Source organism: Sphingomonas soli NBRC 100801, from assembly GCF_001591025.1.
Lineage (GTDB): Bacteria > Pseudomonadota > Alphaproteobacteria > Sphingomonadales > Sphingomonadaceae > Sphingomonas > Sphingomonas soli.
Map to the genome: position 1 here is coordinate 54,413 of NZ_BCTZ01000016.1, position 81,355 is coordinate 135,767.

The 81,355-nt window shown below is 65.6% G+C and carries 81 protein-coding genes (1 of these 81 only partly in view); 45 read left to right on the plus strand and 36 right to left on the minus strand.

What is annotated here, in order from left to right; translation table 11 throughout:
* On the minus strand, window positions 1–634 hold the 5' portion of the coding sequence (locus tag SSO01S_RS12720) for an N-acetylmuramoyl-L-alanine amidase (protein WP_066799288.1). 614 nt of this gene lie to the left of the window's left edge; only the first 634 of its 1,248 coding nucleotides appear in the window; the start codon lies at window positions 632–634; its stop codon lies off the left edge, out of view.
* A gap of 615 nt (window positions 635–1,249) precedes the next feature.
* Here SSO01S_RS12720 and SSO01S_RS12725 point away from each other — a divergent pair.
* From SSO01S_RS12725 to SSO01S_RS12745, 5 genes are all read left to right on the plus strand, one after another.
* Window positions 1,250–3,916, plus strand: coding sequence for an Rne/Rng family ribonuclease (locus tag SSO01S_RS12725; protein ID WP_066799423.1), 2,667 nt, complete (start codon window positions 1,250–1,252; stop codon window positions 3,914–3,916).
* Window positions 3,917–4,013: 97 nt separating this feature from the next.
* On the plus strand, window positions 4,014–5,387 hold the full coding sequence (locus SSO01S_RS12730; RefSeq protein ID WP_245646770.1) for a M48 family metalloprotease: 1,374 nt from the start codon (window positions 4,014–4,016) through the stop codon (window positions 5,385–5,387).
* Window positions 5,384–6,133 (plus strand): DsbA family protein, encoded by a 750-nt coding sequence (locus SSO01S_RS12735; RefSeq protein WP_066799290.1) that lies wholly within the window; start codon window positions 5,384–5,386, stop codon window positions 6,131–6,133. The genes SSO01S_RS12730 and SSO01S_RS12735 overlap by 4 nt, the downstream gene beginning before the upstream one ends.
* Before the next feature lie 111 nt (window positions 6,134–6,244).
* A complete protein-coding gene (locus SSO01S_RS12740; protein WP_066799292.1) occupies window positions 6,245–7,195 on the plus strand; it encodes an ABC transporter ATP-binding protein in 951 nt (316 codons plus the stop codon).
* Window positions 7,192–7,962: an ABC transporter permease gene (locus SSO01S_RS12745; protein WP_066799294.1), complete on the plus strand. Its 771-nt coding sequence runs from the start codon at window positions 7,192–7,194 to the stop codon at window positions 7,960–7,962. Before SSO01S_RS12740 ends, SSO01S_RS12745 begins: the two co-directional genes overlap by 4 nt.
* Window positions 7,963–8,126: 164 nt before the next feature.
* On the opposite strand, the gene SSO01S_RS12750 is transcribed toward SSO01S_RS12745, so the two are convergent.
* Genes SSO01S_RS12750 through SSO01S_RS12760 form a run of 3 tightly spaced genes read right to left on the minus strand, consistent with a single transcriptional unit; the run spans window position 8,127 to window position 9,668 of the window.
* Window positions 8,127–8,519 (minus strand): acyl-CoA thioesterase, encoded by a 393-nt coding sequence (locus SSO01S_RS12750; protein ID WP_066799296.1) that lies wholly within the window; start codon window positions 8,517–8,519, stop codon window positions 8,127–8,129.
* Between the two features lie 10 nt (window positions 8,520–8,529).
* On the minus strand, window positions 8,530–8,904 hold the full coding sequence (locus SSO01S_RS12755) for a hypothetical protein (RefSeq protein ID WP_066799298.1): 375 nt from the start codon (window positions 8,902–8,904) through the stop codon (window positions 8,530–8,532).
* Window positions 8,901–9,668: an ATP-binding cassette domain-containing protein gene (locus tag SSO01S_RS12760; protein ID WP_066799425.1), complete on the minus strand. Its 768-nt coding sequence runs from the start codon at window positions 9,666–9,668 to the stop codon at window positions 8,901–8,903. The genes SSO01S_RS12755 and SSO01S_RS12760 overlap by 4 nt, the downstream gene beginning before the upstream one ends.
* A gap of 24 nt (window positions 9,669–9,692) precedes the next feature.
* On the opposite strand from SSO01S_RS12760, the gene SSO01S_RS12765 reads away from it, so the two are divergent.
* Complete coding sequence (locus SSO01S_RS12765) at window positions 9,693–10,508, plus strand: SDR family oxidoreductase (RefSeq protein WP_083943034.1); 816 nt, start codon at window positions 9,693–9,695, stop codon at window positions 10,506–10,508.
* A gap of 27 nt (window positions 10,509–10,535) precedes the next feature.
* Here the strand turns inward: SSO01S_RS12765 and SSO01S_RS12770 are convergent, their stop codons facing one another.
* Window positions 10,536–10,862 carry a 4a-hydroxytetrahydrobiopterin dehydratase gene (locus tag SSO01S_RS12770; protein ID WP_281178701.1) on the minus strand — a complete coding sequence of 109 codons (327 nt, stop codon included), beginning with the start codon at window positions 10,860–10,862 and terminating at the stop codon, window positions 10,536–10,538.
* Between the two features lie 10 nt (window positions 10,863–10,872).
* Here SSO01S_RS12770 and SSO01S_RS12775 point away from each other — a divergent pair, with 10 nt between their 5' ends.
* From SSO01S_RS12775 to SSO01S_RS12785, 3 genes are read left to right on the plus strand one after another with little or no spacing between them, the layout of a single operon-like run.
* Window positions 10,873–11,265: a metallopeptidase family protein gene (locus tag SSO01S_RS12775; RefSeq protein ID WP_157073770.1), complete on the plus strand. Its 393-nt coding sequence runs from the start codon at window positions 10,873–10,875 to the stop codon at window positions 11,263–11,265.
* Complete coding sequence (gene ccmA, locus SSO01S_RS12780; protein ID WP_066799306.1) at window positions 11,262–11,828, plus strand: heme ABC exporter ATP-binding protein CcmA; 567 nt, start codon at window positions 11,262–11,264, stop codon at window positions 11,826–11,828. Before SSO01S_RS12775 ends, ccmA begins: the two co-directional genes overlap by 4 nt.
* Window positions 11,825–12,463 carry a heme exporter protein CcmB gene (locus tag SSO01S_RS12785; RefSeq protein ID WP_245646764.1) on the plus strand — a complete coding sequence of 213 codons (639 nt, stop codon included), beginning with the start codon at window positions 11,825–11,827 and terminating at the stop codon, window positions 12,461–12,463. The genes ccmA and SSO01S_RS12785 overlap by 4 nt, the downstream gene beginning before the upstream one ends.
* Here the strand turns inward: SSO01S_RS12785 and SSO01S_RS12790 are convergent.
* The 11 genes from SSO01S_RS12790 to coxB all read right to left on the minus strand — a co-directional run bounded on the left by SSO01S_RS12790 (window position 12,460) and on the right by coxB (window position 21,853).
* A complete protein-coding gene (locus SSO01S_RS12790) occupies window positions 12,460–12,765 on the minus strand; it encodes a hypothetical protein (RefSeq protein ID WP_066799308.1) in 306 nt (101 codons plus the stop codon). The genes SSO01S_RS12785 and SSO01S_RS12790 overlap by 4 nt on opposite strands.
* Window positions 12,762–13,634 carry a class I SAM-dependent methyltransferase gene (locus SSO01S_RS12795; protein WP_066799309.1) on the minus strand — a complete coding sequence of 291 codons (873 nt, stop codon included), beginning with the start codon at window positions 13,632–13,634 and terminating at the stop codon, window positions 12,762–12,764. The genes SSO01S_RS12790 and SSO01S_RS12795 overlap by 4 nt, the downstream gene beginning before the upstream one ends.
* The gene (gene thrC / locus SSO01S_RS12800; protein ID WP_066799310.1) at window positions 13,631–15,022 is read right to left on the minus strand and encodes a threonine synthase; all 1,392 of its coding nucleotides are present in this window, start codon (window positions 15,020–15,022) and stop codon (window positions 13,631–13,633) included. Before thrC ends, SSO01S_RS12795 begins: the two co-directional genes overlap by 4 nt.
* 97 nt (window positions 15,023–15,119) lie before the next feature.
* The gene (locus SSO01S_RS12805) at window positions 15,120–15,743 is read right to left on the minus strand and encodes an SURF1 family protein (protein ID WP_066799311.1); all 624 of its coding nucleotides are present in this window, start codon (window positions 15,741–15,743) and stop codon (window positions 15,120–15,122) included.
* A complete protein-coding gene (locus SSO01S_RS12810; RefSeq protein ID WP_174520790.1) occupies window positions 15,743–16,147 on the minus strand; it encodes a DUF983 domain-containing protein in 405 nt (134 codons plus the stop codon). Before SSO01S_RS12810 ends, SSO01S_RS12805 begins: the two co-directional genes overlap by 1 nt.
* Window positions 16,148–17,029 carry a cytochrome c oxidase subunit 3 gene (locus tag SSO01S_RS12815; RefSeq protein WP_066799313.1) on the minus strand — a complete coding sequence of 294 codons (882 nt, stop codon included), beginning with the start codon at window positions 17,027–17,029 and terminating at the stop codon, window positions 16,148–16,150.
* A gap of 35 nt (window positions 17,030–17,064) precedes the next feature.
* Entirely contained in the window at window positions 17,065–17,601 is a 537-nt protein-coding gene (locus SSO01S_RS12820; RefSeq protein WP_066799315.1) for a cytochrome c oxidase assembly protein, read from the minus strand.
* Window positions 17,598–17,735: a cytochrome c oxidase system small membrane protein gene (locus tag SSO01S_RS17760; RefSeq protein WP_169798355.1), complete on the minus strand. Its 138-nt coding sequence runs from the start codon at window positions 17,733–17,735 to the stop codon at window positions 17,598–17,600. The genes SSO01S_RS12820 and SSO01S_RS17760 overlap by 4 nt, the downstream gene beginning before the upstream one ends.
* Entirely contained in the window at window positions 17,732–18,637 is a 906-nt protein-coding gene (locus tag SSO01S_RS12825; RefSeq protein WP_066799317.1) for a heme o synthase, read from the minus strand. Before SSO01S_RS12825 ends, SSO01S_RS17760 begins: the two co-directional genes overlap by 4 nt.
* 429 nt (window positions 18,638–19,066) lie before the next feature.
* Window positions 19,067–20,737 carry a cytochrome c oxidase subunit I gene (gene ctaD, locus SSO01S_RS12830; protein ID WP_066799319.1) on the minus strand — a complete coding sequence of 557 codons (1,671 nt, stop codon included), beginning with the start codon at window positions 20,735–20,737 and terminating at the stop codon, window positions 19,067–19,069.
* 3 nt (window positions 20,738–20,740) lie between these two features.
* The gene (gene coxB, locus SSO01S_RS12835; RefSeq protein ID WP_066799321.1) at window positions 20,741–21,853 is read right to left on the minus strand and encodes a cytochrome c oxidase subunit II; all 1,113 of its coding nucleotides are present in this window, start codon (window positions 21,851–21,853) and stop codon (window positions 20,741–20,743) included.
* 173 nt (window positions 21,854–22,026) lie between these two features.
* On the opposite strand from coxB, the gene pyrE reads away from it, so the two are divergent.
* From pyrE to SSO01S_RS12870, 7 genes are all read left to right on the plus strand, one after another.
* Complete coding sequence (pyrE, locus tag SSO01S_RS12840) at window positions 22,027–22,608, plus strand: orotate phosphoribosyltransferase (protein ID WP_066799323.1); 582 nt, start codon at window positions 22,027–22,029, stop codon at window positions 22,606–22,608.
* Window positions 22,605–23,336: a pyridoxine 5'-phosphate synthase gene (locus SSO01S_RS12845; protein WP_066799326.1), complete on the plus strand. Its 732-nt coding sequence runs from the start codon at window positions 22,605–22,607 to the stop codon at window positions 23,334–23,336. Before pyrE ends, SSO01S_RS12845 begins: the two co-directional genes overlap by 4 nt.
* Before the next feature lie 110 nt (window positions 23,337–23,446).
* A complete protein-coding gene (gene acpS, locus SSO01S_RS12850) occupies window positions 23,447–23,851 on the plus strand; it encodes a holo-ACP synthase (protein WP_066799328.1) in 405 nt (134 codons plus the stop codon).
* Window positions 23,851–24,696: a signal peptidase I gene (gene lepB, locus SSO01S_RS12855; protein ID WP_066799330.1), complete on the plus strand. Its 846-nt coding sequence runs from the start codon at window positions 23,851–23,853 to the stop codon at window positions 24,694–24,696. The genes acpS and lepB overlap by 1 nt, the downstream gene beginning before the upstream one ends.
* Window positions 24,693–25,820, plus strand: coding sequence for an AI-2E family transporter (locus tag SSO01S_RS12860; RefSeq protein WP_066799332.1), 1,128 nt, complete (start codon window positions 24,693–24,695; stop codon window positions 25,818–25,820). The genes lepB and SSO01S_RS12860 overlap by 4 nt, the downstream gene beginning before the upstream one ends.
* A complete protein-coding gene (maiA, locus tag SSO01S_RS12865) occupies window positions 25,820–26,440 on the plus strand; it encodes a maleylacetoacetate isomerase (RefSeq protein ID WP_066799430.1) in 621 nt (206 codons plus the stop codon). Before SSO01S_RS12860 ends, maiA begins: the two co-directional genes overlap by 1 nt.
* Window positions 26,437–28,440: a TonB-dependent receptor gene (locus SSO01S_RS12870; protein WP_066799432.1), complete on the plus strand. Its 2,004-nt coding sequence runs from the start codon at window positions 26,437–26,439 to the stop codon at window positions 28,438–28,440. Before maiA ends, SSO01S_RS12870 begins: the two co-directional genes overlap by 4 nt.
* Here the strand turns inward: SSO01S_RS12870 and SSO01S_RS12875 are convergent.
* Entirely contained in the window at window positions 28,408–29,511 is a 1,104-nt protein-coding gene (locus SSO01S_RS12875) for a glycosyltransferase (protein WP_066799334.1), read from the minus strand. The genes SSO01S_RS12870 and SSO01S_RS12875 overlap by 33 nt on opposite strands.
* 190 nt (window positions 29,512–29,701) lie before the next feature.
* Here SSO01S_RS12875 and SSO01S_RS12880 point away from each other — a divergent pair, with 190 nt between their 5' ends.
* From SSO01S_RS12880 to SSO01S_RS12890, 3 genes are read left to right on the plus strand one after another with little or no spacing between them, the layout of a single operon-like run.
* Complete coding sequence (locus SSO01S_RS12880; RefSeq protein ID WP_083943035.1) at window positions 29,702–30,628, plus strand: hypothetical protein; 927 nt, start codon at window positions 29,702–29,704, stop codon at window positions 30,626–30,628.
* On the plus strand, window positions 30,625–31,146 hold the full coding sequence (locus SSO01S_RS12885) for a DUF2141 domain-containing protein (RefSeq protein WP_066799337.1): 522 nt from the start codon (window positions 30,625–30,627) through the stop codon (window positions 31,144–31,146). The genes SSO01S_RS12880 and SSO01S_RS12885 overlap by 4 nt, the downstream gene beginning before the upstream one ends.
* Window positions 31,146–32,345 carry a glycosyltransferase gene (locus tag SSO01S_RS12890; RefSeq protein ID WP_066799339.1) on the plus strand — a complete coding sequence of 400 codons (1,200 nt, stop codon included), beginning with the start codon at window positions 31,146–31,148 and terminating at the stop codon, window positions 32,343–32,345. Before SSO01S_RS12885 ends, SSO01S_RS12890 begins: the two co-directional genes overlap by 1 nt.
* On the opposite strand, the gene SSO01S_RS12895 is transcribed toward SSO01S_RS12890, so the two are convergent.
* The 3 genes from SSO01S_RS12895 to pepN form a co-directional block, all read right to left on the minus strand.
* Window positions 32,282–33,874: a hypothetical protein gene (locus SSO01S_RS12895; protein ID WP_157073771.1), complete on the minus strand. Its 1,593-nt coding sequence runs from the start codon at window positions 33,872–33,874 to the stop codon at window positions 32,282–32,284. The two genes, SSO01S_RS12890 and SSO01S_RS12895, sit on opposite strands and share 64 nt — an antisense overlap.
* Window positions 33,875–33,979: 105 nt before the next feature.
* A complete protein-coding gene (locus tag SSO01S_RS12900) occupies window positions 33,980–35,482 on the minus strand; it encodes an ABC1 kinase family protein (protein ID WP_066799340.1) in 1,503 nt (500 codons plus the stop codon).
* 51 nt (window positions 35,483–35,533) lie between these two features.
* The gene (pepN, locus tag SSO01S_RS12905; protein ID WP_066799436.1) at window positions 35,534–38,119 is read right to left on the minus strand and encodes an aminopeptidase N; all 2,586 of its coding nucleotides are present in this window, start codon (window positions 38,117–38,119) and stop codon (window positions 35,534–35,536) included.
* Window positions 38,120–38,242: 123 nt separating this feature from the next.
* Here pepN and SSO01S_RS12910 point away from each other — a divergent pair, with 123 nt between their 5' ends.
* The 4 genes from SSO01S_RS12910 to SSO01S_RS12925 are packed head-to-tail and all read left to right on the plus strand — an operon-like array spanning window position 38,243 to window position 43,953.
* Window positions 38,243–39,937, plus strand: coding sequence for a M20/M25/M40 family metallo-hydrolase (locus tag SSO01S_RS12910; protein WP_066799341.1), 1,695 nt, complete (start codon window positions 38,243–38,245; stop codon window positions 39,935–39,937).
* Window positions 39,934–41,529: a M20/M25/M40 family metallo-hydrolase gene (locus SSO01S_RS12915; RefSeq protein ID WP_066799342.1), complete on the plus strand. Its 1,596-nt coding sequence runs from the start codon at window positions 39,934–39,936 to the stop codon at window positions 41,527–41,529. The genes SSO01S_RS12910 and SSO01S_RS12915 overlap by 4 nt, the downstream gene beginning before the upstream one ends.
* On the plus strand, window positions 41,526–43,142 hold the full coding sequence (locus SSO01S_RS12920) for a M20/M25/M40 family metallo-hydrolase (protein ID WP_066799343.1): 1,617 nt from the start codon (window positions 41,526–41,528) through the stop codon (window positions 43,140–43,142). Before SSO01S_RS12915 ends, SSO01S_RS12920 begins: the two co-directional genes overlap by 4 nt.
* Window positions 43,123–43,953, plus strand: a complete 831-nt coding sequence (locus SSO01S_RS12925) for a Rossmann-fold NAD(P)-binding domain-containing protein (protein WP_174520791.1) — start codon at window positions 43,123–43,125, stop codon at window positions 43,951–43,953. The genes SSO01S_RS12920 and SSO01S_RS12925 overlap by 20 nt, the downstream gene beginning before the upstream one ends.
* On the opposite strand, the gene SSO01S_RS12930 is transcribed toward SSO01S_RS12925, so the two are convergent.
* The 4 genes from SSO01S_RS12930 to SSO01S_RS12945 all read right to left on the minus strand — a co-directional run bounded on the left by SSO01S_RS12930 (window position 43,863) and on the right by SSO01S_RS12945 (window position 48,865).
* A complete protein-coding gene (locus SSO01S_RS12930; RefSeq protein WP_066799345.1) occupies window positions 43,863–44,780 on the minus strand; it encodes a DMT family transporter in 918 nt (305 codons plus the stop codon). The genes SSO01S_RS12925 and SSO01S_RS12930 overlap by 91 nt on opposite strands.
* 148 nt (window positions 44,781–44,928) lie before the next feature.
* Window positions 44,929–45,930: a threonine aldolase family protein gene (locus SSO01S_RS12935; protein ID WP_066799346.1), complete on the minus strand. Its 1,002-nt coding sequence runs from the start codon at window positions 45,928–45,930 to the stop codon at window positions 44,929–44,931.
* Between the two features lie 30 nt (window positions 45,931–45,960).
* On the minus strand, window positions 45,961–48,219 hold the full coding sequence (locus tag SSO01S_RS12940) for a transglycosylase domain-containing protein (RefSeq protein WP_066799348.1): 2,259 nt from the start codon (window positions 48,217–48,219) through the stop codon (window positions 45,961–45,963).
* A 79-nt stretch (window positions 48,220–48,298) separates the two neighbouring features.
* A complete protein-coding gene (locus tag SSO01S_RS12945) occupies window positions 48,299–48,865 on the minus strand; it encodes an HNH endonuclease (RefSeq protein WP_066799349.1) in 567 nt (188 codons plus the stop codon).
* A 95-nt stretch (window positions 48,866–48,960) separates the two neighbouring features.
* Between SSO01S_RS12945 and gluQRS the strand changes: the two genes are divergently transcribed.
* Both gluQRS and SSO01S_RS12955 read left to right on the plus strand, forming a co-directional pair.
* On the plus strand, window positions 48,961–49,812 hold the full coding sequence (gene gluQRS / locus SSO01S_RS12950; RefSeq protein WP_066799351.1) for a tRNA glutamyl-Q(34) synthetase GluQRS: 852 nt from the start codon (window positions 48,961–48,963) through the stop codon (window positions 49,810–49,812).
* A 9-nt stretch (window positions 49,813–49,821) separates the two neighbouring features.
* Window positions 49,822–50,046 carry an HIG1 domain-containing protein gene (locus tag SSO01S_RS12955; RefSeq protein ID WP_066799353.1) on the plus strand — a complete coding sequence of 75 codons (225 nt, stop codon included), beginning with the start codon at window positions 49,822–49,824 and terminating at the stop codon, window positions 50,044–50,046.
* Here the strand turns inward: SSO01S_RS12955 and SSO01S_RS12960 are convergent, their stop codons facing one another.
* Window positions 50,047–50,697, minus strand: coding sequence for a glutathione S-transferase family protein (locus SSO01S_RS12960; RefSeq protein WP_066799355.1), 651 nt, complete (start codon window positions 50,695–50,697; stop codon window positions 50,047–50,049). It abuts the gene before it with no gap.
* Between the two features lie 47 nt (window positions 50,698–50,744).
* On the opposite strand from SSO01S_RS12960, the gene SSO01S_RS12965 reads away from it, so the two are divergent.
* From SSO01S_RS12965 to egtD, 3 genes are all read left to right on the plus strand, one after another.
* Entirely contained in the window at window positions 50,745–51,290 is a 546-nt protein-coding gene (locus tag SSO01S_RS12965; RefSeq protein WP_066799357.1) for a cob(I)yrinic acid a,c-diamide adenosyltransferase, read from the plus strand.
* Window positions 51,291–51,343: 53 nt separating this feature from the next.
* Window positions 51,344–52,600 (plus strand): ergothioneine biosynthesis protein EgtB, encoded by a 1,257-nt coding sequence (egtB, locus tag SSO01S_RS12970; RefSeq protein WP_066799362.1) that lies wholly within the window; start codon window positions 51,344–51,346, stop codon window positions 52,598–52,600.
* Window positions 52,601–52,712: 112 nt separating this feature from the next.
* Window positions 52,713–53,690: an L-histidine N(alpha)-methyltransferase gene (gene egtD / locus SSO01S_RS12975; RefSeq protein WP_066799363.1), complete on the plus strand. Its 978-nt coding sequence runs from the start codon at window positions 52,713–52,715 to the stop codon at window positions 53,688–53,690.
* A gap of 40 nt (window positions 53,691–53,730) precedes the next feature.
* Here egtD and SSO01S_RS12980 read toward each other — a convergent pair whose 3' ends face one another.
* Complete coding sequence (locus tag SSO01S_RS12980; RefSeq protein WP_066799364.1) at window positions 53,731–54,660, minus strand: DUF1176 domain-containing protein; 930 nt, start codon at window positions 54,658–54,660, stop codon at window positions 53,731–53,733.
* Window positions 54,661–54,723: 63 nt separating this feature from the next.
* Here SSO01S_RS12980 and SSO01S_RS12985 point away from each other — a divergent pair, with 63 nt between their 5' ends.
* On the plus strand, window positions 54,724–55,593 hold the full coding sequence (locus SSO01S_RS12985) for a 3-hydroxyacyl-CoA dehydrogenase NAD-binding domain-containing protein (RefSeq protein ID WP_066799365.1): 870 nt from the start codon (window positions 54,724–54,726) through the stop codon (window positions 55,591–55,593).
* A 64-nt stretch (window positions 55,594–55,657) separates the two neighbouring features.
* Here the strand turns inward: SSO01S_RS12985 and SSO01S_RS12990 are convergent, their stop codons facing one another.
* Both SSO01S_RS12990 and SSO01S_RS12995 read right to left on the minus strand, forming a co-directional pair.
* On the minus strand, window positions 55,658–56,977 hold the full coding sequence (locus tag SSO01S_RS12990; protein ID WP_066799366.1) for a NupC/NupG family nucleoside CNT transporter: 1,320 nt from the start codon (window positions 56,975–56,977) through the stop codon (window positions 55,658–55,660).
* Entirely contained in the window at window positions 56,977–57,444 is a 468-nt protein-coding gene (locus SSO01S_RS12995; RefSeq protein WP_066799368.1) for a surface-adhesin E family protein, read from the minus strand. Before SSO01S_RS12995 ends, SSO01S_RS12990 begins: the two co-directional genes overlap by 1 nt.
* Before the next feature lie 121 nt (window positions 57,445–57,565).
* Between SSO01S_RS12995 and SSO01S_RS13000 the strand changes: the two genes are divergently transcribed.
* The 6 genes from SSO01S_RS13000 (at window position 57,566) to SSO01S_RS13025 (ending at window position 61,344) form a co-directional block, all read left to right on the plus strand.
* Entirely contained in the window at window positions 57,566–58,252 is a 687-nt protein-coding gene (locus SSO01S_RS13000; protein WP_066799370.1) for a queuosine precursor transporter, read from the plus strand.
* 9 nt (window positions 58,253–58,261) lie between these two features.
* Entirely contained in the window at window positions 58,262–59,158 is an 897-nt protein-coding gene (gene argB, locus SSO01S_RS13005; RefSeq protein WP_066799372.1) for an acetylglutamate kinase, read from the plus strand.
* Window positions 59,159–59,228: 70 nt separating this feature from the next.
* Window positions 59,229–59,534, plus strand: a complete 306-nt coding sequence (locus SSO01S_RS13010; RefSeq protein WP_157073776.1) for a YggT family protein — start codon at window positions 59,229–59,231, stop codon at window positions 59,532–59,534.
* Window positions 59,521–59,838 (plus strand): DUF167 domain-containing protein, encoded by a 318-nt coding sequence (locus tag SSO01S_RS13015; RefSeq protein ID WP_066799374.1) that lies wholly within the window; start codon window positions 59,521–59,523, stop codon window positions 59,836–59,838. Before SSO01S_RS13010 ends, SSO01S_RS13015 begins: the two co-directional genes overlap by 14 nt.
* Window positions 59,828–60,703 (plus strand): bifunctional methylenetetrahydrofolate dehydrogenase/methenyltetrahydrofolate cyclohydrolase FolD, encoded by an 876-nt coding sequence (gene folD / locus SSO01S_RS13020; RefSeq protein ID WP_066799375.1) that lies wholly within the window; start codon window positions 59,828–59,830, stop codon window positions 60,701–60,703. Before SSO01S_RS13015 ends, folD begins: the two co-directional genes overlap by 11 nt.
* A complete protein-coding gene (locus SSO01S_RS13025; protein WP_066799376.1) occupies window positions 60,703–61,344 on the plus strand; it encodes a MarC family protein in 642 nt (213 codons plus the stop codon). Before folD ends, SSO01S_RS13025 begins: the two co-directional genes overlap by 1 nt.
* Here SSO01S_RS13025 and SSO01S_RS13030 read toward each other — a convergent pair.
* Entirely contained in the window at window positions 61,301–63,067 is a 1,767-nt protein-coding gene (locus SSO01S_RS13030) for a hypothetical protein (RefSeq protein WP_066799440.1), read from the minus strand. The genes SSO01S_RS13025 and SSO01S_RS13030 overlap by 44 nt on opposite strands.
* Window positions 63,068–63,239: 172 nt before the next feature.
* On the opposite strand from SSO01S_RS13030, the gene SSO01S_RS13035 reads away from it, so the two are divergent.
* Complete coding sequence (locus tag SSO01S_RS13035; RefSeq protein WP_245646768.1) at window positions 63,240–63,617, plus strand: GtrA family protein; 378 nt, start codon at window positions 63,240–63,242, stop codon at window positions 63,615–63,617.
* Window positions 63,617–64,345, plus strand: coding sequence for a class I SAM-dependent methyltransferase (locus tag SSO01S_RS13040; RefSeq protein WP_066799378.1), 729 nt, complete (start codon window positions 63,617–63,619; stop codon window positions 64,343–64,345). The genes SSO01S_RS13035 and SSO01S_RS13040 overlap by 1 nt, the downstream gene beginning before the upstream one ends.
* On the opposite strand, the gene SSO01S_RS13045 is transcribed toward SSO01S_RS13040, so the two are convergent.
* Window positions 64,342–65,361 carry a glycosyltransferase family 2 protein gene (locus SSO01S_RS13045; RefSeq protein ID WP_066799379.1) on the minus strand — a complete coding sequence of 340 codons (1,020 nt, stop codon included), beginning with the start codon at window positions 65,359–65,361 and terminating at the stop codon, window positions 64,342–64,344. The two genes, SSO01S_RS13040 and SSO01S_RS13045, sit on opposite strands and share 4 nt — an antisense overlap.
* Window positions 65,362–65,742: 381 nt before the next feature.
* Between SSO01S_RS13045 and SSO01S_RS13050 the strand changes: the two genes are divergently transcribed.
* Together SSO01S_RS13050 and SSO01S_RS13055 are read left to right on the plus strand one after the other, a co-directional pair.
* Entirely contained in the window at window positions 65,743–67,941 is a 2,199-nt protein-coding gene (locus tag SSO01S_RS13050) for a TonB-dependent hemoglobin/transferrin/lactoferrin family receptor (protein WP_066799380.1), read from the plus strand.
* Between the two features lie 14 nt (window positions 67,942–67,955).
* Window positions 67,956–68,939 (plus strand): DUF6607 family protein, encoded by a 984-nt coding sequence (locus SSO01S_RS13055; protein ID WP_066799381.1) that lies wholly within the window; start codon window positions 67,956–67,958, stop codon window positions 68,937–68,939.
* A gap of 72 nt (window positions 68,940–69,011) precedes the next feature.
* Here the strand turns inward: SSO01S_RS13055 and SSO01S_RS13060 are convergent, their stop codons facing one another.
* Together SSO01S_RS13060 and SSO01S_RS13065 are read right to left on the minus strand one after the other, a co-directional pair.
* Complete coding sequence (locus tag SSO01S_RS13060; protein ID WP_066799382.1) at window positions 69,012–71,099, minus strand: RelA/SpoT family protein; 2,088 nt, start codon at window positions 71,097–71,099, stop codon at window positions 69,012–69,014.
* Between the two features lie 49 nt (window positions 71,100–71,148).
* On the minus strand, window positions 71,149–71,466 hold the full coding sequence (locus SSO01S_RS13065; RefSeq protein ID WP_066799384.1) for a CC_3452 family protein: 318 nt from the start codon (window positions 71,464–71,466) through the stop codon (window positions 71,149–71,151).
* 147 nt (window positions 71,467–71,613) lie between these two features.
* On the opposite strand from SSO01S_RS13065, the gene SSO01S_RS13070 reads away from it, so the two are divergent.
* Window positions 71,614–72,090 (plus strand): winged helix-turn-helix transcriptional regulator, encoded by a 477-nt coding sequence (locus tag SSO01S_RS13070; protein WP_066799388.1) that lies wholly within the window; start codon window positions 71,614–71,616, stop codon window positions 72,088–72,090.
* Window positions 72,091–72,105: 15 nt separating this feature from the next.
* Here the strand turns inward: SSO01S_RS13070 and SSO01S_RS13075 are convergent, their stop codons facing one another.
* From SSO01S_RS13075 to SSO01S_RS13090, 4 genes are all read right to left on the minus strand, one after another.
* Complete coding sequence (locus SSO01S_RS13075; RefSeq protein WP_066799390.1) at window positions 72,106–72,528, minus strand: acyl-CoA thioesterase; 423 nt, start codon at window positions 72,526–72,528, stop codon at window positions 72,106–72,108.
* A 216-nt stretch (window positions 72,529–72,744) separates the two neighbouring features.
* On the minus strand, window positions 72,745–73,467 hold the full coding sequence (phbB, locus tag SSO01S_RS13080; RefSeq protein ID WP_066799392.1) for an acetoacetyl-CoA reductase: 723 nt from the start codon (window positions 73,465–73,467) through the stop codon (window positions 72,745–72,747).
* 28 nt (window positions 73,468–73,495) lie between these two features.
* Window positions 73,496–74,503: a ferrochelatase gene (gene hemH, locus SSO01S_RS13085; RefSeq protein WP_066799394.1), complete on the minus strand. Its 1,008-nt coding sequence runs from the start codon at window positions 74,501–74,503 to the stop codon at window positions 73,496–73,498.
* A complete protein-coding gene (locus tag SSO01S_RS13090) occupies window positions 74,500–76,755 on the minus strand; it encodes a xanthine dehydrogenase family protein molybdopterin-binding subunit (protein ID WP_066799396.1) in 2,256 nt (751 codons plus the stop codon). The genes hemH and SSO01S_RS13090 overlap by 4 nt, the downstream gene beginning before the upstream one ends.
* Before the next feature lie 117 nt (window positions 76,756–76,872).
* Here SSO01S_RS13090 and lgt point away from each other — a divergent pair, with 117 nt between their 5' ends.
* The 5 genes from lgt to SSO01S_RS13115 form a co-directional block, all read left to right on the plus strand.
* Window positions 76,873–77,760, plus strand: a complete 888-nt coding sequence (gene lgt, locus SSO01S_RS13095) for a prolipoprotein diacylglyceryl transferase (RefSeq protein ID WP_066799398.1) — start codon at window positions 76,873–76,875, stop codon at window positions 77,758–77,760.
* A 6-nt stretch (window positions 77,761–77,766) separates the two neighbouring features.
* On the plus strand, window positions 77,767–78,864 hold the full coding sequence (locus SSO01S_RS13100; protein WP_439646567.1) for a class I SAM-dependent methyltransferase: 1,098 nt from the start codon (window positions 77,767–77,769) through the stop codon (window positions 78,862–78,864).
* The gene (locus tag SSO01S_RS13105; RefSeq protein ID WP_066799400.1) at window positions 78,861–79,364 is read left to right on the plus strand and encodes a GNAT family N-acetyltransferase; all 504 of its coding nucleotides are present in this window, start codon (window positions 78,861–78,863) and stop codon (window positions 79,362–79,364) included. The genes SSO01S_RS13100 and SSO01S_RS13105 overlap by 4 nt, the downstream gene beginning before the upstream one ends.
* Complete coding sequence (gene pgeF, locus SSO01S_RS13110) at window positions 79,361–80,119, plus strand: peptidoglycan editing factor PgeF (protein WP_066799404.1); 759 nt, start codon at window positions 79,361–79,363, stop codon at window positions 80,117–80,119. Before SSO01S_RS13105 ends, pgeF begins: the two co-directional genes overlap by 4 nt.
* Window positions 80,120–80,167: 48 nt before the next feature.
* On the plus strand, window positions 80,168–81,355 hold a 1,188-nt coding region (locus tag SSO01S_RS13115; protein WP_066799405.1), incomplete at its 3' end, for a cystathionine gamma-synthase family protein.

Sequence of the window (81,355 nt, forward strand, 5' to 3'; positions counted from 1 at the left end):
CGCGGTGGCCGCCGGGACCGATCGCGCCCGGATCGTGCCCGCCATGGCCCGCATCGATCACCACCAACGGACGGCTGGGATCGCCATAGACCTTGGGGAGTGCGGCGGCAGGCGCGCGCTTCGGCAGCGTGATCGATTCGCTATAGGGGTGGCGGCTTGCGGGCTGGAGATAGGTGAAGGGCGGCAGGAAGCTCAGCCGCCGCTCAGCCGCGGCGCGCGCGAAGCTGGCGTCGTCGACGGTGCGGAGCTGGAGCGTGAGCGTGCGCCCATCCTTGCCGAACGTGCCTTCGGTGACGATTGCGGGGCGGGCGAGATCGAAGACGACGCGTGCGCCCTCGGCACCCTGCGAGCCCTGGCGAATCTGCGCGACGACGCCGCCGGCTTGCGCATAGCTGCCCGGTGTCGCGCCCTTGATATCGAGCGCGATGCGCTGCGGCCCGGCGAGCATGAAGGCGCTCGCCTGTGCGACCGGGGCATCGAACTTCACGACAACGCGGTCGCCCTGCACGCGCACTTCCTGCACGACGCCCGCCCAACTAGGCGCGCCGGTCAGCCAACCGGCGAGGAGAGCGAGCAGGAAGAACACGTTGCGGATATGCCGCGATGACTGGCGGGGGGTCCAGTTCAAAAGCATTGATTTGGTACTCGGCTAAAACTCGCCCTGACCATCCGGCCCTAACCGAGCGCATCTTCCGTCGCGGTGAAGCGATTGGGTTAAGATGCGATTCGGCATATTTTTGCCGGAAGCCCTGCAATTCCCTGCCGTTATTGGCCTGTGGAAAATGGTGCATGACCCGTAAATTTGGGCTGGAGAGACCCCCCGGGATTTACGCTGAGCGGGATATTCCGGACCGGTACCATTACGGATACGGGGAATTGCGGAGGGGGCCGCGCGGGCCACGGCGGCATCATCGGCACTGGCGGTTGCCGCGTAGTGCGCAGGGTGCTAGGCACCTGATTGGTCCGGTCTTTATGCCGGGCGTGTCACGCGGCCACATCGCCGCGACTGTTCAGGTTGAAGCTTGCATGAGGCAATTTCCCCACCGATTGACCGCCGAGGCCGGGCTGGCCTTGCGCGCGATGGTGGCGGAGCAATCGAACCGCTGGTTCGTGCGTGCCCCTGCGGCAGCAGCATTTTTTCAAACCTGCGGAGCTGCAGCCGGAGCGTCCGGCCGCGATCGCATCCTTTATCGCGCGCACGCGCCCCTCGCCCCAGGGCTTCCAGGCCGGCGCGCCCGGAGAATATTCAATGACCATGCGTATGCTGATCGACGCACGCCACCGGGAAGAAACCCGTGTGGCTGTCGTCAAAGGGAACCGGATCGAGGAGTTTGACTTCGAATCGGCCGAGCGCAAGCAGCTCAAGGGCAATATCTATCTAGCCAAGGTTACCCGCGTCGAGCCGTCGCTCCAGGCAGCGTTCATCGATTATGGCGGCAATCGCCACGGCTTCCTGGCCTTTAGCGAAATCCATCCCGATTATTACCAGATCCCCAAGGAGGATCGCGAGGCGCTGCTCCGCGAGGAGGCCGAGCACGCCGCCGAGGAAGCCGCGCTGCGCGCCGCGGAGGATGGCGACGACGAGGATCATCTCGACGAGGATGACGGCGTAGAGGTGCTCGAGCGCCCGATCGACGAAGACGAAGGCGATCTGGATTCGGACGAGGCCGAAGCGAGCGACGAGGACGGCGCGGGCGACGCATCCGAAGGCGAGGGGCCGCGCGGGCGCGGCCGGGGCCGCAAGGGCCGTGGCCGCCGCGACAATGAGAGCGCCGCCGACGAACTGCGCAACAAGCGCATGAATCTGCGCCGCCGCTACAAGATCCAGGACGTGATCCGCCGCCGCCAGGTGCTGCTGGTCCAGGTCGTCAAGGAAGAGCGCGGCAACAAGGGCGCGGCGCTGACCACCTATCTCAGCCTCGCCGGCCGCTACTGCGTGCTCATGCCCAACACCGCGCATGGCGGCGGGATCAGCCGCAAGATCAGCTCGGCGGCGGACCGCAAGCGCCTGAAGGGCATCATGTCGGATCTCAAGCTGCCGCCGACGATGGGCTGCATCGTCCGCACCGCGGGGCTTCAGCGCACCAAGACCGAGATCAAGCGCGACTTCGACTATCTCGCCCGGCTGTGGGACGGGATTCGCGAGACCACGCTCAAATCCTCCGCGCCTGCGCTGGTTTATGGCGACAGCGACCTGATGAAGCGCGCGATCCGCGACATCTATAACCGCGACATCGACGAGGTGATCGTCGAGGGCGAGGAAGGCTATCGCCAGGCCAAGGACTTCATGAAGCTCCTGATGCCGAGCCACGCCAAGAAGGTGAAGCAATATGCCGATGCGGTGCCGCTGTTCCAGCGTGCCGGCGTCGAAGAGCAGCTCTCGGCGATGTACAATCCGGTCGTCCAGCTGAAATCGGGCGGCTATCTGGTCATCAACCCGACCGAGGCTTTGGTTTCGATCGACATCAACTCGGGCCGTTCGACGCGCGAGCATTCGATCGAGCAGACCGCGACCGCGACCAATCTGGAAGCCGCGCACGAAATCGCCCGCCAGCTCCGCCTGCGCGACATGGCGGGCCTCGTCGTGATCGACTTTATCGACATGGATCACTCGTCCAACGTCCGTAAGGTCGAGAAGGCGATGAAGGAGGCGCTGAAGAACGATCGCGCCCGCATCCAGGTGGGCCGCATCTCTGCCTTCGGCCTGATGGAAATGAGCCGCCAGCGCCTGCGCACCGGCGTGCTCGAAGCCAGCACCCGCCAGTGCCCGCATTGCGAAGGCACCGGGCTGGTCCGCACCGCATCTTCGGCCGGTCTTTCGGCGCTGCGCATGATCGAGGACGAGGCTGCGCGCGGCCGCGGCTCGCACATCACGCTGCGCGCGAGCCAGGAAGCCGCTTTCTACGTGCTCAACCGCAAGCGCGCCGACATCGCCGAGATCGAGGACCGCTATGGCGTGATGGTCGAGATCGCCGCCGATGGCGAGCTTGAGGGCGCACGCATGACCGTAGAATCGGCTGGCCCGCCGCCTGCGCATGCGCCGCGCTTCGAGAAGTTGATCGAGGAGCCGGAGGACGACTACGTCGAGGAGATCGACGAAGAGGAAGAGGAAGCCGAAGAGGAAGCGCCGCGTTCGCGCGGTGGCCGCGAGCACCGCGAAGCACGCGACGATGAGGGCGAGGGCCGCAGCAAGCGCCGCCGCCGCCGTCGTGGCCGTGGCCGTGGCCGTGAGGAAGGCGGCTCCGAATCGGGCGCGCCGCGCATCGAGGGCGAAGCTGAAGGTGACGAGTCCGCCGGCGAAGCGCGCGAGCAGGAAGCCGAAGCGCCGCGCGAGGGCGAGACTGCGGAGGGTGCCCGCAAGCGCCGCCGCCGTGGCCGTCGCGGTGGCCGCCGTGGTGACCGTGCCGAGGGCGGCGCAGAGGTTTCGGAGGGCGCAGAAGAAGCGCCCGCCGCCGAAGCCGCCGAGCCCGAAGCCGAACCCGAACCCGCAGTCGAGCCCGTTGCCGAGCCGGTTGCCGAGAAGCCCAAGCGCACGCGCCGCAAAAAGGCCGATCCGGTTGCCGAGGCCGTCGAGGCCCCTGCTGCGGTCGAAGCCGAAGCCGCGCCGGTTGCCGAACCGGCAGCCGAGCCTGTCGCCGAGAAGCCCAAGCGCACGCGCCGCAAAAAGGCCGACGCACCCGTAGCAGAGGCTACCGCAGCCGATGCTCCGACCGCCGAGGCCGCGCCCGAGCCTGTGGCCGAGAAGCCCAAGCGGACGCGCCGCAAGGCCGCTCCCGCCGCCGAGCCGGTCGTGGAAGCACAGGCCGAGCCGGCCGCACCGGTCGCCGAAGTGGCGGAAGCGGCGCCGGCCGAAAGCGTGACCACCGAAGAAGCGCCGCGCCGTGGCGGATGGTGGAACCGCACCTTCGGCGGCTGATCCTGAACGGGCCCGCGGTTCATTCCGCGGGCCCGCTTCACCCGGCGTTCATGGCCGGACGGCGAGAGCGTTGCCGCGGAGGGAGTTTCAAACGATGATGCCGCGTATGAAGCGCTTCGCCTGCCTGCTGGCCCTGCTCTGCCTGTCCTGCTTCGCCGCCACGCCGGTGCTGGCGCAGGGCCTGTTGCGCGATGCGGAGACCGAGGCGCTGCTCACCGATATGGCGCGGCCGCTGTTCGACGCGGCCGGCCTTTCCCCCGGCAGCACGCGGATCGTGCTGATCGGCGACAAATCGATCAACGCCTTCGTCGCGGGCGGGCAGATCGTCTATGTCCATTCGGGCCTGCTCGATGCTGCCGATACCGCCAACGAAGTGCAGGGCGTGATCGCGCACGAAATCGGCCACATCACTGGCGGCCACGCGGTTTTCCAGAATGACGGCGGCTATGGCAGCATCTCGATCCTCAGCCTGTTGCTGGGCGCAGCCGCGATGGCGGCGGGCTCGCCCGAGGCGGGCACCGGCATCCTGATGATGGGCCAGCGCGCCGCCATCGGCAAATATCTCGCGTTCAGCCGGGTTCAGGAAAGCTCGGCGGATTCGGCCGGCGCGCGCTACCTGATCACCGCCGGGATCAGCGGCAAGGGCATGCTGAGCTTCTTCAACAAGCTCACCGCGCAGATGCACCGCTATGGCTATTACACGACCAATCCCGAAGTCGATCCGTTCAGCCAGACGCACCCCATGTCCAATGATCGCGTCGAGAATCTGAAGGCCGATCTTCAGAATGCGCCGACCTGGTCGAAGCCGCTCGACGCCAGCATCGAAGCGCGCTTCAAGCGGGTGCAGGCGAAGCTGCGCGGCTATATGAACGATCCTGAATCGACGCTGCGCCGCTATCCGAAAAGCGACCAGTCCGTCGCGGCGCATTATGCGCGTGCCTATGCCTATCATAAGTCCGGCTATCCCGAGCAGGCCGCCGCAGAGGCTGCTGCGCTGGTGAAGATCGCGCCCAGGGACCCCTATTTCCTGGAGCTGGAGGGGCAGATCCTGCTCGAATCGGGCAAGCCGCGCGAGGCGCTGGTGCCGCTGCGCGAAGCCACTGCGCTTTCGAACAACCAGCCGCTGATCGCGGCGCTCTTCGGCCACGCGCTGATCGCAACCGAAGACAAGGCCAATCTGGCGGAGGCCGAGACGGTGCTTCGCCAGGCAGTGGTGCGCGACAAGGAGAATCCGTTCGCCTGGTTCAACCTGGGCACGGTCTATGAGCGCAAGGGCGACGAGCCGCGCACCGCGCTTGCCACAGCCGAGCGCGCGCATCTGATGGGGGATGCGGGCGTGGCATTCATGAGCGCCCGGGCGGCGATGTCCGGGCTCCCCGCGGGTTCGTCCGACTGGATCCGCGCACAGGACATCATGATGGTGTCGCAAACCAAGCTCGAAGAGCAGAAGAAAAAGAAGCGTAACGGATGAACGAACAGTCGCTCCTGCAGCGGGGGATATGGCTCCTGCTCGCCCAGATTCCGCTGGTAGTGCTGCTTGCTTTCCTGCTGATGCCCGGCTCGCCATTGCCCGGCCATCTCGTGCGCAACTATCTCCTCGATCATCCGCAGATCCTGGCGGATGTCAGCGACAAGCTGCGCGAGGCTAATCTGGCCGAGGCGCAGAAGGCGCAGGAAGAGGCGCAAAAGGCGCTGCCGGCCAGCCTTGATGCGGTTCGCAAGCCCTATGGCTCGGCACAGGCTGGCAACCTGAATGGCGACGTCACCGTGGTGGCCTTCATGGATTATGCCTGTGGCTATTGCCGCGCCAGCCTGCCGGGCATCGAGGAGCTGATCGCGAAGGATCCCAATGTCCGCATCGTCTATCGCGAACTTCCGGTGCTTGGGCCGGGGAGCGTGGTTGCCGCGCGCTGGGCATTGGCCGCCGCCGAGCAGGGCAAGTATCTCGCCTTCCACAACGCACTTTATGCCGAAGGCCCGCCCAACGCGGAATCGATCACCGCTGCCGCTGCAAAGGCCGGGCTCGACAAGGGGGTGGCCGACAAAGCAGTGGGATCAAGGGCTGTGAATGACGAGATCGACGCCAATCACGCTTTGGCCCAGAAGCTGGCGATGACGGGCACGCCGGCCTGGGTAATTGGTGCAAAGCTCTATAGTGGCGCGCTGGACTATGAGGGGCTCGCCGAAGCCGTGGCGGAGGCGCGCAAGGCGCGCTGAGGTTCGGGACTGCGCCATCCGAGAGCGCAGCGCTTCTTTGCGGCTGGCAACTTGCCGGTCGCAGCGTGCGCCCCTACGTAACGGGGCCGTTCCTTTCCTCAGGAATCCCCGATGCCATCCATCCTGTCGATCTCGCAGGTCAGCAAGACCTATGCCTCGGGTCACAAGGCACTCGACCATGTTGACCTTGAAATAGAGCGGGGCGAGATCTTCGCGCTGCTTGGCCCCAACGGCGCGGGCAAGACGACGCTGATCTCGATCATTTGCGGCATCGTCACGCCCAGCACGGGCACGATCCTGGTCGACGGGCATGATGCGATCCGCCAGCCGCGCGAGGCGCGCTCCCGGATCGGGCTGGTGCCGCAGGAAATCGCGGTGGACATGTTCTCGACCGTGGGCTCGACGCTGCGCTTCTCGCGCGGCCTGTTCGGCAAGGCGCCGAACCAGCCCTATCTGGACGAAGTGCTGAAAGACCTGTCGCTATGGGACAAGCGCGACAGCAAGATCATGGAATTGTCGGGCGGGATGAAGCGCCGCGTGATGATCGCCAAGGCGCTGAGCCATGAGCCCGACATCCTGTTCCTCGACGAGCCCACGGCAGGGGTCGATGTATCGCTTCGGCGCGACATGTGGAAGATGATCGGCCGCCTGCGCGAGCGCGGCACCACGATCATCCTGACCACCCATTATATCGAGGAGGCCGAGGAGATGGCCGATCGGGTGGGCGTCATCAACAAGGGGCAATTGCTGCTCGTCGAGGGCAAGACCGAGCTGATGAAGAAGCTGGGCAAGCGCGAGATGGATATCTCGCTGGTCGAGCCGATGGCGACTGTCCCCGCCGAACTCGGCGAATGGCATCTGACGCTGGAGGATGATGGGCACAGGCTGCGCTATGTGTTCGATGCGCAGGCCGAGCGCACCGGCATCCCCTCGCTGCTGCGCAAGCTTTCCGATCTGGGCATCGGCTTCAAGGATCTCGACACCAGCAAATCGAGCCTGGAGGATATCTTCGTCGATCTGGTCGAGCACCGCGAAGCATCGAACGAAGGAGCTGCGGCATGACCGGCGTCAACCTCCACGGCATCTGGGCGATCTACAGGTTCGAGATGGCGCGCACGCTGCGCACTTTGTGGCAATCGATCGCGACGCCGGTGATCACCACCTCGCTCTATTTCATCGTGTTCGGCGGGGCGATCGGCAGCCGGATCGAATCGATCGGCGACGTGAATTACGGCAGCTTCCTGGTGCCGGGCCTGATCATGCTGTCGTTGCTGACCCAGAGCATCGCGAACGCATCGATCGGCATCTACTTCCCCAAATTCACCGGCACCGTGTTCGAGCTTTTGTCCGCGCCGATCTCGGCGGTGGAGATGGTGATCGGCTTTGTCGGCGCGGCGGCGACCAAGTCGATCGTGATCGGGCTGATCATCCTCGCCACCTCCGCATTCTTCGTGCCGCTGCGCATCGATCATCCGCTGGCGATGCTGGCATTTCTGGTGCTCACCTCGATCACCTTCTCGATGTTCGGGTTCATCATCGGCATCTGGGCCAATGGCTTTGAACAGCTCAATATCGTGCCCGCGCTGCTGGTGACCCCGCTCACCTTCCTCGGCGGGGCATTCTATTCGATCGATATGCTGCCGGAGCCGTGGCGCACCGTCAGCCTGTTCAATCCGGTGGTCTATCTGGTCAGCGGGTTCCGCTGGAGCTTCTTCGGCGCGGGCGATGTCGATATCTGGTGGAGCCTCGGCTTTACCGGCGCCTTCCTGGCGCTGTGCCTCGGGCTGATCATCGCGATCTTCAAGACCGGCTATCGGCTGAAGAACTAGTTTGCTTGCAATGTAGGATTTCGCCTGCTTGGCTGGGCCGGTCGGCATTGTCGGCCGCTCTTTGAAATCGTCAGCCGCTGGTGCTTCGTCACCGCAAACATCGGGAACATTCGCGACGCAGGGTGGCCGTTCTTGGTGTCACCTTAGTGTCACCTTTGGCGCGATCAGGTCATGAACATCGCGGCCAGATGCGGCGGCACGCGCACCAGCCGGCCCGTGGTCCGGTCGATGATTGCCCAGGTCGATCGCGCTTCGACCCTGACCTTGCCGTCCGCGCCGGTGAAGCGCAGGCAGCGATCGAAGCGCGCGCCGCGCGGCGGCTCGGGGATCCAGGTCTCGGCTGTCACGGCCTCTCCCGCCGCGACGTTGCCGCGATAGTCGATCTCGTGCCGGGTCACGACCCAGATATAGCGGTCGATATCGTCCTTTGGCGCAGTGTCGCGCCAATGCCCGACCGACACGTCCTGTATCCACTTCACCCACACCGCGTTGTTGACATGGCCCAGCTCGTCAATGTCCTCCGGCCGGGCGGTGATCGTCGTGCGATAGCGCGTCATGCCGGGCAGGCTAGCGGCGGATCGGGCTGCACGGAAGCGGGGGCAGGCCCGGTTCGGTGAAGGTCATCAGATCGGCCGCGCCGGTAAAGCTGGTCCCACCCGTCGCGTAGCGAAGCTCGCGACCTCCTTCTTCGCGGCGGAGCGTCAGCTTCTTGCCCTCTCGCGTTATGACCGCGGCGTCCGCGCCAAAGATGACGCCGAATCGCGAACCGTCGATACATTTGTAGCGCCCGCTCGCCGGAATCTGCGGCGAAGGCGCGGGAACGGGTGTCGGCGTCTGTTCCGGTGCCGCTAGCGTCGCGTTCGCAACCTCCACCGCATTGTCGGCCACCGGCTGCGGCGCACAACCGCCGATGACCAGCATGGCCAGGGCCAGCCGCTTCATCCCGCCAGCACCGCCAGCCGTTCGGCCTGTTCGCGCGGCACCGCCAGCAGCGCATCGGCGGCGGTCCCGCCCTTGCCGGCAAGCAGCTCCGCCGGGGTCGCGTCTGCCACGATCCGCCCCGCCTGCATCACCAGCACCCGGTCCGCGAGGAGCAGCGCCTCGGCCATGTCGTGCGTCACCAGGATCGTGGTCAGGCCAAGCCGGTCGTGCAGCGCGCGGATCGACTTGCCCAGCGCCGCGCGCGTGACCGGATCGAGCGCGCCGAACGGCTCGTCCATCAGCAATATGCCCGGCGCCGTAGCCAATGCCCGCGCGACGCCGACCCGCTGGCGCTGCCCGCCCGAAAGCGCATCGGGCATGCGCGCCGCCATCTCGCCGGGCAGCTCGACCAGCGCCAGCAGCTCCGCCACCCGCGCGGTGGTATCGCGCTCGCCCGCCAGCTTCAGCGGTATCGCGATATTCTCCGCCACCGACATATGGGGGAACAGCCCGACATTCTGGAAGACATAGCCGATCCGCCGGCGCAGCAGGTGCATGGGCTCGGCACTCACCGCCTTGCCGCCGATCAGCACCTCGCCGCTCGTCGGTTCGATCAGCCGGTTGACGGTCTTGAGCAGGGTGGATTTGCCCGAGCCCGAGCTGCCGGCCAGCGCCACGAAGCTACCGCTGGCGATCTCCAGCGAGACATTGTCGACCGCAGTCACGTTCCCGCCAAATGTCCTGCTGACATTTTTGTAGGTAACGCTGCGCGTTTGCTCTGGCATCGCCGCGAATAGTGCGGGATGATCATGCAAAGGTCAAAACAAGGGGAGGCGGCGGTGACCAAGGCGGCATTCATCACCGGCGGCGCGTCGGGAATCGGGCAGGCGGTGGCAAAGGACCTTGCCGCGAAGGGCTGGCGGATCGGGCTGGCCGACATCAACGAGGCCGGGCTCGAGGCGACCAGGAAGATGCTGCCGGAAGGCATGGCGACGATCCATGTGATGGACGTGCGCGATCGCGGCCAATGGGAGAAGGCGCTGGCCGATTTCGCGGAGGCGAGCGGCGGGCGGCTCGATTTCCTGTTCAACAATGCGGGCATCGCGGTGGCCGGGGCGCTGGCCGGAATGTCCGACAGCGATATCGATCGCGGGCTCGACATCAATATCAACGGGATGATCTATGGCGCCAAGGCCGCGCACAAGCTGCTTTCCGAAACCCCCGGATCGGCGATGATCCTCACGAGTTCGGCGGCGGGCATCGCGGGCAATCCCGGCATGTCGATCTATTGCGCAGGCAAGTTCGCGATCCGCGGCTTCGCCGAGTCCCTGAACGCCGAATGGGCGCCTGAGGGCATATATGTCGCCGCGCTGATGCCGAGCTTTATCGAGACGCCGCTGCTCAACCATGTCGGCCAGGATACCAATCGCACCGTGCGCGAATCGGTGCGCGGCGCGGGGCTGGAGATCACGCCGGTCGACGAGGTGGTGAAGACGGTATGGGGCATGCTGGAGAGCCGCAGAGCAGTGCATGTCCGCGTCGGCAAGACGGCGCACCAATTGTGGTTCATGAGCCGCTGGCTTCCGGGCGTGCTGCGGAAGCGGACGAGCAAGTCGTTCAAGTAAGCCGCCCGCGTATCCCAGCCGTGCCCGTCAGACCAGCGCGTCGATCGCGGTGGCCATCTGAATGTCGCGGATCGAGAGGCCATCGGCGTCATGGGTGGTGAGGAGAATATCCACGCGGTTCCACACGTTCGACCATTCGGGATGGTGATCGGCCTTTTCGGCGATCAGCGCGACGCGGGTCATGAAGCCGAACGCCTGGTTGAAATCCTGGAAGACAAAGCGCCGGGTGATCGCGTCGCGCTCGGCATCATGCGTCCATTCGGGCAATGCGGCCAGCGATTCAGCCCGCAATCCCTCGGTCAGCCGCGTCACCATCACTGCGTCTCCTTGCCGTAGCGCTTGCTGACCGCCTATGCCGTGGCGGATGACCCGGCAAGCCCCCGATGCCGCCCTGATCGAGGCGATGGCCCGCGACGCGCTCGCGCGGATACCCGAGCCGTTCTCCGGCTATCTTTCCGATGTGGTTCTGCTGGTCGAGGAATTCGCCGATGACGAAACGCTGGATGCACTCGGGATCGAGGATCCGTTCGGGCTGACCGGCCTTTACCATGGCCGCCCGGTGGGCGAGAAATCCGCGTTCGAAAGCGGCGCGCTTCCCGATCGCATTCACCTGTATCGCCAGCCGCTGCTCGCCGAATGGTGCGAGACGGGCGTCGATCTGGGCGATCTGATCACGCATGTCGTGGTGCATGAAGTGGGGCACCATTTCGGGCTGAGCGATGACGATATGCATGCGCTGGAGGACAGCGCCGGGTGAGTAGCCTGGCGTTCCGCGATGTGGGGTGCGCGAGGGGCGGGCGGCTGCTCTTCGAGGGGATCGGCTTCGCGCTGGCGGCGGGGCAGGCGGCACTGGTGACCGGCCCCAACGGCGCGGGCAAATCCAGCCTGATCCGGGTGGCGGCGGGGTTGCTTGCACCGGCATCGGGGCTTGTCGATGGCGATGGCACGCGCGCATTGCTGAGCGAAGCTGCGGCGCTCGATCCGGAACTGCGGCTCGATGCGGCGCTTCGCTTCTGGGCGTCGATCGATGGACGCGCGAGCGCGGTGCCGGAAGCACTGGCGGCGGTTGGCCTCGCCGATCTGGCGCAGGTGCCGGTGCGCCTGCTGTCCACCGGCCAGCGCCGCAGGGCCGCCCTCGCCCGGGTCATTGCCAGCGGCGCGCCGGTCTGGCTGCTCGATGAGCCGGCGAACGGGATGGACACGGCTTCGGTGCAGACGCTGGAGGCAATCATCGCCGCGCACCGCGCGGGTGGTGGTATCGCGCTGGTCGCCACGCACCTGCCGATCGCGCTGCCCGATGCGCGGGAGATCGCGTTGTGAGCGCGTTGGCATCAATCGCCTGGCGCGAGGTGCGGCGGGCCTGGGAAGCGGGCGGGCTGGTGCTGCCGGTGGTCTTCTTCCTCCTGGTCGCGATCCTGTTTCCCTTCGCGATCGGCCCGGACGGCAAGCTGCTCGCTCGCGTGGGTGGGGGGGTGATCTGGACCGCCGCCCTGCTCGCTGCATTGCTGCCGGTCGAGCGGCTGATCGCGCCGGATGCTGAAAGCGGCGTGCTAGATCAGTTCGCGGCGCGCGGGCTTTCCGACAGTGCGGTCGCCGCCGCCAAGATGGCTGGGCACTGGCTGGGCTTCGCGCCCGCCTTGCTTGCCGCCACGGTGATCGCGGCGGCGCTGCTGCGCCTGCCGGGCGACGCGCTCGTGCCCATCCTGATCGCGTTGGCGATCGGCACGCCGGGGCTCGCCGCATTGGGCATCGCCACCGCCGCCCTGGTTTCGGGATTGCGGGGTGCGGGTGCGTTGGCGGGGCTGGTGATGCTGCCCTTCGCGGTGCCGCTGCTGATCTTCGGCGCCACTGCCGATCAGCCCGGCGCGCTCAAGCTGCTGGCGGCATTCAGCCTGTTGCTCGTCGCCGGATGCCCGTTGGTGGCGGGTGCCGCGATCCGGATGGGGCGGAGCTAAGCCTCGGGCGGGAGTTCGTCGCCATAGACGACGAGCGCCGATCCTTCCGCCAGCGCCGATTCGGCGGCGGTCTGGAGCAGGGGGTCGGGTTGCGGCTTGTCGGGCGGGACAAGCATGCCCTTTTCCAGCCGGACCAGCATCCAGCCGAGCCCAAGCGCGATCCCCGCCGCCTTGGCCTGTGCGGCCTCGAAATCGGGCGCGGTGACGTAGATCAGCATTGCGTGGCGCGCGCCGGCGCGGCGATCCTCGACGGCATCGGCGACTGCGGTCGCGAAGAATACGAACAGGCCGCCGCCGCTCACTTATTGCTCCACCTTGCGAAGATCGCCGTGGGAAGCTCCAGCCCCCGCGCCTCCTCGCGCACGGCCAGCTCGCCCGCCTCGACCGTACCCCCCAGATCGGCGAAATGCTGGCGGACCAGCTCGCCGATCGCCAGCGCCGACATGCGGACCGCATAGACGGTTAGGAACAGGAAGCGTGAATCCGCATCGAGCAGCGCCCGGCAATTCTCGATCAGGCCCGGCAGGCCTTCTTCAAGCTTCCAGACTTCACCGTTCGGCCCGCGGCCCCATTTCGGCGGATCGAGGATGATCCCGTCATAGCGCCGCCCGCGCCGAACCTCGCGCGCGGTGAACTTGCCCGCATCGTCGATCATCCAGCGGATCGGCTTGTCGGCCAGGCCGGAGAGCTCGGCATTGGCCTTGCCCTCGGCGACCGACTTTTTGGACGCATCGACATGCGTGAGCCGCGCGCCCGTTGCGGCCATCGCCAGCGTGCCCACGCCGGTATAGCCGAACAGGTTCATCACCTCGGGCTCGGGCTTATCGGCCACCTGCTCGCGCATCCAGCTCCACACCGGGGCCATATCGGGGAAGAAGCCAAGATGGCGGAAGGGCGTGGTCTGCGCGGTGAAGGTCACCTCGTTCCAGCGGAGCGGCCAGCCCTCGCGCGGCGTGGGCTTGGTATAATGCCAGCGGCCGCCGCCCTCATCATCGGGCGCGGGGAGGAACTCGCCATGCGCGTCCCATTCCTCGGATGCGGGCGCCCACATCGCCTGCGGCTCAGGGCGGATGAAGCGATAATCGCCGTAGCGTTCGAGCTTGCGGCCATGGCCACTGTCGACCAGCCCGTAATCGGCCCAGGGCTCGCCGGTTAGCGTGACGAGCTTCATGGCCTTGGCGTCGCGCGCTCGGCGATATAGCCGCTCACCGCTTCGAAGGTTGCGGGGAGCACGTCGTAGCGCTCCTGCCGCTCGAACAGGTCGCCGGCGCGGGCAGGCACTGAGGGACGCAGCCCGGTCGCGCGCTCGACGGCATCGGCGAACTTGGCCGGATGCGCGGTCGCCAGCGTCACGATCGACACATCGCCAGGCAGATTGGCGCGGCGCGCGGCGGCGAGGCCGATCGCGGTATGCGGATCGATCACTTCGCCCGCCTCTGCACTGGCCCAGCGCATCGCTTCGCTCATCTCGCCGGGCTCGATCCGGTCGCTCGCGAACAACGCCGCCGCGCCTTCACGCTGGGCATTGGTCAGCCGCATTGCCTTGGTCGATTCGAAGCCCGCCATCTGATCGGCCACCGAGCCACCCGCGAGGTCGAACAGCAACCGCTCGAAATTGGAGCTGACCTGGATGTCCATGCTCGGGGCGGCGGTGGGCGTGACGGTGCCGGCCGAATAATCCCCGTTCGAAAGCGCGCGGTGGAGGATGTCGTTGACGTTGGTCGCGACGATGAGCTTGGCGATGGGCAGGCCCATCTTGTGCGCGACATAGCCTGCGAACACGTCGCCGAAATTGCCCGTGGGAACGGAGAATGCGACTTCGCGATCGGGCGCGCCAAGGCGGACGGCGGCATAGAAATAATAGACCACCTGCGCCATCAGCCGGGCCCAGTTGATCGAGTTCACAGCGGTCACCTGGAATCGTCCGGCAAAATCCGCGTGATTGAACATCGCCTTCACCAGTGCCTGCGCATCGTCAAAGCTGCCTTCGATCGCGATGTTATGGATGTTGGGGGCGAGAACCGTGGTCATCTGGCGGCGCTGAACGTCGGACACGCGGCCCTTTGGATGGAGCATGAAGATGTCGATGCCGGTGCGCCCGGCCACCGCATCGATCGCCGCCGATCCGGTGTCACCCGACGTTGCGCCGACGATCGTCAAATGATCGCCCGTTCCGGTCAGGAATTTCTCGAATAACAGGCCGAGGAGCTGGAGCGCTACGTCCTTGAACGCCAGCGTCGGTCCGTGGAACAGCTCCAGCAGGAAATTCTGGTGGTCGAGCTGGACCAAGGGCGTGACCGCAGCATGGCTGAACCGGCCATAGGCCTGGGTGCACAGCGCGCGGAGTTCCTCTTCGCTCAGGTCGCCCTCAACGAAGGGCAGCATCACGCGGACTGCTGTCTCGACATAGGAAAGACCGCGCAGCCCGGCGATCTGCTCGGGACTGAAGCTTGGCCAGCTGTCGGGCACATAGAGGCCGCCGTCGCTCGCCAGCCCGGCCAGGGTGACGTCGCGAAAACCTAGGGTCGGCGCAGTGCCGCGGGTGCTTTTGTAGCGCATGATGTCCAGCGCGTAGCGAGCGCGAAGGGCGGGGGCAAGAAAGCGGAGCTTTAGGTCTGTGCCACTGTCGCGCTTCAGGGCGCCGCCGCGCCTGCACTCATGGCTGGGGCGGGCCCGCCTTGCGTTCGCCCCAGACGAGTGCGAGTACATAGATCACCGCTGCCACCAGCGCGAACAGGAACCATTGCACGCCATACGCGAGATGGTTGTTCGGCACGCTGGAAATATCGGGCGTACCGTTCGGCGTGAGGCCGGGCGCCGGCGTGTCGGAGATCAGGATCAAACGCTTGGGCGTGCGATCGAACAGGCTGGCGAACATCGAGCGGCTGTCGGGCGCGTGGCTTATCCTGCCCCGGACCTCTCCGCCCTTCCAAACTGGCTTGGCACCGGGATCGCGCGTCGTGCCCAGTTGCACGAGCATGCCCGGCCCTTCGAGCCCGCCGGTGCGGCACTCGACGATGAAGCGGAATCCGGCATTGCCCGCGCCGGTCAACTGGCTCGATACGGGTTCCACGCAAAAGCCCGACGCCTTGCGAAACAGCAGCGAATCATCGGGGAAGCGGGGAAAGGCGATTTCGGGCAGCGACGGATTGGCGGCCAGCTGGGCGAGCTGGGCTTCCTTCTGCGGTAGCCGGATCGCCAGTTGCCATACGCCGAGCGCAATCATCACGGCGATGGCGAGGCCGACGATGATGGTAGGGATCAGGGGAAAGCGCGGCATCAGTCTGGATCCTTCAGCCGGGCTTCTTCCGCGCGGTTGCGATATTCGAGCGCGAGTAACAGCCCCTTGGCGAAACGCAGGCTGACCAGAACGAGCGCCAGCGTCAGCGGGATCCACAGCAAGGCGTGGATGAGCACGCCGGGCTCGAACGTGAATTCCACCCAGAGCGCCAGCATGACGATCAGCGCGCCGATACCGAGCGTCATGAACACGACAGGCCCGTCGCCTACGTTGAACCGCGAGAAATTGAGTCCGCAGGACGGGCATTCATCGGCAAAGGCGGTGAAGCTCCTGAACAGCGTTTTCGCGCCGCAGCGCGGGCAGCTTCCGCGGAGCCCGGAATCAACAGGGGGAGGCAGTGCGTGACTGCCTCCCCCCGCTTTCTGGTTCGTGTCTCCGGACACTTAGCCGTGGACCGCAGCGCCCCAGCCGCCCCACACATAGATGGAGGCGAAGAGGAACAGCCACACCACGTCGACGAAGTGCCAATACCAGGCGGCGGCTTCGAAGCCGAAATGCTGGCGGGGGGTGAAGTCGTTCTTGTACACGCGCACCAGGTTCACGATCAGGAAGATCGTGCCGACGAGCACGTGGAAGCCGTGGAAGCCGGTCGCCATGAAGAAGGCGCCGCCATAGCTGCTCCCGCCATCGCTCGTCGCCTTGAAGGGGAAGGGAGCTTCCAAATACTCATAGGCCTGGATGGCCGAGAAGGTGATACCGAGCAGGATCGTCAGCCACAGGCCCTTCTTCACGCCGTCATTCTCGCCGACGCCGAGCAGACCCCACAGGCCCTTGAGCGCGCCGCCGCGCTGGTTGTGGATCAGCGCATGGTGCGACCAGGTGATCGTGCAGCCCGAGCAGAGCAGGATCAGCGTGTTGAGCAGCGGAAGCTTCCAGGCGTCGAGCACTTCCATACCCTTGGGAGGCCAGACGCCGCCCACCGCTTCCACCGTCGACGGGAAGAGTGCGAAATCGAACCAGGCCCAGAACCAGCCTACGAAGAACATGACCTCGGAGGCGATGAACAGGATCATGCCGTAGCGAAGGTGAAGCTGCACCACCGGCGTGTGATCGCCGGCATGGGCTTCCTGGATCACCTGGCCCCACCAGCCGAAAAAGGTGATCACGACGGCCGCGACGCCGGCGAAGAAGACCAAATTGGCGGCGGGCATCGAGTGCATCCACATGATGCCCCCTGCCGCGAGCACAAGCGCGGACATCGCACCGAACAGCGGCCAGGCGCTGGGCGGCAGGATATGATAATCGTGGTTCTTGGCACCGGACATCGGCTATTCCCTGTTACCCTAGTTTTGTTGCGGCTCTAGCTCGCAGTTTTGCCGGAATCTACCGGATAAAATGTGTAGGAGAGCGTGATTTCCTGAACGTCCTTCGTATCGGGGTCGTTCAGGATGGCCGGATCGACATAGAAGATCACCGGCATGCGCATCGTCTGCCCGGGATCCAGCGTCTGCTGGGTGAAGCAGAAGCACTCGATCTTGTTGAAATATTTGCCCGCCACGGTGGGCGTCACGTTGAACGTGGCGGTGCCGGTGATCGGCTTGTCGCTGGTGTTGGTCGCGGTGAAGAAAGCCATGTCGCGCCCGCCGACATCGATCGTATCAGCGCGGCGCTCGGGCGCGAACTTCCACGGCATGCCCTTGCCGACATTGCTGTCGAACGCGACCGTGATCTTCTCGCCGGTGGTTCCCGGCGCCAGCGTGCCCCGCTGGGTCGTTCCGTTCAGTCCCGTGACTTCACAGAACATCCGGTAAAGTGGCACCGACGCGAAGCCCATCCCGGTCATCGTGCAAACCCCGACCCCTGCAAGGATCGCAGTGCGTAAATTCCGGCTGATCATCCACCTAACCCCAATTTTATCTTCACGATCGAGATGGCGAAGACCAGAATCACGAACGCACCGAGCAGCACTGCCATCAGCCGCGCGCGCGAGCGCTGGCGGGTGCGGATAAGGGTCGCTTCTTCGTCGGTCATGCAAACCACCTGTCGGCGACCAGCGCGCCGAAAATAAGGAACAGATAGAAAATCGAGTATTTGAACAATTGCTTCTCGGGCTTCATCGCATCGCCGGGGGCCGAGGTTCGCAGCGCGACGCGGACCGCGAGCGCGAGGAACACGGCGTTCAGCACCAGCGCCGAGACCCCGTAAATGGGTCCGAGCAGCCCGAGCGGCCAGGGCAGGATCGCAGCGGCGACCATCGGCAGCGTGTAGAGGCCGATCTGGGTGCGCGTCGTGCGCTCGCCGGCCACGACGGGGAGCATAGGCACCCCGGCATTGGCGTAATCGGTCTTCACGAACAGAGCGAGCGCCCAGAAATGCGGCGGCGTCCACAAGAAGATGATCCCGAACAGCAGGATCGGCAGCAGCGTGATGTCGCCCGTGGCGGCAGCCCAGCCGATCATCGGCGGGAAAGCCCCGGCCGCGCCGCCGATCACGATGTTCTGCGGGGTCCGCCGCTTGAGCCAGATCGTATAGATGAAGACGTAGAACAGGATCGACGCGGCCAGGATCAGCGTGGCTGCCAGGTTGATCGCGAAATACATCAGCACCAGGCTGAAGCATGCCAGCCCGACGCCGAAGTGGAGCGCCGACTGGCGATCCATCCGGCCGGCGGGAAGCGGCCGGCCCTGGGTGCGCTTCATCTTCGAATCGATATCGGCTTCGTACCATTGGTTCAGAGCGCCCGCCGCGCCCGCGCCCAGCGTGGTGCAGAGGATCGCGGTGAAGCCCAGGATCGGATGGATTGGAACCGGCGCTGCCAGCATGCCGCAAAGCGCCGTGAAGACCACCAGCACCATCACGCGCGGCTTGGTCAGCGCGAGCAGGTCGCGCCAATCGGCGGGAAGGCTGGTGGCGGGGGCAGTCGTCGTGGTCATGATTGCGGGCGCTATAGGCGTACGCGGCCCCGGGGGAAAGGGCGGGGTGCCATTCGTCTCCGCCGCCGCTGCCGTGATCGCCATTTTTGCGCACACTGTAGCGATTCGGGCACGGCCCGGGTTGCCCGGCGATGCGGGCCGAACTGTCGGGCTGGTGGAACGCCGCATCGATGGGCCGATAAGCGGGGGATGCACGCGTCCGCCGGGCCTGGCGCCGCCGCGGAGACCGGAGCGCCGCCGATGGGAGTCAAACGACGCCCCGGTCGAGGCTCAAGCGGGGTGCCGCGTGCCTCTGGCGATGCCATTGCATCCAAAACGGACGGAAGCAACCGGCAGCATGGCCGCGCTGCGCCCCGCATGTTCCGAAAACGGAAAACGCCCCGGAGTTTCCCCCGGGGCGTTTCGATGCTGCGGCCTTCCGGCCTGGGCTTAGTGGTGCGAATCGCTGTCGATCACCGGCAGCGTCTCGAACTGGTGGAACGGCGGCGGGCTCGAAAGCGTCCATTCGAGCGTCGTGGCGCCCTCGCCCCACGGATTGCCCTCTGCCTTCTTGCCTGCAACCAGCGACCAGATGACGTTCGCGAAGAAGATCAGCACGCCGGCGAACATGATCATGTAGCCATAGGTCGCGATCTCGTTCCAATGCGCATAGGCGTCCGGATAATCGGGATAACGGCGCGGCATGCCCTGCAGGCCCAGGAAGTGCATCGGGAAGAACATCACGTTCACGCCGATGAAGAACACCCAGAAGTGCAGCTGGCCGAGGAACTCGTTGTACATCTTCCCGAACATTTTCGGGAACCAGTAGTAGAAACCGGCGAACAGCGAGAACACAGCGCCCAGCGAGAGCACGTAGTGGAAGTGCGCCACCACATAATAGGTGTCCTGCATGTAATCGTCGACGCCACCGTTCGCGAGCACCACGCCGGTCACGCCGCCGACGGTGAACATGAAGATGAAGCCCAGCGACCACAGCATCGGCGTCTTGAAGCTCATTGAGCCGCCCCACATGGTGGCGATCCACGAGAAGATCTTAACCCCGGTGGGCACCGCGATCACCATCGTCGCGGCGGTGAAGTACATCTTCACGCTGACCGACAGGCCGGTGGTGAACATGTGGTGCGCCCAGACGATGAAGCCGACCACGCCGATCGCGACCATGGCATAGGCCATGCCGAGATAGCCGAACACCGGCTTGCGGCTGAACGTTGCCACGATCTGGCTGATCATGCCGAAGCCCGGCAGGATCATGATGTACACTTCGGGGTGGCCGAAGAACCAGAACAGGTGCTGGTACAGGATCGGATCGCCGCCATATTGCGGATCGTAGAATGCGGTGCCGAAGTTACGGTCGGTCAGCAGCATCGTGATCGCGGCTGCGAGCACCGGCAGCGAGAGCAGCAGCAGGAAGGCGGTGATCAGCACCGACCATACGAACAGTGGCATCTTGTGCAGGGTCATGCCCGGCGCGCGCATGTTGAAGATGGTGGTGATGAAGTTGATCGCGCCCAGGATCGAGCTGGCGCCTGCAAGGTGGAGCGACAGGATCGCCATATCCACCGACGGCCCGGGCTCGCCATAGGTCGAGAGCGGCGCATAGACCGTCCAGCCCGTACCCGCGCCCACGCCGACGAAGGGCGATGCGAGCAGCAGCACGAAGGCCGGAATCAGCAGCCAGAACGAGATGTTGTTCATGCGCGGGAACGCCATGTCCGGCGCACCGATCATGATCGGGACGAACCAGTTGCCGAAGCCACCGATCATCGCGGGCATGACCATGAAGAACACCATGATCAGGCCGTGGGCGGTGATCAGCACGTTCCAGAAGTGCAGCGCCTCGTCAAAGGTCGCCGAACCATGGAGCGCGGCTGCCCATTCCGGCAGATACTGAATGCCGGGGTGCATCAGCTCGGCGCGCATCAGGCCCGAAATGCCGCCGCCGATGATGCCGGCGACGATCGCGAAGATCAAATAGAGGGTGCCGATATCTTTGTGGTTCGTCGACATGAACCAGCGAGCGAAAAAGCCCGGCTTGTGATCGGCGTCGTGGTGTTCGTGCGCATCGTGATGGCCGTGCGCATCCAGGGTCGTGGTGCTCATGTCTTAGTTTCCTGCGCCGGAATTGGTCACCGCGTTGCCCGGGGCACTCGCGTTGATCACCGGCTCCGTGCCGTTGGCGGGGAGGGCGGCGTCGCCGGCTGCGTTGCCGGCGGGTGCTTCTGCGGTCGTCGATTCGGCCTCGGGAGCGGGCATCTTGCCGCCCTTCGATGCGACCCACTGCGCGAACACTTCAGGCGAAACCGCCTCGACCGTGATCGGCATATAGGCATGGCGCGCGCCGCACAGTTCGGAGCACTGGCCGAAATAGACGCCGGGCTTCTCGATGATGAAGCTGGTTTCGTTGATACGGCCCGGTACCGCGTCGAGCTTGATCCAGAAAGCGGGGATCGCCCAGCTGTGGATCACGTCCTGCGCGGTGGTCAGCAGCCGGATAGGAACGCCGACGGGAAGCACGACGCGCTGGTCGGTCGCCAGCAGGCGGGGACCGTCCACATCGGTGCGATAGCGCGTACCGGCGGGAACCTCGTCCTTTTCCTTCAGCATGTTGGAAGTCAGCTGAATGCCGCCATGGTCCGGATATTCGTAGCTCCAGAACCACTGGTTGCCGATTGCCTTCAGCGTCACGGCTTCCTTCGGAGCGGGCTTAAACTGGGCTGCGAGCAGCTTGATCGAGGGGATCGCGATCGCGACCAGGATCAGCACCGGCACGAGCGTCCAGACGATCTCGATCGCGGTGTTGTGGCTGGTCTTCGACGGCACCGGATTGGCGGTGCGGCGATAGCGGATGATCACCCAGATCAGCAGCACCAGCACCAGGATGCAGATTGCCACGATCACCGGCATCAGCACCCAATCGTGGAACCAGTGCGCGGTGGCGCCGTTCGGCGTCACCTGCGACTGGAGGCCGTATACCCCGTTAACCGGCTGGCCGACGCCCGCGACCGGACCGGTCTTGTGCGCCCCTGACGCATCGAGCGTCGGGTCTGCAACCGCAGCAGCCGACGCATTGTCCGTCGCCGGAGCGGCGCTGTTATCCGTCACGGCAGCGGCCGTGGCGGGAGCCGCAGGCGCTGCGGCAGCCTCCTGTGCGGCGGCGGGCGCGGCAAACGCCAGCCCTGCCGCCAGGAGAATCGAAGTCAACCCAAGCATGCGCATCGTCTATTATCACCCTGTTCGCGAGCAGCGCCGAGCAGGGGCCGAAAAACTGCCCCATGTGACAGGGGCCTATACGCCGCGTGGCCCCATTCTCAACCCTTTTTGCGCGTGGTTGCGATAGGGCGGCCCCAGTCCTAAAGGTTGCCGCCCGCACGACAGCCAAGGAAGCTACATTGAACGGCGACGCGATTTTGGACGAATTCCGGGACGCGGGAGCGCTGCTCGAAGGGCATTTCATCCTATCCTCCGGGCTGCGTTCGCCGGTGTTTCTGCAGAAGATGCGGATCTTCGAGGATCCGGTGCGCAGCGAGCGCGTGTGCTCGGCGCTGGGCAAGCTGATCCGCGAATCATTTGGCCAGGTCGATCTGGTCGTATCGCCTGCTATCGGCGGGATTGTTCCCGGATATGAGACTGCGCGCGCGCTGGGCTGCAAGGCGCTGTTCGTCGAGCGCGAGGCTGGCGAGTTCCAGCTTCGCCGCGGCTTCGAGATTCCGGAAGGCGCGCGAATCGTGATGGTCGAGGATATCGTGACGACGGGCCTGTCTTCGCGCGAATGCATCGCGGCGATCCGCAAACATCCCGGCGTCCTGCTTGGCGCGGCATGCATCGTCGACCGGTCGAACGGCAAGGCCGATGTCGGCGTACCTTTGGTGTCCTTGCTCAAGCTCGACGTGCCTGCCTATCCGGCTGATCAGCTTCCCCCCGAGCTTGCCGCAATTCCCGCGGTCAAGCCGGGTAGCCGGGCGCTGGCGTGAGCGGGAAGCTCCGCCTGGGCGTGAATATCGATCACGTCGCAACCGTCAGGAACGCGCGCGGATCGGGCTATCCCGATCCGGTCCGCGCGGCCTTGCTCGCGGTTGAAGCAGGCGCCGATGGCATCACCGCGCATCTGCGCGAGGATCGCCGCCACATCACTGACGACGACATCGCGCGATTGGTTGCCGAACTGACCGTGCCGCTCAATCTCGAAATGGCCGCGACCGATGAGATGCTGGGCATTGCACTCAGGCATCGCCCGCATGCGGTGTGCATCGTCCCCGAAAAGCGCGAGGAACGCACCACCGAGGGTGGGCTAGACGCGGCGGGCCAGCATAATCACTTGGCCCCGATGGTCGCGCAATTGCTCGATGCCGGCTGCCGCGTCTCGCTCTTCATCGAGCCCGATGCGCGCCAGATCGATGCCGCGCTCCGCCTGCGCGCGCCGGTCGTCGAGCTCCACACCGGCCGCTATTGCGAGCTGGCCGAGGACGCCCGCGCCGAAGAGCTGAAGCGCATCGCCGATGCAGCCGCGCTCGCCGCCAAGGCCGGGCTCGAGCCGCATGCCGGGCACGGCCTGACCTTCGACAATGTCGTGCCGATTGCTGCGATCCCGCAGGTGATGGAATTGAACATCGGCCATTTCCTGATCGGCGAGGCGATCTTCGACGGGCTGACCCCGGTGATCCGCCGGATGCGTGCGCTGATGGATGAGGCGCGCGGGTGAGCGAGCCCCATTCCGTCATCCCAGCGAAGGCTGGGATCTCTCCGTTTCGGAGCACGCGCTTGCTGCACGAGACCCCGGCCTTCGCCGGGGCGACGCGCTAAGGGGGCGTCGTGATCATCGGCACCGGCTCGGACCTCTGCAATATCGAGCGGATTCAGAACTCGCTGGATCGTTTCGGGACACGATTCGAGCAGCGCATCTTTACCGAGGTGGAACTCGCCAAGGCCGCCCGGCGCCCGCATACAAAGGCGGGAACCCTCGCCAAGCGCTTCGCCGCCAAGGAAGCTTATTCGAAAGCGGTGGGAACCGGGTTCAAGGCTGGCGTGTTCATGAAGGATATCGGGGTGGTAAATTCGCCCTCCGGTGCTCCCACGCTCGCGCTTACCGGCGGAGCCAAGGCAAGGCTTGACGCTCTGATCCCCGAAGGCCACGTCGCTAAGCTGCATTTAACCCTAACCGACGATCATCCCTGGGCTTTCGCCATGGTGATCATCGAAGCGGTGAAAGGCGAATAATGGCCGCGGAAGGGGTTACGTTGGAGCATTGGGGCGATGAGGAAGAGGCGCGGCCGCGCACCGACTGGTGGGCGGAACTGCGCGGCATCCTCTGGCTCATCCTCGCGGTGCTCGGCTTCCACAGCCTGATCGCGAAGCCATTCTACATTCCCAGCGAATCCATGATGCCTGGCCTGCTTGTCGGCGACCGGCTGGTCGTGACTAAATATCCCTATGGCTATTCGTTCGTCACCCCCACCTTCCACTTGCTGCCCTTCATGCATGGCCGGGTCCTCGGCAAATTGCCGGAGCGCGGGGACGTTGTGATCGTCACGCCGCCGGGAACCACGACCGACTATATCAAGCGCGTCATCGGCCTGCCGGGCGATCGTCTCGCGGTACGGGGCGGGGTGATCTATCTGAACGGCGTGGCGGTACCGCGCCGCGCGATGGGCACCCGTGATATTCCGGTGGACGCCAACACCCGGTGCGAGGACAGCCGTGGGTTCGTCGGCGGCAAGCCGGTCTGCCGTGTCGCCATCTATCGCGAAACGCTCCCCAACGGCCGTTCCTATGACACGATCGACAAGGGTGTGAGCGTGGGCGACAATTACCCCGAGATACGCGTGCCCAAGGACCGTGTCTTCCTGATGGGCGACAATCGAGACAATTCGGCGGACAGCCGCTATTCGCTCGCCAATCAGGGGCTGGGCGGACCGGTGCCGTGGGAAAATATTGGCGGGCGGGCCGAGTTCATCACGTTCAGCCTGGATGGCAGCGCGACCTGGAATCCGCTGACCTGGGGCAATTCCTTCCGAGCGGGCCGCGCCGGCACGTCACTGCATCCGCAGCGGGACGATAAATGAGCGATCTCGCCAAAGCCGAATCGGTCGATGTCGTCCAGGAACCGGGGCCGAACGAGATGCGCGATCCGGCGATTCGCGCCGAATTGAAGCGCGCTTCCGTGTGGTTCGGGCTGGCCATCGGGGTGGCGCTGATCGTGCTGCTCGTCCAGCCGCTGCTGATCATCTTTGGCGGGCTGGTCTTTGCGTCGATGCTCGACGGCGGCGTGCGTCTGCTCGGCCGTGTGCTGCCCATCCCGCGCGGGCTTCGCCTGGTGATTGTCGTGGTGCTTGTCATCGCGTTCATTTCTGGCGTTTTCTATCTCACCGGCGTTCAAATCGCCCAGCAGGCAGAGCAGTTGCGCGCCACGCTGACCGCGCAGTTCAACCGGGCGACCGGCTGGCTCGATTCGCTGGGCGTGATGCCGGGCCGCTTCGATCTTACCGGCATCGCGCAACAGGCGCTGGGTTCCGTCGGGCGGCTGACCTCGGCGGTGGGGTCGGTGCTGGGTGCGGGCGCGAGCCTGTTGATGGTGATGACGATCGGGCTTTTTGTCGCGATCGAGCCGCGTCTCTATGAGCGCGGCCTGCAATGGATGGTGCCGATCGAGCAACGTGACCAATTCTCAGTCACGATCGCGCGGATGGCACGCACACTGCGGGTGCTGCTCGCGGGGCGGCTCGCGGGAATGCTGTTCGAAGGCGTACTCACCTGGATCCTGCTTTCGATCGCGGGCGTGCCCATGGCGCTGCTGCTCGGCATCATCACCGGCATCCTGGCCTTCATCCCCAATATCGGCGCGTTCATATCAGGCGTGCTGATGGTCGCGGTGGGCTTCAGCGCCGGGCCCGATCAGGGCTTCTGGGCGATCGTGATCTATTTTGCGGTGCAGACCTTTGACGGCTATGTGCTGATTCCGCTGGTCGCCAAGCATACGGTGGACCTGCCTCCCGCGCTGACGCTGTCGGCGCAGATCCTTGCCAGCACATTGTTTGGCGTGATGGGGCTCGCGCTTGCCGATCCGATGGTCGCGCTGATCAAGGTCGCGCTTGAAAGCGAGGCTGAGCGCGCGGCGCAGGCGAGCGACGGCAAGAGCCGGCGATGGCGCAAGCCGCCCGCCGGAAACGCGGCGCCGGACGAGCCGTGATGCTGCTCTATGATTATTTCCGCTCCTCCGCCGCCTACCGCGTTCGGATCGCGCTCAACCTGAAGGGCGTGGACTATCAGCGGCAGGAAGTGATGCTGCTGGAAAATCAGCAGCGTTTGCCCGAGCATCTCGCCCGTAACCCGCAGGGGCTGGTACCCGCGCTCGAGGTGGATGGCTTGGTGCTGACGCAGAGCCTCGCGATCATTGAGTGGCTCGATGCGCGCTACCCCGAGCCGCGCCTGATCCCTGCCGCTCCCGAAGCGCGCGCGCATGCGATGGCGCAGGCGATGGTGATCGCGATGGACGTGCACCCGCTCAACAATTTGCGGGTGATGCGACGGCTCAAGGCGATGGGCGTGGATGAAGATGCGCGGAACGATTGGACGCGGCATTGGATCGCGGAGGGCTTCGCCGCACTGGAAGCGATGGCGGGCGAGGGGCCTTTTCTGGGCGGGAATGCGCCGGGGATCGGCGACCTGTTCCTGATTCCCCAGATGTTCAACGCACGCCGGTTCGATACGTCGCTGGAGGGCTTTCCGCGCCTTGTCGCGATCGACGCCGCGGCGTGCGCGCTTCCGGCCTTCGCGGCGGCGCACCCGGACGCCGTCGCTCCCCGATGAGGCTCTTGGGGCTGGCGGGCATGCTGTTCGCCGTGCCTGCCCTGGCCCAACAGACCCCGCCCGATCCGGACGAGATTGTCGTGACGGGGCATGGCCTGACCCCGCCGCCGGGCGACGCGGTGTATGCCGTGGTCACGATCCCGCGCGAGCGGCTGACCGGCACTGCCAGCGGCCGTCTGGAGGATGCACTTCGCGATACGGCGGGGCTCGCGCAGTTCCGCCGTTCCGATTCACGGTCGGCGCACCCGACCAGCCAGGGCGTCACGTTGCGAGGGTTGGGCGGTAACGCTTCCAGCCGCGCGCTGCTCCTCCTCGATGGCGTACCGCAGTCCGATCCCTTTGGCGGCTGGGTAGCGTTCCCAGCCTATCTTCCCGAACGGCTGGGCTCCGCCCGCGTGATACGCGGCGGCGGCAGCGGCTATGCCGGGCCGGGTGCGCTTGCCGGGACGACCGAACTAGCAAGCGCGTCCCCTGCCGAACTGGGCCGACTACAGGCCAGCGCAGCCTATGGCAGCCGCGAAGGGCTGGACGCGCGGGCCGTGGCGGCAATCCAGTTCGGCACTGGTTTCGCCACGGTCGCCGGCCAATATGCCCGCGGCGATGGATTCATCCCCATCGCCACCGGCCAGCGCGGCCTCGCCGATCGCGCCGCGCCCTATTCGCAGGCAAGCCTTGCGCTTCGCAGCGTTATCGATCTCGGCGGTGCGGAATTGCAGACCAGCCTTTCGGGTTTCAGTGATCACCGCGGCCGGGGCATCGCCTTCACGCAGGTGCAGAGCGAAGGCGTGGATGCGAGCGTCCGGGTGGTCGGGCGAACCTGGTCTGCGCTGGCCTATCTCCAGACGCGCGGCTTCTCGAGCGGCTTTGCCAGCATCGACGATGCGCGCAGCGCAGCGACCGCGACGCTCGACCAATATAATGTGCCAGCCACCGGAATGGGCGGACGGTTGGAGATTGAGCCCGGGATCGGCGCGGGCGTCACGCTGCGGCTGGGCGGCGACGTCCGCCGGGTATCGGGCAGGACGCAGGAATTGTTCAGCTATGTCGCGGGGCAACCCACCCGGAGGCGGGTCGCCGGCGGCGAGAGCACGACGCTGGGAGCCTTTGCTGACGCCAGCTTCGTATCGGACGATCTGACGCTCAGTGCAGGGGGGCGTCTCGATCATTGGAGCATCGCCCGTGGTGCGCTCGCAGAGCGGCCGCTGGCGGCGGGCGTGGCCACCGAAACGCGGTTTGCGGATCGCCGGGGCTGGCAGGCGACCGGCCGGATCGGTGCGGCCTATGCGTTCGGTCCGGTCAGCCTGCGCGCAGCCGCATATAGAGGCTGGCGATTACCCACGCTCAACGAACTCTACCGCCCGTTCCGCGCCGGGGCTGACGCAACCGCGGCCAATGCTGCGCTGAACCCCGAGCGGCTGACGGGGATAGAGGCGGGTGTCGACTGGCGGCCGCTTCCCGCGCTCAGCCTGCGCACGACATTCTACTGGAACCGGCTGACCGACGGCATTGCCAATGTGTTCTTCGCCAGGGGGCCGGGCACTTTCGCTCAGGTTGGCTTCGTCTCGGCGGCGGGAGTCTATCGCCAGCGCCGGAACCTGCCCCGGCTCGATGCGCGCGGGATCGAGTTCGACGCGCGATACGAGGCGGGCAAATTCAGCGTGGTCGCCTCTTACGCATATGTCGATTCACGCGTAGGCGCGCTTCAGCCCGCGCAGACAGCCGCGCATCATGCGAGCGCAACGTTTGGTTGGGACGGGCTTTCGCTCACCGCGCGCTATGACGGCCCGCAATATGAAGACGACCAGAATCTGCGCAGGTTGAAGGGGGCAGTCACACTGGACGCAGCTGCCCAGCTGCCCGTCACCCGCGAACTCGCCATAGAGGTGCGCGCCGAGAATGTGACGGATGCACGGATCGAGGCGGGGATCAGCGGTCCCGGCGTGATCGAGCGCGCGTCTCCGCGCACCTTATGGCTGGGACTGCGCCTGCGGCTGCGTTAGCGAATCGAACAGCGCGAGATATTCGGCCACCGGATCGCCAGCTGGGATGACCGGCGCTGGGCGTGCGCGCCCTGGGGCCAGCCAATGGTCGAGCGCCGCGACCAGTCCCGTGGCATCCTCGCGATTGATCACGGTCCCCAAATCCGGAGACGTCACGATTTCACGCACGGCAACGCTCGATTCGGTCGTGACCACCGGGGTTCCGACCGACAGCGCCTCGCGCAGCACGCCCGGCACGCCTTCATAGTCCGAAGTCAGCACCGCCAGCGCCGCGCCTTGCAGAGCGGGCAGGGGATCGCCGGCATGTCCCGGCATCGACACGCGGCCGCCCAGTCCCAAAGCCGCCACCTGCGCCTCCAGCGCGCCTCGCGCCGTGCCTTCGCCGAGCAGGAGCAATTTGATCTCCTGATCCGCGAGGCGGGGCAGCGCATGCAACAGCCTGTCCCAGCGCTTCTGCGGCTCCAGTCTTCCCACGCCAATGATATAGCGCCCCTCCGGCAACGCCACCGGGGCCGCCCCGGTCCGCGCCGTAGCGGGCGGGTTGGCGATCACATGGACGCGGCTTGCCGGCATGCGCATCTCGGCGATCGCCTCCGACGCCATGGCGGGAGTCATCGCCACGACTGCGTCCAGGAAGCGCGGATGTAGCCGCAGCCAGCACCGGTATCCCCATTCTGCAGCCGGGCTCAATTCGGGCCGCACCAGCGCATTAGATACCTTTGCGACAATTGGGGGGCTCTGCGCGCCCAGTCGCAGCCGGGTTAGCGCTGCGATGCCGCTATAATGATTGCCGGGGCAGAAGATCACGTCCGGCCGCACCTCGCGAACATGATCGGCGAGCGAGAAAAGCGCGGAATGCTTCGCGTTCCCCAGTTCGCGAAGCTCGATCCCTTCGGGGATTTCCGCCGCCAGCGGGCCTTCGCGGCTGCCGAGCACCAGCGTTACCCGCCGCCCGGCCTTTAGCCAGCCATCCGCCATGCGCAGCATCGCGCGCTCCACGCCGCCGCCCTGCAGCCTCTGGGCATAGGTCAGGATCATCTGTGCAGATTTGGAATAGGTGCGGTGCAACATAATCTCTTGCGGAACGCCTTGCGAGTGCCCAAATCGCATCCGTAATAAACCCGTTCCAGTTATCATTACGGCGCTTTGTCGCATTTTGAGAGCAACTCGTTTGCGACGCGGTGGAAACAAAACGAAATCTGTTCGTCGTCCCGACGCGGGAAAGACGCAATCGGCGGATGAAGCAAGTTTGGAGGCTTCGGTGAACTCAAGCGTAGTCGAAGCCCCGCACACGGCGGTGCCCGACCTGGCAGGTCTGGAGCCTGTGGAAAAGATCAAGCGCCGCTGGCCCATGATCCTGGGCGGCGGGCTTACGCTGCTGATGATCCTCAGCCTGGGCCGCGAGCTGTTCGGCTCGGGGCTCTCGGGGCTTGCCCGCGCCCTGCCGACCAATCCCCTCTTCTACATGGCCTTCCTGGTCTATTATCTCGGCCCGCCGACCTTTGATTATCTGATCTTCCGCCGGCTGTGGAAGATCCCGCTCGATGGCATGGCTGCGCTGCATAAGAAGCGTATCGCGAACGAAGTGCTGCTCGGCTATTCGGGCGAGGCTTATTTCTATGCCTGGGCGCGTCAGCGGACCCAGATGGTCGCCGCCCCTTTTGGCGCCGTGAAGGACGTGATGATTTTGTCGGCCATCGCCGGCAATGCGGTTACGCTCGCGGTGATGGCGGTCGCGCTGCCGCTTTGCATCGAGCTGCTCACACCCACGTATCAGACCTACGCTTATGGCTCGGTCGCGGTCATCATCCTGATGTCGCTGCCCTTCCTGATCTTCTCGAAGCGTGTCTTCTCGCTGCCTGCCGGCGATCTTGCCTGGGTATTCGGGATTCACTGCCTGCGCATCGTGCTGGGGTCGGTGGTGATCGCGCTTGCCTGGCACTTCGCGATGCCCAGCGTGCCGGTCGGTTTCTGGCTGCTCATGTCGGCGGGGCGCCTGCTCGTGTGGCGCCTGCCACTGATCCCCAGCAAGGAACTGGCATTCTCCGCAATCGCCGGCGTACTTATCGGCCAGGGCCATGCGCTGTCCGAATTGATGGCGCTGGTCGCGGGCATGGTTTTGTTCTGCCACGTCGCGCTGATGGGCGGCTTCAGCATCCAGTCGCTGGTAGCCAAGCTCAAGGCGTGACCTCGTTCGCGGCCCTTTCCGTGGTTCTGGGCGCTGCGGCGGATATCCCGCCGCCGGTCCAACTCGATCCGGTCGAGGGCAGTTGCGCTCTCGTCGCCGGACCGATGCTTCGCGTCAATGTTGCCGGAATCAAGGACAGGACCGGGCGGCTCAAGGTGGAGATATATCCGCCCAACGAGACCGATTTCCTGCGCGACGATACCACGCTGAAGAATGAACGACGCCCGTTCCGCCGGGTCTGGATGAAAACGCCGGGTGGCGATGGCCCGGTCAGCATCTGCATCCGCGCGCCCTATGCCGGGCAATGGGCGGTGCTGTTGACGCATGACCGCGATGGCCAGAACAAGTTCAATTTCTGGCAGGACGGGGCGGGCTTTCCGAGCAACCAGCGGCTGGGTCGCAGCCGGCCCAAGGTTCGCCAGGCGCTGGTCAACGTGCCGGCACAGGGCGGGCAAATCACCATACGCCTGCAATATCTGCGCGGCCTGGGCGGCTTCGCGCCGACGGATGGCGACTGATGCGTGTTGTCGATCTCAACGAATTCTATTCGCCCACCGGCGGCGGGGTGCGCACCTATCTTGATCGCAAGATGGGGATCATGGCCGATATGGGCCATGAACTGATCGTCATCGCACCCGCGCTTGAGAATTCGATCGAGGAGCGGCCCGGCGGCGGCAAGATCTACTGGCTCAAGAGTCCGCCGCTGATCTTTGACCGCAATTACGGTATCTTCGTCCATGACGAGCCGATCTGGGCGCTGCTCGACGAGTTGCAGCCCGATGTGGTGGAATGCTCCTCCACCTGGCTGCCCGCCTGGACCGTTGCCAAGTGGAAGGGCGACGCGGTGAAGGTGTTCTTCGCGCATGGCGACCAGATTGGCGCCTATCCGCAGCGCTGGCTCGACGCCATCGCTACGCCCCGCCAGGTCGAGCGCGCGTTCGATTTCTACACGCAATATATGAACCGCTTCCTGGTCCACTACGACGCGTTCGTCACCAATGGCCCGGCGCTCGCCAAGCGCTTCCGCAGGCGCGGGCAGAAGGTGCATGCATCAATGCCGCTGGGAATCGAGCGGCAGTGGTTTTCGCCCGATCAGCGCGACGAGCAACTCCGCGTCGATATGCTCGCGCAGCTTGGCCTTCCGCCCGAGGGGCATCTGCTGCTGGGGCTGGGGCGGCATCACAAGGAAAAGCGCTGGCCGCTGGTGATCGACGCGGTCGAGGCGGCAGGCGCGGATCTTCCGGTCGGCCTGGCGCTGATAGGCGATGGCCCGCAGCGCGGCGCGCTGGAAAAGCGCATTGCCGGCAGCCCGCACATCAAGATTTTCCGCCCGGTCTATGATCGAGCCCGCTTCACGCGGATCATGGCGAGCTGCGACGCGCTGATCCACGGATCGGATGCGGAACCGTTCGGGCTGGTTGCGTCCGAAGCGCTGGCGTCGGGCCTGCCGCTGATCGGGCCGGACGAAGGCGGATTCGCCGAGATCGCCGATCCGCTTTTTGCGGAGACCTATGCGGCGCGCGACGCGCAGTCCGCCGCCGATGCGATTCGCCGGCTGTTCCGCCGGGATCAGCCGATCCTTCGTGCCGCCGCGCGGGTTGCCGCGGGCAAGGTGCGCAGCGACGTCGATCACGCCGCCGCCCTGATGGAATATTATGCCGGCTTGGTCGAAGCCAAGCGCGGCGGTGCGATGATCCGCGCCGCGGGCAATTCGTAAACGCTGATCATCAGGTCGCCCAGCGGCCAGCGCCCTTTGAGCTTGTAGCCCAGCGCCTGCATATGCGCCTCGGCGCGCCGCCGCACGATCAGCCGCTCGCCATAATATTCGGGGCGCATTACCACGATCTCGGGTCGCTTGGCGAAGATCCTGTCGACTTCGGCGAGCTGGTCCACGCCCAGCGCGCCATTCTCGCGCTCGCGCGACAAATGGCTGGGGAAGACCCAGGGGCTTACCATGCAGCGCCCGGTATAGCTGTAGAGGATCGAATTGCCCGAATGGATATACATGCAGCCGGCTCCGCGACCGATGCCGACGGCCAGCGCTTCGAGTTGCTGGGCGTTGCCGCGATGCCAGCGCGCGCTCCATGGCGTGTAGGAGCCCGCGATCGCGGCGGCGAGCAGTATCGTGGGCGCGACATAGCGGCGACCGATCTCGGTAGCGCCGAAATATCCGGCGCAGCAAAGGCTGGCTGGGACCATCACGGGCAGCGCATAATGGTTGAACCAGGATCCGAAGACGATCAGCCCCACCACCGATGCGATCAGCCAGCCGAACAGCAGGTGGCGGACACGCGGCATATTCTCGTCACTGGCGGGGATGTGCCGCGATAGTCCGCTGACGATCAGCGGCAAAGCAAGGATCAGCGCGATCTTGAGAAAGGCGCGGACGAGCACCCAGAAGGGATCGCTTTGCCGATCGAGGATCGATCCGAAATTGGCGTAGAACCACGCATCGCCATGTCCCATCGCGATATAAGCGAGCCATGCTGCCGCCGTCGGCGCCCAGGCGAGGACCCCATAGATCGCGCTGCGCAGTACGATCTTCGCCACCGGCGTCTTCAGTCGCCATTCGTGCCAGATCAGCCAGACGCCTAGGAAGCCGCCTTCGAACAGCACGGAATATTTGATCTGCAGCGCCACACCGATCAATAGCATTGCCGCGCAGGCGCGCAGGATTCTTCCCCGGTCTGCGCTCACTTCGCCGGACCTCGGTAGCACGAGCGAGACCGCTCCGATCACCAGCAGATTGTAGAAGACAGGAGCCTGGCCGCCCTGGCCGTCGCCGAAACCGAGCAGGAGGAGATAAAGCAACGCCGCGCTCAGCGCGCCCTTGCCCCAGCCCGCCCGCTCCGCCACGCGCGCGATCAACAGCGCGGTGCAGACGACGCTGGCCAGCGCCATCAATTGATAAACCCAGATGCCCCCCGGCACGCCCGCCGCCGCGGCCGGCAAATAGAGCAGGAACAGCCCGATCGGCTTGCGATCCCATATATCGACGAAGGGCAGCGCGCCGTTCAGCATCCCTTGCGCGGTGACGAAATAGAATTCCTCGTCGACATGCGTGACCGGATTGCCGAAGGCCACCCAGCGCGTGGCGATCGCCACCACCAGCAGCACCAGCCAGCGTGGCAATGCCTCCAGCCGGTCGAGGATCGAGCGGCGGGGACGCGGGATCACGGGGGCGTAGAGATTCACCGGCAGGGCAGGATCGTCGGCGGGTGGCAGCGCATCGCTGCAAACCGCCATGTTGCGAGCGACAAGTCAACGTCTTGCGGCTGGTTCTCCGCTGCGAATGCAACAGACTGTTGCGCACCAGGAACGATTTTTGCGCACTTGCCGGGATGTCGGTCGCTAGGTGATCAGGACCGCCAGTGCCACCATCGCGCCCGCGAGCGTGATCGCACCGGCAATCCACCTCGCCCCCGCTTCTGAGGATGGTGGGGCGGGCGCTGGCCCTGCTTCGATGCGTCGGCGCAGGGCTCCGATCAGGCGCGGCGCGTCCTCCCCAAGTTTCGCGAGTTCGCGGACAATCGCAGCGCTTGTTCCCGCCAAGCGCGCGGGGGACAGACGTTCCGCCACGATCCGGACCCTTGCCCGCCGGATCGCGGACGAGAGATCGAAACCCGGCGCGATACGGTTTAGCACGCCATCGATCGTCACCATCGCCTTGAAGATCAGCAGCAGATCGGGCGGCATCACCAGCCGCTCCTCACGCAAGAGCCGCATGAAATCGGGAATCATTGCCGAGAGCACCAGCGCACCGCCGCCATGGCGCTGGACGACCTGTTCCGCCGCGCGCTCGACATTGGCACGCGGCACCGCATGCCCCTGCGCCCACAGCTCCAGCACATCGGCAAGCCCGGCGGGATCGCCCGACGCGATCGACTGGATGAAGGCGATAAATTCGGCGCGCCGTCTGGGACTGACATGCCCGATCATACCAAAATCGAGCAACGCCAAACGGTTGCCGTCAAGGCACAGCAGGTTGCCCGGATGCGGATCGCCGTGGAAGCGGCCATTGATGAGCACCATCCGCAGCACTACGTCTGCGCCGAGAGCGGCGATTGCTTGCGGGTTGATGCCCGCGCTGGTCAGTGTCTCGCCTGAAGTCGGCTTCACCCCAGCGATGTAATCCATCACCAGCAGCGCGTCGGTCGATACCTCCCAATGGATTGCGGGGATCATCAGGCGCGGTTCGTCGGCGAAATCTTCGGCGATTCGTTCGGCGTTGCGCCCTTCGGAGGTGAAATCCAATTCCTCCAGCATCGCGCGCGACAATTCCCGCGCCATCGTCATGGGCTCGAAGCGGCGCGCCTCCGCGCTCGATCGCTCGGCCAGCGCGGCCAATTGCGCGATAAGCCTGAGATCGGCCTCCATCGCCGGGCGGACGCCGGGACGGCGTACCTTCAGCACCACTTCGCGCCCGTCGTGCAGCGTGGCCCGGTGTACCTGCGCCATGGAAGCGGCGGCCAGCGGCTCGGGATCGACGGATGCGAACGCCGACTCGGGCGGTTGGCCCAGCGTCTCCTCAATCGCGGCGCGAATCACGTGATAGGGCAGGGTGGGTGCGTCGCTGTGGAGTTGTTCCAGCTCCTCGATCCATTCGGGACCGAGAAGATCGCTTCGGGTCGCAAGGATCTGACCGATCTTTACGAAGCTGGGCCCCAGCGTCTCCATCGCAAGCCGCGTGCGACGCGGCAACGGCATCGGCCCGCCCTCGACATCGGCTGCGCCCTCTTCGGGGGCAAAGCCCAGCCCGGCCATCAGCACGCCCAGGCCGAAGCGCGTCGCCACGCGCGTGATTTCGCTCACCCGCGCTGAGTCGCGCGCGGTGGCGGCCAGCAACTTGATCAACGGCAAAGCCCTCGCATCCTCGCCCAACGCGCAAAGGGGCGGGACGGTCCTTCAGTCGAGCGACTTGGTCGCTTGCTCGAACATGTCCTTGCTCAGTCCTGGCGTTGCCACGATTCGCTCCAGCTCGGCGCGCATCTTCGCGGCGCGCTCGGCATCGAAGCGCTTCCAGCGCCCCAGTGGCGGGATCAGTTTGGCGGCGGTCTGCGGGTTGAGCTTGTCCAATGCGATCAGCTGATCCGCTACGAACTTATAGCCGCGTCCTGAAGGATCATGGAAGGCGCGCTGGTTGACGCTGAACGCTCCGATCAGCGCGCGCGCGCGATTGGGGTTGGCGAGCGTGAAATCGGGATGCCCGGCCAGCGCTTCAACCGCCGCCGCGGCATCGGAGCGCGACGACAGCGCCTGGGTCTGGAACCATTTGTCGAGCACCAGCGCATTGCCTGCATAACGCTGGTAGAAGGCGGCGAGTGCCGCTTCGCGCTTGCCCGAATGGCCATTGACTAGGGTAGTGAGCGCTCCCTGGCGGTCGGTCATGTTGTCAGCATCTTCGAACTGGGCATAGGCCAGCTCGGCGGCATCCTCCGCACCCGATGCCGCAAGATAGCCAAGCGCGACATTCTTGAGTCGGCGGGCGCCTTTGGCGGGGGGGGAATATTCAAAGCGGTTGGCGCGGGCGCTGTCATAGGCCTCAAGCCACTCCTTTTCGAGCGATTTGCCCAGATCTGCGCGGAGCGTTTCGCGCTCGCGGAAGATCGCGTCGGGATCGACCATCGCCATCTGATCGCCGATGAAGCTATCCGACGGCAGCAGCACCGCTTCGGCGATGAACGCGCTGTCGAGCCTGGGATCGGTCAGCGTGTTGCGCACCGCGTCGATCACCGGCCTGGGGTCCGCTTTCCCCGTCGCGACGGCGGCCACCAGCGTATCGAGCATCAATTGCTGCATCGCCTCGTAGCGGGCGAACGGATCGTCATCATGCGCCGATAGGAAGGCGAGGTCGGCGGCGCTGCGGTTGGTCTCGACGATCACCGGCGCCGAAAAGCCGCGATTGACCGACAGCACCGGCGTTTCGGGCAGATTCTCGAAGACGATTTCGCGGCTTTCGCTATCCAGCAGCACCAATTGCTCGTCGCACAAGGCGCGCCCGGTGATCCCGCCGAACAATTTCAGCCGGAGCGGCAGCACCATGGGCTCCTTGAACGGCTGGCCCGGCGTCGGCGGTACGGCCTGTGACAGCCTGAGCCGCGCGCGACCGCCTTCCTGCGCCAGGCTCGCCGTCACGCGCGGCGTGCCCGCCTGGGTGTACCAGCGGCGGAATTGCGTGAGGTCCACGCCGCCCGCTTCCTCCATACAGGTCACGAAATCCTCGCAGGTCGCGGCCGTCCCGTCGAAGCGCTCGAAATAGAGATCGGTCGCGGCGCGGAATTTCTGCGGCCCCAGGATCGTCGCCATCATCCGGATGACCTCGGCACCCTTGTTGTAGATGGTCGCGGTGTAGAAGTTCGAGATCTCGATATATTCGTCGGGGCGGACCGGATGCGCGAGCGGCCCGGCATCCTCGGGAAACTGGCTTGCGCGCAGGCCCCGGACATCCTCGATCCGCTTGACCGCCGCCGATCCCTGATCGGCCGAGAAGCTCTGGTCGCGGAATACCGTGAAGCCTTCCTTCAGGCTGAGCTGGAACCAGTCGCGGCACGTGACCCGGTTGCCCGACCAGTTATGGAAATATTCGTGCGCCACCACGGCCGCCACCGCGTCATAATCATAATCGGTGGCGGTATCGGGATCGGCCAGGATGTAGCGGCTGTTGAAGATGTTCAGCCCCTTGTTTTCCATCGCGCCGAAATTGAAATCATCGACCGCGACGATGTTGAACACGTCGAGATCATATTCGCGGCCATAGACCTTCTCGTCCCAGGCCATGCTGAGCTTCAGCGCATGGAGCGCGTGATCGGTCTTGGGCAGGTCGGCCGCGCGGACCCAGATGCCAAGCTCGACCTGGCGGCCGGACAAGGTGGTGAAGCTGCCCTTGTTGGCGACCAGATCGCCGGCGACCAGCGCGAAGAGATAGCATGGCTTGTAGAAGGGATCGTGCCACTCGGCCCAGTGCCTGCCGCCCTCCAGCTCGCCCGATGCGACCGGATCGCCATTGGCAAGCAGAACCGGGAAGCGGGCTTTGTCCGCCGTCATCTTCACCCGGTAGCGGCTGAGCACGTCGGGACGGTCAGGGAAGAACGTGATGCGGCGGAAGCCCTGCGCCTCGCACTGGGTGCACAGATTGCCGCCCGATGCGTACAGCCCCATCAACTGCGTGTTGCGCTCAGGCGCGATCACGACTTCGGTTTCGATCTCATGGACATCACCGGTGAGCGCGATCACCAGATCGCCGCCCTCCATATGCCAGACGGCATCCCCGCCATCGACCCGTACCGACACCAGCTCAAGCGCGTCGCCGTTCAGCACCAGCGGGCGATCGTGGCGAACGCTCCGCTCGACCTGCATCGTGGCGCGGACCCGGGTGCTTGCCGGATCCAGATCGAAATCCAGCGCGATTTCCGGCACGCGCCAATCGGGCATGCGATAGTCTTCGCGACGGGTGACGTGCGGGGTCTGGGGTGCGGTGCGAGTGTCGGCCATGCCGACCAGATAAGGATCAACGTGCTTCACCGCCACGTAAAAAACCGGAAACGCTTGCGCGCTTGCGCGGGCGATGAAGCGTGCTACGCATGCGGCACACCGCTATTCCCGAGAGGTCGTTTCATGCTTCGATACACTGCCCCGCTCGCGCTGGCCGCGCTCCTTGCCGTGCCTGCCGCTGCCCAGGATCACGCCGCGGTGCCGCCGCTCGCGGCTCCGCTGCCCACGGCAGAGAAGAACGCGATCCTCAACGCAGAGCTTCCCGCCGATCAGGCGGCGATGAAGGCGCATGTCATGTTCCTCGCATCGGACCCCATGAAGGGCCGCGAAGCCGGCACCAACGAGTTCGATATCGCCGCGCAATATGTCGCCTCGCAATTCTATGCGGCGGGCCTCCGCCCGGCGGGCGACGAAGGCTCGTTTCTGCAAAAGGTGCCGCTGCTGAGCTGGAAGGCGGCCGACAAGGGCAGCATGAGCGTGGTCACCAAGAAGGCCACCACCGATCTGGTCTTTGGTGAAGATTATTATCCCGCCGCCAATCCGGACAAGCTCGATTACAGCCTGACGGCTCCGGTCGTGTTCGTCGGCTATGGCCTGGTCGGTTTTGGCCGCGACGATTACAAGGGCGTCGATGTGAAGGGGAAGATCGTCGCCTTCTTCCCCGGCGCGCCGGACAATATTCCGCCGGAAGAGCGCGCCCATCTGGCGAGCGCCGCAGGCGGCAAGGCGATGATCGCGATGCGGAAGGGCGCGGTCGGCTTCATCACCCTTGAATCGCCGCGCGCCGGGCGTGGCAGCGCGCCTTTCGCTGCGCTCGCCAATGCCTGGGATCGTCCGCGGGTCGGCTGGGCCAAGGAGGACGGCACCGGCCATGTCATGAACGACAAGACCCCGGGTCTCGGCACTGTGAGCAAGGCGGGCGCCGCCAAGCTGTTCGCCGGGTCCAAGGCCAAATTTGACGACATCTGGAAGCTGGCCGAGAATGACAAGGCGGTGTTCAAGGCGGTCCAGCTCCCCGGCACGCTGACCGTGAAGCTCAAGACCGAAACCAAGCCGATCACCAGCTACAACGTTGCGGGCCTGCTCAAGGGCAGCGATCCCGCGCTGTCTTCGGAAGTGGTCGTCCTTTCGGCGCATCTCGACCATGTCGGCGTCGGCAAGGCCAACCAGTTTGGCGACACCATCTATAATGGCGCGATGGACAATGCCGTTGGCATCGCCTCGCTGATCGAGGAAGCCAAGCGCTTCAAGGAAAGCGGCAAGGCGCCGCGCCGCTCGGTGCTGTTCCTGGCTGTGACGGCCGAGGAAAAGGGCCTGGTGGGCGCCGATTACTTCGCCAACAATCCGACGCTGCCCAAGGGCAATCTGGTCGCCAACGTCAATCTCGACATGCCGATCATCAACTATGCCTTTGAAGACGTGGTGCCGTTCGGCGCGGCGCATTCGACCATCGGCGAGATCGCGACCAAGGCAGCGGCGGAGATCGGCGTGACCGTTTCGCCCGATTCGCGCCCCGACGAAGCCTTCTTCGTCCGTTCGGATCATTACCGCTTCGTCCAGCAGGGCATCCCGTCGGTCTTCCTGTGGCCGGGTGAGAAGGGCCCGGGCAAGGCTGCGGTCGATGCCTTCCTTGCGAACAATTATCACAAGCCCTCGGACGAAGTAGTCCAGTCGCCCCGGATCGACTGGAAATCGGGCGTGCGTTTTGTCGATGTGAACTATCGCATCGCCCGCGCGATCGCCGATGGCGACCAGAAGCCGGTTTGGAAGAAGGGCGATTTCTTCGGTACCTTCTTTGGCGGAGCGATGGAGAAGTGATCCGCGCTCTCCTTCTCGCGACCAGCCTCCTCGTCGCCGCTCCGGCGGTGGCGCAAGACCTGTCGACCGAAGCCGCCGCGCTCAAGTCGCATGTCGCGTTCCTCGCCTCCGATGCGATGAAGGGCCGCGCTACGGGTTCGTCCGAGCTTGCCATCGCCGAGCAATATGTCGCTGCGCAGATGCTCGCGGCGGGCCTCAAGCCCGGCGGGCCGAACGGCAGCTGGCTGCAGCCGGTGCCGCTCGTCTCGTACAAGAGCGCCGATCATGGCAGCCTCACGCTCAAGCGCGGCGACACGGTCACCAAGCTGGAATGGGGCAAGGATTATTTCCCGCGCGGCAATCCGCACATCGCCAAGGTCGCATTGAATGCCCCGGTGGTGTTCGCGGGCTATGGCGTGGTCGACAAATCGGTCGGCTATGACGATTACAAGGGCCTCGACGTAAAGGGGAAAATCGTCGCCGTGCTGCGCGATGCGCCCAAGGCGATCACCAATGGCGATGCCCGCGCCCATCTGAGCCAGCCCGACGAGCAGGCCCGTGTCGCCGCAGAGCGTGGCGCGATCGGCGTCATCCTGATCGAAGGCAATACGCGGCATGCGCAATTCCCGTTCGCAGCCACCGCCCGCTTCTGGGATCGTCCGGGCATGACCTGGTCCGACGGTGCCGCCGCGGGTCCGCTCGCGCCGCCCTTCATGTATCTGGGCTTTGACGGCGCGGCGAAGCTCTTCGCCGGGTCGAAGATCAAGTGGGACGCGGTGCTCGCGGCAGACAAGGCAGGCACCAAGCTGCCGCGCGGTCCGATCGGCGTGACGGCGGAAGGCGTTGCGAACACCGACATCTCGAAGGTTTCGGCAAACAATGTCGTCGGCATGCTCGAAGGGGGCGACCTGAAGAACGAATATGTCGTCATCTCCTCGCACCTCGACCATGTCGGCGTCGGCAAGGCGGATGCGACGGGCGACACCATCTATAACGGCGCGATGGACAATGCCGCCGGCACCGCCGCCATGCTCGAAGTCGCCAAGCGGTTCACCTCGGAAGGCAAGAAGCCGCGCCGTTCGCTGCTGTTCGTGGCGGTCACGGCGGAGGAAGTCGGCCTTGTCGGCTCCGAATATTTTGCCGCACACCCGACCGTGCCGAAGGGCAGCATCGTCGCGGACGTGAACCTCGACATGCCGATCCTCACCTATCCGTTCGAGGATCTCGTCGCGATCGGTGCCGATCACAGCTCGGTCGGCGAGATCGTCGCGCAGGCTGCGGCGAGCGAGGGTGTGAAGGTCGTTCCCGATCCGATGCCGGAGGAGAATTTCTTCGTCCGCTCGGATCATTACAGCTTCGTCAAGGCAGGCATTCCCTCGGTCTCGCTCGATCTCGGGCCCGGTGGCCCCGGTGCGGCGGCGACCAAGGAGTTTCTGGACAAGCATTACCACCAGCCCTCCGACGAGATCGGCCTGATCGACTGGACCCAGGGTCTGCGCTTCGTGAAGCTCAACTTTGCGATCGCCAGCGCGCTTGCGAATGCCGATCAGCGCCCGACCTGGAACAAGGGCGATTTCTTCGGCCTCACCTTCAAGGGGCCGATGGCGAAATGAAGAAGCAGCTCCGCGCAATCCTGCCGTTCCTCCTCCTCGCCGCGCCGGTCGCGGCGCAGGAGCTGCCGGCGGACCAGGCGGTGCTCAAGGCGCATGTCCAGTTCCTCGCGTCCGACGCTCTGCGCGGGCGCGAGGCTGGCTCGCCCGAATTCAACATCGCTTCGGAATATATGGCCGCGCAGATGGCGGCGCGCGGGTTGAAGCCCGGTGCGGCTGGCGCGTGGTTCCAGCCGGTCACGCTCGCCAGCTACAAGCCTGCGAACCCGGGTGCATGGACGCTCCGGCGCGGGACCGACGTCATCCCGTTCCAGCCCGGCATGGATTATTTCAGCGCCACGGCGGGCGGCATCGCCGATTTCGCCGCAACCGGCGAGCTTGTCTTCGCGGGCTATGGTATCTCCTATCCCCAGGGCGGAATCGACGATTTCAAGGGGCTGAACGTCAGGGGCAAGATCGTTGCGATCCTGGCCGGGGCGCCCAAGGGGCTGCCGAGCGACGTTGCCGCGCACCTTTCGGATTATGATCAGCGGGCTGCCGCAGCCGCAAGGCTGGGCGCGAAGGGCGTGATCCTGCTCGAAAGCGCCGAGGGGCGTGCGCAATATCCGTTCGAGTCCATCGCGCCTTCGTGGAACTATACCCGCAACGGATGGGCAGGCCCGGACGGGCGGCTGTTCGGCAAAACGCCCGGCGCACCCGGTATCGGATATGTCAGCACGGCCGGTGCCGAGAAGCTGTTCCAGGGCGGCCGGATCAAATGGATCGACGTGATCGCGGCGGAAAAGGCGGGAAAGAAGATCCCCACCGGCCCGCTGCCGGGTACGCTTTCGGTTACCTCGAAGCTGAACATCGAGACCAGCCCGTCGCACAATGTGGTGGGTCTGCTCGAAGGTTCGGATCCGGTTCTCAAGAACGAATATATCGTCCTGACCGCGCATCTGGATCATGTCGGCGTGGGCACCGCCGTGAACGGCGACCGCATCTATAATGGCGCGATGGACAATGCCGTGGGGAATGCGGTGATGCTGGAAGTCGCCCGCGCCTTCCAGCAATCGGGAAAGCGCCCGCGCCGTTCGATCCTGTTCGTCGCGCTGACAGCCGAGGAAAAGGGGCTGATCGGATCGGACTATTTCGTCAATTTCCCGGTCGTCCCCAGGGACCGCATCGTCGCCAATATCAACATGGATATGCCGATCTTCACCTATAAGGTGGAGGACGTCGTGGTGCTGGGCGCCGAACGTTCCAGCCTGGGCCCGGTGATCGAGCGCGCGGCGGCGGAGGAGGGGCTGAAGGTGGTTCCGGATCCCTTGCCCGAGGAGAATTTCTTCGTCCGCTCGGATCATTACAGCTTCGTCAAGGCGGGCATCCCTGCGGTTTCGATCGACACCGGCCCCGGCGGTGCGGGCGCAGCGGCGCAGAAGAAGTTCCTGGAGGAAAATTACCACAAGCCGTCGGATCAGATCGACCTGCCGTTCGATTGGCCCTCGGTCGCGAAGTTCGCGCGGCTGAACTATGCGGTGGCCCGCGCGCTGGCCGACGACGACAAGCGCCCGCGCTGGAACAAGGGCGACTTCTTCGGGCTGACCTTCGATGGATATGGGGCGAAGACGGAATAGGACGTTGCGCCTCCTGGTCTTCGGCCCCGGCTATACCGCGACGCGGCTGATCGCCCGGCTGCGCGATGCGCGCATCGTCACCGTCACACGCGAAACCATGGCTGACAGGGCGCGCACCGAATTCGAGATCGCGCACGCCACGCACATCCTCTCGTCGGTCCCGCCGGGTGAGGACGACCCGGTGCTCGCCGCCTATCGCGCGCAGATCGCCGCGAGCGACGCGTGGCTCGGCTATCTCTCCTCCACCGGAGTTTATGGCGACACAAAGGGAGCGTGGGTGGACGAGACGGCCCCTACCGGTAGGGGGCGCCGCTCCGCCCGCGCCGAAGCTGATGCGGCATGGCTGAAGCTCGGCGCGCGCGTGTTCCGCCTGCCGGGCATTTACGGGCCGGGCCGCTCGGCGCTCGACCGTATCCCAGCCTTTCGCGTGGACGCGCCGGGGCAGGTGTTCTGCCGGGTGCATGTGGAGGATATCGTCGCGGGCGTGATCGCGGGATTCGATGCTCCGCCGGGCGCGTATAATCTCGCCGATGACGAGCCCGCGCCGCACAGCGATGTGATCGGCTTTGCCTGCGCGCTTCGCGGCATCGCGCCGCCGCCGCTGGTTCCGCTGGACCAGGCCGGGCTCAGCCCCCAGGCCCGCGCTTTCTATTCGGAGAACCGCCGCGTCGCGAACGGCAAGGCGAAGCGCATCCTGGGCTGGCGACCGCTTTATCCAGACTACCGGTTGGGCCTGCGCGCCTTGAGCGCGATCACCAGCCCGGCCATCACCAGCACGGCACCGGCGGCCGCAAGCCACGACCAGACATAGCCTTCGAATATCGTCGACAGCAGCATCGCAATCACCGGGATCAGCACGCTGGTATAGGCCGCCTTGGCCGGCCCGATCGTCTGGATCAGCCGGAAATAGAGGCTGAACGCAAAGGCCGAACCAAGCACACCGAGATAGAGCAAGCCGGCCAGATAGCTTGGCCGCGCGTCGAACACCGGCGCGCCGACCGTAAGCCACGCGAATAGCGCATTGATCGCCGCGCCGCTCAGCATCGCCCAGCCGATGATCGTCGACATGGGATAGGCTTTCGAGGTCTTCGTCCCCTGCATCACATTGGCCGAAGATGCGCAGAGCACTGCGGCCAGCGACAGACCGATGCCGATCAGCGTTTCGCTGGCGCCGGTGGGGCTCAGCCGCGCCTCATGGACGAAAAGCAAGGCGACGCCCGCTACCGCGACCGCCGAGCCAGCCAGCAATTGCCGCCCCATCCGCTGCCCCAGGAATATCCGCGCGAGGATCGCATTGGGGACAAGCAATAGCGCGAATACCACCGCGACCACGCCGGAGGTGATGTGCTGCTCGGCGCGATAGACCAGATTGAAGTTGAGCACGAACTGCGCCAGCCCGAGCAGCGCCGCGAACCGCATGCCACGCATATCCAGCCCCAGCCGTTCGCGCCGCGTCGCTGCCCAGACCAGCATCGCAACGCCGCCGATCGCGAAGCGATATGCGACCGACCAGCTAGGCGGCACGCTGGCGAGCTGATCCTTGATCACCAGCCAGGTCGATCCCCAGATCAGCGTGACGATCGCGAACGGGATCAGCACCGCAAGGCGGGTGGACTGGGGAGGGGCGGTGTCCACCATCAAACCCTCCCCCGGAGGGAGAGGGGGACCAGCGAAGCTGGTGGAGGGGTAGTCTCCGCGCGAGAGAGCCTGTCGTTTGCGGAGATTACCCCTCCGTCAGGCTGCGCCTGCCACCTCCCCCTCCGGGGGAGGATTGCGTTAGACCTGCTCACAACGCCCTGATCGCATCGACGAGCGGCCGGATCGCTTCCTCCGCCTGGTTCCAGCTCACCACCAGCCGGGCCTCGCCCACGCCCCAGTCGTAAAAATCGAACCCCAGCGCGCGCAGGCCGGCCGCTTCTTCGGCGGTCACGCGCAGGAACACTTCATTCGCTTCGACCGGATGCACGAGGCGTTCGCCCGCAGCCTCGGCCAGCAGCTTTGCGCCCGCATTGGCGGCGCGGGCATTGGCGAGCCACAGGTCGCCCTCCAGCATCGCCAGCAATTGCGCTGCCGAATAGCGCCCCTTCGACGAAAGCAGCCCCGCGCGCTTGCGGCGATAGAGCGTGGCATCGGCCAGTTCGGGCTTGAAGAAGATCAGCGCCTCGGCGTTCATTCCGCCATTCTTGACGAAGCCGAAGCTCAGCGCGTCCACGCCCGCTTTCCAGGTCATATCGGCGGGCGCGCAACCCAGATGCGCGACGGCATTGGCGAAGCGCGCGCCATCCATGTGCAGCCCCAGCCCGCGTTCCTTCGCCAGCGCGCCGATCGCGGCGACTTCGGCTGGAGAATAGACCAGGCCATATTCGGTCGCCTGGGTGATCGAGATCGCGTGCGGCTGGACCTGATGCACGTCGCGGCGGATAGGATCGATCACTGCGCGGATCGCATCCGGAGTCAGCTTCGCGCCAGCCCCGTTCCCGGCCAGCAGCTTCGCGCCGTGCGTGTAGAATTCGGGCGCGCCGCATTCGTCGACATTGATGTGCGCTTCGCTGTGGCACACCACCCCGCCATGCGGAGGGCATAACGCCGCGAGCGCGAGGCTGTTCGCCGCTGTTCCGGTTGCCACCCAAAGCGCGCGCACTTCGGTGCCGAATAGTTCGGAGAAGCGCCCGTCCAATCGTTGCGACCAGCGATCCCCATCATAGGCGGTGTCGAGCACGTTGACCTCGCCCAGAGCGGCGAGAACCGGCGGGCAGACCGGGGCGGCATTATCTGAAAAGAAGCGCATGGCTCGCCTTGCGATTGCCGAGGAGGAAGGTCAACGGCGCTCGAGCGGTCGGTCGAGCGGGCGTTCGGTCGGAGGAGGGCCGCGCGGCCGATCGAACTGCGGACGTCCTCTCAACTGTTCGGCGTCGTCGCGCTGGATTGGCGCTTCGCCCTGCTCCGGATCGATCGGGAGGACCTCGGTGCGGATGCCGCTGCCATCGATGAACTCGCTGACGCCGTTCACCAGTTCGCCCAGATCGATCGTGAAATTGTCAGGCTCGGTGGTCGGCTCGGGCGGCGGGATGCGCAGATCCAGCGCGCGCGTCATGAAATCGCGCCAGATCCGCGCCGGCAGCCCGCTTCCCGACAGACCGGGATTGGGCGAGTTATCGTCATTGCCCAGCCACACGCCGGTGACGATCCCGCCGGCATATCCGATGAACAGCGCGTCGCGATTGTCCTGCGTCGTACCCGTCTTGCCAAAGGTCGGAATGGGCAGCGCCGCGCCTCGGCCCGTGCCGCTTTCCACCACGGTCGAGAGCAGTTCGCGGAGCTGATCGAGCTGGCGTGCCGAGAAACGCTGTGGCGCGCCAAGCCGCCGCGCCAGCCAGTCGCTTGCGGCCTCGTCATCGGAAAGCCCTTGGGGCCGTACCGGATAGGATCCGTTCGCCACCGCGGCATAGGCTGCGGTCAGTTCGAGCAGCGAGACCGTCGATGTGCCCAGCCCGATCGAGGCGTCCGCGCCGATCGGAGTGGAGATGCCCAGATCGCGCGCTGCCTGCGTCACCGCCCGCACGCCCACCTGATGAGTCAGCCGCGCGGCGACCACGTTGGACGATTTGGCGAAGGCCTGTCGCAGCGAGATCCGCCCGGCATAGCGACCATCGCTATTCGAAGGCTTCCAGTCGCCGATCTGCACCGGCGAATCGTCCACCACCGTATCGGGCGTCATCCCGGCACGGAGCGCTGCCAGATAGACGAACAGCTTGAAGGTCGATCCCGGCTGGCGCCGCGCCTGGGTTGCGCGATTGAAAGGGCTGGCGGCGTAATTCTTGCCGCCCACCATCGCGATCACCCGCCCGTCGGGCCGCATCGCGACGATCGCCACCTGGGACTTGTTGAGCCCGGCGTTCCGCACCGCGCGCTCGGCGGCCTGTTGTGCGGACACCTCGAGGGTGGTCCTTACCGTCTGCTCGGTCGCCACTTCGCCCGCGCGGTCCCGCGCCTGGGGCAGTACCCAGTCCGCGAAATAGGTGCCGTTGGGCAGCTCGCGCTCCTTGCTGACCTTCAGCACCGCCGGCTTGACCTGCGCCGCGGCTTGCTTGGTCAGCAGCCCGGCGCTCACCATCGCGCCGATCACCAGCTTCTGGCGGTCGCGCGCGCCCTTCAGATTCCCGGTGGGCGCGAGCCGGCTTGGTGCCTGCACCAGCCCGGCCAGCATCGTCGCCTGGCTTACCGAAAGCTCATCGGCATCGACGCTGAAATAATGCTGCGCGGCGGCGCTCAGGCCGTAGACGTTATCGCCGAAATAGACGTTCGAAAGATAGCGCGAGAGAATCTCGTCCTTGCTCAGCCAGCCTTCGAGCCAGAAGGCGATCAGCACTTCCTGCGCCTTGCGGGCCATCGTCCGGTCGGAACTCAGAAAGGCGTTCTTGGCGAGCTGCTGGGTGATCGTGCTGCCGCCCTGCGAGCGATCGTCGCTGGTAATATTGTGGACGAAGGCGCGCAGGATGCCGCGCGGATCGACGCCCATATGCGAATAAAAGCGCCGGTCCTCGATCGCGATGAAGGCATCGCGCACATGCTTGGGCAGCCTGGCGGCGTCCACCGGCGCGCCGATCACCGCGCCGCGCCGCGCGATTTCCTTACCCTCTGCAGAGAGCAAGGTGATCGATGGCGGCACGGGCGGCTGGAGCGATTTGGAAAGCGGTGCGGTCAGCGCCAGCCACGCCACGGCGGCGATGAACAGCACCACCAATGCCGCGATGCTGCGCGTCAGCCATTTCCACGATCGCTTCTTGTACGCGACCGGCAGGTTGGTCGAATAGCCGCCAGCCAGCGCCGCCGCACCATAATCGGGTGGTGGGGGCGGGGGCGGCGGCGAAGGCGGCAGCACCGCGCGGCGCACGCGCTGGAGGATCGGCTCAGCATCGGGCGGCGGCATCCCGCCGCTCAGCTCCAGCGGCTCCTCGCGCGCAGGCCGGGGCCGCCAGCTTTTCGGCTCCGGTTTGGGCGCAGGGGGCTCGAGCTCGGCATCGGCCTGACGCCTGAGCGGGAAGCGCACTTCATTGGGGCCGGGTTCGCGCGCCATTCAGCGGGTCTTACCGGTCACCGGCCGCCGAGAAAAGCACAACGCCATCGTGTATTATTAATATAATACAGCCCGAAATTCAAGCCTCCAGCTCGACATCCCAATAGAGCCAGTCGCGCCAGGTTTCGTGAAGATGGTTGGGCGGGAAGCGGCGGCCATGCTCCTGAAGCTGCCAGCTTGTCGGCCGGATCGGCTCGATATGGAGCGGCATCGCCGCTTCTTTCGGGGTGCGCCCGCCCTTTTTGAGGTTGCAGGGCGCGCAGGCGGTGGCGACATTTTCCCAGGTGGTTCGCCCGCCCTGGGCGCGGGGAATGACATGATCGAAGGTCAGGTCGCGATGCGTGCCGCAATATTGGCAGACGAACTTGTCGCGCAGAAAGAGATTGAAACGCGTGAAAGCGGGGAATTGCGAGGGCCGGACGAATTGCTTGAGCGCGATCACCGAAGGCAGCTTCAGTGTCGCGCTGGGACTTCGAACCTCGCGTTCGTAAAAGCTGACCACATCGACCCGATCGAGAAACAGCGCCTTGACCGCAGTCTGCCACGGCCACACGGAGAGCGGATAATAGCTGAGCGGCGTATAATCGGCGTTGAGGACGAGCGCGGGGCAACCATCCAGATGGCGGATCAGATCGGGATGATACATGCACACCCTTTCGCCCGTTTGCGCGCTCCGCAACTGCCAGCGAAACGTGACAGACATGAGACTGCACAGGCCGTGACTCGCGGTCAAGAGTCGGGATGATGGTCGTCACCCGATTTGCGCCGAGCCCCACCGGGCGGCTGCATCTGGGCCATGCCTGGTCCGCGATCCTCAGCCATGATTTCGCGCGCGCGCAGGACGGCCGCTTCCTGCTGCGGATCGAGGATATCGACGGCACCCGATCGCGGCCCGAACATGTCGAGGCGATCCTGGCCGATCTCGAATGGCTGGGGCTGCGCTGGGACGGGGACATTATATTCCAGTCGCAGCGGCTGCCGCTCTACGAAGCCGCGCTCGGCCGGCTCCGCGCGATGGGCCTGCTCTATCCCTGCTTCTGCACCCGCGCCGATATCGCCGCGAGCACCACCGCCCCGCATGGACCCGAGGGGGCGATCTATCCGGGCACCTGCCGCGGGCTGGGGGCACCCGACCTGAGCAAGCCCCATTGCTGGCGGCTGGATATGGCGAAGGCGCTTGCGATCGTGCCCGGGGCCGGGAAGGAACTGGTGTGGCACGACCATGGCGCTTCGGTTCTCGCCACGCCCGCGCTTGCCGGCGATGTCGTCCTCGCCCGCAAGGATGCGCCGGCCTCCTATCACCTCGCCGTTACCATTGATGACGCGGCGCAGGGCGTTACCCATGTCGTTCGCGGCACCGATCTGTTTCATGCGACGCATATCCATCGCCTGCTCCAGGCCCTGCTCGATCTGCCCACCCCCGAATATCGCCATCACGCGTTGCTCAGCGGGCCGGACGGCCAGCGGCTAGCCAAGCGTGATGGCGCCCCAACGCTGGAGGCGATGCGCCTGTCCGGCATGGATGGTCGTGCGCTTGCCGATCAGCTTCGCGCAGGACTGCTCCCAGTTGGAATCGCGTCCGCAAAGGCGTAAGTCAGCTTCATGAAGCTCTTTCTCGCCTTCGTGCTGCTCGCGCTCGTGATCTCGGTCGGGGTCGTGCTGATCTGCGGACTCGTCAACATGGCGGGTACGACCACCGCCGATCTGGAGGGCGAAGGCCCCAGCCAGCGTGCGCTCAAATCGAACAAGCTGATGATGCAGCGAATCCTGCTCCAGGGCGTGGCGATCTTCGTGATCTTCGTGATCCTGGCGACGATGCAGGGCTGATCAGCCGATCTGGCTGGCCTCGAACGCCGCCAGTTGCGCGGCGAATGCGCGCTTGAACGCCGGCCGCGCCTCGGCCCGCGCGACATAGGCGGCGAGGTTCGGGAACTCGTTCAATATCCCCGAATGGCTCAGCCGCCGCAGCGCGTCCACGACCATCAGATCGCCGGCGGTGAATTCGCCTTCCAGCCAGTCGCCGTCCCCCAGCCGGCCGGAAAGGAAGCGCATCCGCCCACGCACGCGATCGTCCACCATCTGCCGGCGCTCCGCCTGCCAGTCCTTTCCTGTTTCCAGATAGGCAACGACCTCGCGGTCGGCGATCACCGGCTCGATCGTCCCGGCGGCCGAAAACATCCAGGCGATCGCCCGCGCCCGCCCTTTCGCGTCCTCGGGAAGCAAGCCGGGGAAGCGCTCGGCGATGTGGAGCACGATCGCCCCGGTCTCGAACAATGTGAGATCGCCTTCCTGATAGGTTGGGATCTGCCCGAAGGGCTGGCGCGCCAGATGCTCCGGCTCCTTCATCTCGGCAAAGGAAAGCGCCTGCACCGTATAAGGCTGCCCCGCTTCCTCCAGCGCCCAGCGCACGCGCATGTCGCGCGCCATGCCCCTTCCGCGATCGGGCGATGCTGCAAAAGCGGTGATCGTGATGGTCATTCCCTGGGGTCCTTCCGCCGGTTCGACGCGCAGGCTAGAAGCAGGTGATGGTAAAGCTCAACAAGATCTACACCCGCACCGGCGATGACGGCACCACCGGGCTGGTCGATGGCTCGCGCATCGCCAAGTCCGCGCCGCTGATGGCGGCGATCGGCGATGTGGACGAAGCGAATTCGGCGATCGGCATCGCCCGCACCTATTTCATCGGCGACGATTTCGATCACACGCTCTCGCGCATCCAGAACGATCTGTTCGATCTCGGTGCCGATCTCGCCACGCCCCCCAACATCGAGGGTGCGTTGCGGATCGTTGCGTCGCAGGTCGAATGGCTGGAGCAGCGCATCGATCACATGAATTCGGCGCTGGAGCCACTGACCAGCTTCATACTTCCTGCTGGCGATGCATCGGCGGCCGCGCTCCACCTCGCCCGCGCGATCACACGCCGGGCAGAGCGCGCTGCCGTCGCCGCCGATGCCACTGGCTGGCCGCTCGCGTATCTCAACCGTCTCTCCGATTTCCTCTTCGTCGCCGCGCGTGCGGTGAACCAACAGGGGATGGGAGACGTTCTTTGGGTCCCAGGAGCTTCGCGCTAGGCTGTTTTCCAGCGCGGATCGACCTTGGCCGTGGCCGCGCTTGGAGAACATGAATGCGAACAGAGCGCGAGTCCCAGATCGCGGCATCGCTTGCTGATCGTTTTGCGCGCACCCGTGCGCTCAGCGCGGAGCTGGCAGAGCCGCTCTCCGATGCCGATGCCACGATCCAGTCGATGGACGATGCCTCGCCCGCCAAATGGCATCTCGCGCACACGAGCTGGTTCTTCGAAACCTTCGTCCTGCGCGATCATGTGCCGGGTTATGCTCTTCACGACGAGCGCTTCCCCTTCCTGTTCAACAGCTATTACGAAGCCGAAGGCGCGCGCCATGCCCGTCCGTCGCGCGGCATGCTGTCGCGGCCTTCGCTCGAAGAGGTGCTGGCCTATCGCCGAGCGGTCGACGAAGCGCTGCTCGCAGCGTTGCCCGGCCTCGCGCCCGATGCCGCCGCGCTGGTCACGCTTGGCATCAATCATGAAGAGCAGCATCAGGAATTGCTGCTGACCGATATCCTCCACCATTTCTCGGTAAACCCGCTGGAGCCTACGCTTTGGCAAGGTGCGCCCAAGGTACCCGTGGCGATGCCCGGCCCGATCGGCTGGATCGAAGGGCATGCGGGCATTGTCGAGATCGGCCATGCCGGAGATGGCTTCGCCTTCGATTGCGAAGGCCCGCGGCACCCGGTGCTGCTGGCCCCGCATGCCCTGGCGAACCGCACGGTGACGAACGGCGAATGGGCCGCCTTCATCGCCGATGGCGGCTATCGCACGCCCGCCCACTGGCTGTCCGATGGCTGGGGATGGGTTCAGGCGAACGGCATCGAAGCCCCGCTTTACTGGCGGATGGAGAAGGGTGCCTGGACGCGCTTCGGGCTGGATGGCCGCCGCCCGATCGACCCCGCCGCGCCCGTCACGCATGTGAGCTTCTACGAGGCGGATGCCTATGCGAGCTGGGCGGGGGCGCGCCTGCCCACCGAATTCGAATGGGAGGCTGCAGCGGCGTCGCACGATCCCGCCAGCGGCAATCAGCTCGACGCCGCCTGCCCGGTCGAGCCGCGGCCCTCCGCCGACGGTGCCGCCTTTTTCGGCGATGTATGGGAATGGACGCGCAGCGCCTATCTTCCCTATCCCGGCTTCCGTGCCGCTGAGGGTGCGGTCGGCGAATATAATGGCAAGTTCATGAGTGGGCAGTGCATCCTGCGCGGCGGCAGTTGCGCCACGCCGCGTGGGCATCTGCGCGCCAGCTACCGCAACTTCTTTTATCCGCACCAGCGCTGGCAGTTCACCGGCGTGCGTTTGGCCAAGGATCTGTGATGGCTTCTATTCGTCATCCTCGCGAAAGCGGGGACCCAGAGCCGCGCGCGGGGTCTTTTGTTACCCTGGGTTCCCGCTTTCGCGAGGATGACGAGGGCGGGGAATGCACGCCATGCTGAAGCAAGAAGCCGAAGACGGCCAGACGACTCTCGCCGATCCCAATTTCCGCGCCGATGTGCTCAACGGCCTGTCGCTCAACCCGCGCGCCATTCCCGCACGCTGGTTCTATGATCGCCGCGGTTCGGAGCTGTTCGAGGCGATCACCGAACTGCCCGAATATTACCCCACCCGCACCGAAACGGCGCTGCTGGAGCGGATCAGCCCCGAGCTTGGTGCCCTCGCCGCGCCCGATGCCGCGGTGGTCGAATTCGGTTCGGGCTCGTCCACCAAGACGCCGATCCTGCTGCGCGCGATCCAGCCCGCCGCTTATGTGCCGATCGATATTTCGGGCGATTTCCTCCGCCAGTCCGCCCGCGCGCTGTCGGCGGATTTCCCCGGCCTGCCCGTCTATCCGGTCGAGGCCGATTTCCTCCGTCCTGTGCCCTTGCCGACTGAGGTCGCAAGCCTTCCCAAGCTCGGCTTCTTCCCAGGCTCGACGATCGGCAACATGCAGGCGTTCCACGCAGTCGATCTGCTGCGCGCGATGCGCGCGTGGCTGGGGGAGGGGGCGCGGCTGCTGATCGGCATGGACCGGGTCAAGTCGCCGGACGTGCTGGTGCCCGCCTATGACGACGCCCAGGGCGTGACAGCCGCGTTCAACCTCAATCTGCTCGAACGGATCAATCGCGAGCTGGACGGCACGATTCCCGTGGACGCATTCCGCCACCGCGCGATCTGGAACGCCGATGCGGCGCGGATCGAGATGCATCTGGAGGCGCAGCGCGACCTCGCCTTCACCGTCGATGGCCGGGCGTTCCATATGACTGCGGGGGAGAGCATCCACACCGAGAACAGTCATAAATACGGCCCGAACGGCGCCCGCATGCTGCTCCGTGCCGGAGGCTGGACGCCGATCCGCGAATGGACCGATCCCGAGGAATGGTTCACGCTGATCCTGTGCGAGGCGCAGACGCTGCGCCGTGCACCCTAGGGTTTGATCCGTCCGCTATTCAAGCCAGATGGATATTGCCTCAGCGCCACTCCGGCCGGGCGCGGAACACGGTCAGCCAGTTGACCGATCCGCGGCATTCGCCGAGCACGCGGGCTTCGATCATCCGGAATCGGCTGCCGTCCCAAACCCAGCTTTGCGATGTGCCGCAATCGCCGATCCCGCGCCCCTTGGACGAGCTGGTCAGCACCCCGCCTTCAGTGGTGCCAAAGGATGCGTTGGTCAGGATCGCGGGATCGTCGCCCTCCATCCAGTCCGGCGCCACGTCGAATTCGGCGGGTGCGCCCTTGCCGCTGCGCAGCACAAAGGCGGCGGCGTTGAAATTATACGCGCCCGATCCGCACGGGATGAGCACTAGCGTGGTTGCAGCATCGAGTCGGTAGCGCTCGACCGGCAGGTCCGCCGCCGTCAACGACAGGTCGCAATTGCCCAGCTTCGCCAGTTCGCCCAGCACCGCCCTGGTCGGGCTTTCGGGTGCGGCCCTGGCGGTGCGGAGCGCTGGAACCACGGGAAGCGGTGCCGCGCCGCCGCGCTGCTCTGCCTTGATATAGTTCAGCGTCGCGGCCATCCCGGCGAGCGAGATGCGGCCAAGCGTGCGGGCGTCGCTGCGCAATTCCAGCCAATTTCCGGCCGCCATCGCCGTGGCCAGCGCCTCGGCGGGCGCGCCGCTCACCCGGTAATTCTCGCCGACCGTGCCGCTCGCAACCTGCTTGCCGTCGACCAGCAAGATCACCGGGCCGCGCACCGGATCGGCGGGGTCGATCGCGATGCTGAGCGTACCGTCCGCCTCGCGGGTCAGCAGCGTCTGACTGGGCGCGGTGCCGAGTTGTTCGGGTGCCTGCAGCGCGGTCGCTTCGCAGCGCCCCACATTGTCACACGCCACCGCCCAATCGTCGAAGACCTGCTCCTGTGGTGGGGTCTGCGCGGCGAGGGCAAGGAGCAAGGAAAGCATGGCGACCACTCTAGCCGAATGCGCCTTGCAGCGGTAGTGGCGGGCCAGAACAGGAGAGTTTAGATGAAGACGGTTGGCGTGATCGGGGCGGGGCAGATGGGCGCGGGCATCGCGCAGGTTTCGGCACAGGCCGGGTATCGCGTGCTGCTGTCCGACGTGGATCAGGCGCGCGCCGAAGCAGGCAGGGCGGGAATCGCGAAGCAGCTTGCCCGTGCGGTCGAGAAGGAAAAGATCGCACAGGCCGATATGGATGCGGCGCTTGGGCTGATTGAATGCGTTGGCGGCACCGATGCATTCGCCCCGTGCGATCTGGTCATCGAAGCCGCGACCGAGCGTGAAGCGATCAAGCGTCAGATCTTCGAGAATGTCGGCAAGGTGCTCCGCGCCGATGCGATCCTCGCCAGCAACACCTCGTCGATCCCGATCACCCGCCTGGCCCAGGCATCGCCCGATCCAGCGCGCTTCATGGGCGTGCACTTCTTCAATCCGGTGCCCGTGATGGGCCTGATCGAGCTGATCCGCGGGCTTGCGACATCCGATGCCACGGTCGCGGCGGTCGAGAAGTTCGGCCAGTCGCTCGGCAAGCGCATTGTCCATGCCAATGATGCGCCGGGCTTCATCGTCAATCGCGTGCTGATGCCGATGCTCAACGAGGCCTGCTTCGCGCTGGGCGAAGGCGTCGCGACGATCCCCGATATCGATGCCGCGTGCCAGCTCGGCCTAAATCACCCGATGGGGCCGTTCACACTCGCCGATTTCATCGGCCTCGATACCTGCCTGGAAATCACGCGGGTGCTGTTCGAAGGCACCGGCGATCCCAAGTTCCGCCCCGCGCCGCTGCTGGTGAAGTATGTCGAAGCCGGCTGGTATGGCCGCAAGACCAGGCGCGGCTTCTACGACTATAGCGGCGCGGAGCCTGTGCCGACGCGGTGATCCTGTTCTTCGTCATCCCCGCTCTCGCGGGGATGACGGTTATGCAGTCCGGACGGGTCAAGCTCTAGGGGAGCAGCAACCCCGCCAGTGCGGCTGACATCAGGTTCGCGAGGCTGCCTGCGATCAGCGCGCGGATGCCCAGCTTGGCGATCATCGGGCGCTGATTGGGGGCCAGGCTGCCGGTCGCGGCCATCTGGATCGCGATCGAGCTGAAATTGGCAAAGCCGCACAGCGCGAAGGTGATGATCGCCACGGTGCGCGGGGCTAGGTCCTTCATCATGCCCAGATCGATGAAGGCGACGAATTCGTTGAGCACGAGCTTCGTGCCGAACAGTCCGCCAGCAGCCACTGCTTCGCTCCACGAGATGCCGAGCAGGTACATGACCGGCGCGAACACCGCGCCGATGATCTTCTGGAAGCTGAGATCGGTGAGATAGGTCTGCGCCCAGCTCTGGAAGCCGGCGCCGAACGTTCCGGAATGCGCGGCGATCCAGTTGCCCAGCCCGCCGAGCAGGCCGTTGGCCAGCGCGACCAGCGCCACGAACGCCAGCACCATCGCGCCCACCGCGACGGCGATTTTCACGCCGGTCGATGCACCGCTGGCGGCGGCCATGATCAGGTTCGAGGCGCGCTCTTCCTCTTCGACCTCGACTTCGACCGCCTTGATGACGTCGTCTTCCGGCGCGCCTTCGAGCGGCAGTTCGCCGTCCTTGGGTGCGATCTCGTCGGGCATGATGATCTTTGCCATCAGCAGCCCGCCGGGCGCTGCCATGAACGATGCCGCGAGCAGATAGGGCAGCGACTGCGGACCGAGCAGGCTGGCATAGGCGGCGAGGATCGTGCCGGCGACGCCCGCCATGCCCACGGTCATCACCGCGAAGAGCTGCGACGGGGTGAGCCGCGCCAGATAGGGACGGATCACCAGCGGCGATTCGCTTTGGCCGACGAAGATGTTCGCGGCCGAGCACAGCGATTCTACCTTGGTGACGCCGATCACCTTCTCGATCGCGCCCCCGATCCACCGGATCAGGAACTGCATGATGCCCAGATGGTAGAGGATCGAGACCAGCGCCGCGAAGAAGATGATCACCGGCAGCGCCGCGATCGCGAAGCTGTTACCGCCCAGTTCGGGCTTGGCGAGCGGGCCGAACAGGAAGCTCGTGCCGGCACCGGCATAGCCGAGCAGGGCGGTGACGCCGTTGGACAGGCCGTGGATCGCGGCCACGCCCCAACTGGTTCGCAATACGATCACCGCGATGCCGGCCTGGAGCAGGAACGCGGCCCCGACCACGCGCAGGCGGATGCCGCGCTTGTTGCTGGAAAGCAGGAAGGCGATGGCGAGGATCGCCACGATGCCGAAGATGCCGATAGGAAACTGGTTCATCACGATCCCTTAGCAGCGCGTTCGGCCAGCATGATACGCCCCTTCGCCAGCGGGAGTTCGCTGCCGAGCGATTTGCCGTCCCCGGTCGCGCCTTTCGAACAAACGAATTTCATGAGGGTATCGCCCTGTGTGCCGGGAGCATTGCCTTCCCATTCGCCCGCCATGTCCTCCGCGCCGTCAGACTTGAGCGACGAATCGAACATTTCACCCGTCATGAGGCGGGATTTGCCCGTGGCGCACTGGAACTCGACATGGAAGCGGAACGCGACCGCGCCTTCATCGTCCTTGGCCAGCACCGAGAAGATCATCGCTTCGGTGTTGCCGCCGGCGTTCACCCGGATGCTGTCCACATCGATGAAGGAAATGTTGGTGCCATTTGCGCTGCTGTCGGCAAAGCGCCAGTCGCTGGCGGCTGGAGCCGGCGCGGCGCCCAGCGCCAGGGTCAAAGCTGCGAAATGTGAAAACATGCGTCCCCCGCGTCCCGCAAGGTGCGGGAATCGCGGAAGCTTGGCGCGCTGGCGAGGCGAACGCAAGGCCCAGCCAACTTAGCGGCTTGCGGCGCGCGCAATTGGCGCTAGCGTCTGGGCGATGGCCACGAACCCACCCGCGCTGCAGCGCTCACTTTTTGTCCTTTCGCTCTTTTACGGGGGGATGGTCTGCATCGCAGGCGTGCTCGGCAACAAGCTGGTGTCGCTGGGGCCGCTATCCGCGATCGGCCCGATGCTGGGGCTCGAGCCGCTTGCGGTGGAGGCGGGGATTTTCGCGTTCCTGCTGCTCGTCGCCATTTCGAGCGCGATCGCCGAAGTCCATGGCGCGAAGGTGGCGAACCGCCTGGTCCAGATCGGCTTCGTACCGCTTCTGGTATCAATGGCGCTGATCGAGCTGGTGCTGAGCCTGCCCGCAGGCGCTGGTATGGATCCCGGCAGGCTTACCGCCTTCGAGATGATCCTGGGCCAGAGCTTTCGCATGATGCTCGCCGGGCTGATCGCCTATGGCATCTCGCAGACGCTCAACGTCACGATCTTCAGCCTGTTGAAGGGGCGCGAGGGATCCAGACTGCTCTGGCTGCGCTCCGCGATCGCCAGCGTCCTCTCGCAGGTCGTCGATACGGTGCTGTTCATCAGCATCTCCTTCTACGGCGTGTTTCCGATAGGCGGGCTGATGGTGGGGCAGATGGCGACCAAGATCGTATTGTCGATCCTGTTGGTGCCCGCGCTGATCTACGTGTTTGTCGGGATCGCCCGCGCGCTGGACGGGAAGCCCGCCGCGGCGTAATCGCGCCCGATGACCAATGCTCCCGATCCCGCGCTGCTCGCGAAAGCGGAAACCCTAACCGAGGCGCTGCCCTATCTGCAGCGCTATGCCGGCCAGACCTTCGTGGTGAAATATGGCGGCCACGCGATGGGCGATCCGGAGCTGGCGCGCGATTTCGCCGAGGATGTCGTGCTGCTCAAGGCGGTCGGCATCAACCCGATCGTCGTCCATGGCGGTGGCCCGCAGATCGGCGCGATGCTCAAGCGGCTCGGCGTGGAATCGAGCTTTGTCGGGGGGCTGCGCGTAACCGACGCCGCGACCGCCGAGGTCGCGGAAATGGTGCTGGCCGGCAAGATCAACAAGGAGATCGTCGCCTGGATCGCCGATGCGGGCGGTCGTGCGGTCGGCATTTCGGGCAAGGATGCCGGGCTGGTGATCGCCGAGAAGATCCGCCGCAGCGAACCCGATCCGAATTCGGGCATCGAGCGCCATGTCGATCTGGGCTTTGTCGGAGATCCGGTCTCGGTCGATCCCACGATCCTGTACGCGCTGGCGAAGGAGAATTTCATTCCCGTCGTTGCGCCCGTCGCGCTGGGCGAGGATGGGCAGACCTATAACATCAACGCGGATACCATGGCCGGCGCGATCGCCAGCGCCTGCGGTGCCTCGCGCTTCTTCCTGCTGACCGATGTGGCGGGCGTGCTCGACAAGACCGGCGAGCTTCAGACCTATCTCGATCCCACCCGGATCGAGGAACTGAAGGCGGACGGCACGATCTCGGGCGGCATGATTCCCAAGGTCGAGACCTGCGTGAATGCCGTTCAGGCCGGGGTAGGCGCCGCCGTCATCCTGGACGGAAGGGTGCCGCACGCGATGCTGCTCGAAATCTTCACGCGGCAGGGTGCCGGAACGCTGGTGCACGCTTGATCCTTGTTAGCCCGCATATGTTTCCTGTATCCCGGGGAAAACCGGCGTCGCGGAGAATGAATTGACTCCCATTGTGATCATGCTCCTGCAGATTCTGCAGCTGCTTCTTACCGTTCTGTCGTGGATCATCATTGCGGATGCGATCATGTCCTGGCTGATCGGGTTCAACGTCATCAGCCATTATAATGAGGGTGTCCGCACCGTGCGGATCGCGCTCGAGCGCATCACCGCGCCCATCTACAATCCGGTTCGGCGGATCATGCCCGACACCGGGCCGCTCGACCTGTCGCCGATCGTCGTGCTGCTGATCCTCTACGTTCTCAACAATTACGTGCTGAGGACGGCGATCGAGCAACTCGCCAATGCGAGCTATTGAGGCCTGGCGCGCCAGATCCGGTGGAATCGAGATTGCAGTACGGGTGACCGCACGCGCGTCGCGCGATGCGTTTGCGGCGGGAACGCCAGAGCATTTCGCGGCGAGGCTCGCCGCACCTCCCGTCGACGGGGCGGCGAACGAAGCACTGATCGCGCTTGTCGCGAAAATGTTTGGCGTGGCCAAGCGCGCGGTGACGCTGATCGCCGGGGAGACTTCGCGGTTGAAGCGATTGCGGATCACCGGCGACGCCACAGCGCTGGAAGGAATCGCCGCGAGCCTCTATGGCTCGCCGCATGACGGCTGAGATCATCGACGGAAAGGCCTTCGCGGCCGGATTGCGCGCACGCGTGGGCGAACTGGCAGCGGCGTTCACGCCACAGGCGGGCCGCGCGCCCGGCCTTGCGGTCGTCCTGGTCGGCGAGGACCCGGCTTCGGCCGTCTATGTCCGCTCGAAGGGGAAGGCGACCCGCGAAGCCGGCATGGAAAGCTTCGAGCACCGCCTGCCCGCCGATACGGCGCAAGATGACCTCATAGCGCTGGTCGACCGGCTCAATGATGACGCCGCTGTCGATGGCATCCTCGTGCAATTGCCCCTGCCGAAACATATCGACGAACAGGCCGTGCTCACGCGCATTAGTCCTGACAAGGACGTCGACGGCTTCCACCCGGTCAATGCCGGCCGGCTCGCGACTGGGCTCCCAGGCTTCGTTCCCTGCACGCCGCTCGGCTGCCTGATGCTACTGGAGGACCGGCTGGGCGACCTGTCCGGGCTCGACGCGGTCGTGGTCGGCCGCTCCAATATCGTCGGCAAGCCGATGGCGGCCTTGCTCACCAAGGCGAACTGCACGGTCACCATCGCCCATTCGCGCACCCGCGATCTGCCGCGCCATCTGCGCCACGCCGATATCGTCGTGGCGGCGGTGGGCATCCCGCACTTCGTGAAGGGCGAGTGGCTCAAGCAGGGTGCGGTCGTGATCGACGTGGGCATCAACCGCACCGAAAGCGGGCTGGTCGGCGATGTGGATTTCGCGGGGGCCATGCAGGTCGCCAGCGCTGTGACGCCCGTGCCGGGCGGGGTGGGGCCGATGACGATCGCCGTCCTGCTGCGCAACACGCTGGTGGCGGCACACCGCAATGCGGGAATCCCGCTCGAAAAGGGCGCGATCTGATGATCGAGCTGTTCGTCTCCAGTTTCATCACCTTCTTCGTGGTGATCGATCCGCCGGGCTGCGCGCCGATCTTCGCCGGGCTGACCAGCGGCGCCACTGCCGCGCATCGCCGGGCGATGGCGCTGCGCGCCGTGTTCGTGGCCGCGCTGATCCTGTTCGGTTTCGCCCTGTTTGGCGAGGCGCTGCTCAAAGGCCTGGGCATCAGCCTCAATGCGTTCAAGATCGCAGGCGGGATCATGCTGTTCCTGATTGCGCTCGAAATGGTGTTCGAGAAGCGCACTGAGCGGCGCGAGGACCGGGCGGAGAAGGTGAAGGCCAGCGAAGCGCCCGACGTTTCGATCTTCCCGATGGCGATGCCAATGATCGCGGGGCCGGGCTCGATCGCATCGGTGATGCTGCTGATGTCGCAGAATAGCGGGCCCGAGCGTTCGGGCGTCGTGCTCGCCGCCATGGCCGCGATCCTTCTGCTCACGCTGGTCGCGCTGCTGGCCGCCGGGCCGCTGATGCGGCTGGTGGGTGCCAAGATCGAAGCGGTGATCTCGCGGCTATTGGGCGTGCTGCTCGGCGCGCTGGCGACGCAGTTCGTGATCGACGGGATCAGGGCTTCGCTGGTGGCGGCACCTGCGGTGACGGGGCACTGATCTTCCACAGCTTGAACGGCGAGTTCGTGGGCAACGCCACTGGCGTGAGCCATGCCGGAATCTGGCCCTTCATCAGCTGCGCATAAAAGCCGTTCGGGCCGCGCGAGCGATACAGCGTGGTCTCCGACATATCGGGGCAGACGAGCAGGTAATCGGCCTCGTGCGCGGCCATGATCGTGCGCGCCGCCTCCGCCGTTCCGGTAAAGGCGTGATGCACGTCGAGGATCGCGCGACCGTTGCGATGATAGGGGCCCGCGACGCCATTATGGTTGCTGATCGTGATCAGGCGCGGGCCCATATCGACATGGCTGAACATCGTCGCGCGGGGGATCGCGTTGAGCGGGCGGATCGCGGAGAAACGCGAGCAGGCGCTGTTCGCGCGCGCGACCTTGTCAGGCGTGCCGCCGCCGCCACCCTTTTTCCCGCTCGGCAGATAGGGGAGTACGAACCCGGCGAACAGCCCGGAGACGATCAGGAACGCCGCGACCGAACCGAATACGCGCAGGAAAATCGAGCTGCGCCGCAGGAACCACGGCACTACCACCCAGGCAAGCGCGCATGCGCCTGGCACGCTGAGCATCTGCGCCGCCGGCCCGGCGCGAACCTGCCATAGCAGCATCGCGCCCGCGAAGGCGGTGAACAGGGCGATCGCCGCCCAGCCGACCACCGCCTCCGTCCGGCGCGCGCGCCAGGTCGCGACGCAGGCACCGATGATGCCGATCACCGGCAGCACGGCGATGGGGAAAGCGGTCTTGAGCGCGTGGCGATAGATCGGGCGTGCCTCGCGCACATTGTTGAGCCAGGTATTGGCGAGCTCGTCCGAGACTTGCTCGGGGCGGCCCAGGCATTGCGGGAAGAAATGAACGAAGCCCGCGACGATCGCCGCGCCTGCCGCCGCACCCAGCGCCAGGCGGACGAGGCGGTTCGCCGGGGCAAGGCGGCCGATCAGGAACAGCAAGGCACCCGCCGCGACCATCACCGAGAGCCACACCGGCGTCAGCGCATCGCAGCGCATCACCTGGTTCGCGTTCGAGGCGAAGAGCGCGAAGCCGAGCGCCGATCCGCCCGCCAGCGTGAGGCCATAGACCATCATCCGCCGCGCTTCGGCGGCTTCCCAGACCCAGCGCAGCGCGATGATCGCGCCGGCCATCGCGCAATAAGGCAGCATCTCCAGCCCGATGGTGAGCGAGAAGGCGCTGGAGATGCCGACCGTCGCTCCGCCGCGCGCGCGGCGAGGGTCGGCCAGGCCCGCGACGGTCATCGCCAGCGCGGCAAGCTGCCAGCCGTGATGATCGATGCGCAGCGGCGCATACATCGTCATGGTCGAGGTGCAGCCGAGCAGGATCACGCATGCCAGCGGCCAGCTATAGGGCGCGATCAGCCGGCGCACGGTGAGCGAAAGGCCGGTCATCGTCACCGCGAGCGGGAGCAGAGGCGCGATGCCGCACGCCCAATTTTCCGCGCGCACGCCCAGGAACGGCTTGAGGATCAGGATCAGCGCGGCGATCGGCAGATCGGGCAGGCGCGACCAATGAATGTCGAACCCGCCATTGGCCGGATCGAGGCGATAATTGCGCAGATCGTACCAGCCCTGACCGCCCATCCAGGCGCGAACCTGCATCAAGCGCATATTATCGTCGGTGTCGCCGAGCATCAGCCAATAGATGTTGGCCTGGCGATTGACGAGGAACCACGCGACGACACAGGCCCAGAAGACGAGCATCCAGCGCCACCAATGGCGGCTCAATTCATCGTCGATGCGGAAATCGCGTAGTGACCCGAGCTTCAAAATCGCTTCCCTCGTACTCGCGTCCGCATTAGGGCGGCCCGCACTTCGGGGGCAAGTGATTGTGACGGCATTACTTCGGCGAATCGAGACAATGCGGGCCAGCGGGATGCTCGGCCAGCTGGTGCGCTTCGGCATTGCGGGCGGCATGGCGACCGCGCTCTACACGATCGTCTATTCGCCGCTCGCGGGTTTCAAGATCACGTCCGAGCAGGTGGCGAACCTGTGCGGCTATCTGGTCGCGATGGGCTCGGGCTATGTCATGCACAGCAAATGGAGCTTTCGCGGGCACGGTGCCCAGGCGTCGCAGACCACGTGGCGCTTCTTCATCGTCTCGCTGGTCAGCCTCGCGATCAACAGCTTCTGGGTGTGGCTGCTCACCGACGATGCCGTGCTCAACGGACCATGGTGGTGGCCGCTGATACCGATCCTGTTCGTGACTCCGCTGATCACGTTCGCGCTTAATCGAATTTGGGTTTTTGGCTGATGGACCGCGTAGTTTACGACCGCATGGCCGCGCACGACACCACGCATTGGTGGTACCGCGCGCGCCGCGAGATCCTGTCCGACTATCTCGCGCGCTGGGGCAAGGTGCCCAGGGATGCGCGCATCCTCGAGATCGGCTGCGGCACCGGGCATAATTTGCCGATGCTCGCGCAGTTCGGCGACGTCGATGCGATCGAGATCGATGAGAGCGCGGGTGCCTTTGCCAGCGAGCGGCTGGGCAAGCCGGTCGGCACCTCGCCGCTCCCCGAGCTGGAGGGCGTCGCTCCGGCCAGCTATGATCTGGTCGCGGTGCTCGACGTGGTCGAGCATGTCGACGACGATGTGGCGGCGCTCAAGGGCATCGCACGCGCGCTCAAGCCCGGCGGGCAGATCCTGATCACCGTCCCCGCGCACCAATGGATGTGGAGCGCGCACGACGTGGTGAACCACCACAAGCGCCGCTATTCGAAGAAGACGCTGATCGCCGCGCTCGACGCGGCGGGGCTCAGCTACCGCAAGCTGGGCTGGTTCAACTCGCTGCTCTTCCCCGTGGCGGTCGCGGCGCGCTTCGCGGGCAAATTGATGGGCAAGGACGACAGCGACGATTCGCCGCCGCCCAAGCTGCTGAACACCGCGTTCGAGAAGATCTTCGGGCTGGAACGCCACCTGGTCGGGCGCGTGCCGCTGCCGCCCGGGCTTTCGATCATCGTGCTCGCGATGAAGCCCTAGTTGGCTTCGTCCTGGGGCGGGGCAAAGGCCTTGGCCTCGGCCGTGTCCTCGAACCGGTAGCCCAGCCGCGCATGCCCCATCACCGGGCCGGTGACGTCGGCGACGAGGTAGATCGGCCGCTTCTTCGATTCGACATAGAGGCGACCCAGATATTCGCCGATCATGCCGAGCACGAACATCTGCACCGCGCCGAGCACGACCACGACGAGCATCAGCGAGGTCCAGCCGGCGATCGCATGGCCGAACAGCCAGCCGCCAAGGATGTATAGGATCAGCAGCGCCGATGCGCCGGTGAGCACCAGCCCGGCATGGCTGGCGAAGCGCAGGGGCGCGGTCGAGAAGCCGGTGATCGCGTCGAAGGCGAGGCGCAGCATCTTCGATAACGGATATTTGGTCTCGCCCGCGGCCCGCTCGTGCCGGTCATAGGGGAAGGGCACCTGCTTGAAGCCGACCCAGGCGACCATCCCGCGGATGAAGCGTGCCTGCTCGGGCAGCGACAGGAAGGCATCGAGCGCTCGCCGGCTCATCAGGCGGAAATCGCCGGTATCGAGCGGGATCGGCGTATCGGTGATCCGATCGAGCATCCGGTAGAAGAGCGCGGCGGTCGCCTTCTTGAACAGGCTTTCGCCATCGCGCTTGCGGCGCACGGCATAGACCACGTCCGCGCCCTGCGACTTCATCGCGGCGCGCATGTCGGTGAGCAGTTCGGGCGGGTCCTGCAGATCGGCGTCGATCACCAGGATCTGGTGGCCCGCGCACAGATCGAGCCCTGCGGTAAGCGCGAGCTGGTGGCCATGGTTGCGCGAAAGATTGATCGCAACGAGATGCGGATCAGTGAGCGACAGGCGCTGCATCACCTGCCAGCTTGCATCGCGCGAGCCGTCGTTGATCAGCACGATCTCGTAATCGTCGCCCACCGCTGCCTTGGCCGCCGCCGAGACGCGGCCGTGGAGCAGCTCCAGGCACGCCTCTTCATTGTAGCAGGGAATGACGACGGAGAGCTGCGGACGCTTCATGGGGGCGCGTCTTAGCGATGTTGCTGACTTGCGTCGAGCGGGCGCGGAGGGGCGGCGCGGCGCTCGCCGCGCTGCGCCGATCGCGTCCAAAGGTGACACTAAGGTGACACCAAGGACGCTTCGCGGCGGCGGCGAATGTTCCCCATATCCGCAGTGACGAAGCGGCATCCGGCTGACGATTTCAAAGAGCGGCCGGGAGTGCCGACCGGCCGAGCCAAGCAGGTGAAATCCTACATTGCAAGCGTCGCGATGCGGCGGGCCATCGGGATGGAGACCCAGCGGGCTTCGTGCTTCGAATCGTTACAGGCTTGACCACCCATTCAACCAATCCTAGTGCAGCTCCTAATGCGAATCAGTCGCAATTGCAGGAAGGGGTTGGAAATGAAGCGGGTTTTGGTGACGGGGGTTAGCCTGCTGGCTTGTGCGGTGGCTGCGGCGCCAGCTTTTGCGCAGGAAGCGGCGACGGCAATGACGGTGGCGGAGGCGGTTACCGACGGGGAGACGATCACGGTAACGGCGACGCGGCAGCCCGTCGCGGTGGCCGACGCTCCCGCAACGGTGACGGTGATCGGAGAGAAAAGGATCGCCGACGAACTGGCGACCGACATCAAGGACCTTGTCCGCTACGAACCCGGCGTGACGGTGCCGCGTGCGCCCACCCGCTTCGGCGCGGCGCTGGGCGTTACCGGGCGCGCAGGCAATGAAGGCTTCATCGTCCGCGGCATCGGCGGCAATCGCGTGCTGATCCAGGTGGACGGCGTGCGCGTGCCCGATGGCTTCACCTTTGGCGCGCAATCGGCGGGACGTGGCGATTATGTCGATCTGGGGCTGGTGAAGTCGGTGGAGATCCTGCGCGGTCCGGCATCGGCGCTCTACGGCAGCGACGGGCTCTCGGGCGCGATCAGCTTCGTGACCAGCGACCCTTCCGATTTCCTGACCAGCGGCAAGCCGGTCGGCGGGCTGGTCCGGGCGGCCTATAGCTCGTCGGACAATGAGTTTGCCGAGACGGCGATCGTGGCGGGGCGAACCGGCGAGGTATCGGCAATGGTCGCGTATACGCGGCGCGATTTCAACGAACTGGAAAACAAGGGAACGACCGGCGGCGTCGGCGCGGCGCGCACGATCGCGAACCCGCAGAATGGCCGCTCCAACGCCGTGCTGGGCCGCATCGTCTGGGAGCCGACTGGTGGCCACAAGGTGCGGCTGACCGGCGAATATATCGGCACGCGGCTGGACACCGAAGTGCTGACCGGGCGCAGCGCCACGATCGACCTGCTCGAAGCCAGCGACACCGGCAAGCGCGGGCGGATTGCCGCCGACTGGAGCTGGCAGGGCGAAGGAACGTTCGATTATGCCCGCGTGGCCGCCTATTGGCAGACCGGCGAGGACCGGCAGTTCACCGACGAGGATCGCACACCCGCGGCAGATCGCGAGCGGCTCAATACGTTCGAGAACAGCGTCTATGGCGCGTCGGCGGAAGTGCGGGCAGGCTTCGAGACCGGTTCCGCGACGCACCGGCTGGTCTTTGGCGGGGATGTGAGCCGGACGCGCCAGGAAGGAATCCGCAGCGGCACCGTGCCGACCCCGCCGGACGTGTTCCCGATGCGGGCATTTCCGAACACCGATTATACGATCGCCGGCGCATTCGTGGCGGATGAGATCGCTATCGGCCCGGTGACGCTCTATCCGGCGCTACGCTTCGATGCCTATGATCTCTCGCCGAAGCGCGATGCGCTGCTTCCGGCAGGCATCCCGATCTCGGTAAGCCGCGGTTCGCATTTGTCGCCCAAATTCGGCGCGGTGGTGAAACTGGGCGGGGCGTTTCGCCTGTTCGGCAATTACGCGCAGGGCTTCAAGGCTCCCGAGCCGAGCCAGGTGAACCAGTATTTCGAGAATCTCGCTTTCGGCTACACGTCGCGGCCCAACCCCGATCTGAAGCCCGAGACGAGCGAGAGCTTCGAGGCAGGACTGCGCTATAGCGGCGATGCGGTGAGCGTCAGCCTGACCGGGTTCAAGGCGGATTATGACGACTTCATCTCACAGGAAGTGGTGGGTGGCGCAGGCACGCCCGCCAATCCGATGATCTTCCAGTTCATCAACATCAACCGCGTGGAGGTGGAGGGAGCCGAGGCGAAGATCGACTATCGCAGCCCGGGTGGCTTTACCGCACAGGCTGCACTTTCCTACGCGACGGGCGACGGCATCAACGCCGCAGGCGTGCGTGCGCCGCTTTCGACGATCGATCCGCTCAAGCTGGTCTTTGGCGCCGGCTATCGCGAACCGACGGGGCGATTTGGCGGCCAGCTGATCGCGACCTACAGCGCGCAGAAGGAAGCGAACCGCACCACCGGGGTTTGCACCGGTGCGTGCTACCGGCCGGGTGAATTCCTGATCCTAGATGCCACCGCCTTCGTGCGGCTGACCGAGGGGGTGACGCTGCGCGCCGGGATGTTCAACATCTTCGATCGCAAATATGCCTGGTGGAACGACGTGCGCGGGCTCGCCGATACGTCGGCGGTAAAGGATGCATACACGCAGCCCGGACGCAATGGCAGCGTATCCGTGAGCTACCGGTTCTGATGGGGGAGAGAAGAATGAAGCGACTGATCGTTACCGCCGCACTTTTGCTCGTGCCTGCGCCGTTGATGGCGCAGGCCCCGGCACCGGTTTCGGCCGCCAAATCTGCATTCGAGGCGGACCGCGCCGACATCCTGGCGATGGCAGGCAATTACAAGGTGCGGTTCGACATGCAGGAATCGACGCCCTGGCGCGCGGGCTACACGCCGATCGCGACCAAGGTTTCCGGCGGGCATGAGGTGGTGCGCGTGATCGGCGACACGGGGCGCAAGATCATGCTCCAGCACCTGCTCGTCGTCGACATGGGCGAGGGCAAGAAGATGGTGATCAAGCATTGGCGGCAGGACTGGGAATATGAGCCCGAGCGCGTGCTGACCTATGCCGATCGCGATACCTGGACCTGGACCCGATTGTCGCCGGCCGAGCGCAAGGGCACGTGGTCGCAGACGGTGTATCAGGTCGATGACAGCCCGCGTTACGGCGGCTGGGGCAAATGGAGCGATGTGGGTGGCCTGCGCCGCTGGGAATCGAACCAGAGCTGGCGTCCGCTCGCGCGCCGCGATGCGATCCGGGGGCCCGATTATGACCGCTATCTGGGGGTCAACCGCCATCAATCCAGCCCGGCGGGGTGGATCCACTGGCAGGACAATATCAAGATCGGCCCGGCAGAGGACGCCGCGGCGGGCGGCAAGCTGGAGCCGATCGTCTCCGAATATGTGCTGAACAGCTACACCCGCTTCGACGGCTTCGACGTCAAGTTCGCCGACGATTATTGGGCGGCGACCAAGGGCTATTGGGCGGCGATCCGTGAGGAATGGGCGCGCATCGGCGATGCCAAGAACGGCATCCGCATCACGGAGGAAGCCGATCACGGCACGGTGATCAGCGGACGCGTGCTCGAAATCGCCGACGAGGTGCAATCGGGCAAGACCAGCGAGGGCGATGCGATCCGCAAGGCCAAGGCGCTGATGGATCAGGCGACCAGGGCGGCGGGGGGCTGATCCGGCGCACCGTGTGAACGAGAAAGCGGGAGGGGCGGCCTGCGGGTCGCCCTTTTCCTTGCGACGAAGCGATCAGGCGCGTTCGGCGGAGCTCACCACGTCGGCGGCGCGGAGCGCGGCGAGCAGCTTCATCAGATGCGCGGCGTTGCGGACTTCCAGGTCGATCGTGTTGGTGTGGAAGGTCGTGTCGCGATTATCGAGGCGGAGCCCGAGGATGTTGGCCTTGTGCTGGCCGATCAGCGTGGCGATGGCGCCGAGCGCGCCGGGTTCGTTCTTGAGCGTCACGGCGATCCGCGCGACGCCGCCCTCGGCCTTGTCGCCCCAGGTGAGATCGATCCAGTCTTCCTCGTCGCTGTCGGCGAGATGGGGGCATTCGATCGCGTGGACTTCGATCGGCTGGCCGGCGCGGCGCAGCCCGACGATGCGATCGCCGGGGATGGGCCGACAATCCTCCGCAAAGTTGAACGCGACGCCGGGGGTGAGTCCCTTGATCTCGATCGCGTGCTGCTGCGGCGGATGCTCGTGCTCATTGCCGGTGGCCGAGCCGGGCATCACGGCTTCCATCACCTGCGCATCGGTGAGCTTGCGGCGGGCGATCGCCTCCATCAGCGCCGCAGAATCGGGGAGCTTCAGGCGCTTCAGCGCATCGGCGAGCGCGCTTTCGCCCACCGGGGTGGGCAGGCGCGCGACGATCTCGTCATAGAGCTTGCGGCCCAGCCGCACCGTCTCGTCGCGTTCCTTGTGGCGGATATGGCGGCGGATCGCCGCGCGCGCCTTTCCGGTGATCGCGAAGTTGAGCCAGTTCGCCTGGGGCTCCTGCGCCTTGGAGCGCAGGATCTGGACCTGATCGCCCTGCTGGATCCCGGTGCGCAGCGGCACGACCTGACCGTTGATCTTCGCGCCCACCGCCTGATCGCCGATGTTCGAATGGACGGCGTAGGCGAAGTCGATCGGCGTCGCGCCCTTGGGCAACTGGATCAGCTCGCCCGCAGGGGAGAAGGCGAAGATGCGATCCTGGTACATCGCCATCTTGGTATGTTCGAGCAGCTCTTCGGGGCTGTCGGCATGTTCCAGGATTTCGATCAGGTCGCGGATCCAGCTCACCTGCGTATCGGGGCGGACGGCGTCCTGCTTATATGCCCAGTGCGCCGCGAGGCCGAATTCGGCCTGGGCGTGCATGTCACGCGTGCGGATCTGGATTTCGACGCGGGTATCGCCGGCATGGATGATCGTGGTGTGCAGCGATCGATAGCCGTTGCGCTTGGGCGTCGAGATATAATCCTTGAAGCGGCCCGGCACCATCGGCCAGCGGCGATGGATCACGCCCAGCGCGCGATAGCATTCCTCCTCGGTCTCGACGATCGCGCGGAACGCCATGATGTCGGAAAGCTGTTCGAGCGAGACGTGCCGCTCCGACATCTTCTTCCAGATCGAATAAGGATGCTTTTCGCGGCCCGACAGCTCGGCATCGATCCCGCCGCGCGACAGCAGCAGCTTCAGGCCCGACGCGATCTTGGCGATGCGATCGACGCCCTCCACCTGGAAGGATTCGAGCCGCTTGGTGATCGATTCATACGCTTCGGGCTCAAGCTCGCGGAAGGCGAGCGTCTGCATCTCCTTCATGAACTCGTACATGCCGATCCGCTCGGCGAGCGGGGCATAGATGTCCATCGTCTCGCGCGCGATGCGGCGGCGCTTGTCCGGATTCTTGATGAAGTGGAGCGTGCGCATGTTGTGCAGCCGATCGGCCAGCTTGACCAGCAGCACGCGGATATCGTCGGACATCGCCAGCAGGAACTTGCGGAGATTCTCGGCCGAGCGCTCGGTCTCGCTCTGCGCCTCGATCTTGGAAAGCTTGGTGACGCCGTCCACCATGCGGGCGACATTCTCGCCGAACAGCCGCTGGATCTCGTCCGGCGTGGCGACGGTGTCTTCGATGGTGTCGTGCAGGATCGCGGTGGCGATCGTCTCGTCATCGAGATGAAGGTCGGTCAGGATGCCGGCGACTTCGATCGGGTGGCTGAAATAGGGATCGCCCGATGCGCGCTTCTGGCTGCCATGCGCGTTGACCGAAAACACATAGGCGCGGTTGAGCAGCGCCTCGTCAGCGTCCGGATCGTAGGAAAGTACTCGATCGACCAGTTCATATTGCCGCAGCACAGGACCTAATTGGGGTCCTGTGCTGCTGCATTGCAATGATTTTTGCGGCTCAACGGGCCTTGCTGTTGCACTTTTCCAGCGCAGCGGCGTCAAAATCGGCGCCATTGGCGCGGAAGGCGGTCAGCTTGCCGACTTCCTTGACGACCAGCTCGCACACGATGTTGTCACGCGCATCGGCCTTGGCGGCGACGCAAACGCCTTCGCCGCACTTCCACACGGTGGAACGGCTGACGATCTTGGTCTTGGCGGTGGCGTTGGCGGGAGTGGCCGAATAATAGCCGCGCGCGGCGCCCTGGGCGAAGCCGGTTGCGGGGGTGAGCGCCAGCGTAGCCGCGGCTGCTGCCGCGACGGCAAGAAAGCGATTCATGACAGGTCCTCCTGGGGTCTTCATCGTGCAACTGGGTTGCGAATCACCACCTAATTGACATAAGAGTAAGTTGCAAGCCGAAACGTTTGTTGCGATGCAAAATGTTATCCCGTTCCGGAATTGCGGGAATTGAGGTAAATAGCCTGCATGGGTGCGAACAAATTGCGAGAAGACCTCTCGGCGCTATGCAGCCTTCCCGCAGCGTTGGAGGCGATGGGCGAGCGCTGGTCTTTCCTGATCCTGCGCGGCTCTTTCAACGGGCTCCATCATTTCGAGGAGTTCCAGTCCGAGCTGGGCATCGCGCGCAACATCCTGGCGAACCGGCTCGCGCGGCTGGTCGATCACGGCATCCTCCAGCGCCAGCCCTGCGCCGACGATCGCCGCAAGGTGGAATATTGCCTGACCGACAAGGGCTATGCGCTGCTGCCGACGATGGTGGCGCTGCGGCAATGGGGCGAGCGCTGGGAGACGGGCGTGCCCGCGTCTCCGATCCTGGTCGATGCGCGCGACGGGATGCCCGTTCGCCAGGTGGAAGTGCTGAGCCATGACGGCCGCGCGCTGACCAAGAGCGATCTGCACTGGGCGCTGCCCGAGGATGTGGCATCGGCGCAGGCGGCGGAATAGCCGAAGGGCCGGCGATCAGCCGGTAAGCGATTCCAGCCGGGCGCGGACATTGTCGGGGATCGGCCGGGACTTGCGCGCCGCAAGATCGACATGCGCGCTGACGATCTCGATGCTGGCGTGGTGATCGCGGGTTTCGGCGTGGCAGAGATCGACCTGCATCGTCAGGCTGGAATTGCCGACGCGGCCGACGCGAACGAATGCCTCCACCATATCGTCGAAGCGGAATGACTTCCTGTATTCGACCGTCGCCTTGACCACGTTGAACTCGGCATCGAGCCAGTCGGGGCCGATATCGGCGAGATTGGCCCAGCGCCAGAATTCGGTGAGCGCGACATCGCCATATTCGAGATAGCGCGAATTGAAGACGATCTTCTGTCCGTCGATCTCCGAATAGCGGACGCGGAACGGGGTGGAGAAGGGGAAGCCGGGACGGGTCATGCGGGCGCAATTGCCGGGGATGGGCGGGACGCGCAACTCCGGATTGGCCGCAGGGGCCATCGCGCGAAAGGTGGGCAAGGGTCGAGGGGGCGCGGGCCGAAAGACTGACGCGGGCAAAGCCCGCGTCGCACGGGTTCGGCGGTGCCGACCCGCCGGCCGTAACGGGCGATGCTCGCGTTGCGAGCACCGGGGGCGACGTAGCGCCCCCTTCGCCCGTCAATACATATGCTGCCCGCCATTCACGGACAGCGTCGAGCCGGTGATGAATCCCGCATCTTCCGAGCAGAGGAACGCCACGGTGCGCGCGATCTCGCTCGCCTGGCCGAGGCGGCCGACCGGGATCTTGGCGACGATCTTTTCCAGCACGTCAGCCGGCACCGCCGCGACCATGTCGGTATCGATATAGCCGGGCGCGATCGCGTTGACCGTCACCCCGGCGCGGGCACCTTCCTGCGCCAGCGCCTTGGTGAAGCCGTGGATGCCCGATTTGGCGGCGGCATAGTTCACCTGGCCGTACTGGCCCGCCTGGCCGTTGATCGAGCCGATATTGACGATGCGCCCCCATTTGCGCTCGCGCATGCCGGGGAACACCGCCTTGGCCATGTTGAAGCAACCACCGAGATTGGTGTCCATGACCTCCTTCCACATCTGGTGGGTCATCTTGAGGATGGTGCCGTCGCGGGTGATGCCGGCATTGTTGACGACGACATCGACCGGGCCGAGTTCCTCGGCAACCTGCGCGCAGCCGGCCTGGCAGGCGTCATAATCGGCAACGTCCCATTTGAACGCCCTGATCCCCGTGCGCTCGGTAAAGGCGCGGGCGCGATCGTCATTGCCTGCATAATTGGCGGCGACGATCATCCCGGCATCCTTCAGCGCGACGCTGATCGCCTCTCCGATCCCGCGGGTGCCGCCCGTTACGATCGCTACGCGTGCCATAGAATCTCCTCCCAATGATTTGGCGAGGCTAGGCGGGGCGGACCCAGCCTTCAAGCTCCCGCTGCAAAATGCTGCGCAGCATGGCGAGGCCCGGCGCGCTATCGTTCAGGCAGGGCAGGTAGGCGAAGCTGGTGCCGCCGCTCGACAGGAAGGTCTCGCGCCCGCGGATCGCGATCTCCTCCAGCGTTTCGAGGCAATCGGCGGAGAAGCCCGGAGCGACGATCGCCAGCTTCTTCACGCCCCTTGCCGGGAGCTCGGCCAGCACGGTTTCGGTCGCCGGCTCCAGCCATTTGGCCCTGCCGAAGCGCGACTGGAAGGTGAGCGTGACCTCGCGCCCCAGCGCCTCGCCCAGCAGCCGTGCGGTCTTGTGACACTGGCAATGATAGGGATCGCCCAGCTCCAGCGTCCGCAGCGGCATGCCGTGGAAGCTGGCGAGCACGGCCTCGGGCTCGAAATCGAGCGCGGCGATGCCCTGTTCGACCGATTCCTTCAACGCGCCGATATAGGCCGGATCGTCATGATAGGGCGGCAAAGTGCGGATCGCCGGCTGCCAGCGCATCTTGGCCAGCGCGGCGAAGGCGGCGTCATTGGCGGTCGCGGTCGTCGCGCCGCTATATTGCGGGTAGAGCGGCGCGATCAGGATGCGCGTGCAGCCCCGATCTTTCAGCGACACCAGCCGGCTGCGGATATCGGGCTGGCCATAGCGCATCGCATAATCGACCATCACATCCGGCCCGAAAGCGCCTTCGAGCGCCTTTGCCTGGAGGCGGGTGATCGCGGCGAGCGGCGAACCGTCTTCGCGCCACACCTCGCGATAGGCGCGCGCGGATTTCCTGGGACGGGTGGTGAGCACCGCGCCGCGCAGGATGGGTTGCCAGATCAGCGGCGGGATCTCGACCACGCGGCGATCGGACAGGAATTCGGCCAGATAGCGGCGCACCGATTTCGCATCGGGCGCGTCGGGCGTGCCGAGATTAACCAGCAGTACGCCGACCTTTTCCGGGTAAATATAGCGATGATCGGGGGGCATGGTCATTCGATATCGGAGAGCAGGGGCAGGCGGCGGAAGCGCACGCCGCTCGCCGCCTGGAGCGCGTTGGCGATCGCGGGGGCGACGGGGGGGACGGCGAGTTCGCTGACCCCGCCCGGATCGCTGCCGCTGGCGATGATCTCTACCGTGATATCCGGGCAGTTGGCGAGCGTCGGCAGGCCCAGCTCGGAAAGGTCGCGGACATCGGCGACATTCTCGCTGAAGCCGGTCGCGCCGCCGGTCGCGGCGGCCATGCCGAAGATCAGCCCGCCCTCGATCTGCTGCTTGACCAGATCGGGATTGACCACGCGACCGCAATCGACGGCGGCGACCAGCCGATCGACCTTTACCTCGCGCCCCGCCAGCCGGGCCTCCGCCATCACGGCGATATAGGAGCCGCGGAACATGTGGCACGCGATGCCCTGGCCGCTGCCCGGCTGCCCGCCCTGCCATCCGCCGAGTTGCCCCGCCATCTGGAGGCAGCGCGCGAGGCGGGGCTCATTGCCGAGCATCGCCATGCGGAAGGTGAGCGCATCCTGTTCGGCGACATGCGCGAGCTCATCGATGAAGCTCTCGGTGAAGAAAGCGGTGTAGCTGTGCGCGCCCGAGCGCCAATAACCGGTCGGCACGCCGATCTGCGCCGGATGGTGATCCACGCCCAGATTGGGGATCGCATAAGGCGGTGTCGCGCCGGCGATCGCGGAAGGGTCGCCCGCACCTGGCATCGCCAGCGAGGCTGCGACCACCGCATCGCTGCCGAGCAGCCGCTTCGCGAGTTCGCGCCCCGTATCCGGGGCTGCGACCTTTGCCAGCCAGCCGGTGATGCGCCCCTTGCCGTCTAGCTTGGCGGAGAGGCGCCCGGCGGCGGCTGGGCGATACCGGTCATGCCGGAAATCCTCGCCGCGCGGCCAGGTGAGCTGGACGGGGCGGCCGATCTTCATGGCGATCAGCGCCGCCTGTTCGGCGACGTCATGCTCCAGCTTCGCGCCGTACGACCCGCCCGCCATAGTGGCATGGATGAACACCGCCGCTTCGCCAAGGCCAGCGGCGCGCGCGGCAGCGGTGCGCGCGAGGCCGGGGGCCTGGGTCGGCAGCCACAGCGTCAGCCGGCCATCGGCATAGGAAGCGGTGCAGGTCATCGGCTCGAGCGGTGCGTGGAGCGCCAGCCCGACGCGATATTCGGCCGTGACCAGCTTCGCGCCCTTGAAGTCCGCGCGCAGATCGCCCGCCGAAGCGATGCGCGCGCCCTTGCCGTCGAACGCGGCGGTGAGCGCCGCATCGATCGTATCGGAATTGATCACCTCATCGGGCGTCTTGAAGCGCGGGCGCATCGCATCGATCGCGCGCTCGGCAGCCCACCAGCTTTCGGCGACCGCCGCCACCCATTGGCTGGTGGTGACCACCGCCAGCATGCCGGGCACCTGGTTCGCAGCCGCACGATCGAGCTTGGCCAGCTCGGTCTCGCCCGCCGGGCCCTGGCGGATCGATGCGAAGACCATGTTGGGCAAGCGGATATCGGCGGCGTAATTGACGCTGCCGTCCACCTTTGCCGGTGCGTCGAGGCGCGGCAGCGGCTGGCCGTAAAGCCGGTTGGCATCGCCCGAGCGCAACGGCACGTCCGAGGGCAGGCTTTCGTCCGCCGCCTCGCCCGCCAGTTCGCCAAAGCCGAGCTTCTGCTTGCCGTGGATCACGAAGCCGCCCGCGGTGCCGCACGATTGCCAATCCACGCCCCAGCGGCTTGCCGCCGCCTTGCACAATAGCAGCCGCGCCGCCGCGCCCGCATGACGCAATTGATCCTCGAAATTGCGGATCGAGGTGGAGCATCCGGTAAGCATCAGCCCGGAGCGCGCCGCATAGGTGCGCTGCAATTGCTGTGGCAATCCGCCCAAAGCCAGCTCGAACAGCGACGCGGCGGCCAGCGGATTGGCGTAAAGCGGATTGAGCGGCGCAGGCTCGACGCCCACCATCTTCCAATCGGCGCCAAGCTCGTCTGCGATGATCTGGGGCATGGCGGTGTACACGCCTTGCCCCTCCTCGCATTGCGGCACGGCGACCACGATATGTCCGTCGCTGCCGATCTTGAGCCATGCGCCGAACAGGCTTTCGCCGGGCGCGGCGGTTAGATTGGGCAGATAGGTGCGCGGCCATACCGCCCAGGCGACCACCAGCCCCGCGCCTACGCCGCCGCCGATCAGCAGCGTCCGCCGGTCGGGCTTTTTGAGCTTCGACAGATCCAGCTTGGGAAGGTCCAGCGCCATCGCGCTTGCTCTAGCTCGGGGGCGGGGGGCTGTCATCCCCGCCCGATCGCCCGAGCCTATCGCCCGAGCCGATTGCCCTATTGGGTTTGCCCCGCGCCTGCTCTATCGCTCTTGCCCATGAGCGATCTCCTGAGCATGGCCGCCGCATCGGCCCAACATATCCGCTTCGAAAGCCTGGGGCTGAGCAGGGTTGCGCTCGATCTCGGCTTCTTCGAGATCAAATGGTATTCGCTGGCCTATATCGCCGGTATCCTGATCGGCTGGTGGTATATGAACCGCCTGCTGCGCCAGCCGGGCGCGCCGATGAGCAAGGCGCATGCCGACGATCTGGTATTCTACGCGACGCTCGGCATCATCCTGGGCGGCCGGATCGGCTATATCCTGTTCTACGCGCCCGAGATGCTGACCAGCCCGATACGGGCGATCAGCCTGTGGGACGGCGGCATGTCCTTCCATGGGGGGGTGATCGGCACCACGATCGGCATCCTGGTCTTTGCGCGCCGCAACGGGCTGAACTGGCTGCGCATCCATGATTATGTCGCGTGCGTCGTGCCGTTCGGATTGTTTTTCGGGCGGCTGGCGAATTTCGTGAATGGCGAGCTGTGGGGCAAGCCCACCAATATGGCCTGGGGCGTGATCTTTCCCGATACCGTGGTGGCCGGACAGATCGAACCCGCGCGCCACCCCAGCCAGCTTTATGAAGCGGGGCTGGAAGGCATATTGCTCTTCGCCGTGCTCTGGTACTTTTTCTGGCGCACCAAGGCGCGCTACGAGCCGGGCAAGCTCACCGGCATCTTCCTGCTCGGCTATGGCCTCGCCCGCTTCGCCGTGGAATTCTTCCGCGAGCCCGACAGGCAATTGGTTTGGCTGGCCGATGCGACCGGGCTGCACATGGGCCAGTGGCTGTGCCTGCCGATGATCGCGGGCGGCGTGTATCTGATCGCGACGGCGAAGGGCCGTCGCGAGCGGATCGAGCCGATCGCCGGCGCGGAGAGCGTGGCCTGATCTCCGGTGGCTGACGATAATCCTCTCGCCGCGCCGCCCAAGGCACGCGCGGAAAACGCGGCCGAACCCCTGCTGCCCGAGCGGCTGGCGCGGGCGATCACGCTGGGCGGGCCGATTCCGCTCTCGCAATTCATGGGCGCGGCGAACGCGCATTATTACGGCACCCGCGATCCGCTGGGCGCGCGCGGCGATTTCACCACCGCGCCCGAGATCAGCCAGATGTTCGGCGAGCTGATCGGGCTGTGGCTGGCCGATCTGTGGGACCGTGCAGGGCGTCCGGCGGCGCGCTATGTCGAACTGGGGCCGGGGCGCGGCACGCTGGCCGCCGATGCGCTGCGCGCGATGGCGAAAGCGGGGTTCACGCCGCCGGTGGATCTGGTGGAGAACAGCCCGATGCTGCGCGCGGCGCAGGCCGAGCGCGTGCCGCATGCCGAATTCCATCTCGACCTGGTCGGGCTGCCTGACGATGCGCCCTTGCTGGTGGTCGCCAATGAATTCTTCGACGCGCTGCCGATCCGCCAGCTTATCGCGACGCCGGAAGGATGGCGCGAGCGGCTGGTTGCCTGCCAGGACACGCTGTTCCTGCCGATCGCGGGGGACCGCAGCTTCGACATGATCATCCCCAAGCCTTTGCTTCAGGCAGAGCCCGGTTCGGTGATCGAGACTTCGCCCGCGAGCGTGGCGATCCTGCGCGGGCTGGCGGCGCGGCTGATGGCGCAGGGCGGCGCGGCGCTGATCGTCGATTATGGCTATGAAGGCCCGGCGATCGGCGACACGCTGCAGGCGGTGAAGGGGCATGAATATGCCAATCCCTTCGACACACCGGGCGAGGCCGACCTGACCGCGCATGTCGATTTCGCCACGTTGCGCGAAGCTGCCGAGGCCGAGGGGCTGGTGGTGCATGGTCCGGTCACGCAGGGCGCGTTCCTGGAGGCGCTTGGCATCGGCGCACGCACCGAGGCGCTGGCGGCGAAAACGCCGGATCGCGCCGAACAGCTCGCGCTCGATCGCGACCGGCTTATCGATCCCGAGCAGATGGGCGAACTCTTCAAGGTGATCGCGATCACCGCGCCGGGCTGGCCGGTTCCGGCGGGGTTCGCATGATCTGTCGCGACGCCACGCCGGACGATCTGCCCGCGATAGACGCATTGTTTCGCGAGAGCTTCCACGCGACCTTCGGGCATCTTTATGCGCCCGAGGATGCGGCGGCGTTCTACGATCAGTTCACGCCCGAGGCGTGGGCGGCGGAGTTTGCCCAGCCGGACCTGCGCTTCCACGTTGCCGAGGATGGCGAGGGGCTGGCGGGGTTCTGCAAGATCAGCGACCTGGAGCTTCCGGCGCAGACCAGCGCGCGCACGATGGAATTGCGCCAGCTCTATCTGGCCGAGCGCGCCAAGGGGTCGGGCGCGGCACAGGCGCTGATGGAATGGGCGATCGGCCAGGCGCGGGCGCGGGGTGCCGGGGAAATCTGGCTGTCGGTCTATATCGACAATCACCGCGCCAGGCGCTTCTACGAGCGCTACGGCTTCGAGGATCAGGGGCCGTACAAGTTCATGGTGGGCAACCATGCCGATGAAGACCGGCTGATGCGGCTGGTGCTGTGAGCGCGGTCGAGGTCAATCGCGCGCGCGCGCTGGAGGGCGTGGCCCACGGCTTTCTTGGGCGGCGCGGCGGCGTTTCGACCGGAATCCTGGCCGGGCTGAATGTGGGCACCGGATCGCAGGACGATCCGGAGAGCATCGCGGAGAATCGTCGGCGCGCGGCCGATGCGATCATTCCCGGCGCGCCGCTCGCCACGGCCTTCCAGGTCCATTCGGCGGATGCGGTGATCGCCACCGCACCCTTCGCCGAGCGCCCGCATGCCGACGCGCTCGTCACCAATACGCCGGGGCTGCTGCTGGGCATCCTCACCGCCGATTGCGCGCCGGTGCTGTTCGCCGACGCGCAGGCAGGCGTCGTCGCCGCCGCGCATGCCGGGTGGAAGGGGGCGCTGGGCGGAGTCACCGATTCGACGATCGCGCTGATGGAGACGCTGGGCGCGCGGCGCGAGCATATCGTCGCGGCGGTCGGCCCCTGCATCGCGCGCGCCAGCTATGAGGTGGACGAAGGCTTTTTCCGCCGCTTTGCCGAGGCCGATCCGGCCACCGAACGCTTCTTCGCCGACGGGCGCGCCGGGCATCATCAGTTCGATCTGGAAGCCTATGTCGCCAGCCGCCTTGCAGCGGCGGGAATCCGCACGGTCGAGACGCTGGGCGAGGACACTTATGCCCAGCCCGAGCGCTTCTACAGCTTCCGCCGCGCGACGCACCGGCAGGAAAGCGATTATGGCCGCCAGATTTCGATAATTGGTATCAATTGAGACGGTGTTTCGGCTAGAGGGCGGTCAACCAGTATCCGGAGAGGCTCCATGACCGACAAAACCGAAGCCGAGCTGACGGGCGGCACCCCGAGGCGCAGCCCCAAGAAGAGCATCGAGAAGATCGGCGAGCGCAAGCTGCGCCCCAGCACGATGATGATGGGGCATGGCTATGATCCGATGCTCTCCGAAGGATCGCTCAAGCCGCCGATCTTCCTCACCTCGACCTTCGTCTTCCCCAATGCCGCAGCCGGCAAGCGCCATTTCGAAGGGGTGACCGGCAAGCGCCCCGGCGGGGCCGAGGGACTGGTCTATTCGCGCTTCAACGGCCCGAACCAGGAGATATTGGAAGATCGCCTGGCGATCTGGGAAGAGGCGGAGGATGCGCTGGCTTTCTCCAGCGGCATGTCGGCGATCGCCACGCTCTTCCTGTCGATGGTCAAGCCGGGCGACACGATCGTTCATTCGGGCCCGCTTTATGCGGCGACCGAGACGCTGATCGGCCGCATCCTGGGGCGCTTCGGCGTGCATTGGGTCGATTTTCCCGCCGGTGCGACCCGCGAAGAGATCGACGCGGTGCTCGGCAAGGCGGCGACCGGCAATGTCGCGCTGATCTATCTGGAGAGCCCCGCCAATCCGACCAATGCGCTGGTCGATGTCGAAGCGGTGCGCGACAGCCGCGATGCGATCTTCACGGGTGACAACAAGCCGCCGATCGCGATCGACAACACCTTCCTCGGCCCGCTCTGGGCGCAGCCGATGAAGCAGGGCGCGGACATCGTCGTCTATTCGCTGACCAAATATGCCGGCGGCCATTCGGATCTGGTCGCGGGCGGCGTGCTGGGATCGAAAGAGCACATCAACACGATCCGGCTGATGCGCAACACGATCGGCACGATCTGCGATCCGAACACCGCCTGGATGCTGCTGCGTAGCCTTGAGACGCTCGAATTGCGCATGAGCCGCGCGGGGGAGAATGCGCTGAAGGTCTGCAACTTCCTCAACGGCCATCCGAAGGTCGATCGCGTCGGCTATCTCGGCTTCCTTGAAGCCCAGGGCGATGCGCGCCAGGCCGATATCTATCGCCGCCATTGCATCGGCGCGGGATCGACCTTCTCGCTCTATCTGAAGGGCGGCGAGAAGGAGGCGTTCGCGTTCCTGGACGCGCTCAAGATCGCGAAGCTGGCGGTGTCGCTGGGCGGCACCGAGACGCTGGCATCGCATCCGGCGGGGATGACG

Coding starts and splice junctions, on each gene's coding strand:
- SSO01S_RS12980 (WP_066799364.1), bottom strand. CDS start 54,660: ATGCTTTCCTTGCTCCTTGCCCTCGCCGCGCAGACCCCACCACAGGAG.
- SSO01S_RS12920 (WP_066799343.1), top strand. CDS start 41,526: ATGAAGAAGCAGCTCCGCGCAATCCTGCCGTTCCTCCTCCTCGCCGCG.
- phbB (WP_066799392.1), bottom strand. CDS start 73,467: ATGGCACGCGTAGCGATCGTAACGGGCGGCACCCGCGGGATCGGAGAG.
- SSO01S_RS12805 (WP_066799311.1), bottom strand. CDS start 15,743: ATGCCGCGCTTTCCCCTGATCCCTACCATCATCGTCGGCCTCGCCATC.
- SSO01S_RS12995 (WP_066799368.1), bottom strand. CDS start 57,444: ATGTTTTCACATTTCGCAGCTTTGACCCTGGCGCTGGGCGCCGCGCCG.
- SSO01S_RS12825 (WP_066799317.1), bottom strand. CDS start 18,637: ATGACCACGACGACTGCCCCCGCCACCAGCCTTCCCGCCGATTGGCGC.
- SSO01S_RS12735 (WP_066799290.1), top strand. CDS start 5,384: ATGAACGAACAGTCGCTCCTGCAGCGGGGGATATGGCTCCTGCTCGCC.
- SSO01S_RS12815 (WP_066799313.1), bottom strand. CDS start 17,029: ATGTCCGGTGCCAAGAACCACGATTATCATATCCTGCCGCCCAGCGCC.
- SSO01S_RS12925 (WP_174520791.1), top strand. CDS start 43,123: ATGGGGCGAAGACGGAATAGGACGTTGCGCCTCCTGGTCTTCGGCCCC.
- SSO01S_RS12765 (WP_083943034.1), top strand. CDS start 9,693: ATGCAAAGGTCAAAACAAGGGGAGGCGGCGGTGACCAAGGCGGCATTC.
- SSO01S_RS12775 (WP_157073770.1), top strand. CDS start 10,873: ATGACCCGGCAAGCCCCCGATGCCGCCCTGATCGAGGCGATGGCCCGC.
- maiA (WP_066799430.1), top strand. CDS start 25,820: ATGCTGCTCTATGATTATTTCCGCTCCTCCGCCGCCTACCGCGTTCGG.
- SSO01S_RS12740 (WP_066799292.1), top strand. CDS start 6,245: ATGCCATCCATCCTGTCGATCTCGCAGGTCAGCAAGACCTATGCCTCG.
- SSO01S_RS12930 (WP_066799345.1), bottom strand. CDS start 44,780: ATGGTGGACACCGCCCCTCCCCAGTCCACCCGCCTTGCGGTGCTGATC.
- SSO01S_RS13000 (WP_066799370.1), top strand. CDS start 57,566: ATGGCCACGAACCCACCCGCGCTGCAGCGCTCACTTTTTGTCCTTTCG.
- SSO01S_RS12940 (WP_066799348.1), bottom strand. CDS start 48,219: ATGGCGCGCGAACCCGGCCCCAATGAAGTGCGCTTCCCGCTCAGGCGT.
- SSO01S_RS13050 (WP_066799380.1), top strand. CDS start 65,743: ATGAAGCGGGTTTTGGTGACGGGGGTTAGCCTGCTGGCTTGTGCGGTG.
- SSO01S_RS13070 (WP_066799388.1), top strand. CDS start 71,614: ATGGGTGCGAACAAATTGCGAGAAGACCTCTCGGCGCTATGCAGCCTT.
- SSO01S_RS12730 (WP_245646770.1), top strand. CDS start 4,014: ATGCCGCGTATGAAGCGCTTCGCCTGCCTGCTGGCCCTGCTCTGCCTG.
- egtD (WP_066799363.1), top strand. CDS start 52,713: ATGCTGAAGCAAGAAGCCGAAGACGGCCAGACGACTCTCGCCGATCCC.
- SSO01S_RS12965 (WP_066799357.1), top strand. CDS start 50,745: ATGGTAAAGCTCAACAAGATCTACACCCGCACCGGCGATGACGGCACC.
- SSO01S_RS12960 (WP_066799355.1), bottom strand. CDS start 50,697: ATGACCATCACGATCACCGCTTTTGCAGCATCGCCCGATCGCGGAAGG.
- SSO01S_RS12890 (WP_066799339.1), top strand. CDS start 31,146: ATGCGTGTTGTCGATCTCAACGAATTCTATTCGCCCACCGGCGGCGGG.
- SSO01S_RS13035 (WP_245646768.1), top strand. CDS start 63,240: ATGCTCGGCCAGCTGGTGCGCTTCGGCATTGCGGGCGGCATGGCGACC.
- SSO01S_RS12755 (WP_066799298.1), bottom strand. CDS start 8,904: ATGAAGCGGCTGGCCCTGGCCATGCTGGTCATCGGCGGTTGTGCGCCG.
- folD (WP_066799375.1), top strand. CDS start 59,828: ATGACGGCTGAGATCATCGACGGAAAGGCCTTCGCGGCCGGATTGCGC.
- argB (WP_066799372.1), top strand. CDS start 58,262: ATGACCAATGCTCCCGATCCCGCGCTGCTCGCGAAAGCGGAAACCCTA.
- lepB (WP_066799330.1), top strand. CDS start 23,851: ATGGCCGCGGAAGGGGTTACGTTGGAGCATTGGGGCGATGAGGAAGAG.
- thrC (WP_066799310.1), bottom strand. CDS start 15,022: ATGCGCTACAAAAGCACCCGCGGCACTGCGCCGACCCTAGGTTTTCGC.
- SSO01S_RS12820 (WP_066799315.1), bottom strand. CDS start 17,601: ATGATCAGCCGGAATTTACGCACTGCGATCCTTGCAGGGGTCGGGGTT.
- SSO01S_RS12910 (WP_066799341.1), top strand. CDS start 38,243: ATGCTTCGATACACTGCCCCGCTCGCGCTGGCCGCGCTCCTTGCCGTG.
- pepN (WP_066799436.1), bottom strand. CDS start 38,119: ATGGCCGACACTCGCACCGCACCCCAGACCCCGCACGTCACCCGTCGC.
- SSO01S_RS13105 (WP_066799400.1), top strand. CDS start 78,861: ATGATCTGTCGCGACGCCACGCCGGACGATCTGCCCGCGATAGACGCA.
- SSO01S_RS12895 (WP_157073771.1), bottom strand. CDS start 33,874: ATGGCGGTTTGCAGCGATGCGCTGCCACCCGCCGACGATCCTGCCCTG.
- SSO01S_RS13045 (WP_066799379.1), bottom strand. CDS start 65,361: ATGAAGCGTCCGCAGCTCTCCGTCGTCATTCCCTGCTACAATGAAGAG.
- SSO01S_RS13075 (WP_066799390.1), bottom strand. CDS start 72,528: ATGACCCGTCCCGGCTTCCCCTTCTCCACCCCGTTCCGCGTCCGCTAT.
- SSO01S_RS12725 (WP_066799423.1), top strand. CDS start 1,250: ATGACCATGCGTATGCTGATCGACGCACGCCACCGGGAAGAAACCCGT.
- hemH (WP_066799394.1), bottom strand. CDS start 74,503: ATGACCATGCCCCCCGATCATCGCTATATTTACCCGGAAAAGGTCGGC.
- SSO01S_RS13030 (WP_066799440.1), bottom strand. CDS start 63,067: ATGCTCGTCTTCTGGGCCTGTGTCGTCGCGTGGTTCCTCGTCAATCGC.
- SSO01S_RS12935 (WP_066799346.1), bottom strand. CDS start 45,930: ATGCGCTTCTTTTCAGATAATGCCGCCCCGGTCTGCCCGCCGGTTCTC.
- SSO01S_RS12760 (WP_066799425.1), bottom strand. CDS start 9,668: ATGCCAGAGCAAACGCGCAGCGTTACCTACAAAAATGTCAGCAGGACA.
- SSO01S_RS13055 (WP_066799381.1), top strand. CDS start 67,956: ATGAAGCGACTGATCGTTACCGCCGCACTTTTGCTCGTGCCTGCGCCG.
- coxB (WP_066799321.1), bottom strand. CDS start 21,853: ATGCGCATGCTTGGGTTGACTTCGATTCTCCTGGCGGCAGGGCTGGCG.
- SSO01S_RS12745 (WP_066799294.1), top strand. CDS start 7,192: ATGACCGGCGTCAACCTCCACGGCATCTGGGCGATCTACAGGTTCGAG.
- SSO01S_RS12870 (WP_066799432.1), top strand. CDS start 26,437: ATGAGGCTCTTGGGGCTGGCGGGCATGCTGTTCGCCGTGCCTGCCCTG.
- SSO01S_RS12750 (WP_066799296.1), bottom strand. CDS start 8,519: ATGACGCGCTATCGCACGACGATCACCGCCCGGCCGGAGGACATTGAC.
- SSO01S_RS13025 (WP_066799376.1), top strand. CDS start 60,703: ATGATCGAGCTGTTCGTCTCCAGTTTCATCACCTTCTTCGTGGTGATC.
- ctaD (WP_066799319.1), bottom strand. CDS start 20,737: ATGAGCACCACGACCCTGGATGCGCACGGCCATCACGATGCGCACGAA.
- SSO01S_RS12990 (WP_066799366.1), bottom strand. CDS start 56,977: ATGAACCAGTTTCCTATCGGCATCTTCGGCATCGTGGCGATCCTCGCC.
- SSO01S_RS13040 (WP_066799378.1), top strand. CDS start 63,617: ATGGACCGCGTAGTTTACGACCGCATGGCCGCGCACGACACCACGCAT.
- SSO01S_RS13090 (WP_066799396.1), bottom strand. CDS start 76,755: ATGGCGCTGGACCTTCCCAAGCTGGATCTGTCGAAGCTCAAAAAGCCC.
- SSO01S_RS13015 (WP_066799374.1), top strand. CDS start 59,521: ATGCGAGCTATTGAGGCCTGGCGCGCCAGATCCGGTGGAATCGAGATT.
- lgt (WP_066799398.1), top strand. CDS start 76,873: ATGAGCGATCTCCTGAGCATGGCCGCCGCATCGGCCCAACATATCCGC.
- SSO01S_RS12875 (WP_066799334.1), bottom strand. CDS start 29,511: ATGTTGCACCGCACCTATTCCAAATCTGCACAGATGATCCTGACCTAT.
- SSO01S_RS12860 (WP_066799332.1), top strand. CDS start 24,693: ATGAGCGATCTCGCCAAAGCCGAATCGGTCGATGTCGTCCAGGAACCG.
- SSO01S_RS13065 (WP_066799384.1), bottom strand. CDS start 71,466: ATGAATCGCTTTCTTGCCGTCGCGGCAGCAGCCGCGGCTACGCTGGCG.
- SSO01S_RS12945 (WP_066799349.1), bottom strand. CDS start 48,865: ATGTATCATCCCGATCTGATCCGCCATCTGGATGGTTGCCCCGCGCTC.
- egtB (WP_066799362.1), top strand. CDS start 51,344: ATGCGAACAGAGCGCGAGTCCCAGATCGCGGCATCGCTTGCTGATCGT.
- gluQRS (WP_066799351.1), top strand. CDS start 48,961: ATGATGGTCGTCACCCGATTTGCGCCGAGCCCCACCGGGCGGCTGCAT.
- SSO01S_RS12985 (WP_066799365.1), top strand. CDS start 54,724: ATGAAGACGGTTGGCGTGATCGGGGCGGGGCAGATGGGCGCGGGCATC.
- SSO01S_RS12795 (WP_066799309.1), bottom strand. CDS start 13,634: ATGAAGCTCGTCACGCTAACCGGCGAGCCCTGGGCCGATTACGGGCTG.
- SSO01S_RS12955 (WP_066799353.1), top strand. CDS start 49,822: ATGAAGCTCTTTCTCGCCTTCGTGCTGCTCGCGCTCGTGATCTCGGTC.
- SSO01S_RS17760 (WP_169798355.1), bottom strand. CDS start 17,735: ATGACCGACGAAGAAGCGACCCTTATCCGCACCCGCCAGCGCTCGCGC.